The sequence below is a fragment of the Streptomyces sp. NPDC052036 genome (assembly GCF_040680495.1).
Lineage (GTDB): Bacteria > Actinomycetota > Actinomycetes > Streptomycetales > Streptomycetaceae > Streptomyces.
Map to the genome: position 1 here is coordinate 1 of NZ_JBFAWW010000023.1, position 115,343 is coordinate 115,343.

The 115,343-nt window shown below is 70.9% G+C and carries 95 protein-coding genes and 3 pseudogenes; 37 read left to right on the forward strand and 61 right to left on the reverse strand.

The features are described from left to right. The 4 genes from kdpB to AB0L95_RS27495 all read right to left on the reverse strand — a co-directional run. On the reverse strand, positions 1–1,658 hold a 1,658-nt coding region (gene kdpB / locus AB0L95_RS27480; protein ID WP_365165712.1), incomplete at its 3' end, for a potassium-transporting ATPase subunit KdpB. Beyond that, complete coding sequence (kdpA, locus tag AB0L95_RS27485) at positions 1,655–3,319, reverse strand: potassium-transporting ATPase subunit KdpA (RefSeq protein WP_365165714.1); 1,665 nt, start codon at positions 3,317–3,319, stop codon at positions 1,655–1,657. The genes kdpA and kdpB, both read right to left, overlap by 4 nt. 8 nt (positions 3,320–3,327) lie before the next feature. Continuing rightward, positions 3,328–3,417 (reverse strand): K(+)-transporting ATPase subunit F, encoded by a 90-nt coding sequence (kdpF, locus tag AB0L95_RS27490; RefSeq protein WP_016434100.1) that lies wholly within the window; start codon positions 3,415–3,417, stop codon positions 3,328–3,330. A gap of 257 nt (positions 3,418–3,674) precedes the next feature. Next, entirely contained in the window at positions 3,675–5,516 is a 1,842-nt protein-coding gene (locus AB0L95_RS27495) for an APC family permease (protein ID WP_365165716.1), read from the reverse strand. 256 nt (positions 5,517–5,772) lie between these two features. On the opposite strand from AB0L95_RS27495, the gene AB0L95_RS27500 reads away from it, so the two are divergent. Next, on the forward strand, positions 5,773–6,330 hold the full coding sequence (locus tag AB0L95_RS27500) for a hypothetical protein (protein ID WP_365165718.1): 558 nt from the start codon (positions 5,773–5,775) through the stop codon (positions 6,328–6,330). Between the two features lie 92 nt (positions 6,331–6,422). Here the strand turns inward: AB0L95_RS27500 and AB0L95_RS27505 are convergent, their stop codons facing one another. Further along, positions 6,423–7,229 carry a DUF4118 domain-containing protein gene (locus tag AB0L95_RS27505; protein WP_365165720.1) on the reverse strand — a complete coding sequence of 269 codons (807 nt, stop codon included), beginning with the start codon at positions 7,227–7,229 and terminating at the stop codon, positions 6,423–6,425. A 934-nt stretch (positions 7,230–8,163) separates the two neighbouring features. On the opposite strand from AB0L95_RS27505, the gene AB0L95_RS27510 reads away from it, so the two are divergent. The 3 genes from AB0L95_RS27510 (at position 8,164) to AB0L95_RS27520 (ending at position 11,820) form a co-directional block, all read left to right on the forward strand. Further along, positions 8,164–10,113 (forward strand): amino acid transporter, encoded by a 1,950-nt coding sequence (locus AB0L95_RS27510; RefSeq protein WP_365165722.1) that lies wholly within the window; start codon positions 8,164–8,166, stop codon positions 10,111–10,113. A gap of 195 nt (positions 10,114–10,308) precedes the next feature. Next, on the forward strand, positions 10,309–10,767 hold the full coding sequence (locus AB0L95_RS27515) for a MarR family transcriptional regulator (protein ID WP_365165724.1): 459 nt from the start codon (positions 10,309–10,311) through the stop codon (positions 10,765–10,767). A 48-nt stretch (positions 10,768–10,815) separates the two neighbouring features. Beyond that, positions 10,816–11,820: an LLM class flavin-dependent oxidoreductase gene (locus AB0L95_RS27520; RefSeq protein ID WP_365165726.1), complete on the forward strand. Its 1,005-nt coding sequence runs from the start codon at positions 10,816–10,818 to the stop codon at positions 11,818–11,820. Positions 11,821–11,872: 52 nt separating this feature from the next. Here AB0L95_RS27520 and AB0L95_RS27525 read toward each other — a convergent pair whose 3' ends face one another. Further along, the gene (locus AB0L95_RS27525; RefSeq protein WP_365165729.1) at positions 11,873–12,346 is read right to left on the reverse strand and encodes a nuclear transport factor 2 family protein; all 474 of its coding nucleotides are present in this window, start codon (positions 12,344–12,346) and stop codon (positions 11,873–11,875) included. A gap of 280 nt (positions 12,347–12,626) precedes the next feature. Between AB0L95_RS27525 and AB0L95_RS27530 the strand changes: the two genes are divergently transcribed. Then, positions 12,627–13,472, forward strand: coding sequence for an alpha/beta hydrolase (locus AB0L95_RS27530; RefSeq protein ID WP_365165731.1), 846 nt, complete (start codon positions 12,627–12,629; stop codon positions 13,470–13,472). 82 nt (positions 13,473–13,554) lie between these two features. Here the strand turns inward: AB0L95_RS27530 and AB0L95_RS27535 are convergent, their stop codons facing one another. The 6 genes from AB0L95_RS27535 to AB0L95_RS27560 form a co-directional block, all read right to left on the reverse strand. After that, positions 13,555–15,054, reverse strand: coding sequence for a metallophosphoesterase (locus tag AB0L95_RS27535; RefSeq protein ID WP_365165733.1), 1,500 nt, complete (start codon positions 15,052–15,054; stop codon positions 13,555–13,557). Positions 15,055–15,221: 167 nt separating this feature from the next. After that, complete coding sequence (locus AB0L95_RS27540; protein ID WP_365165912.1) at positions 15,222–16,046, reverse strand: lysophospholipid acyltransferase family protein; 825 nt, start codon at positions 16,044–16,046, stop codon at positions 15,222–15,224. Between the two features lie 152 nt (positions 16,047–16,198). Then, complete coding sequence (locus AB0L95_RS27545; protein WP_365165735.1) at positions 16,199–16,969, reverse strand: GNAT family N-acyltransferase; 771 nt, start codon at positions 16,967–16,969, stop codon at positions 16,199–16,201. 319 nt (positions 16,970–17,288) lie between these two features. Next, entirely contained in the window at positions 17,289–18,038 is a 750-nt protein-coding gene (locus tag AB0L95_RS27550; RefSeq protein ID WP_365165738.1) for a succinate dehydrogenase/fumarate reductase iron-sulfur subunit, read from the reverse strand. Beyond that, complete coding sequence (locus tag AB0L95_RS27555; RefSeq protein WP_365165740.1) at positions 18,035–19,993, reverse strand: fumarate reductase/succinate dehydrogenase flavoprotein subunit; 1,959 nt, start codon at positions 19,991–19,993, stop codon at positions 18,035–18,037. Before AB0L95_RS27555 ends, AB0L95_RS27550 begins: the two co-directional genes overlap by 4 nt. Before the next feature lies 1 nt (position 19,994). Continuing rightward, the gene (locus AB0L95_RS27560; RefSeq protein WP_365165914.1) at positions 19,995–20,666 is read right to left on the reverse strand and encodes a succinate dehydrogenase; all 672 of its coding nucleotides are present in this window, start codon (positions 20,664–20,666) and stop codon (positions 19,995–19,997) included. Between the two features lie 119 nt (positions 20,667–20,785). On the opposite strand from AB0L95_RS27560, the gene AB0L95_RS27565 reads away from it, so the two are divergent. Then, positions 20,786–21,670: a LysR substrate-binding domain-containing protein gene (locus AB0L95_RS27565; protein ID WP_365165743.1), complete on the forward strand. Its 885-nt coding sequence runs from the start codon at positions 20,786–20,788 to the stop codon at positions 21,668–21,670. A 120-nt stretch (positions 21,671–21,790) separates the two neighbouring features. Here AB0L95_RS27565 and AB0L95_RS27570 read toward each other — a convergent pair whose 3' ends face one another. From AB0L95_RS27570 to AB0L95_RS27580, 3 genes are all read right to left on the reverse strand, one after another. Next, on the reverse strand, positions 21,791–23,938 hold the full coding sequence (locus AB0L95_RS27570) for an EAL domain-containing protein (protein ID WP_365165745.1): 2,148 nt from the start codon (positions 23,936–23,938) through the stop codon (positions 21,791–21,793). After that, positions 23,935–24,747 (reverse strand): SAM-dependent methyltransferase, encoded by an 813-nt coding sequence (locus AB0L95_RS27575; protein WP_365165747.1) that lies wholly within the window; start codon positions 24,745–24,747, stop codon positions 23,935–23,937. The genes AB0L95_RS27570 and AB0L95_RS27575 overlap by 4 nt, the downstream gene beginning before the upstream one ends. A gap of 343 nt (positions 24,748–25,090) precedes the next feature. Beyond that, the gene (locus tag AB0L95_RS27580) at positions 25,091–26,035 is read right to left on the reverse strand and encodes an SCO0930 family lipoprotein (protein WP_365165749.1); all 945 of its coding nucleotides are present in this window, start codon (positions 26,033–26,035) and stop codon (positions 25,091–25,093) included. 760 nt (positions 26,036–26,795) lie between these two features. On the opposite strand from AB0L95_RS27580, the gene AB0L95_RS27585 reads away from it, so the two are divergent. The 9 genes from AB0L95_RS27585 to AB0L95_RS27625 all read left to right on the forward strand — a co-directional run bounded on the left by AB0L95_RS27585 (position 26,796) and on the right by AB0L95_RS27625 (position 33,664). Continuing rightward, complete coding sequence (locus AB0L95_RS27585; RefSeq protein WP_365165752.1) at positions 26,796–26,924, forward strand: hypothetical protein; 129 nt, start codon at positions 26,796–26,798, stop codon at positions 26,922–26,924. Between the two features lie 16 nt (positions 26,925–26,940). Beyond that, positions 26,941–27,705 carry a DUF4239 domain-containing protein gene (locus AB0L95_RS27590; RefSeq protein ID WP_365165754.1) on the forward strand — a complete coding sequence of 255 codons (765 nt, stop codon included), beginning with the start codon at positions 26,941–26,943 and terminating at the stop codon, positions 27,703–27,705. A 241-nt stretch (positions 27,706–27,946) separates the two neighbouring features. Next, positions 27,947–28,642, forward strand: coding sequence for a hypothetical protein (locus tag AB0L95_RS27595; RefSeq protein ID WP_365165756.1), 696 nt, complete (start codon positions 27,947–27,949; stop codon positions 28,640–28,642). Between the two features lie 36 nt (positions 28,643–28,678). Then, positions 28,679–29,332, forward strand: coding sequence for a class F sortase (locus AB0L95_RS27600; RefSeq protein ID WP_365165758.1), 654 nt, complete (start codon positions 28,679–28,681; stop codon positions 29,330–29,332). 177 nt (positions 29,333–29,509) lie between these two features. Continuing rightward, entirely contained in the window at positions 29,510–29,971 is a 462-nt protein-coding gene (locus AB0L95_RS27605) for a universal stress protein (RefSeq protein ID WP_365165760.1), read from the forward strand. 163 nt (positions 29,972–30,134) lie between these two features. Continuing rightward, complete coding sequence (locus tag AB0L95_RS27610) at positions 30,135–31,559, forward strand: amino acid permease (protein WP_365165763.1); 1,425 nt, start codon at positions 30,135–30,137, stop codon at positions 31,557–31,559. Positions 31,560–31,656: 97 nt separating this feature from the next. Further along, positions 31,657–32,202 (forward strand): sigma-70 family RNA polymerase sigma factor, encoded by a 546-nt coding sequence (locus tag AB0L95_RS27615; protein WP_365165765.1) that lies wholly within the window; start codon positions 31,657–31,659, stop codon positions 32,200–32,202. Positions 32,203–32,337: 135 nt separating this feature from the next. Then, complete coding sequence (locus AB0L95_RS27620; protein WP_365165767.1) at positions 32,338–32,850, forward strand: hypothetical protein; 513 nt, start codon at positions 32,338–32,340, stop codon at positions 32,848–32,850. Between the two features lie 145 nt (positions 32,851–32,995). Further along, on the forward strand, positions 32,996–33,664 hold the full coding sequence (locus AB0L95_RS27625) for a zf-HC2 domain-containing protein (protein WP_365165769.1): 669 nt from the start codon (positions 32,996–32,998) through the stop codon (positions 33,662–33,664). Positions 33,665–33,674: 10 nt separating this feature from the next. Here AB0L95_RS27625 and AB0L95_RS27630 read toward each other — a convergent pair whose 3' ends face one another. Then, positions 33,675–34,535, reverse strand: coding sequence for a DNA-formamidopyrimidine glycosylase family protein (locus tag AB0L95_RS27630; RefSeq protein ID WP_365165771.1), 861 nt, complete (start codon positions 34,533–34,535; stop codon positions 33,675–33,677). Between the two features lie 46 nt (positions 34,536–34,581). After that, positions 34,582–36,654 carry a SpoIIE family protein phosphatase gene (locus AB0L95_RS27635; RefSeq protein WP_365165773.1) on the reverse strand — a complete coding sequence of 691 codons (2,073 nt, stop codon included), beginning with the start codon at positions 36,652–36,654 and terminating at the stop codon, positions 34,582–34,584. Positions 36,655–36,800: 146 nt separating this feature from the next. Here AB0L95_RS27635 and AB0L95_RS27640 point away from each other — a divergent pair, with 146 nt between their 5' ends. Continuing rightward, positions 36,801–38,225, forward strand: coding sequence for a lipase maturation factor family protein (locus AB0L95_RS27640; RefSeq protein ID WP_365165775.1), 1,425 nt, complete (start codon positions 36,801–36,803; stop codon positions 38,223–38,225). Between the two features lie 70 nt (positions 38,226–38,295). Here AB0L95_RS27640 and AB0L95_RS27645 read toward each other — a convergent pair whose 3' ends face one another. The 6 genes from AB0L95_RS27645 to AB0L95_RS27670 form a co-directional block, all read right to left on the reverse strand. After that, positions 38,296–39,342 (reverse strand): aldo/keto reductase, encoded by a 1,047-nt coding sequence (locus tag AB0L95_RS27645; protein WP_365165777.1) that lies wholly within the window; start codon positions 39,340–39,342, stop codon positions 38,296–38,298. Further along, positions 39,339–40,094 carry an SDR family oxidoreductase gene (locus tag AB0L95_RS27650; RefSeq protein WP_365165779.1) on the reverse strand — a complete coding sequence of 252 codons (756 nt, stop codon included), beginning with the start codon at positions 40,092–40,094 and terminating at the stop codon, positions 39,339–39,341. The genes AB0L95_RS27645 and AB0L95_RS27650 overlap by 4 nt, the downstream gene beginning before the upstream one ends. Beyond that, a complete protein-coding gene (locus AB0L95_RS27655) occupies positions 40,091–41,431 on the reverse strand; it encodes an L-fuconate dehydratase (RefSeq protein WP_365165781.1) in 1,341 nt (446 codons plus the stop codon). Before AB0L95_RS27655 ends, AB0L95_RS27650 begins: the two co-directional genes overlap by 4 nt. A 76-nt stretch (positions 41,432–41,507) precedes the next feature. Beyond that, entirely contained in the window at positions 41,508–42,533 is a 1,026-nt protein-coding gene (locus tag AB0L95_RS27660; protein WP_365165783.1) for an ABC transporter permease, read from the reverse strand. Continuing rightward, a complete protein-coding gene (locus AB0L95_RS27665; protein ID WP_365165785.1) occupies positions 42,526–44,022 on the reverse strand; it encodes a sugar ABC transporter ATP-binding protein in 1,497 nt (498 codons plus the stop codon). Before AB0L95_RS27665 ends, AB0L95_RS27660 begins: the two co-directional genes overlap by 8 nt. Continuing rightward, complete coding sequence (locus AB0L95_RS27670; RefSeq protein WP_365165787.1) at positions 44,019–45,104, reverse strand: sugar ABC transporter substrate-binding protein; 1,086 nt, start codon at positions 45,102–45,104, stop codon at positions 44,019–44,021. Before AB0L95_RS27670 ends, AB0L95_RS27665 begins: the two co-directional genes overlap by 4 nt. 162 nt (positions 45,105–45,266) lie before the next feature. On the opposite strand from AB0L95_RS27670, the gene AB0L95_RS27675 reads away from it, so the two are divergent. Continuing rightward, a complete protein-coding gene (locus tag AB0L95_RS27675; RefSeq protein WP_365165789.1) occupies positions 45,267–46,004 on the forward strand; it encodes a FadR/GntR family transcriptional regulator in 738 nt (245 codons plus the stop codon). Positions 46,005–46,173: 169 nt separating this feature from the next. On the opposite strand, the gene AB0L95_RS27680 is transcribed toward AB0L95_RS27675, so the two are convergent. Further along, positions 46,174–47,085 (reverse strand): DMT family transporter, encoded by a 912-nt coding sequence (locus AB0L95_RS27680; protein ID WP_365165791.1) that lies wholly within the window; start codon positions 47,083–47,085, stop codon positions 46,174–46,176. Positions 47,086–47,091: 6 nt separating this feature from the next. Here AB0L95_RS27680 and AB0L95_RS27685 point away from each other — a divergent pair, with 6 nt between their 5' ends. Beyond that, entirely contained in the window at positions 47,092–47,847 is a 756-nt protein-coding gene (locus AB0L95_RS27685) for a LysR substrate-binding domain-containing protein (protein WP_365165793.1), read from the forward strand. Here the strand turns inward: AB0L95_RS27685 and AB0L95_RS27690 are convergent. From AB0L95_RS27690 to AB0L95_RS27715, 6 genes are read right to left on the reverse strand one after another with little or no spacing between them, the layout of a single operon-like run. Then, complete coding sequence (locus AB0L95_RS27690; RefSeq protein ID WP_365165795.1) at positions 47,792–50,812, reverse strand: glycoside hydrolase family 38 C-terminal domain-containing protein; 3,021 nt, start codon at positions 50,810–50,812, stop codon at positions 47,792–47,794. The genes AB0L95_RS27685 and AB0L95_RS27690 overlap by 56 nt on opposite strands. Positions 50,813–50,869: 57 nt before the next feature. Further along, entirely contained in the window at positions 50,870–52,888 is a 2,019-nt protein-coding gene (locus tag AB0L95_RS27695) for an endo-beta-N-acetylglucosaminidase (protein ID WP_365165797.1), read from the reverse strand. 40 nt (positions 52,889–52,928) lie between these two features. Continuing rightward, positions 52,929–54,161, reverse strand: a complete 1,233-nt coding sequence (locus AB0L95_RS27700; protein ID WP_365165800.1) for a glycosyl hydrolase — start codon at positions 54,159–54,161, stop codon at positions 52,929–52,931. A 36-nt stretch (positions 54,162–54,197) separates the two neighbouring features. Continuing rightward, positions 54,198–55,103, reverse strand: a complete 906-nt coding sequence (locus tag AB0L95_RS27705) for a carbohydrate ABC transporter permease (protein ID WP_365165803.1) — start codon at positions 55,101–55,103, stop codon at positions 54,198–54,200. After that, complete coding sequence (locus AB0L95_RS27710) at positions 55,100–55,993, reverse strand: sugar ABC transporter permease (protein WP_365165805.1); 894 nt, start codon at positions 55,991–55,993, stop codon at positions 55,100–55,102. The genes AB0L95_RS27705 and AB0L95_RS27710 overlap by 4 nt, the downstream gene beginning before the upstream one ends. Positions 55,994–55,999: 6 nt before the next feature. Next, a complete protein-coding gene (locus AB0L95_RS27715) occupies positions 56,000–57,292 on the reverse strand; it encodes a sugar ABC transporter substrate-binding protein (RefSeq protein ID WP_365165807.1) in 1,293 nt (430 codons plus the stop codon). A gap of 230 nt (positions 57,293–57,522) precedes the next feature. On the opposite strand from AB0L95_RS27715, the gene AB0L95_RS27720 reads away from it, so the two are divergent. Together AB0L95_RS27720 and AB0L95_RS27725 are read left to right on the forward strand one after the other, a co-directional pair. After that, positions 57,523–58,569 carry a LacI family DNA-binding transcriptional regulator gene (locus AB0L95_RS27720; RefSeq protein ID WP_365165810.1) on the forward strand — a complete coding sequence of 349 codons (1,047 nt, stop codon included), beginning with the start codon at positions 57,523–57,525 and terminating at the stop codon, positions 58,567–58,569. A gap of 251 nt (positions 58,570–58,820) precedes the next feature. Continuing rightward, the gene (locus AB0L95_RS27725) at positions 58,821–60,173 is read left to right on the forward strand and encodes an amidase family protein (RefSeq protein WP_365165813.1); all 1,353 of its coding nucleotides are present in this window, start codon (positions 58,821–58,823) and stop codon (positions 60,171–60,173) included. A gap of 36 nt (positions 60,174–60,209) precedes the next feature. On the opposite strand, the gene AB0L95_RS27730 is transcribed toward AB0L95_RS27725, so the two are convergent. After that, positions 60,210–60,629, reverse strand: coding sequence for a CBS domain-containing protein (locus AB0L95_RS27730; RefSeq protein ID WP_365165917.1), 420 nt, complete (start codon positions 60,627–60,629; stop codon positions 60,210–60,212). Positions 60,630–60,862: 233 nt separating this feature from the next. Here AB0L95_RS27730 and AB0L95_RS27735 point away from each other — a divergent pair, with 233 nt between their 5' ends. Both AB0L95_RS27735 and AB0L95_RS27740 read left to right on the forward strand, forming a co-directional pair. Beyond that, positions 60,863–61,057, forward strand: a complete 195-nt coding sequence (locus AB0L95_RS27735) for a hypothetical protein (protein WP_365165816.1) — start codon at positions 60,863–60,865, stop codon at positions 61,055–61,057. A 41-nt stretch (positions 61,058–61,098) separates the two neighbouring features. Further along, positions 61,099–61,458, forward strand: coding sequence for a TraR/DksA family transcriptional regulator (locus tag AB0L95_RS27740; protein ID WP_365165818.1), 360 nt, complete (start codon positions 61,099–61,101; stop codon positions 61,456–61,458). A gap of 78 nt (positions 61,459–61,536) precedes the next feature. Here AB0L95_RS27740 and AB0L95_RS27745 read toward each other — a convergent pair whose 3' ends face one another. Both AB0L95_RS27745 and AB0L95_RS27750 read right to left on the reverse strand, forming a co-directional pair. After that, a complete protein-coding gene (locus AB0L95_RS27745) occupies positions 61,537–62,019 on the reverse strand; it encodes a GNAT family N-acetyltransferase (RefSeq protein ID WP_365165819.1) in 483 nt (160 codons plus the stop codon). A gap of 53 nt (positions 62,020–62,072) precedes the next feature. Beyond that, positions 62,073–62,249, reverse strand: coding sequence for a hypothetical protein (locus tag AB0L95_RS27750; protein WP_365165822.1), 177 nt, complete (start codon positions 62,247–62,249; stop codon positions 62,073–62,075). A 480-nt stretch (positions 62,250–62,729) separates the two neighbouring features. Here AB0L95_RS27750 and AB0L95_RS27755 point away from each other — a divergent pair, with 480 nt between their 5' ends. Both AB0L95_RS27755 and AB0L95_RS27760 read left to right on the forward strand, forming a co-directional pair. Next, a complete protein-coding gene (locus AB0L95_RS27755; protein ID WP_365165824.1) occupies positions 62,730–63,290 on the forward strand; it encodes an HD domain-containing protein in 561 nt (186 codons plus the stop codon). A gap of 135 nt (positions 63,291–63,425) precedes the next feature. Continuing rightward, on the forward strand, positions 63,426–64,673 hold the full coding sequence (locus AB0L95_RS27760; protein WP_365165826.1) for a glycosyltransferase 87 family protein: 1,248 nt from the start codon (positions 63,426–63,428) through the stop codon (positions 64,671–64,673). Positions 64,674–64,681: 8 nt separating this feature from the next. On the opposite strand, the gene AB0L95_RS27765 is transcribed toward AB0L95_RS27760, so the two are convergent. The 8 genes from AB0L95_RS27765 to AB0L95_RS27800 form a co-directional block, all read right to left on the reverse strand. Continuing rightward, positions 64,682–65,419, reverse strand: a complete 738-nt coding sequence (locus tag AB0L95_RS27765; protein ID WP_365165828.1) for a nucleotidyltransferase domain-containing protein — start codon at positions 65,417–65,419, stop codon at positions 64,682–64,684. A 133-nt stretch (positions 65,420–65,552) separates the two neighbouring features. Beyond that, on the reverse strand, positions 65,553–65,786 hold the full coding sequence (locus AB0L95_RS27770) for a hypothetical protein (protein ID WP_365165830.1): 234 nt from the start codon (positions 65,784–65,786) through the stop codon (positions 65,553–65,555). A 95-nt stretch (positions 65,787–65,881) separates the two neighbouring features. After that, positions 65,882–67,372 carry an SDR family NAD(P)-dependent oxidoreductase gene (locus tag AB0L95_RS27775; RefSeq protein ID WP_365165832.1) on the reverse strand — a complete coding sequence of 497 codons (1,491 nt, stop codon included), beginning with the start codon at positions 67,370–67,372 and terminating at the stop codon, positions 65,882–65,884. Positions 67,373–67,539: 167 nt separating this feature from the next. After that, positions 67,540–68,904, reverse strand: a complete 1,365-nt coding sequence (locus AB0L95_RS27780; protein WP_365165834.1) for a wax ester/triacylglycerol synthase family O-acyltransferase — start codon at positions 68,902–68,904, stop codon at positions 67,540–67,542. 191 nt (positions 68,905–69,095) lie between these two features. Further along, a complete protein-coding gene (locus tag AB0L95_RS27785; RefSeq protein WP_365165836.1) occupies positions 69,096–71,426 on the reverse strand; it encodes a GH92 family glycosyl hydrolase in 2,331 nt (776 codons plus the stop codon). A gap of 148 nt (positions 71,427–71,574) precedes the next feature. Then, positions 71,575–72,792: a glucose-1-phosphate adenylyltransferase gene (glgC, locus tag AB0L95_RS27790; RefSeq protein WP_365165839.1), complete on the reverse strand. Its 1,218-nt coding sequence runs from the start codon at positions 72,790–72,792 to the stop codon at positions 71,575–71,577. Positions 72,793–72,837: 45 nt separating this feature from the next. Next, the gene (glgA, locus tag AB0L95_RS27795; RefSeq protein ID WP_365165841.1) at positions 72,838–73,989 is read right to left on the reverse strand and encodes a glycogen synthase; all 1,152 of its coding nucleotides are present in this window, start codon (positions 73,987–73,989) and stop codon (positions 72,838–72,840) included. 74 nt (positions 73,990–74,063) lie between these two features. Then, positions 74,064–74,840 (reverse strand): (2Fe-2S)-binding protein, encoded by a 777-nt coding sequence (locus tag AB0L95_RS27800; protein WP_365165843.1) that lies wholly within the window; start codon positions 74,838–74,840, stop codon positions 74,064–74,066. 177 nt (positions 74,841–75,017) lie between these two features. Between AB0L95_RS27800 and AB0L95_RS27805 the strand changes: the two genes are divergently transcribed. Next, entirely contained in the window at positions 75,018–76,097 is a 1,080-nt protein-coding gene (locus AB0L95_RS27805) for a DMT family transporter (protein WP_365165845.1), read from the forward strand. On the opposite strand, the gene AB0L95_RS27810 is transcribed toward AB0L95_RS27805, so the two are convergent. Then, positions 76,087–77,298 (reverse strand): transglycosylase family protein, encoded by a 1,212-nt coding sequence (locus AB0L95_RS27810; RefSeq protein WP_365165848.1) that lies wholly within the window; start codon positions 77,296–77,298, stop codon positions 76,087–76,089. The genes AB0L95_RS27805 and AB0L95_RS27810 overlap by 11 nt on opposite strands. A gap of 322 nt (positions 77,299–77,620) precedes the next feature. Between AB0L95_RS27810 and gndA the strand changes: the two genes are divergently transcribed. Further along, entirely contained in the window at positions 77,621–79,060 is a 1,440-nt protein-coding gene (gene gndA, locus AB0L95_RS27815; RefSeq protein ID WP_365165850.1) for an NADP-dependent phosphogluconate dehydrogenase, read from the forward strand. Positions 79,061–79,613: 553 nt separating this feature from the next. On the opposite strand, the gene AB0L95_RS27820 is transcribed toward gndA, so the two are convergent. From AB0L95_RS27820 to dnaK, 14 genes are all read right to left on the reverse strand, one after another. After that, complete coding sequence (locus AB0L95_RS27820) at positions 79,614–80,294, reverse strand: aspartate/glutamate racemase family protein (protein WP_365165852.1); 681 nt, start codon at positions 80,292–80,294, stop codon at positions 79,614–79,616. Positions 80,295–80,321: 27 nt separating this feature from the next. Then, a complete protein-coding gene (panD, locus tag AB0L95_RS27825) occupies positions 80,322–80,741 on the reverse strand; it encodes an aspartate 1-decarboxylase (RefSeq protein ID WP_365165854.1) in 420 nt (139 codons plus the stop codon). 242 nt (positions 80,742–80,983) lie between these two features. Next, positions 80,984–81,112, reverse strand: coding sequence for a hypothetical protein (locus AB0L95_RS27830; RefSeq protein WP_365165856.1), 129 nt, complete (start codon positions 81,110–81,112; stop codon positions 80,984–80,986). A 704-nt stretch (positions 81,113–81,816) separates the two neighbouring features. Beyond that, positions 81,817–82,209, reverse strand: coding sequence for a DUF2267 domain-containing protein (locus tag AB0L95_RS27835; protein WP_067043084.1), 393 nt, complete (start codon positions 82,207–82,209; stop codon positions 81,817–81,819). Positions 82,210–82,231: 22 nt separating this feature from the next. After that, positions 82,232–82,510 carry a hypothetical protein gene (locus AB0L95_RS27840; RefSeq protein WP_365165859.1) on the reverse strand — a complete coding sequence of 93 codons (279 nt, stop codon included), beginning with the start codon at positions 82,508–82,510 and terminating at the stop codon, positions 82,232–82,234. 278 nt (positions 82,511–82,788) lie between these two features. Then, positions 82,789–83,289: an Hsp20/alpha crystallin family protein gene (locus AB0L95_RS27845; protein WP_365165862.1), complete on the reverse strand. Its 501-nt coding sequence runs from the start codon at positions 83,287–83,289 to the stop codon at positions 82,789–82,791. Positions 83,290–83,337: 48 nt separating this feature from the next. Then, positions 83,338–85,152, reverse strand: coding sequence for an FAD-dependent oxidoreductase (locus tag AB0L95_RS27850; protein ID WP_365165865.1), 1,815 nt, complete (start codon positions 85,150–85,152; stop codon positions 83,338–83,340). Beyond that, positions 85,152–85,415, reverse strand: coding sequence for a UBP-type zinc finger domain-containing protein (locus AB0L95_RS27855; RefSeq protein WP_067378125.1), 264 nt, complete (start codon positions 85,413–85,415; stop codon positions 85,152–85,154). Before AB0L95_RS27855 ends, AB0L95_RS27850 begins: the two co-directional genes overlap by 1 nt. A gap of 5 nt (positions 85,416–85,420) precedes the next feature. Further along, on the reverse strand, positions 85,421–85,867 hold the full coding sequence (trxA, locus tag AB0L95_RS27860; protein ID WP_365165868.1) for a thioredoxin: 447 nt from the start codon (positions 85,865–85,867) through the stop codon (positions 85,421–85,423). After that, a complete protein-coding gene (clpB, locus tag AB0L95_RS27865; protein ID WP_365165871.1) occupies positions 85,864–88,503 on the reverse strand; it encodes an ATP-dependent chaperone ClpB in 2,640 nt (879 codons plus the stop codon). The genes trxA and clpB overlap by 4 nt, the downstream gene beginning before the upstream one ends. After that, a complete protein-coding gene (locus AB0L95_RS27870) occupies positions 88,494–88,901 on the reverse strand; it encodes a chaperone modulator CbpM (RefSeq protein WP_355922733.1) in 408 nt (135 codons plus the stop codon). Before AB0L95_RS27870 ends, clpB begins: the two co-directional genes overlap by 10 nt. Beyond that, positions 88,898–89,851 (reverse strand): J domain-containing protein, encoded by a 954-nt coding sequence (locus AB0L95_RS27875; protein WP_365165874.1) that lies wholly within the window; start codon positions 89,849–89,851, stop codon positions 88,898–88,900. Before AB0L95_RS27875 ends, AB0L95_RS27870 begins: the two co-directional genes overlap by 4 nt. Positions 89,852–89,857: 6 nt before the next feature. After that, positions 89,858–90,469, reverse strand: a complete 612-nt coding sequence (locus tag AB0L95_RS27880) for a nucleotide exchange factor GrpE (RefSeq protein WP_365165875.1) — start codon at positions 90,467–90,469, stop codon at positions 89,858–89,860. Between the two features lie 8 nt (positions 90,470–90,477). After that, positions 90,478–92,376, reverse strand: a complete 1,899-nt coding sequence (dnaK, locus tag AB0L95_RS27885; RefSeq protein WP_365165876.1) for a molecular chaperone DnaK — start codon at positions 92,374–92,376, stop codon at positions 90,478–90,480. A gap of 277 nt (positions 92,377–92,653) precedes the next feature. Here dnaK and AB0L95_RS27890 point away from each other — a divergent pair, with 277 nt between their 5' ends. After that, complete coding sequence (locus AB0L95_RS27890; protein ID WP_365165878.1) at positions 92,654–94,435, forward strand: helix-turn-helix domain-containing protein; 1,782 nt, start codon at positions 92,654–92,656, stop codon at positions 94,433–94,435. 71 nt (positions 94,436–94,506) lie between these two features. On the opposite strand, the gene AB0L95_RS27895 is transcribed toward AB0L95_RS27890, so the two are convergent. Continuing rightward, complete coding sequence (locus AB0L95_RS27895; RefSeq protein ID WP_365165881.1) at positions 94,507–95,397, reverse strand: LysR family transcriptional regulator; 891 nt, start codon at positions 95,395–95,397, stop codon at positions 94,507–94,509. 266 nt (positions 95,398–95,663) lie between these two features. Here AB0L95_RS27895 and AB0L95_RS27900 point away from each other — a divergent pair, with 266 nt between their 5' ends. Together AB0L95_RS27900 and AB0L95_RS27905 are read left to right on the forward strand one after the other, a co-directional pair. Further along, positions 95,664–96,851 carry an MFS transporter gene (locus AB0L95_RS27900; RefSeq protein WP_365165883.1) on the forward strand — a complete coding sequence of 396 codons (1,188 nt, stop codon included), beginning with the start codon at positions 95,664–95,666 and terminating at the stop codon, positions 96,849–96,851. A gap of 100 nt (positions 96,852–96,951) precedes the next feature. Next, positions 96,952–97,797, forward strand: a complete 846-nt coding sequence (locus AB0L95_RS27905) for an aldo/keto reductase (RefSeq protein WP_365165885.1) — start codon at positions 96,952–96,954, stop codon at positions 97,795–97,797. Positions 97,798–97,882: 85 nt separating this feature from the next. On the opposite strand, the pseudogene AB0L95_RS27910 reads toward AB0L95_RS27905, so the two are convergent. Continuing rightward, positions 97,883–98,116 (reverse strand): annotated as a pseudogene (locus AB0L95_RS27910) (transposase); the annotation flags it as partial. A gap of 621 nt (positions 98,117–98,737) precedes the next feature. Here AB0L95_RS27910 and AB0L95_RS27915 point away from each other — a divergent pair. After that, positions 98,738–99,187, forward strand: a complete 450-nt coding sequence (locus tag AB0L95_RS27915; protein ID WP_365165919.1) for a DUF1931 family protein — start codon at positions 98,738–98,740, stop codon at positions 99,185–99,187. Between the two features lie 574 nt (positions 99,188–99,761). Here AB0L95_RS27915 and uvrA read toward each other — a convergent pair. After that, complete coding sequence (gene uvrA, locus AB0L95_RS27920; protein ID WP_365165887.1) at positions 99,762–102,230, reverse strand: excinuclease ABC subunit UvrA; 2,469 nt, start codon at positions 102,228–102,230, stop codon at positions 99,762–99,764. Between the two features lie 467 nt (positions 102,231–102,697). Here uvrA and AB0L95_RS27925 point away from each other — a divergent pair. The 3 genes and pseudogenes from AB0L95_RS27925 to AB0L95_RS27935 form a co-directional block, all read left to right on the forward strand. Continuing rightward, positions 102,698–103,235 (forward strand): annotated as a pseudogene (locus AB0L95_RS27925) (hypothetical protein); the annotation flags it as partial. A gap of 358 nt (positions 103,236–103,593) precedes the next feature. Continuing rightward, the gene (locus tag AB0L95_RS27930; RefSeq protein WP_365165889.1) at positions 103,594–104,769 is read left to right on the forward strand and encodes a glutathione-independent formaldehyde dehydrogenase; all 1,176 of its coding nucleotides are present in this window, start codon (positions 103,594–103,596) and stop codon (positions 104,767–104,769) included. A 351-nt stretch (positions 104,770–105,120) separates the two neighbouring features. Then, positions 105,121–107,295, forward strand: a complete 2,175-nt coding sequence (locus AB0L95_RS27935; RefSeq protein WP_365165921.1) for an FUSC family protein — start codon at positions 105,121–105,123, stop codon at positions 107,293–107,295. Here the strand turns inward: AB0L95_RS27935 and AB0L95_RS27940 are convergent. Beyond that, entirely contained in the window at positions 107,269–107,805 is a 537-nt protein-coding gene (locus AB0L95_RS27940) for a phosphate-starvation-inducible PsiE family protein (protein WP_365165892.1), read from the reverse strand. The two genes, AB0L95_RS27935 and AB0L95_RS27940, sit on opposite strands and share 27 nt — an antisense overlap. Before the next feature lie 682 nt (positions 107,806–108,487). Here AB0L95_RS27940 and AB0L95_RS27945 point away from each other — a divergent pair. Further along, positions 108,488–109,438 carry an SDR family NAD(P)-dependent oxidoreductase gene (locus AB0L95_RS27945; protein ID WP_365165894.1) on the forward strand — a complete coding sequence of 317 codons (951 nt, stop codon included), beginning with the start codon at positions 108,488–108,490 and terminating at the stop codon, positions 109,436–109,438. Between the two features lie 216 nt (positions 109,439–109,654). Here the strand turns inward: AB0L95_RS27945 and AB0L95_RS27950 are convergent, their stop codons facing one another. Beyond that, positions 109,655–110,296 (reverse strand): site-specific integrase, encoded by a 642-nt coding sequence (locus AB0L95_RS27950; protein ID WP_365165896.1) that lies wholly within the window; start codon positions 110,294–110,296, stop codon positions 109,655–109,657. A 179-nt stretch (positions 110,297–110,475) separates the two neighbouring features. Here AB0L95_RS27950 and AB0L95_RS27955 point away from each other — a divergent pair, with 179 nt between their 5' ends. The 3 genes and pseudogenes from AB0L95_RS27955 to AB0L95_RS27965 all read left to right on the forward strand — a co-directional run. Next, the gene (locus AB0L95_RS27955; RefSeq protein ID WP_365165898.1) at positions 110,476–113,190 is read left to right on the forward strand and encodes a SpoIIE family protein phosphatase; all 2,715 of its coding nucleotides are present in this window, start codon (positions 110,476–110,478) and stop codon (positions 113,188–113,190) included. A 351-nt stretch (positions 113,191–113,541) separates the two neighbouring features. Continuing rightward, the gene (locus tag AB0L95_RS27960; RefSeq protein ID WP_365165924.1) at positions 113,542–114,615 is read left to right on the forward strand and encodes an extracellular solute-binding protein; all 1,074 of its coding nucleotides are present in this window, start codon (positions 113,542–113,544) and stop codon (positions 114,613–114,615) included. A 184-nt stretch (positions 114,616–114,799) separates the two neighbouring features. Beyond that, positions 114,800–114,957, forward strand: a pseudogene (locus AB0L95_RS27965) (MarR family transcriptional regulator); the annotation flags it as partial. Between the last annotated feature and the right edge of the window lie 386 nt (positions 114,958–115,343).

Genomic DNA, 115,343 nt, shown 5'->3' on the forward strand with positions numbered 1-115,343 from the left:
GCCAGCGCCGGGGCGTCGTTGGTGCCGTCACCGGTCATCGCCACCAGCTTGCCGCCGGCCTGCTCCCGCTTGATCAGCGCCATCTTGTCCTCGGGCGTCGCCTCCGCCAGGAAGTCGTCCACACCCGCTTCCTGCGCGATCGCCTTCGCCGTCAGCGGGTTGTCACCCGTGATCATGACCGTCTTGATACCCATACGGCGCAGTTCCTCGAACCGCTCACGCATGCCGTCCTTGACGACGTCCTTGAGGTGGATGACACCCAGGACACGCGCACCGCGCTCGTCGTTCACGGCGACCAGAAGCGGAGTACCGCCCGCCTCGGAGATGCGGTTGGCCAGGGTGTCGGCGTCCTGGGCGACGGTGCCGCCCTGCTCGCGGACCCAGGCGATGACCGAACCCGCCGCGCCCTTGCGGATCTTCCTGCCGTCCACGTCCACACCCGACATACGGGTCTGCGCGGTGAAAGCGATCCACTCGGCATGCGCCAGCTCACCCTGGTGCCGCTCACGCAGCCCGTACTTCTCCTTCGCCAGCACCACGACCGAACGCCCCTCGGGCGTCTCGTCCGCCAGCGAGGACAACTGCGCCGCGTCGGCGACCTCCGCCTCCGTCGTGCCGCGCACCGGCACGAACTCCGCCGCCTGACGGTTGCCCAGCGTGATGGTGCCGGTCTTGTCCAGCAGCAGCGTGGAGACATCACCCGCAGCCTCCACCGCACGCCCCGACATCGCCAGCACATTGCGCTGGACCAGACGGTCCATGCCCGCGATACCGATCGCGGACAGCAGCGCACCGATCGTGGTCGGGATCAGACACACCAGCAGCGCCACCAGCACCACCATCGTCAGATGGGTACCGGCATAGTCCGCGAACGGCGGCAGCGTCGCACACGCCAGGAGGAAAACGATCGTCAGCGAGGCCAGCAGAATGTTCAGCGCGATCTCGTTCGGCGTCTTCTGCCGCGCCGCGCCCTCCACCAGACTGATCATCCGGTCGATGAACGTCTCACCCGGCTTCGTCGTGATCTTGATGACGATCCGGTCCGAGAGGACCTTCGTCCCGCCCGTCACCGCCGACCGGTCACCACCGGACTCACGGATCACCGGAGCCGACTCACCGGTGATCGCGGACTCGTCGACGGAAGCCACACCCTCGATGACGTCACCGTCACCGGGGATGATGTCGCCCGCCTCACACACCACCAGATCACCGATCTTCAGATCCGTGCCCGGGACCTGCTCCTCGGTGCCGCCCACCAGACGCCGCGCAATGGTGTCGGTCTTGGCCTTGCGCAACGTGTCCGCCTGCGCCTTGCCACGGCCCTCGGCGACCGCCTCCGCCAGATTCGCGAAGATGACCGTCAGCCACAGCCAGGCACTGATCGCCCAGCCGAACCAGTCACCCGGATCCTTGAAGGAGAACACCGTGGTCAGGACCGAACCGATCCACACCACGAACATCACCGGCGACTTGACCATCACCCGCGGATCGAGCTTGCGCAGAGCATCCGGCAGCGACCTGACCAACTGCTTCGGATCAAAGAGGCCCGCACCGACACGGCCCTCATCCTTGTGCCCGGTCGGGACGTCGCTGTGCGGCGCCCGGGTGGGAGTGGCTGTGGACATGGAGTCCTCTGACTTCTCTATACGGGTACTCATGACGCCAGCCCCTCGGCCAGCGGACCCAGCGCAAGTGCCGGGAAGTAGGTCAGACCAGTGATGATCAGGATCGCGCCCACGAGAAGACCCGTGAACAACGGCTTCTCCGTGCGCAAGGTGCCCGCGGTCACCGGCACCGGCTTCTGCTCCGCCAGCGAACCCGCCAGCGCCAGCACGAACACCATCGGCAGGAAACGGCCCAGCAGCATCGCCAGCCCGGTCATCGTGTTGTACCAGTCGGTGTTCGCGTTCAGACCCGCGAAAGCCGAACCGTTGTTGTTCGCCGCCGACGTGAAGGCATACAGCACCTCGGAGAAACCGTGCGCGCCAGGATTGAGCATGGAGTGCGGCGGCGTCGGCAGCGCCATGGACGCCGCGGTGAACACCAGCACCAGCGCCGGGGTGATCAGGATGTAGATCGCCGCGAGCTTGATCTCACGGGAACCGATCTTCTTGCCCAGATACTCCGGGGTCCGCCCCACCATCAGACCGGCGATGAACACCGCGATGACCGCCATGATCAAAATGCCGTACAGGCCCGAACCGGTGCCGCCGGGCGCGATCTCGCCGAGCATCATGCTCAGCATCGTGATCCCGCCGCCCAGGCCCGTGAAGGAGGAGTGGAAGGAGTCCACCGCACCGGTCGAGGTGAGCGTGGTCGCCACCGCGAAGATCGACGAACCGCCGACCCCGAAACGGACCTCCTTGCCCTCCATCGCCGCGCCCGCAGCCTGCAGGGCCGGCCCGTGATGGGCGAACTCCGACCACATCATCAGCGCGGTGAAACCGAGCCAGATCGTGCCCATCGTGGCCAGGATCGCGTAGCCCTGCTTCACCGAACCCACCATCACACCGAACGTGCGGGTCAGCGAGAACGGGATCACCAGCAGCAGGAAGATCTCGAACAGGTTCGTGAACGGCGTCGGGTTCTCAAACGGGTGCGCGGAGTTGGCGTTGAAGTAACCACCACCGTTGGTGCCCAGCTCCTTGATCGCCTCCTGCGAGGCCACCGCGCCACCGTTCCACTGCTGCGAGCCGCCCATGAACTGGCCGACCTCGTGGATACCCGCGAAGTTCTGGATCGCACCGCACGCCACCAGGACCACCGCCGCGATCACCGCACCCGGCACCAGGATCCGCACCGTGCCCCGCACCAGATCAGCCCAGAAGTTGCCCAGCTCACCCGTGCGCGACCGCACAAAACCACGCACCAGCGCCACCGCGACCGCGATACCCACCGCCGCGGAGACGAAGTTCTGCACCGCCAGACCAGCCGTCTGCACGACATGGCCCATCGTCTGCTCACCGTAGTACGACTGCCAGTTCGTGTTCGTCACGAACGACACCGCCGTGTTGAACGACTGCGCCGGGTTCACCGACGAGAAACCCAGCGAGCCCGGCAGCACACCCTGAAGCCGCTGCAGCAGATACAGGAAGACGACACCGGCCACGGAGAAGGCCAGCACCCCACGCAGATACGCCGGCCAGCGCATCTCCGCATCAGGATTGGCACCGATGCCCTTGTAGATCCACCTCTCGACACGCCAGTGCCTGTCCGAGGAGTAGACCCGGGCCATGTAGTTGCCGACGGGAATGTAGACCAGCGCCAGAGCGCCTATGAGAGCCAGCAGCTGAAGCACGCCGGCGAGTTCGGGACCCATGTCTGTTCTCAGAACCTCTCCGGGAAGATCAAGGCGAGGACGAGATAGCCCAGCAGGGCGACGGCCACGACAAGACCGACGATGTTCTCGGCAGTCACAGCTTCGTCACCCCCTTGGCGACGAGAGCCACCAGCGCGAAAGCCGCGAGCACGGTGACGACGAAGGCCACATCGGCCATCGTGAACTCCTGGAATGAGGTTCGGATCGGACGGGAACGGTTAGAGGAAACCGTCTTTCTGGCCGGATTCAGCTGCTGTTGATGCGTCCCTTACGGCGGCCGTAAAGCCTTTGACGGGACTCTTACGGACCCCGCTGTGACCTGGGACGAGGCGCGACCGTACGGCGCGCGGATTCGTCAGAACAGCCGGAAACGCAGCCGGCAGATCACCGCGTCGGTCTCCCGCCGCACGGCATGGGCGACCACGGCACCCCGCTGGTTCTGCAGCAGCCGCTGCCACAGCCGCTCCGGCTCGGTCTCGGGGATCAGGACGGTGACGCGGGTGGCGGGTTCCGCGGCGGTGACGTCACGGACGTACGCGGCGATCGGCCGGCCCAGGGCGCGCCGCTCGGCGGCCAGCCGGACCAGGGGCACACCGGGGTCCCACTCGGCCCAGGCGCGCTCCAGGGCGTGCTGCTGGGCGCGGTCCTCGGGATCGGGATGGCAGACGGTGACCGCGCGCACCTCGTCGCCGAGCGACGCGGCGGCGGTCAGCGCCTCAAAGGTGAGCCGGGACAGGGACGAGACGGGGACGATCACCAGGGAGCGGGCGCGGTGCGGCGCCTCCGGTATGCGGCCGAGGCCCAGGCGCTCGCCGATCCGGGCGTAGGCGCGGTGGACGGTCTCGAACGCGGCGACCAACAGCGGCAGCGCGATCGCGATCAGCCAGGCGCCGTCCGCGAACTTGGACGCGGTCACGACCACCGTGGCGACGGCGGTGAGCAAGGCTCCGAAGCCGTTGAGCAGCGCCTTGCCCCGCCACCCGCTGCTGCGCTCGGCGCGCCAGTGCCGGACCATGCCGACCTGCGCCACGGTGAAGCCGACGAACACACCGATCGCGAACAGCGGCACGAGCGTGTTGGTGTCGCCGCCGGAGAAGACAAGCAGCGCGGCGGAGACGAGGGCCAGGGCGAGCACCCCGTGGCGGTGGACCTGGCGGTCGGCCTTCAGGGCGAAGACATGCGGCAGATAGTTGTCGCGGGCCAGCAGCTTCAGCAACACCGGAAGGCCGCCGAAGGAGGTGTTCGCGGACAGCGCGAGCAGGATCATCGTCGCGAACTGGATGACGTAGAAGGCCCAGTTGTGGCCGAGCGAGGCGTCCGCGAGCTGAGCGAGGACCGTGACGCCCTCGACCGGCTGGAGATGGAAGCGGGAGATCAGCACCGACAGGCCGATCAGCATCAGTCCGAGTACGGCGCCGAGCGCCACCTCCGCGCGCTGGGCCCGCTTGACGCGCGGGACGCGGAAGGAGGGCACCGCGTTGGCGATGGCCTCGACGCCGGTCAGTGCGCTGCATCCCGAGGCGAAGGCCTTGAGCAGCAGCAGGGCGCCCACGGTGGTGGCGTTGTCCGCCAGGGCCGAGGCGTGTCCCGCCGCGGTGGCGGTGCTCGCCGGCCCGGAACGCAAGAGGCCGACCACGATCAGCACGAAGATCGCGCCGACGAAGACGGCGGTCGGCACGATGAACGCCTTCGCGGACTCCACGATGCCGCGCAGGTTGACGGCTGTGATCAGCACGAGCACGATCAGGCACAGCCACAGCCGGTCGTCGTACAGGCCCGGGAACGCGGACGTCAGGGCCGCCACGCCCGCCGTGACGGCGACGGCCACGTTCAGCACATAGTCCAGGACCAGCGAGGCCGCGGCCACCAGGCTCGTCCGCGCGCCCAGGTGCTTCTTCGCCACGGCGTAGGAGCCGCCGCCGTCCGGGAAGGCGGCGATGACCTGGCGGTACGAGGCCACGAGCACCGCCAGCAGGGCCGCGATGGCGAGTGTCACCGGCAGTGTGAACCCGAGCCCGTGCGCACCGGCGGCCGCCAGGACAAGCACGATCGCCTCGGGACCGTAGGCCACCGACGCCATGGCGTCCAGGGACAGCGCGGCAAGGCCCGTGACGGCGGTCAGCCGGTGCCGCTCCTCGGTATCGGGCGGCTCCTCGTCTGCGGGGACGGCCCCTGGCTCGACGGTCAAGAGGGACATGGGCGGGCGCTCCTTCGTGCGGGCCGCGTGCGGGACGACACGCGGGTGCACCAAGGTTCTGGCCGCTTCCGGCCGGATCCGTGCGCTCATTGCGCGTTCTTCGCGCCGCGCCCGGCGACCTTGACGCCGCCTTGACGCCCGGTGTGACGTGGGCGACACCGACGGCGATACATCGGCGTCAAGAAGCACCGCCGGCACATCAGGGTCCCATCAAGGCACCTCTCCTCCGGCTTCCCCGCTGTCTACCGTCGGCGGTATGGAAGGCCGCGACCACGTGCGACACGAGGTGATGGGCGCGCCCTTGGCGGAACCCGGGCAGGCGCTGTCCGACCGCCGCTGGGTGAAGGAGCTGTACAGCTCGGTCCGCTGTGCGGCCGCGCTCCTTGCGATGCTGCTTCTGATCGACTGGGGCGCCGGCTCGGCGGCCCCCTGGCGCGCCGTGCTGTGGTGCGCGCTGTCCCTGCTGCTGTTCGTGGTGCTGTGCCCGCGGCGGATCACCGGGGGCGAGGGCTGGCTGGCCTCGCGCGGACTGCTGCGCACGCGTCGGGTCCGCACGGATCTGCTGGTGTCGGTGCGCTGTCTGGACGGCGTCTCCCAGCGGCTCGTGCTCCGGGACGCGTTCGGCGGGCGGGTCGAGCTCGACCCCCAGGTGCTGGTGAACAACCCCGATCTGTGGCACCGACTGCACGAGGACGCGCGCGCATCGGCGGAGACGGGCTGCCTGATGTGCGGGGAGACCGCGCTGCGCCGTGTCCAGCAGCGGATCGACCGCGAGACCGCCCTGACCGTGTTCAAGGTGTCGGGGCTGGAATAGCGGCACGAGGCGTCGGTCCCGGCACAACGGCGGTGGTGCCGGAACCGGCTGCGCGGCCCGTGGCTCGCGAGGGCCACGGGCCGCCGTATGTGTCAGCCCTCGTGCGGCGGTCCCACCGTGCCGAGTGCCGCGCCCGTCTGGTCGGCGAGTGTCACCGCGACCAGTCGCGCCTGGAGCGGCGGTACGGGTCCGGGGCCGGGGGTGAGCATGAAGCGGCCCAGATAGCGGCCGTTGCCGTAGGCGCGCAGCTCGATGTCGCCCTCGGGCCAGCGGGCCGCATCAGTGTCCCAGCGGCGGCGGCCGGCCACCAGGCTTCCGTCCGGCCGCAGGCGCGGCGGCTTCCCCAGGAGCGTGCCGTACTCGAAGCGGCACGCCCGCAGGCCGAGCACTTGGGTCAGTTCGCCGCGGACGTGGTCGACGACGGCGTCGGCGGACCTGGCGGACTGCACGAGGTCGGCGGTGGCGTGGATACGGGCGAGGTAGCCCGCGTCCGTGACCGTGATGCCCTCCAGTCGGCGGGCGCGGGCCGCGAGCTGGGACACGATGAGGCCAACTGCCGTGAGCAGCACCGCCGTCCCGATGTCCGCGGACGTGGTGATGGCGAAGGTCTCGTAGGGGCGCGTGAGGAAGAAGTCGAACCAGGCCGCCGCGGAGAGCGCGGCGAGGACTCCCGCCGCACGGTTGCCGAGCGTCGCGACCGCGACGACGACCACGACGAGGATCAGCGCGGCGTCGGTGTGCGACAGCTGGCTGCGGAACGGTACGAGGGCGAGCGCCACCAGGAAGGGTGCCGCCAGGCCGGCGGCCAGGGCGAGCCGGTCGCGGACCGGCCAGGCGGCCGTGGGGCCGCGGATCGCCTGGACGCCGTGGAGCCTGTCGAGAACTGTGCCGGTGCTCATGGGTCACCTCCTGTGATGTGCCTCCCCGCGGGTGCGGTCGCCGGAGCGCTCCTGGCAGCCGAATGGCTGCGCGCCCTGGTTCAACGCCCCTGAGGGTCACGGTGACTTCCTGTGTTCTCTGCTCCCACGGAAGTCCTTCCGGGGCCGGTCGGCACCGTCATTGGCGGATCCTTGGCGCGGTCCATGGGGAACTTGACACCGTCTTGACGTGGCCGGGACCCCGGCTCAGCAGCAGCAAGGCGAGGGCGGCGACGAGTGCGACCGTGACCGCGCGCAGAAAGCGCGGCCGCGCGGGCACGGTGGCCCGGTGGCGACTGCGCGGAGCGGCCCGCGCGGCCACGGTCTCACGGCGGAGACGAAGCTCCGGCCGTCCGGTCCGCGGCTGTGCTCTCGATCGCGGACCGATACCCCCCTCGGGCGGGGCGGGCACCTGGTGCCGTGGCTGTGCGCCGCGGCCCCTGCGGCCTGCGTGCCGTGCCGGCCATGACCGTCACGGTCCTTCCCATGTCGGACCACAGAGGGGCGCCCGCCCCTGTCACCGCCCAGTCTGTGGCCGCATCCGACCAGGAACGATCGGCGTTGATGCACTCCTGATGCTCTCTCAGGCGGGATTGACAGCGCCTTGACGGGTCCGGCCGGTCACCGCGACCCGACGGTCGCGAGGGCCGCGTCGGCATGACGCTGTGTGTTCACCGCATGGGGGGATCGCCCTCCTGTGCCCTTTGCCATATCCGGACTGCCGGGCCTGACCCTTTGATGTGTCCTTGATGTCGGTTTGATTCCCCGCTGACGCCGGTCCGCCGGTTTTTAACGCAAGCTTGACGCCGCAGCCCGCCCCAACCGTGGGCCGAGACGTCACTCTCTGCATACGCTGGTGCGGCCGTCCGTGTGATGGCCGATTTCCTCACCGAGCCGCACACAGGAGAGCACGCCGATGGCCACCACCGAACACCCACCTGCGAGCCGATTGCGGGCGTGGATGCTGGAGGGGCTGTCCGACATGGGCAAGGGCTCCGCTCCTGCGGCCGCCCAGCCCGAACCCGCGCACAAGGGGCAGCGCTGGTGGCGGGTGATGTGCCTGACCGGTGTCGACTACTTCTCCACCCTCGGCTACCAGCCGGGCATCGCCGCGCTCGCCGCCGGTCTGCTCTCCCCCATCGCCACCATCGTGCTGGTGATCGTCACCCTGGCCGGCGCCCTGCCCGTCTACCGCCGCGTCGCCGAGGAGAGCCCGCACGGCGAGGGCTCCATCGCCATGCTGGAGCGGCTGCTCTCCTTCTGGCAGGGCAAGCTCTTCGTGCTGACGCTGCTCGGCTTCGCCGCCACCGACTTCCTGATCACGATCACCCTCTCCGCCGCCGACGCCTCCACCCACCTCGTGGAGAACCCCCATCTCACCGGCGCCCTGCACGGCCACCAGATGCTGATCACCCTGCTGCTGGTGGCTCTGCTGGGCGCGGTGTTCCTCAAGGGCTTCCTGGAGGCGATCGGTGTCGCGGTCGCCCTCGTCGGCGTCTATCTCGTCCTCAACGCCGTGGTGGTCGCGGTGGGTCTGTGGCATGTCGCCACCGCCGGGCATGTGATCACCGACTGGACCGGCGCCCTGACCGCCGAGCACGGCAATGTCTTCGTGATGGTCGGCCTGGCGCTGCTCGTGTTCCCGAAGCTGGCGCTCGGCCTGTCCGGCTTCGAGACCGGTGTCGCGGTCATGCCCCATGTGGAGGGCGACCCGGACGACACCGAGGAGAGGCCCACCGGCCGGATCCGGGACACGAAGAAGCTGCTCACGACCGCCGCACTGATCATGAGCGTCTTCCTGATCGCGACCAGCTTCATCACGACGCTGCTGATCCCGGAGAAGGAGTTCCAGACGGGCGGCCAGGCGAACGGGCGCGCGCTGGCGTTTTTGGCGCACCAGTATCTGGGCGGCGGGTTCGGCACGGTCTACGACGTCTCGACGATCGCGATCCTGTGGTTCGCGGGCGCCTCCGCCATGGCCGGCCTGCTGAACCTGATGCCGCGGTATCTCCCCCGCTACGGCATGGCCCCGCACTGGGCCCGCGCCGTGCGGCCCATGGTCATGGTGTTCACCCTGGTCGCGTTCCTCGTCACCTGGATCTTCGACGCCGACGTCGACGCCCAGGGCGGTGCCTACGCCACCGGTGTGCTGGTGCTGATCAGCTCCGCGGCGATCGCGGTCACCATCGCCGCCCGCAAGGCCCGCCAGCGCAACTGGACCATCGCGTTCGCGGTCATATCGGCGGTGTTCCTCTACACCACGGTCGTCAACGTGATCGAGCGGCCGGACGGTGTGAAGATCGGTGCCTGCTTCATCGCCGGGATCATCCTCGTGTCGCTGCTGTCCCGCCTCGCCCGGTCCTTCGAGCTGCGCGTGACCAGCGTGACGCTGGACGACATGGCGGAACGGTTCGTCCGGGACATCGCCAGCCGGAAGATCCGGTTCATCGCCAACGAGCCCGGCGAGCGGGACGCCGCCGAGTACCGCCACAAGATCGAGCAGATCCGCACCGACAACGACATCACCCCCCAGGACGACTTCGTCTTCGTGGAGGTGACGGTCGGCGATCCCTCGGAGTTCGAGGCGGGTCTGACCGTACGCGGCGAGGTCCTGCACGGCCGCTACCGCGTGCTCACCCTGGAGTCGTCCTCCATCCCCAACGCCCTCGCCGCCCTGATGCTCCACGTCCGCGACACCACGGGCTGCATCCCGCACATCTACTTCGAGTGGACCGAGGGCAGCCCGTTCGCCAACTTCCTGCGGTTCTTCCTCTTCGGCCAGGGCGAGGTCGCCCCGGTGACCCGGGAGGTACTGCGCGAGGCGGAGGCCGACCGCAAGCGGCGACCGCGGGTTCACGTCGGCTGAACCGGAAACGCGCCGACGGGACGGGAATCGCGCGGGCATGCGCGATGAGCGGCCCGTCGGCGCGGTCGCACATCCACCGCCTTAGCGCCTTATTGAGTAGTTCACAACCAATTCGCGCTCTATAGAATCGGAGAGGACCTGAACACCGGGGCGGAGACAGCCATGCAGCAGAGCACAGAACCAAGGAACGATGCCGTGAGCGCACCGGGAGCCGAACCGGCCGAGGAAGGCTCCCTGCTCCTGGACGACCAGCTCTGCTTCGCCCTGTACGCGGCCTCCCGCGCCGTCACCGCACGCTACCGGCCCCTGCTCGACGAACTCGGCCTCACCTACCCCCAGTACCTGGTGATGCTGGTGCTGTGGGAGCAGGACTCCGTCTCCGTGCGCGATCTGGGCCAGGCCCTTCAGCTGGAGTCCAGCACCCTCTCGCCCCTCCTGAAGCGTCTGGAGTCGAGCGGTCTGCTCAGTCGCGAGCGGCGCCCGGAGGACGAACGCTCCGTCGCCATCCGCCTGACCGACGCCGGGGCCCGCCTGCGGGAGCGGGCACGGACGGTCCCGCCGGCCATCGGCGACGCCATGGGACTGACCCGCGAGCAGGAGGTGCAGGCCGGGCAGCTCCTGCGCCTCATCACCGCGAACGTCTCCGGCGGCTGAGGCGAGGGCAGCCGGGAATCACCCGCCGCCCCGGGCGTTGAAGCCCTTGTGAGCGCCGTGACCGCACAGACCCGTCTCTCCGTACTCGACCGTTCGCGCACCCGCGAGGGGCACGACGGGGCCGAGGCCCTGCAGCACACCGTGCGACTGGCCCAGAAGGCCGAAGGGCTCGGGTACCACCGGTTCTGGGTCTCGGAGCACCACGGTGTGCCCGGTGTCGCAGGGTCCGCGCCGACCGTGCTGGCCGCGGCCGTCGCGGCGGCCACCCGGACCATCCGGGTGGGGACGGGCGGTGTGATGCTGCCCAATCACCGGCCGCTGGTCGTGGCCGAGCAGTTCGGCGTGCTGGAGGCTCTCTTCCCCGGCCGGATCGACATGGGTCTCGGCCGTTCCGTCGGCTTCACCGACGGGGTGCGCAGGGCCCTGGGCCGGGACAAGGACGACGCCGACGACTTCGCCGGCCAACTCGACGAACTTCTGGGATGGTTCCGCGGCACCTCCCCCACCGGCGTCCATGCGCGCCCCTCCGAGGGCCTGACCGTGCCGCCCTTCGTGCTGGCCCTGGGCGAGGGCGCGACGATCGCCGCACGGGCCGGGCTGCCCATGGTCATCGGGGACCTGCGGAACCGGGAGAAGATGCTCCGGGGAATCGAGCACTACCGGGAGACGTTCCGGCCCTCCCCCTGGTCGAGCGAGCCGTACGTCGTCGTCTCCGGCACGATCGCGGTCGCCGCCACACCCGAGGAGGCCCGCCGCATCCTGCTCCCGGAGGCGTGGTCGATGGCGTATGCGCGGACCCGCGGCACCTTCCCGCCCCTGCCGCCCGCCGAGCGCGTGGAGTCCCTGACGATGACCGCCAAGGAGCGCGGCTTCTACGAGGCCGGGCTCGCCGGTCACATCGCCGGCACCGAGGAGCAGGTCGCCCACGAGCTGGAGAGCCTCCTCAAGGAGACGGGGGCGCAGGAGGTCCTCGTCACGACGAGCACGTACGACCGCACGGCGCTCGTGGACTCGTACCGGAGACTGGCCCGGGTCGCCGGACTGGACACCTGAGGCCGTCGTCTGCCCCGGCGGGTGCCGGGGTGGCGACGGCCGGTCGGCGTGGTCACAGGCCCAGATCGCTGAGGCCCGGGTGGTCGTCGGGCCGGCGTCCGAGCGGCCAGTGGTACAGACGCTCCGACTGCGTGATGGGCAGGTCGTTGATGCACGCATAGCGCTTGCGCATCAGGCCGTTGTCGTCGAACTCCCAGTTCTCGTTGCCGTAGGACCGGAACCAGTTGTCCGAGTCGTCGTGGCACTCGTAGGCGAAGCGCACGGCGATCCGGTTGCCGTCGAAGGCCCACAGCTCCTTGATGAGGCGGTACTCCAGTTCCCGCCGCCATTTGCGGGTGAGGAAGGCGACGATCTCGTCGCGGCCGTCGACGAACTCGGCGCGGTTCCGCCAGCGGGAGTCGACCGTGTAGGCGAGGGCGACCTTCTCGGGGTCGCGGGAGTTCCAGCCGTCCTCCGCCTGGCGCACCTTCTCGACAGCGGTCTCCCGGGTGAAGGGCGGGAACGGAGGGCGTGGTGCGTCTGCCATGTCGTCTCCATCGGATGAGGGCGTCCAGCGGCGCCGACGGGAGAACGATCGTTCTCCGCTGATGCCCACCGTACGAGAACGATCATTCTCCCGCAAGGGCGGACGCCGGGCGCGCCTCCGACCGAGAGCCGAGAGGCCGAGAAACCGAGAGGCCGAGAGATCAAAAGGGTGACCGGCGGCAATTGCTTCGTGCACGACTTAGTTGCACACAACTAGATTGCGTGATCTACTTGCGGACGTCGCAGAGGCACTGCCCCACTCACCCAAGGAAGCAGCCGTCATGAAGCAGTTCGCCCGCCGTTCCCCGCTCTACGCCGCCGCCCTGGCGTCCGTCGCCGGTCTGGCCGCGGTGACCCTCGCGGCCACCGCAGGTGCCGCTCCCGCGACCGCCTCGGCCGACAGCACCGCGCACAAGAAGCCGACCGTGGTCCTCGTCCACGGCGCCTTCGCCGACGCCTCCAGCTGGAACGGCGTCATCAAGCGTCTCGAGCGCGACGGCTATCCGGTGATAGCCCCCGCCAACCCGCTGCGCGGACTGAACAGCGACTCCGCCTACCTGGCCGCTCTGCTCAAGACCGTCAAGGGCCCGGTCGTCCTGGTCGGTCACTCCTACGGCGGCGCCGTCATCAGCCAGGCCGCCGACCACGACCCGAACGTCAAGGCGCTCGTCTACATCGCCGCCTTCTCACCGGCCAAGGGCGAGAGCGCCGCCGAGCTGTCCGGCAAGTTCCCCGGCAGCACACTCGGCTCCACCCTGAACAAGGTCCCCTTCCCGCTGGAGGGCGGCGGCACGGGCACCGACCTGTACATCGAGCCCGCCACGTTCCAAAGCCAGTTCGCCGCCGACGTACCGCGCGCCACGGCGGCCCTCATGGCCGCCACCCAGCGCCCCATCGCCGCCTCCGCCCTCGACGACAAGGCCACCGAGGCAGCCTGGAAGACGATCCCCTCCTGGGATCTCATCACCACCCAGGACAAGAACATCCCGGCCGCCGCCCAGCGCTTCATGGCGAAGCGCGCCCACTCCCACAGCGTCGAGATCAAGGCCTCGCACGCCGTGTCCGTCTCGCGCCCCGGTGCCGTCACCGAGGTGGTGGAAGAGGCGTCCGCGGCAACCGTGCGCTGACCCTCTCGACCGCGCCCGCGCCGGCCGTGACGAAGTGAGGCCCCCCTCGTGTGCGAGGGGGGCCTCCTTCCGTCGAGGGGCGTCACACCAGACGGATGGTCACCTCGTCCTCGACGGGCGGGTCGAGTTCCTGGCGCAGATTGCCGGTCGCCGCGAAACAGCGCAGCCGGACCGCCTCGGGGGTGACGTCCAGGCGCAGGAAGTTCTTGAAGAACGGCGGGCTGTAGGTGACCGAACTCGGGGAGAAGAGCCGGGTGTAGACCTTGCGCACCGGCAGCCGGAACCGCGAGGTGCGGTCGGGCCGGCCCCCGGCACCGAGCAGGGAGGCCACGAGGCGGGTGCGCCGGGTGACCCGGGTCGGTGTGCCGGGGGCGCGGGTCGGGGCGATGCCGAGGCGCTCGGCCACGACGGCGGTCGCCTCCGCCTCGGTGAGCGTGAACAGGCGCCCCAGCCGCAGTCTGCGCCCGTAGAGCCGGCTGTAGAAGGCGAGAGAGTCGCCGCGCAGCGGGTAGCAGCGGAAGTGCCGCTCGGTGACGTTCGCCACCGACACGCGCGGGATGGTGTGGGTGGCGTGCATGAAGGCACCGCCGCCGCCGGAGACCACGTACTGGATGGTGCGGCCGTGCACATCCACCGGATAGCGCTGGTAGTTGTGGATGTCACCGCCTATCGCGGCGACGTAGTGGTGGTCCGGGTCGCGGACCACGTCGTCGACGGTGCCGCCGCCCTCGATGGGACAGGGGTGGTGCTCGCCGTCCACGTACAGCGGGGAGCCGGTGACAAGGATCTTGGGGCGGGGGCCGCGTGAGACCTCGCGCAGCCACCGGCCCTGTTCGGCGTCGAGGGTGCCCAGCAGACCGGTGTCGATGCCGACGATACGCACGGGGCCGGCGTCGATCGCCCAGTACGGACCGGGCTGGCGGGTCTGCTGAGCGGGAGCCGAGCGCAGCGTCCTCGCCTCGGCGAGGCGTTGTTCGTCCGGGGCGCCCGGCCGGTGCCACAACAGGGAGCGCAGCCAGGCACGGCTCGGCGGGCGGGGCGCGGGCTCCTGGGCGGGCGGCTGGGCGTCGCAGAAGACGCGCATGAACCCGTGCAGGTCCTCGTACCAGTCGTGGTTGCCGGGTATGGCGTAGATGGGCGCCTGGTAGTCCTGGTAGGGGCGGAAGAACTTGGTGCCGTAGTCGGCGGTGGCCCCGACCGGATAGATGACATCGCTGGCCAACACGCTGAAGCGGGTGTTCCCACTCGCCCTCAGAAAGCCCGGCACCACGGCGTACTGGGGCGCGTCGCCCTCGCCGGTGTCTCCGATGACCATGAAGGAGAAGCGGTCCGGATCGTCGCGTCGGATCACCTTGTCGGCGGGTGCGCCCGCCGCTTCCTGCTGCTGCGCCCAGCGAGTGCGGGTCCGTCCGGTGGGGTCGCCGAACCAGGAGGCGAGCACCCCGTTGCGGGCCGCCCAGAGGGTCTTCGGGTTGAGCCAGGAGAGTTTCTCGACCTGACGCGGCATCAATTCGTGGAAGCTGCCGCGTTCCGCGGCTCCCCAGCCGGCGCCCTCGGCCGTATCGCGTGAAGATTCGGACATCGCAGAACCGTAGCAATGATCCCTACGGCGAGAGGAAGCGGACGTGGAGGAAGTGGGTGGGCCCGGGCGTCCGGCCGCCGTCGGACGGGACGACGGCGACCGGACCCCTGGGCTCGTGTCTTCCCGTCGCCCCATGTCCCTTGTGTGCAGCCATAAGTGACAGTGCATCAGATCTGCGCGGGTAGGTTCGCGTGTCCGTCTCCCGGGAGTTCCAGGGCCCGTTGGGCGGCCAGGGCGAGGGCCCGGCGGTCGGTCCCGGTGTCCGTGGGGAGCACCGGCTCCACCCGGACCTCCGCGACGAGCCGGTGCGCCGACACCACCCGCCACAGCGAGGACAGCAGGGAGTCGCTGCCCACGAACGCGGGCGCGGTGCTCGCCGGACCGCCATGGTGCCGGTAGTGGAGCCGCACCGGCTGGACCGGGACGCCCGCGTCCAGCGCCGCTTGGAAGGCCGCCCGCCGGAAGTACCCCTGCGACCGGCCGCACCAGGTGCTGCCCTCGGGGAAGACCACGACCGCCGATCCGGCGCGCAGACCGTCCGCGATCCTGGCGACCGTGTCGGGCAGCGCCCGCAGCCGGTCCCGGTCGATGAAGAGCGCGCCGCTGCGCGCCGTCAGCGCACCGGCCACCGGCCACTGCCTGACCTCGATCTTGGCGAGCACCCGGCCGGGGCGGACGGCGGCGAGCAGCGGGATGTCCAGCCATGAGATGTGGTTCGCGACCATCAGCAGACCGCCGTGGGGCGGGGCGGCCCCGGTGATCCGTACCCGGACGCCGGCGGCGCGCACCACCGTCCGGCACCAGGCGCTGATGATCCGCTCGCGGACCGGAACGGAAAGCCGGCACACCAGCGGGGAGAGGACGGTCCCCGTGACCACCAGGGTCACCAGGGCCACGAGCCGCAGTACGGCGCGCGGTGCGGCGGCCGCCGACGCCGTGGCGTCCACGCAGGAACGCGGGGAGCAGGGAGCGCTGGGCAGCCAGGCGCTCACGGGCGCGGCGGCCGGGGACTTCGCCTCGGTGTCCTGCGGCCCCGGTGCCGACGTGCTCGCGCCGGGGCTGCCGGGTGCCGGAGTCCCGCGCCGAGGGCGCAGGCCCGGCGCGGGACGGTACACGGCCTGCGTACCGGTCCTGAACATGGTCGTCACGCCGGCACGAGCGAGAGGAAGTGCCGCAGATAGCGCGCGTTGACCCGGCGCATCGACAGCAGGACATAGAGGTCGGCGACGCCGAAGTCCGGGTCGTGCGCGGGCTCCCCGCAGACCCAGGCGCCGAGCCGCAGGTAGCCGCGCAGCAGCGGGGGCAGCTCGGCGTGCCCGGCCGGGGCCGGGGTCTCCGGCCGCCAGGACAGCAGCGGACGTACGCGGTACTCCTCGGGCGCCATGTGCTTGGCCTGCACCCGCTCCCAGGTGCCCGCGGCGAGCGCACCGCCGTCGGCGAGCGGCAGGGAGCAGCAGCCGGCCAGCCACTCGTGACCGCCGTCGATCATGTAGCGGGCTATCCCCGCCCAGATGAGTCCGATGACCGTGCCGTCGCGGTGGTCGGGGTGGACGCAGGAGCGGCCGACCTCGACGAGCCCGGAGCGGATCCCGGCCAGCGGGTCGAGGTCGAACTCGCTCTCCGAGTACAGCCGCCCGGCGATCGCGGCCCGCTCCGGCGGCAGCAGCCGGTAGGTGCCGACGACCTGGTCGGTCAGGGTGTCACGGACGAGCAGGTGGTCGCAGTACGCGTCGAAGGGGTCGATGTCGAGGCCGGGCTGCGGGGTGGACAGGAGGGCGCCCATCTCCCCGGCGAAGACGTCGTGGCGCAGCCGCTGGGCGTCCCGGACGTCGGCCTCGTCGCGGGCGAGGGTGACGGTGTAGCGGGTCGGTGCCACGGGCAGTGGGGGGCTGGCGAGGGTGGTAACGCCGGTCATGGCTCTCTCCTGGTCACGGGCCGGTTCGGCGGGGCGGCTGCAGACCGGGGCTGTGCGGTCTGTGCGCTCCTGTTCTTCCGATGCCGGTTGGCCTGCGCGTGACCGCTGCCAGGAGGGGGGATGTGGGAATGTTGAATGCCAGGGGTGACCGGTGGCGCGGGGCGGCGGACCCGGGGGCTCGCGAAGCCCGCGAGGCCGTTGGCGGGACCGGGGTTGAGCACCACGCCCGGTCCCGCCCGTCCGCACCCTGCCGGCGAACGTCATGCGGCCGGCGCCGCAGGTCCCAAGCGGCGCCGGCCCGTCCTGGTGACGACAGGACCTAGCGGCGGCCCGCCTTGCGGGTGGCTCGCAGCCACTCCTTGTTCATGCTGGTGATGGAGACCAGGGGGATGCCCTTGGGGCAGGCGGTGGCGCACTCGCCGGTGAGGGTGCAGCCGCCGAAGCCCTCCTCGTCCATCTGCGCCACCATGTCCAGCACCCGGGTCTCGCGCTCGGGCGCGCCCTGCGGCAGCACATTGAGGTGGTTGATCTTCGCCGAGGTGAACAGCATCGCCGCGCCGTTCGGGCAGGCCGCCACGCAGGCCCCGCAGCCGATGCACTCGGCGTGCTCGAACGCGAAGTCGGCGTCCGCCTTGGGGACGGGTGTGGCGTGGGCCTCGGGCGCGGATCCGGTCGGGGCCGTGATGTAGCCGCCGGCCTGGATGATCCGGTCGAAGGCCGAGCGGTCGACGACCAGGTCCTTGATCACCGGGAAGGCCGAGGCCCGCCACGGCTCGATGTCGATCGTGTCGCCGTCCTTGAAGGACCGCATGTGGAGCTGGCAGGTGGTGGTGCGCTCCGGGCCGTGCGCGTCGCCGTTGATGACGAGCGAGCACGCCCCGCAGATGCCCTCACGGCAGTCGTGGTCGAAGGCGACCGGGTCCTCGCCCTTGAGGATGAGGTGCTCGTTGAGGGTGTCCAGCATCTCCAGGAAGGACATGTCGGACGAGATGCCGTCCACCTCGTAGGTGGACATGGTGCCTTCTGCGTCGGCGTTCTTCTGCCGCCAGACGCGCAGGGTGAGCTTCATGCGTAGCTCCGCTGGGTGGGGTGGACGTACTCGAAGACCAGGTCTTCCTTGTGCAGGGTGGGCGCCTCGCCGGTGCCGGTGAACTCCCAGGCGGCCGCGTAGGCGAACTCGTCGTCCTTGCGGGCGGCCTCGCCGTCCGGGGTCTGGGACTCCTCGCGGAAGTGTCCGCCGCAGGACTCGCTGCGGTGCAGCGCGTCGAGGCACATCAGCTCGGCGAGTTCCAGATAGTCGACGATGCGGTTGGCCTTCTCCAGCGACTGGTTGAACTCCTCGCCCGTGCCAGGGACCTTGATGCGCCGCCAGAACTCCTCGCGGATCTGCGGGATGCGCTCCAGCGCCTTGCGCAGACCCGAGTCCGTACGCGCCATGCCGCAGAACTCCCACATGAGTTCACCCAGTTCACGGTGGAAGGAGTCGGGGGTGCGGTCGCCGTCCACGGACAGCAGCAGGTTGACCCGGTCCTCGGTCTCGGCCAGCACCTCCTGGACGGCGGGGTGGTCGATGGTCACCTGGTCCTGGTGCGGGTTGCGGGCCAGATAGTCGTTGATCGTCGACGGCAGGACGAAATAGCCGTCGGCGAGGCCCTGCATCAGCGCGGAGGCGCCGAGGCGGTTGGCGCCGTGGTCGGAGAAGTTGGCCTCGCCGACCGCGAACAGTCCCGGGATCGTGGTCTGGAGGTCGTAGTCGACCCACAGACCGCCCATCGTGTAGTGCACGGCGGGGTAGATCCGCATCGGCACCTCGTACGGGTTCTCCGCGGTGATCCGCTCGTACATGTCGAAGAGGTTGCCGTACTTCTCCTCGACCTTCTTGCGGCCCATGCGGTGGATCGCGTCCGCGAAGTCGAGGTAGACGCCCTGGCCGCCGGGGCCGACGCCACGGCCCTCGTCGCAGACGTTTTTGGCGGCGCGGGAGGCGATGTCGCGGGGGACCAGGTTGCCGAAGGAGGGGTAGATGCGCTCCAGGTAGTAGTCGCGCTCGTCCTCGGGGATCTGGTTCGGCGGGCGGTTGTCGCCCTTGGCCTTCGGCACCCAGATCCGGCCGTCGTTGCGCAGCGACTCACTCATCAGGGTGAGCTTGGACTGATGGTCGCCGGTGCGCGGGATGCAGGTCGGGTGGATCTGTGTGAAGCAGGGGTTGGCGAAGTAGGCGCCGCGCCGGTGCGCCCGCCAGATGGCGGTCGCGTTGGAGTTCATGGCGTTGGTCGACAGATAGAAGACGTTGCCGTAGCCGCCGGAGGCGAGGACGACGGCGTCCGCGAAGTACGTGTCGACCTTTCCGGTGATCAGGTCGCGGGCGACGATGCCGCGCGCCCGCCCGTCGACGACGATCAGGTCGAGCATCTCGGTGCGCGGGTGCAACTCCACGTTGCCGGCGGCGATCTGCCGGGAGAGCGCCTGGTAGGCGCCGAGCAGAAGCTGCTGGCCCGTCTGGCCGCGGGCGTAGAAGGTGCGGGAGACCTGGACGCCGCCGAAGGAGCGGGTGTCGAGCAGGCCGCCGTACTCGCGGGCGAACGGCACGCCCTGTGCCACGCACTGGTCGATGATCTCGACGGAGACCTGGGCGAGGCGGTGGACGTTGGACTCGCGGGCCCGGAAGTCGCCGCCCTTGACGGTGTCGTAGAAGAGGCGGTGGATCGAGTCGCCGTCGTTGCGGTAGTCCTTCGCGGCGTTGATGCCGCCCTGCGCGGCGATGGAGTGGGCGCGGCGCGGGGAGTCCTGGTAGCAGAACTGGACGACGTGGTAGCCCTGTTCGGCGAGGGTGGCGCCCGCGGAGCCGCCCGCGAGGCCGGTGCCGACGACGATGATCGTGTGCTTGCGCCGGTTGGCCGGGTTGACCAGCTTGGCCTCGAAACGGCGGGTGTCCCAGCGCTCGCTGATCGGGCCCTTCGGCGCCTTGGTGTCGATGACCGGTTCGCCGGTCGTGTAGTCGGTGTATGCGGCGGAGGCAGTCATGTCAGCTCACCACTCCGGTCATGACGCCCACGGGGACGGCGATGAAGCCGGCCGTGAGCAGCAGCGCAAGGACATTGGCAATGGTCTTCAGGGCGCGGTCGCGGGTGCGGCTGCCGACGCCGAGGGTCTGGGCTGCGCTCCAGAAGCCGTGCCGGATGTGCAGGCCGAGAGCGAGCATCGCGACGATGTAGATGACGTCGCCGTACCAGGTGGAGAAGGTGTCCACGACGTTCTGGTACGGGTGGCCCTCCTGGAAGCCGCCGGAGTGCACGGTGCCGGTGGTCAGGTCGAGGAGGTGCCAGACGAGGAACAGTCCGAGGATGATGCCGCCCCAGCGCATGGTGCGGGTGGCGTAGCTCGCCCGCGGTCTGGCGTGCACGTACTTGCTCGGGCGTGCCTTGATGTCACGGCGGCTGAGCTGGTAGGCGGAGACGGCGTGGGCGACGACGGCGACGATCAGCACGACGCGGATCAGCCAGAGCGTCCACTCGTAGTGCATGAAGGGTTCGCCGACGGTGCGCAGCCAGTGGGCGTAGTGGTTGAACTCGCCCGCCCCGAAGTAGATCTTCAGGTTGCCGATCATGTGGGCGACCAGATACAGCAGCATGATCAGGCCGCTGACCGCCATGACTGTCTTCTTGCCGACGGTCGAGTCCCACACAGTGCGGGCCATGGACGGCCGTCGGTCCGTCCGCGTTGCCAGAGCCATGGCAGGAACGCTAGGGCCGAAGGTCCTCATCGGTCCAAGACATGGTCCGGCTTGATTCGATAGACCATGCCTATCATGACTGTATGCAGTTCCAGCAGCTCCAGTACTTCGTCGCAGTAGCCGAGACACGCCACTTCACCCGGGCCGCCGATCTGGTCCATGTCGCCCAGCCGTCGCTGTCACAGCAGATCAAGGCGCTGGAGCGGGAACTGGGGGCGGATCTCTTCCTACGGGCCCGCGGCAACATCACGCTCACGGACGCGGGCGAGGCGCTGTTGCCGCTGGCCCGCCGGATCCTCGCCGACGCGGACACGGCCCGTCACGAGGTGCAGGAGCTGATGCAACTGCGCCGGGGCCGGGTGCGCCTGGGCGCGACGCCGAGCGTGTGCACGGGCCTGCTGCCGGACGTGCTGCGCGCCTTCCACGACCGCTATCCCGGCGTCCAGTTGCTGATCGAGGAGGGCGGCTCGCACGATCTCGTACGGGAGCTGGCACGCGGCGCCCTCGACCTGGCGCTGGTCGTGCTCCCGCTGCCCACCCCCTCACCCGCGCTGACCACGGTGGAGCTGCTGCGCGAGGACCTGGTGGTGGTGTCCTCGCCGGACGCCCCGAGACCCGGTGGCGGCCGCCGCACGGTCCGCATCCCGGACCTGGAGGGCGAGCGCCTGGTCATGTTCCGCCATGGCTACGACCTGCGGGAACTGACCGTGGCCGCCTGTCGCGCCGCGGGCTTCGAACCGGACTTCGCGGTGGAGGGCGGCGAGATGGACGCGGTGCTGGGCTTCGTGCGGGCCGGGCTCGGGGTGGCGGTCGTGCCGCGCATGATCGCCGTGGGGTCCGGGCGCGGGCTGCGGGTCACCCCGCTGGCCCGGCCCGGACTCCACCGGACGATCGCGCTGGCTCACCGCAGCGATGTGGCGCCGCCGCGAGCGGCGAGGGAGCTTCAGCAGATGCTGCTGGAGCGCTGAGCCGCACGCCCGCGCACCCCGCACCGCACGCCCTCGCAGGTCGTACCACCCGTCCGCACACCCTGCACCGCACACCCGCGCAGCTCCTGCCTCCCGCACCGCCCGTACGGTCGTGGGGGGTCAGCCCCTCGCGTCCGCCAGCGCCAGTTCGTGCAGGCGCTCCGGCGGGCCCGGGCGGGCGTAGTACCAGCCCTGGGCCGTGTCGCAGCCCAGGATCCGCAGCTGCTCGGCCTGGGCGCCGGTCTCCACGCCCTCGACCGTGACCGCGAGGTTCAGGCTGTGGGCGAGCGAGACGATCCCCTCGACGATCTTCAGATCGACGGGGTCCGCCGGGCACTGCTGCATGCTCTGGGTGAAGGAACGGTCCAGCTTCAGCACCCGCACCGGAAGCCGGCGCAGATTGGCCAGGTTGGAGTACCCCGTGCCGAAGTCGTCGAGGGCGATGTCCACCCCCATCTCGGCCAGGCGGCGCAGGGGTTTGAGCAGGTCGTCGTCCGCCCCGATGAGCGCCGACTCCGTGACCTCCAGGCAGAGCGCGTCCGGTTCCAGACCGGCCTGCTCCAGGATGTCCACGGTGTCGGAGACCAGCCCTGGATGAGTGAGCTGGCACGGCGACAGATTGACGTTGATCCGCAGCGGACCCTTCTCGTCGTGCTTCTGCTGCCACGCCCGGGCCTGCCGCACCGACTCCTGGAGGACCCAGCGGCCCAGCGGCACGATCAGCCCGGTCCGCTCGGCGAGCGGGATGAAGCGGTCGGGCCCGAGCACGCCGTGCTGCGGATGCAGCCAGCGCACCAGCGCCTCGGCGCCGTGCACGGTGCCGTCGCCGAGATGGACCAACGGCTGGTACTCGATGAAGAACTCGCCCCGGTCCAGGGCGGTGGGCAGTGCCGTGGTCAGCCCGTGCCGGGTGATGGCGCGGGCGTCGGCCTCGGGGTCGGCGAGCTCGAAGCGGTTGCCGCCCGCCGACTTGGCCCGATACATGGTGATGTCCGCGCTGCGCAGCACCTCCGCCGGGCCCCGCTCCCCCACGGGCCCCTCGACGACGCCGATGCTGCCGCGCACGGTCAGCTCCCGCCCGTCGACGCTGATCGGGGTGACCAGCGCGTTCATGATCCGTCCGACGAGCTCGTCGACCCCGCGCTCGGCGTCCGGCCCGGTGGTGAGCGCCACGAACTCGTCGCCGCCGAGCCGCGCGACCATCTCACCGGGCGCGGTGGCACACGCCTGGAGCCGGTCGGCGACCTCGACGAGCAGCCGGTCGCCGGCCGCGTGTCCGAGGCTGTCGTTGATGGCCTTGAAGCCGTCGAGGTCGAGGTAGCACAGGCCGAACCGCTGCCCCTCGCCCGCGCCGAGCGCCTTCTCCAGGCGCTCGAAGAACAGGGTGCGGTTCGGCAGTCCGGTCAGCGCGTCGTGGGTGGCCTCGTAGCGCAGCCGCAGGTTCAGCAGGCGCCGCTCGGTGGTGTCCTCCATCAGCGCGAGCTGGTACTGCGGGGCGCCGTCCGCGTCCCGCAGCAGGGACACCGTCAGATTGGTCCACAGGACCGTGCCGTCGGGCCGGTAGAAGGCCTTTTCGACGTGGTAGTGGTCGCGCTCGCCGCGGACCAGTTCGTCGTACAGCCGCCACACCTGCGGCGCGTCGTCCGGATGGGTCCACTCGGCGACGTTGCGTCCGCGCACCAGGTGGTCGGAACCGCCGAACATGCGCAGCAGCGCGCCGTTGACCTCCAGGACGTTGCCGTCCAGGTCGGCGATCCCGATTCCTATGGCCGCGCCCTCGAACACCGCGCGGAAGCGGGCCTCACTGGAGTGGAGCGCCTGCGCCACCACGCCCTGGGCGGTGAGGGCGGCCTGCGCGATGACCTCCTGTTCGGCGAGCGTGCGCTCCTTCAGGGCCGCCGCGAAACCGGCGGCGATCGCGTGCTGCAACCGCGAGGAGCGGGTCCGCAGAGCTTCCTGCGCCTCCGGGGAGGCGTCGGGATCGCCGCAGTAGAGCACCAGATAGGCGTCGACGCAGTCGAGCGTACGGCTGAGGGCCTCCGGGTCCGTGCAGTGCGCTTCCATGAGCGCCGCGCCGATCGCCTTGGCCGTGGGCGCGTCGAACGCCCTGGCCCGCAGCGCGTCGCACAGCCGCCGGGCCAGCGGCAGCAGTTGCTCCTCGAACTCCGGCCGGGTCAGCGAGGTCGAGGTCACGGGGAAGACGGCCCGGCTCCAGATCGTCGCGAACCTGCGCAGTCTGTCCTCCGGCCCGCCCGGCTCCCCGCTCACGCGGCGCGCCCCACGCCGGCGAATCCGGAGAAGGCATAAGGATCCTCGTCCTCGGGTGCCGTGTCGGGCCGCCACGTCGGCATCGGCACCAGCCCGGGTTCCACCATGTCGTACCCCTCGAAGAACCGCGCGATTTCCTCGCGCGAGCGCATGATCAGCGGATTGCGGATGTTCTTGTACACGTCGACCGCGCCCTCGGCGCGTTCCTGCGGCAGCGGGATTCCCTCGTACGAGGCATGCGTGAGGATGAGCAGGCTGCCCGGCGCGAGGGCGTCGCGCAGCTCGGCCACCGCACCCAAGGGGTCGTCCGTGTCCTCCACGAAGTGCAGTATGGCAACGAGAAGCAGGGCGACCGGCCGGTTCAGGTCGATCAGCCGCTCCATCTGAGGGCTCGACAGTATCTCGCGGGGCTTGCGGAGATCGGCGGCGACGACGGCCGCGTCGTCGTTCCCCTCGAGAACGGCCTCGCTGTGCGCCACCGCGACCGGGTCGTGGTCGACGTACACCACACGGGCGCCCGGATGTGCCCCCTGGGCCACTTCGTGGACGCTGCCGAAGGTCGGGATGCCGGCGCCGATGTCGAGGAACTGGGTGACGCCCTCCTCCACGGCGAAGCGCACGGCGCGGCGCATGAACGCCCGGTTCGCCTGCATGATCTTGGGGAGTCCCGGCATGAACTCCAGTGCCCTGCGCGCCGCCTCGCGGTCGACCTCGAAGTTGTGCGACCCGCCCAGGTAGAAGTCGTACATGCGGGACACGCTCGGCACGGAGATGTTGATGCTCCGTGGCGCCCAGGCAGGACGCTCCATGTAGTTCTCCAAGGCGTAGACGACGGCGGAGGCGATCCGGTGTTTCGAGCAGAGGCTACTGATCGTCCGCCAACGGAGCGAGCAAAAACGGAAATTGACCGTCCGTTCCCGGTCACTGCCGGTGGCACGTGCCGTCGATATCGAGCACTCCCGGCCCGCCGCCGCGGGTCGCGCCCGCTGCCCCGCACACACCACGAAGAGGCCCGCCCCCTCCGTGCGGTGGAGAGGGGGCGGGCCTGGTCGTGCGCGTCTGTGTCCCGTTGTTCCGGCTTGGGTGTCTCACTCCCTTCCGCGGTCTGGCCGACTGGGGCGAGGCGATCGATCGACCCTGGGGAGGTGATCTCTACTTGGACACGCCGACCGGCTTTCCGTCGGGCGAGACGGCGTACCACGTGCCGCCCACGCCCTGGCCGTTGGTTTCTCCGGGGGCCTTGTCACCGGAGAAGGTGTAGATGGGCCAGCAGTTGACGGTCATCTGCTTGGCGCCGTCGGGGCGGGTGAAGCCCATGAGGCCCTTCTTCTTGACGCCCTTGGTGTCGTCCGCCGACACGGGCGCGACGACGGGCCACTTCTCCAGGCAGGCACCGGTGCAGGCGGACACCGGCTCGGGCCACGCCTTGTCCTTCAGGAAGCGGTAGACCGTCATACCGTTCTTGTCGACGACGATCGGGCCGAGCTTGGCGTCGTTGCGGACCGACAGGCCGGGCAGGTCGGAGACCGCGGCCTTCTTGCCGGTGGGCGCGGTCGCGAACCAGGCGCCCTTCACGCCCTCACCGTTGGTGTCACCGGCCTGGGTGTCCTTGGCGAAGCGGTACATCGGCCAGCCGGCGATGGTCAGCTGCTTGGTGCCGTCGGCCCGGGTGACCTCGCCGACCAGGGACTTGTCGATGCCGGCGGCCACCGAGGCGCCCTCGGCGGGAACCGGCGGCCACGTCTTGGCGCAGTCGCCGTCGCAGGAGGACTTCGGCGGTTCGGCCGTGTCCTGGTCGAAGCGGTAGAGGGTGAAGCCCGCGCTGTCGGTGACGATCTTGCCGAGCTTCGCGTTGTCGGCGACGGTCAGCGCGCCCGCGGACTGGCCGTTCGCGGAGGCGCTCGGGGCGGCCGTGGAGTCGGCGCCGTAGCCGTTCCCGGGGGTGGTCGAGATGGAACCCAAGCCGCCCGGGGCAGCCGTCGCCCCGACGTTCTGGCTGCCCGTCGACTGGGTGCTTTCCTGACCGCACGCCGTCGTGAGCGCCAGCACGGCCGCAGCTGTCGCCACGAGGGAGGCGCTCCGCCAGGATGTCTTCATTCTCAACTCCAGCTGTCCGCTTGGGTGTTGCGGCGCTACTGAGCGCCGCGTATGGCCATAGGTACGGACGGGAGCGCTCGATGTGTTCAAGCGAGCCGCAAAAAACTTTCGGAAATCCATGACGATTCTCGGCCACCTGGCGACAGGCGCCGTTCGCCCTCGCACAAAGGTGCTGAACTCACCCCGGCCCGGGCACTGTTGCTGAAACCACCCGAAGCCGGATGTCCCCCCTTCGAGCCAATTCGCCCGCGCCCGGGCGTGCGGGGAGAAGGACCGGCCCATGATCTCCGTCGTGCATCGACCCGAACGGACCCGGTCCGCCCTCATCAGAGGGACATTGGCCGTGCTGGCGGTGGCGTGGACCCTTGTGGGCTCGGCCGCCCACACGGCGGCGGCCGACGCGTGCGCGTACGCCTCGACGGGCCCGGACGGCACGGCGGCGGTGGCGGTCGCGGGCAGCGGCCACCGACTCCCTCCCGGGCTCTTCGAGCCGGGGGCGCTCCCACCACTGCCGTGCCAGCCCCCGAGCCCGAGCCCCACGCCCACTCCTCCGCCTACGCCCACCCCGACGCCCGAGCCCACACCGCCCCCACCGCCGCCGCCCAGGCCGACCCCGCCTCCACGACCGCGGCCCGTGCCGCCGCCCCCGCACCGGGTTGCCCCCCGTCCCCGCCCGGCCCCGGTCCTCGCTCCCCCGCCCGCTCCCGAGCCGGCCCCGACGCTCCCGCCCCGCCCGAGTCCGCGCCCCTCGGCGCCCCCGGTGCACTACCCGGCGTACCACGCGGTGTCCCACCCGCGGCCGCCGCACGACGGTCCGTCGCCGCTCATCTTCACCCTGCTCATCGCCGCACCGGCGGTGTTCGCCATCGCCGCGCTGCGGCCGCGCTGACCCCTGGAGGAACCTCTTGTCGGAATGGCTTGTTCTCACCCTCGCGATGGCGGCCGCCTGTGCCGTCGTGATCGTGGTGACCCTGGTACGGCAGCGCACGGCCGCCGCGGACGAGGATCCGTCCGAGACCCCTGATGTGATCGAGTACATGACGATGTGGATCGGGGTGGTCTACGCCATCGTGCTGGGTCTGGCCATCGCGGGCGTCTGGGAGGCCCGCAGCGCCGCCCAGGACCATGTCCAGGCCGAGGCCCAGGCACTGCACGAGATCTCGGAGCGGGTCCGTGTCTATCCGCCCGACGTCCGCGACCGCATCCGCGCGGACGTCGACGTGTATGTGACTCAGGTCGTCGGACCCGAGTGGAAGGCCATGGCCCATCAGGCCAAGGTGACGGCGCGCGGCGGGGAACTCCTCCAGCGGATCCGCCAGGACGTCACCGACTACAAGCCGCGGTCGGACTTCGAGGCGCAGGCCTACCAGCCCCTCCTCGACCAGGTGACCGCGGCCGACACGGCACGGACCGCCCGCGCCGACTCCACCGGCTCCACCATGCCGCCCGTGGTGTGGTTCGGGCTGGTCTCCGGGGCGGTGGTCACCATCGGAATGGTATTCGCGCTGCAGATCCGGCGGACACCCCGCGAACTGGTCCTGGCCGGGCTCTTCTCCGCGCTGATCACCTTTCTGCTCTTCCTGATCTGGGACTTCGACGCGCCCTACAGCCGGGGCATCACGGCCTCCTCGGAACCGTTCCTGGCCCTGTTCCCTCATCTGCACGGGTGACGGGACCCGCATCAGCACCCGCCGGGGCGGCGGGGACGGAACCGCGCGCCTCCGTTCCCTCCGCCCCGGCCGTCGTCCCCCGGCCTGGGAGACCGTCACCCGGCCCACAGGCTTGCCCCATTCGCACGACTCCGATCGCGCCCCGACATCATCTTTCCTAGCGTTTCGATCACCGGGGTGCATTTCAGGCGCAAGCGGAAGAGGTCCGCGGCACGGCTCCTCGGGGACCTGGAGGCTCACCATGCGCGCGATACGCGTCGCTTCGGTCGCACTGCTGGGCGTCACCGCCCTGGCCTGCACCGCGCCGGGATCCGTCGGCGGAGGGGGCGGGAACGTCAACTCGTTCGGCTACGACCTGCAGCCCACGAGAATCGGCCCCGGTGAACACGTCAACCTTCCGATACGGGGCTGCGAGGACAACGCGACCGTGTTCTCCGACGCCTTCGACACCGTCACCATTCCCAAGGGCCGGTCCTATGCCACGGCGACGGTCAACAGGAACGCCCGGCCCGGTGCCGACTACGACGTCACGTTCCAGTGCGGCCGACAGTCCGGCCACAAGCGGCTCGCCATCGCGGCCGGAAGCAAGAACGAACGCCGTGACTCCGGTGGGGGCGGAGGCGGCGGGGGCGGCGGAGGCTTCTTCGGCGGGGGCGGAAACGGTGGGGGCGGGGGCGGCGGTGGCGGCGACTACGGGGGTGGCGGAGGCTTCTTCGGCGGGGGCGGAAACGGTGGAGGCGGGGGTGGGGGCGGCTGGGGCGGCGGAAACGGTGGGGGCGGCGGGGGGAACTACGGACAGCACGGGGTGCACGCCGGGGCAGGCGGCAGCATCGCCAGCTTCGACCCGAAGGAGATCGGGATCGGTGCGGCGCTCATCACGGGGGCGCTCGGCACCGCCTGGTATCTGTCCCGTCGTCGTACCGCCCAGGACCAGTAGGGCACGGTGACGGCCGCGTCGAGAGGTTGAGGGAGCATGTCCGAGCCGGCCCAGCCGCAGCGGCGTACGAAGCGCGCGCCATGGGGGGTGATCGCCCTTGTGCTGCTGACGGGCCTCGCCTGCGTCCGGCACGGTTCCGGAGAGTTCGCCATGGGCCCGCCCCAGCCCGCTTCGGCGGTGGCCCCCGATTCCCCCGGCGGTGTGAGCCCCGACTACACCGGGCCCGACGCCCTGCCCTACTCCGCGGCCGTCCGCGTCGGCATCCCGTCGCTCCACGTCGACGCCCCCGTCATCCCGGTGGCCCTGGACACCTCCGGCTGGGTGGACGCGCCGCCGCCCGACAACCCGGACCTCGCGGGCTGGTTCACCGGCGCGCCCACGCCCGGCGAGAAGGGCACCGCCGTGATCGTGGGCCATGTCGACAACAACCAGGGGCCGGCCGTCTTCTACGGACTGGGCACGCTGAAGAAGGGCGACCATGTCGAGGTCCGGCGCGGGGACGGCAGGACCGCCGTGTTCGAGGTGTACGGCGTCGAGGTCTTCAGCAAGGCCAACTTCCCCGGCGACCGGGTGTACGGCAGCAAGGGGGTCCCGGAGTTGCGCGTCATCACCTGCGGGGGAGCCTTCTCCGAGGAGAACGGATACGCCGGGAACGTGGTGGTGTTCGCCCGGCTGGCCGCCGTGCGCTGACCGCCGCACGGCGGGCTCCTTACGGGTGCCGCGCCCCCGTGGCCGCGGGGTCGGGCGGCGGCGGACGGGGGTCCCGCGCGGGCCGGCCGCGCGGCGGGCCCCGGCCGGTTTCCGACGGCGTGCATTCGTCCGATGCCTGACCGGTTCCGGACCGGTAGATTCCGATAGCCTCACAGAGTGACGGAACAGCACGCGCAAGGGTTCGAGCGGGGCACTGACGGGCCCAAGGTCATCGTCGTCGGCGTGGACGGCTCCGACTCCTCGCTCCGGGCGGCAGCGTACGCCGGGGGTCTGGCACGGCGGCAGCGCGCGCTGCTCGCGATCGTGTACGTGCAGCCCGTGATGGCGGCGGGGGCGGCGTTCGGGGTACCGGTGGCCGAGACGACGGACCAGATCGCGGAGGACGTCGTCACCTATATCCGTGAGGCCACCGAGCGGGTGAAGGGCATATTCGAGGTGCGCTGGGAGTTCCACACCTTCCGCGGTGACCCCTACAACGGCCTGGTGAAGGCGGCCGACGAGCTCAAGGCGGACGCGGTCGTGGTCGGCGCGTCCGAGCAGGCCGGCCACCGGATCATCGGCTCGGTGGCGATCCGGCTGGTGAAGGCGGGGCGCTGGCCCGTCACCGTCGTTCCGTAGGACAACCGATTCCGGGGGCACACGGCCCGGCACCCCCGCCGGCGGACGGCAGGAAGCCACCCGGTCGCCGCCACAGCCCTGTGCGCGCGGTCTTCCGTCCTCGTCGGCCCTGCGCCATCATGATCCGCGGTCAGTCGATCGCCGCCGCGAAGAGGTGAGGCTCATGGCCAGGCTCAGGATGGGCGAAGGGATTCTCCGCCGCAAACCCATCGAGCGCATCGAGGAGACGGAAGCCCGCGAGGGCACCGGGCTGGAGCGCTCGCTCGGCCTGTGGCAGCTCACCGCGATCGGCGTCGGCGGGATCATCGGCGCCGGCATCTTCACCCTCGCCGGCACGGTCGCGAACGGCACGGCAGGGCCCGCGGTTCTCGTGTCCTTCCTGATCGCCGGCGTGGCGAGCGCGGCCGCCGCGCTGTCCTACGCCGAGTTCGCGGGGCTCATCCCGACTGCGGGCTCGGCATACACCTATGGCTACGCGGTGCTCGGCGAGTACGCCGGCTGGTTCATCGGCTGGGACCTGTTGCTGGAGTACACGGCGATCGTGGCCGTGGTCGCCATCGGCATCTCCGGCTACTTCGGCTTCCTGGTCGGCGAGACGGGAGCGCATCTGCCGGCCTGGATGCTGGGCGCGCCCGGCACGGGAGCCGGGCACCGGGTCGATCTGTTCGCCGTCGTACTGTGCCTGCTGATCGCGTATCTGCTGAACCTCGGCATCCGCAACGCGGCCCGCTTCGAGACGTTCGTGGTGGCCCTGAAGGTCCTCGTCGTCCTGCTGGTGATCGGCGTCGGCGTGTTCCACATCGACAGCGCCCACTACCACCCGTTCTTCCCGTACGGCGTCGGCGGCGCGTTCACCGGTGCGGCCACCGTCTTCTTCGCGGTGTTCGGCTACGACGCCATGTCGACCGCGGCCGAGGAGTCGAAGGACGCGCAGCGCCATATGCCGAGGGCGATCGTCTACTCGCTGGCGATCTCCATGGTGCTGTACGTGGCGGCCTGTCTGGTCCTCACCGGCATGCAGAGCTATCGGGACATCGACAAGGAGAGCGGCTTCGCCACCGCGTTCAAGGCGGTCGGCCTGAGCGGACTCGCCGACGTCATCGCGGTCGGCGCGATCATCGGCATCCTCACGGTGATGTTCACGTTCATGCTCGGGGTCACCCGGGTGTGGTTCTCGATGTCCCGGGACGGACTGCTGCCGCGGTGGTTCGCGAAGACGCATCCGACCCGCCATGTGCCGACCCGCGTGACCTGGATCGTCGGGGGCGCGTCGGCCGTCATCGCCGGATTCCTGCCGATCGGGGAGGCGGCCGAACTCACCAACATCGGGATCCTGTTGGCGTTCGTGGTGGTGTGCACGGCGGTCATCGTGCTGCGCTACCGGCGGCCGGATCTGACGCGTACCTTCCGCACCCCGTGGATGCCGTACGTACCGGCCCTCGGAGTGGTCTTCTCGATCTGGCTGATCACGTTTCTGCAGTGGCAGACCTGGGTGCGGTTCGCGGTGTGGTTCGTGATCGGCCAGGCCGTCTACTTCGGGTACTCGTACCGGCGCTCGGCGCTGGCGAGGCCGGGCGGCCCCTCCTGACCGCTCGCCGGACCGTTCACCGACGAACAGCGACCGTCCACCGCACGGTGCGGCGCGCACCCTGTCCAGGGGGCGCGGACCGCGTTGCCATACGGCCATGACGGCCGCAACCAGCACTCCCCCCGGGACGACCGCCGAGCACGAGCTGGCCGCACTGCAGCGCGAGCACGGGCGGCCCCTCTTCGCGCTGCTGCTCAGGCTCTGCGACGGCGACCGGCAGCGCGCCGAGGATCTGTTGCAGGAGACGTTCGTGCGCGCCTGGCAACACCCCGAAGCGCTCCGCGCGCATGAATTCGACTCCGTGCGCCCCTGGCTGCTGACCGTCGGCCGGCGTCTGGCCATCGACGCGCGGCGGGCCCGCCAGGCGCGTCCCGCCGAGGTCGGGGACGGCGTGCCGGAGGGCGCCCGTGTTGTCGCGGACCACGCGGAGCGGTCCGCCGCGACGCTCGATGTGCGGGAGGCTGTGAAGACACTCACTCCCGAGCACCGGGAAGTCCTGGTGCAGGTGTATTTCCGCGGGGCGAGTGTGGCGGAGGCCGCCCGGGCCCTGGGGATTCCGCCCGGTACGGTGAAGTCCCGCGCATACTACGCGCTACGCGCTCTGCGCAGAGTTCTTCCGGGATACGCGGCCGACCTGCGGTGAAACCGAAGGCTGAGTCAAACCTCCGTAAAGCGCCTTGCTGCGGACCATGGTTGAGCAATCAGCTTGCCTCATCCGTGTTCCGAACCGGGGCCCGGGATCGGGCGACGCGCACGCACCGGAGGAAGGCAGGAAGGGATGCTGCACAGAGGTCAAGAGAGCACGGACGGCACCGGCGGCGGTGATCTGGCCGTCCCGATGGCGTGGTTGTACGCCGAGTACATCGCGGACGAGCTGCTGCGGACCGGCGATCTCATGCCGCCCACGTCCTTCGAGTTCCGTGCCGGGCGCGACGCCCTGGCACTGACCATCTTCCTGTCCGACACCGGCGGCGAGCTGCCCGGCATCCGGGTCGTCTCCCAGATGGAGACCTGGCTTTCGCTGACGGCGTACGACCAGCCGTGGGAGGACTGGGTGCGGGAGCGGATGGCGCAGCTGGCCGCCGAGGCGGCCCGGTCGGGCGGCCCGGCACCGGACCTGGACCTCGCCTCCGCGGCCTGGCGCTGGCTGGAGGAGACCGAGCTGCTCGCCCCTGACCTGGACTCGGTGCCCGGCTCCCTGGTGACCGGTGAGGACGACGGACCCCAGGTCTGGACGCCCGCCTGGCAGCTCGGACTCCCCCTGGGACATCTCGCCATCCATCTTTTTTGAGCACTGGACCAATCCGCGGGGCCGACGGCTCCGAATGTCTTGGCCGCGATTCGGTAACGGCCTTGAGTGATTCGGGCGCCTGGTCCGTACCGGTGGGCAACAACAGCACCATCCCCCACCCCGCCCACCGGCATGAGGATTTGGTATGAGGTCCCTGGAAAGCCATCGCGACGTCGGCGCCTACGCGCTCGGCGTGCTGGACGAGGCGGAAGCCTTCCGCTTCGAGGACCACCTCATGGAATGCCCCAGTTGTACAGCACATGTGACCGAGTTCGGGCCCGCTGCACGACAGTTGATGCTGTACCGGCGGGCGACCCCGCGGTCGGTGCACCCCTTCGCGGCCCCCGGGCCGCGCATGCTGGAGCGGCTGCTGGACGAGGTGTCGAACAAGCACCGCACCCGGCGCAAGCGCCGGCTGTACGCGCTCGCGGCGTCCGTGGTGTTCGCAGTCGGCGGGGCCTCGCTGGCGATGCTCGTCGGCCAGCACGGCTCGTCGACGGTCCCTGAGGCCGCCGCGGCCATGACCGCGACCGACCCGGACACGGGGGTGTGGGCGAAGATCGACACCCAGGACCGGGTCTGGGGCAGCCAGATCGCGGTGACGGTCAAGGACAAGTCGGGGCCGCACCCCTGCCGGCTCGTCGCGGTCGGCAAGGACGGCTCGGAGCAGACGGTGACGAGCTGGATGGTGCCCTCGGACGACGGCGCGGCAACCACCGTGCAGGGCGGCGCGGCCCTCACCTCGGGGCAGATCGACCACTACGAGGTGCGGACCGAGGACGGGAAGCACCTGGTCACGCTGAAGTCCGGGTGACCGTCGGCGGCTACTTCAGCAGCCGTGACATCCTGCGGTCCGCGAGCGGCTTCCCGCCGGTCTGGCACGTCGGGCAGTACTGCAGCGCGGAGTCGCTGAAGGACACCTCGCGGATGGTGTCGCCACATACCGGGCAGGGCTCTCCGGTGCGGCCGTGGACCCTGAGGCCGCTCTTCTTCTCCGCCTTCAGCCGCCCGGCCGCCAGACCCCGTGAGCGCTCGACCGCCTCCATGAGCGTGGTGCGCAGTGCCTCGTACAGACGTCGGATCTCCTCGGGCGACAGCGACGACGCCAGCTTGAACGGGGACATCTTCGCCGCGTGCAGGATCTCGTCGCTGTAGGCGTTGCCGACACCCGCGATCAGGCTCTGGTCGCGCAGCGCACCCTTGATCTGCCGGCGCTCGCCCGTCAGGAGCCGCGCGAGATGCCGCTCGTCGAAGTCGTCGGCCAGCGGATCCGGCCCCAGGCGGGCCACTCCTGGTACCTCCTGAGGATCCCGGACGACGTACACCGCGAGTCGCTTCTGGGTGCCGGCCTCCGTCAGGTCGAAGCCCGCACCCGTCTCCAGTGCGACCCGCAGGGCGAGGGGGCCCTTGCCGGGGCGGGGCGGCCCGTCGGGCAGACGGTCGCGCCACTGGAGCCAGCCCGCGCGGGCCAGATGGGTGACGAGGTGCAGGCCATCGGTCTGAAGGTCCAGGAACTTGCCGTAGCGGCGCGCGCCCGTGATCTCGTGGCCCTCGACGGCGGTGACGGGCGGGTCGTACGTCTTGAGGACACTGATCGCGACGGGCAGCACCCGGACGACCTCATGGCCGACGGCATGGTCGGTCAGGAAGTCCTTCAGGGCCTCGACCTCGGGCAGTTCCGGCATGTGTCCAGGGTGCCACCGGCCGCAGGCGTCGCGCCCCGTGCCCGGCTCAGCGGCGCGGCGCGACCTTGAACTCGGCCCAGACGACCTTGCCGCCGCCGCGCGACTCCACGCCCCACGCGTCCGTGAGCTGGTCGACGAGCAGCAGACCCCGGCCCGAGGTACCCCAGCGGCCCGCGTCCCGGCGGCGGGGCAGGGCGCTGGAGGAGTCCTCGACCTCGACCCGCAGCCTGCGGTCGTGGCCGGTGATGATCCGCAGGGTGGCGATCGCCGAGCCGTCGGTGTGCATGAGGACGTTGGTGATCAGTTCGTCGGCGACGAGTTCGATCTCGTCGGACCGCTCACCGGCGCCCCAGGAGCGGACGGCGGTGCGGATCATACGGCGGGCACCGACGAGTGCCTCCGGGTCGCCCGGCGCGACAAGCTGCTGCTGCCGGCCCCCGGAGCGTTGGGTCAGTCCCCCGCGCCGCAGCAGCAACAGGGCCACGTCATCCTCTCCGCCACGTTCCGCGGCCGCGTCGATGAGCAGGTCGGCGAGGTCCTGCACATCGTCCGGGCCGCTGCAGACCAGGTTCCGCAGGGTCTGCACGCCCTCGCAGAGGTCGGTGCCAGGCTTCTCGACCAGACCGTCGGTGCACAGCAGCAGGGCCTGGCCCGGTTCCAGCTCGACCGTGGTGACGGGGTAGGCGAGCAGGCCGAACTCGGCGGACAGGCCGAGGGGCAGCCCGCCCTCGACGGGCAGCGGCCGGCAGAACCCCTGGCTCGACCGCAGCATCGGGTCGATATGGCCGGCCCGGACCAGCTGCACCACCCCGGTGGACAGATCGGCCTCGGCGTAGAGGCAGGTCGCGAAGCGCTGGGTGTCGAGTTCCTGGAGGAAGACCGAGGCCCGCGCCATCACCGTGGCCGGGTTGTGGCCCTCGGCGGCGTACGCGCGCAGCACGATCCGCAGCTGGCCCATGACGGCGGCCGCGTGCGTGTCATGGCCCTGGACGTCGCCGATGACCGCGCCGACCCGGCCGCTGGGCAGCGGGATCAGGTCGTACCAGTCGCCGCCGATGTCCCGGCCGAACGATGCCGCACGGTAGCGGACGGCGACGTCGGCGCCGGGCACGCTGGGGATGGAGCGCGGCAGCATCGCCTGCTGGAGGCCCTGCGCGAGGTCTTTCTCCTGCTCGTAGAACATGGCGCGCTGGAGGCACTGGGCGATGCTGCTGCCCAGGGCGAGGAGGACGTTGCGCTCCTCAGGAGAGAAGCCGCGCCGGTCGTCGTAGAGCAGTCCCATCGCGCCGATGGGGCGTGCCTGCACGATCAGCGGCAGATAGGCGGCCGCGGTGATGCGCAGGTCCGTGAGGTGCGGCCACAGGATCGGGTAGTGCTGGGCGAACTCCTGCGGCGACTCGATGAACCGGGGGCACAGGGTGCGCACCACCTCGCTCATCGGGTACGGCTCGTCAAGGCGGGTGATCTTGGTGCCCGGCACGGAGGCGGCCGCCGGCCCCTCGGCGACCAGCCGGATGCGGCCGGCCTCCACGAGGCCCACGACCAGGCTGGCGGCGCCCAGGTGGGCGAGTCCATGGCATTCGTTGAGGACATCGATGACGTCCTGGACGGTTCGGGCGTGGGCGAGCGCCGCGGTGACGTTCTGGACGACGTTCGTCTGCTGGCGCAGGGCCTCGTCCTGCAGGACCTGGTCGGCGCGCGCCCGGCTGTCGCGCAGTTCCTGGGTGGCGTCGCGGACTATGCCGACGATACGGCGCGGCCGGCCCGTCTCGTCCCGCCGGATGTAGCCCTGGGTGTGGGTCCAGCGCAGGGTGCCGTCGCGGCAGCGGAGGCGGAAGTAGGCGCCGTAGTTCTCGCTGCCGTCCTTGATGGCCCGGGCGATCAGGGCGTCGAGGCGATGGATCTCGTGCCGCGGGACCCGTTCCGCGAGCGTCGTGACCCGGCCGTCGAACTCCTCCGGGCGCAGCTCGAAGATCTCGTGGGCCTGGGCGTCCATGTGGATGAGTCCGGTGTCGAGGTCCCAGTCGAAGCTGCCCATGCGATTGAGCGCCAGGATCGGGTCCGGGTGGACCGGCCAGTTCTCCGGGAGTGCCGGCGCGCTCGCTCCCCGCTCAGCCATGGAGCCACCATGCCAGGGATTGCGCGAATCTTCGAGTCCTGTCCGGGGCCGGGCGGGGGATGCGGGAGGGCCGCCCGCGCGCCGTGCGCGTCCCACCGGCCCGAGCGGGGTACCGGGGTCACACTGGAGGGAGAGGAGCCCTCGCCGTGGACTGGTTCGTCGCACCGGAGTACTGGCTGAGCCGGCTGGTCTTCCAGCGGGCTCTGGCGGTCGTGTACCTCGTCGCCTTCCTCACCGCGGCCCTCCAGTTCCGTGCGCTGACGGGAGAGCGCGGGATGCTGCCGGTGCCGCGTTTCGTCGCCCGGGTCTCCTGCCGGCAGGCACCCAGCGTCTTCCACTTCCACTACTCGGACCGCTTCTTCGCCGCCTGGTCGTGGGCGGGGTGCGCGGTGTCGGCGGCGCTGCTGGCCGGGCTCGACTCGCAGGTGCCGCTCTGGGCCGGGATGGTGCTGTGGCTGATCCCCTGGGCGCTGTATCTGTCGATCGTCAACGTGGGCCAGACCTGGTACTCGTTCGGCTGGGAGTCCTTGCTGCTGGAGGTCGGCTTCCTGGCGGTGTTCCTGGGCAACGACGAGATCGCCCCGCCGGTCCTCGTACTGTTCCTGCTGCGCTGGATCCTGTTCCGGGTGGAGTTCGGCGCCGGGCTCATCAAGATCCGCGGTGACACCTGCTGGCGGCGGCTGACCTGTCTGGACTTTCACCATGAGACCCAGCCCATGCCGGGTCCGCTGAGCTGGTTCTTCCACCATCTGCCGAAGCCGCTGCACCGGGTGGAGGTGGCGGCCAACCATGTCACCCAGCTGATCGTCCCGGTGCTGCTGTTCACCCCGCAGCCGATCGCGACGGCCGCCGCGTCCCTGATGATCGTGACCCAGTTGTGGCTGGTGCTGTCCGGCAACTTCTCCTGGCTGAACTGGATCACGATCGTGCTGGCCCTGTCGGCGGTCCGGTACCCCGCCGGCGCCCCCGCGGTGTCCGGGCCGCCGCTGTGGTACGAGGTCCTGGTGCTGGTGGTCGCCGCGGGTCTGGTGTGCCTCAGCTACCACCCCGTACGGAATATGATCTCCCGCGGCCAGATCATGAACCGCTCCTTCGACCCGCTGCATCTCGTCAACACCTACGGGGCGTTCGGCAGCGTGAGCCGGACGCGCTACGAGGTCGTGGTCGAGGGCACGGCGGACGATGTGCCGCGCGAGGACTCCGACTGGCGGGAGTACGAGTTCAAGGGCAAGCCGGGCGATCCGCGGCGCTGGCCACGCCAGTTCGCCCCGTACCATCTGCGGCTCGACTGGCTGATGTGGTTCGCGGCGCTCTCCCCCGCGTACGCGGGGTCCTGGTTCGGCGGCCTGGTGGAACGTCTCCTGGAGAACGACCCGGACACGCTACGGCTGCTGCGGCGCTCCCCGTTCCCCCCGGACGCGCCGCCGCGCTTCGTACGGGCCGGTCTGTACCGCTACCGGTACACCACCTGGCGCGAACTGCGGGAGACGGGGGCGTGCTGGCACCGGACGTATGTCCGCGAGTACCTGCCGCCGACACGGCTGGCCGCCCCGATGACTCAGAGGCGGTAGACACGCCGCGCGGTGCCCTCGAGGACCTGCGCGCGCTCGTCGGCGCCGAGGTGCACGGCAGGGCCGACTCTCACGGCCTCTCCTCGGCTCCCTGGGCTGGCCCGCTGCCCCGCGGCCCGGTCACCGGCCCGTGCGACGGATCCTGCGCGGGGACGGGTGCCTCGGGCGGCAGGAGGTCCGCGTCCCTGAGTTCCTGCCAGAATCCCGCCGGTACGGTGGCCGCGAACTGTTCGGCGCAGTCGCGGACCTCGGCCGCCGAGCGGGTTCCCACGAGCACGCTCGCGACGGCGGGGTGGGCGGCGCAGAAGGCCAGCGCCGCGGCCCGCACCGTGGTGCCGTGCCGTGCGGCGAGGGCCTGGATCCGCAGGGCGCGGTCGAGCAACTGCTGTGGCGCCGTCGCGTAGTTGTAGGTGGCGCCCGGCCTTGGATCGGCCAGCAGGCCGGAGTTGAAGGCTCCCCCGATGACGACCGACACCCCGCGTTCGACGGCCGCGGGCAGCAGGTCGGTCAGCGCGCTCTGGTCGAGCAGGGTGTAGCGGCCCGCGCAGAGCACCACGTCCACATCGGTCTCGCGGACGAACCGGGTGAGCATCGCCGTCTGGTTCATGCCCGCGCCGATCGCGCCCACCACGCCCTCGCCGCGCAGCTTCTCCAGCGCCGGATAGCCCTCGCGGAAGGCCTGTTCGGCGTGGTCGTCCGGGTCGTGGAGGTAGACGACGTCCACCCGGTCCAGGCCCAGCCGTTCCAGGCTGTCCGCCAGGCTGCGCCGTACGCCGTCCGCGCTGAAGTCCCAGACGCGCCGGTGGGTGGCGGGTACGGCGAAGCCGTTGGCCAGGTCGTCGCCGCCCCCGGTGGTGGGCTCCAGGACGCGGCCCACCTTGGTGGAGAGGGTGTACGCGGTGCGGGGGTACGCGCGCAGGGCCGCGCCGAGGCGGCGTTCGGACAGGCCGAGTCCGTAGTGGGGGGCGGTGTCGAAGGCGCGGACACCGCTCTGCCAGGCGGCCTGGACCGCCTCGTACGCCTGCTCCCCGCTCACCTCGGAGTAGAGGTTGCCGATGCCGGCGGCGCCGAAGGCCAGTGCGCTGACCTCGACCCCGCTTCCGCCGAGGCGGTTCACCGGCCGGCCGGGCGCAGCCGCAGGCCCTGCATCCCGCCGTCCACGGCGAGGGCGGTACCGGTGGTGGCGCCGGACAGGGGGCTCGCCAGATAGGCGATGGCGCCCGCGACCTCGGCGGCGGTGACCAGCCGGCCGGTGGGCTGGCGGGCCTCCAGGGCCGCGCGTTCGGCGCCCGGGTCGGGCGCCGCGTCCAGCAGCCGGCCGACCCAGGGGGTGTCGACGGTGCCGGGGTTGACGCAGTTGACGCGGATCCCCTCGCGGACGTGGTCGGCGGCCATGGCGAGGGTCAGCGACAGAACGGCACCCTTGCTCGCGCTGTACAGGGCCCGCTGCGGCAGCCCGGCCGTGGCCGCGATGGAGCAGGTGTTGACGATCGCGGCGTGGGCGGAGGCGCGCAACTGCGGCAGTGCCGCACGGGTCGTACGGACGATGCCGAGGACATTGACGTCGAGCACCCGGTGCCAGGCGTCGTCGTCGTTGTCCTCGACGGTGCCCTGGGCTCCGATGCCCGCGTTGTTGACGAGGATGTCGAGGCCCCCGAGGTCGGCTGCGGCCTCGCTCACCGCCGTGCGCACGGAGGCGTCGTCGGTGACGTCGGCCCGGTACCCGAGCAGCGGTTTGCCGACCGAGGAGGGGTCGAGGTCCAGGACGGCCACCCGGGCACCGCGCGCCGCCAGCAGATCCGCGGTGGCTCGTCCGATGCCGGAGGCTCCGCCGGTCACCAGGGCCGAAAGGCCCTCGAAGTCGCTCATGCCGCATGCCCCTTCTTCTGGTCGAGGTCGGCGGCCCAGAAGGCACCGCCGGGGAACGTGTACCGCGCGAGGGAGTCGGGCCGCATCGCCGCCGAGAAGCCCGGCGCGGTGGGTGCCGTGTAGTGACCCTCGCTGATCACCACCGGGTCGAGGAAGTGCTCGTGCAGATGGTCCACGTACTCGATGACCCGGTCGTCGGTGGTGCCCGAGAGTGCGACGAAGTCGAACATCGACAGATGCTGGACGAGTTCGCAGAGCCCGACCCCGCCCGCGTGGGGGCACACCGGCACCCCGAACTTCGCGGCCAGCAGCAGGATCGCGAGGTTCTCGTTCACACCGCCGACGCGGGCCGCGTCGATCTGGAGGACGTCGATGGCACCGGCTTGGAGGAGCTGTTTGAAGACGATGCGGTTCTGCACATGCTCGCCGGTGGCGACCTTCACCGGGGCCACGGCCTCGCGGATCGCGGCGTGGCCGAGCACGTCGTCGGGGCTGGTGGGCTCCTCGATCCAGTACGGCTCGAACGCGGCGAGCGCCCGGGTCCAGGTGATCGCCTCGTCGACGTTCCAGCGCTGGTTGGCGTCGACGGCGATCCGGATGTCGGGGCCGACGGCCGACCGCGCCGCACGGCAGCGCCGCATGTCGTCGGCGAGGTCCGCGCCCACCTTCAGCTTGATCTGCCGGAAGCCGTCCGCGACGGCCTGCACCGCCAGCCGGGTGAGCTTGTCGTCGCTGTAGCCCAGCCAGCCCGGGGAGGTGGTGTAGGCGGGGTAGCCCTGGGCCAGCAGTCGGCCGGTGCGTTCCGGGGCGCCCTCCTTGCCGCGCCGCAACAGCTCCAGGGCCTCCTGCGGGGTGAGCGCGTCGGTGATGTAGCGGAAGTCGATCTGGCGGACCAGCCACTCCGGTTCGGCCTCCGCGAGCAGTCGCCACAGGGGCTTGCCCGCACGCTTGGCGGCCATGTCCCACACCGCGTTGGCGACGGCCCCGATCGCCATGTGCATCACGCCCTTCTCGGGCCCCAGCCAGCGCAGCTGGCTGTCGGAGATCAGGGCGTGGAAGACCGACCCCGGGTTGTCGCAGACCTCGTCGACGGCTCTGCCGACCACGTGTCCGCGCAGTGCCTCGATCGCCGCGACCTGGACGTCGTTGCCCCGCCCGATGGTGAAGGTGAACCCGTGTCCCTCCAGGCCGTCCGCGGCGTCCGTGCGCAGCACGAGGTAGGCGGCCGAGTAGTCGGGGTCGGGGTTCATCGCGTCGGAGCCGTCGAGCTCGCGCGAGGTGGGGAAACGGATGTCGAAGGTGTCGACCGCGTTGATACGGGCGGCAGTTGGGGACACGGGAGGCCTTTCGGTCCGGGACACGGGGTCGTACACGGGGTCGCACGTCGTACGGCGCCTATGACGGTGGGTCGGGTCAGTCCTGGGCACGGCCCGTCGTCACCCGGGCGATCATGAGGGCGACCAGGATGATTCCGCCGTAGATGGCCTGGATCCAGAACGAAGGGACCTGGGCGAGGGTGAGCAGGTTCTGTACGACGCCCAGGAGGAGCACACCGGTCAGGGCGCCGAACATCGTGCCCTTGCCCCCGTCGAGGCTGATGCCGCCGATGACCGCGGCCGCGAACACCGTGAAGATCATGTTGTTGCCCTGGTTGGCGCTGATCGCGCCGACGTAGCCCGTCTGCATGATGCCGCCGACGGAGGCCAGGCAGCCGGCCACGACGAACACGCCGAGCATCACGCGCTCGACGCGGATGCCGGCCGCGCGGGCGGCGTCCGCGTTGCCGCCGATGGCGTACAGGGCGCGGCCGACGCGGTGGTAGCGCAGCACGAGGCCGGTGACGGCGAAGGCCAGTGCCGCGAGCCACACGGACAGCGGGACGCGCAGGAAGGTCGTGGTGGCCAGGGTGAAGAACGCGTCGGGCATCCCGAAGAGGGTCTTGCCCTTGGTGGCGCCGACCAGCAGACCGCGCAGCACGATCAGCATCGCGAGGGTGACGATGAAGGCGTTCAGCTTGAACTTCACCACGAGGACGCCGTTGAAGGCGCCGATGGCCGCGCCGACGACGAGGATCGCGACGAGGGCGAGCGCGGCGGGCAGTTCGGTACCCCAGCCGGACTCGGCGGCGGGCAGCACGAGCAGGGCGCCCACCGCCGGCGCGATGCCGACCACGGACTCCAGCGACAGGTCGAACTTGCCGGTGATCAGCACGAGCGACTCGGCGAGCACGACCATCGCGAGGGCCGCGGAGGCGCCGAGGATCGAGATGATGTTGCGTTCGGTGAGAAACGAGTCGTTGACGAACGCGCCCAGCACCATCAGCAGCAACAGGGCGGGGACCAGGGCAAGTTCGCGGGCCCGGCGGAGCAGGACGGCCTTGGCCGAACGGGCGTCGGGCACCGGGACGGGGGTGAGCGGCGGGGCCTTGGTGTCAGCCATGGTCCACTCCTTCGATGGAGGCGATCAGCTCGTGGTCGTGCCAGCCCGCCGGGTGCTCGGCGACGATCCGGCCGTGGAAGAGGACGAGGACGCGGTCGCAGCGCCGCAGGTCGTCGAGTTCGTCCGAGACGACGAGCACGGCGGTGCCGTCCTCCCGGGCACTGTCCATCCGCGCGAGCAGCGACTCCTTGGACTTCACGTCGACGCCCGCGGTGGGGTTGATGAGGACGAGCAGCCGCGGGTCGGAGGCGAGGGCGCGGGCCATGACGACCTTCTGCGCGTTGCCTCCGGAGAGGTCGGACACGGGCTGGTCGGGGCCCTCGGCGTGGATGTCGAGGCGCTCGATCAGCTCGGTGGCGAAGCCGCGCCTGCGCCGGGTGCCGACGAACCCGTACCGGCCGAGGCGGCCCAGGACGCTCAGGGTGGCGTTGTCCCCGACGGTCATCGCGGACACGAGTCCCTGTTCGTGCCGGTCACGGGGCACACAGCCGACGCCCGCCGCGAGCGCGGCCCCCACGTCGCCGAACGGGAGCGGTCTGCCGTCGAGCCGAGCCGTGCCTCCGGTGGGGGTGTGCAGCCCGGCGAGGGTCTCGGCGAGTTCGATCTTTCCGCTGCCACTGGAGCCGGCCAGCCCCACGACCTCGCCGTGGCGGACGGTGAGGTCGATGTCCTCGTAGGCCTGTCCGGTGAGCCCGCGGGTGTCCAGGGCCAGTGGTGCGTCGTCGGCCACGGTATCCCGTGCGCTCGCCGTCCGTTCGACGACGGCCTCCCCCGCCATGGCCTCCACGAGGGCCGCGCGCGGGAGGTCGGCGACCGGGGCGGTGGTGATCCAGCGGGCGTCGCGCAGGACCGTGACGGTCTGGCAGACCTCGTAGACCTCCTGGAGGTGGTGCGAGATGAACAGGAAGGTGACGCCGGAGTCCTGGAGCGCCCGCATACGGGTGAACAGGCTCTCGATCTCACGGTTGTCGAGCTGTGCGGTCGGCTCGTCGAGGATGATGAAGCGGGCGCCGAAGCTGAGGGCCCGGGCAATCTCCACCATCTGCCGGTCCTCGACCTTGAGGTCGGCGGTACGGGCCTCCGGGTCGACGCGCACGTTCCAGGTGCCGAGGACCTCGGCGGCCTCCTGCTTGAGCCTGCGCCAGCTGATGAGTCCGGCGCGGCCGGTCGGCTGCCGGTTGATGAACAGGTTCTCGGCGACCGTGAGTTCGGGGACGACGGTGGGCTTCTGATAGACGCAGGCGACCTTGCGGCGCCAGGCGTCACGATCGGCGAGCGGGGGTGCCGGCTCGCCGTCGAAGTGGACCGTGCCCTCGTCGGGGGCCTGGAGACCGGTGAGCACGTTCACCAGCGTGGACTTGCCGGCGCCGTTGCGGCCGACGAGGGCGTGGGACTCGCCGGGCCGCACGGTGAGCTGTCCGTCCTGGAGGGCGACCGTGGGGCCGTACCGCTTGACGATGCCCCGCGCCTGCACGAGTGGGCTGCTCATTTGACCGTGTTGCCCCAGAGCTTGGGGTCGTCGACGTTCTCCTTGGTGACCAGCGGGGCGGGCAGCTGGTCCTCCAGGATGCCGCTGGACAGCTTGACGATCTCCGAACCGTGGTCCGTGGGGCCGGGCTTGAACGTCTTCCCCTCCATCGCGGCCTTGATGTAGTACATGCCGTACTGAGCGTAGGCGTCGGCGGGCTGCGAGACGGTGGCGTCGATCTCGCCCTTGCGGATGGCGTCGAACTCCTGCGGGATGCCGTCGTTGGAGACGATGGCGATATGGCCCTTCCGTCCCGCCGCCTTCAGCATGTTCTTGGATTTGAGGGTCTGCAGCGTGGGCGCGAGATAGACGCCGCCGGCCTGGAGATAGATGCCCTTGATGTCGGGGTTGGCGTTCAGCAGCGTGTCGAGCTTGGAGGCCGCGGTGTCGGACTCCCACTTGGCGGGGATCTCCAGGACCTTCAGCTTCGGGTACTTCTTCTTGGCGCAGGCGCGGAACGCCTCGGAGCGGTCGCGGCCGTTGACGGAGGCGAGGTCGCCCATGATCTGCACGACCTTGCCGCTGGTGACGTGCCGGCCGAGGTAGTCGCAGGCCTTCTCGCCGTAGGCGACGTTGTCGGCGCGCACGACCATCGCGACCTTGCCCTTGTCGGGCGCCACGTCGACGGCGACCACGGGGACGCCCTTGCGTTCGGCCTGGTCGAGCCCGGCCTGGATGGCGGCACTGTCGAGCGGGGCGACGACCAGCCCCTTCACACCCTGGTTGAGTTCGTTGTTGATGTCGGTGATCTGCTGCGAGGGGTCGCTGTTGGAGTTGACGGTCTTCAGGGCCTCGACGCCTTCGGACTTCGCCATCTTGGGCACATAGTCGTTGTAGGACTGCCAGAACGGCGAGGTCAGCAGGGGCAGGATCACTCCGACCTTGCCGCTGCCGCCGCCTGCGGCGCCAGCCGCGCCGTCGTCCTTGGTGCTGCCGCATCCCGTGAGCGCCAGGGCGCCGCAGGCGGCCGCAGCCGTCGCGCGCACCGCCCACGAGGAGATTCGCCTGTCGTGCCGTTCGTTGCGCCCTGTCCTGACAGCCATCCGTCGGCTCCTCATCGAGCGTGATCGAGCAGTTGCCCGCATACTTATCAGACCACTCAGCCCGTACAACACCCTGTGGCGCCAAATTTTCGCAGTTTCGAGCCGTAGTGGTCTGACCACCTCCATGGTTAGACTGCGGCGCACGGCGACAGGAGGACTGGCGTGGAGGAGATCCCGAGCGCGGAGGCGGAGGCGGAGAGCGTGTCGAACGCTCCGCAGAAGGGCACGGTGACCCAGCGCGCGATCGAGCGGATCAAGGCGATGATCGCCGACGGCGGGCTGGAGCCGGGCCAGCGGCTGCCCACGGAACGCGATCTGGCGGCCCGGCTGGGCATCTCACGCAGCTCGATGCGGGAGGCGATCCGCGCGCTCACGGTCCTCGGTGTGCTGGAGGCCCGGCACGGCTCGGGCATCTATGTCACCCAGCTGGAGGCCGGCGACCTGCTGGAGACGTTCGGCGTGGTCGCGGACCTCTCGCGGGGACCGCGCCTGGTCGAGTTGCTGGAGGTCCGGCGCATCCTGGAGTCGACGGCGACGGCGCTCGCGGCGGCCCGGATCACCGACGACCAACTCGCCGAGGTGGAGAAGCACTTGACGGCGATGAACGCGACGGACGACCCGGAGGAGATCCTCGCCCACGACCTCGCCTTCCATCGGGAGATCGCCGCCGCCGCGGGCAACGAGACGATGGCGGCCATGCTGGAGGGCCTGTCCTCCCGCACCTTCCGCGCCCGGGTCTGGCGCGGCTACCAGGAGGAGGGGGCCTTCGCCCGCACCCGCCGCGAACACGCGGCGATCCACCGTGCCCTGGTCGCCCACGACCCGGAGGCGGCCCGGGCGGCTGCGGCCGCGCACGTGGGCGAGGTGGAGGAGTGGCTGCGGAGCCAGCTCCGGACCTAGGCCCTGTCGTCAAACTCCCGCCTGCCCTCCGGGCGGACAACGGGAGTTTGACGACAGGACCCAGCACTGCGTTGCTGCGACCGGGAAGGTTCACCGGCTCGCGACGCCCGGCGCACCTTCCCGGCCACAGCCCTGGCCGCCGGCGTCGGGCGCGGCAGAGCGCCCGAGGTCAGGCCCGGACCGTAGGCGCGGAGCCGTCCTGCCGGGGCGGCTCCTCCTGCGCCGGAGCCGCTCCTCCCCCGTCGGCCGCCGTGACGCCCGTGTCGCGCCGGGCCCGCGTCGGCCGGCCGACCAGGGCCACCCCCGCCAGGGTGAGCAGACCGCCGACGAGTTCGACGGTCTGCGGACGTTCGCCGAGCCAGACGAAGGCGACGCCGAGGGCGACGGCGGGCACGAGATAGAGTGCGGCGGTCGCGGCCGTGACGGTGAGGCGGGCGACGGCATAGCCCCACAGGACGAACCCGGCGGCGGAGGGCAGCGCCCCCAGATAGAGCGCGGCGAGACCGGCGTCGACCGGGGCGTGGACCGCGGCACGTACGGCGGCCTGGGCGAGCGGGAGCAGCAGCGCTGTACCCGCCCCCATCGCGTACGCGGCGACCTCGAGCCCGGTGTAGACGCCCAGCAGCGGCTTGATGCCGAGGTGGTACAGCGCCTGGGCACCGGCGGCGGCCAGGACGATCCAGGCCGCGGCGGTGTAGCCGGTGTCGCCGCCGGCCACGGCGATCACGGCCGCCCCCGCCAGTGCGACACCGGACCCGGTGATCCTGGCCGCGGTGAGCCGTTCCCGCAGGAAGACGGCGTCGAGCAGGGCGCTGATCGCCGGGGCGACGGCCACGATCAGGCTGGCGGTGCCGGCCGGGACATGCAGCTCGCCCCAGTTCAGGAGCAGTTGGTAGGCGCTCATGCCCGACGCGCCGACGAGGACGATGCGCGGCAGGTCCCGGCGGGCGGGGCGCCGCACCCGCATGACGGGAGCGACCGCCAGCAGGGCGGCGGAGGCGACGGCCAGACGCAGCAACGACAGCTCGGCGGGCCCGTAGCCGTGCAGGGCCACACGGATGGCGGGAAAGGCGGAGCCCACAGCAGCATGCGCGTGGCCGCCTTCCCCTCGGCGGCGCGCACCCTGCTGCCCGGGCTGTGGCCCGATCCGGGGGGCAGCGCGGACCCCGACGCCCCGCTCGTCCACCTCGTGGCGCACGAACCCGAACAGGCCGAGCGCGCGCTGGCCCGGCACGAGGTGGACATCGCGGTCACCCACTCCTACAGCCTGCTGCCCCGCCCGCTGCCCCCGGGCTGCGAACGCCGCGACCTGTTCGACGAGCCGGTGTATCTCGTACTCCACCCGGCCGAGGCGGCCGACCGGGGTCTGGCGCCCGGGGCCGCCGCCGACCTCGCCGCCTTCGCCGACCTCCCCTGGCTGCTGCCCGGCCCCGACACCGCCTGTCACGAGATGGCCCAACGGGCCTGCGGGGCCGCCGGGTTCGTGCCCCGGCCGGTGGCGGTCGCCAGTGACTTCGCCGTGCTGTGCGCGCTGGTGGCCCGTCGCGCGGGGGTCGCCCTGGTGCCCCGTCTCGCGCTGCCCGATCCCGGGGCGCCCGGCCTGAGCGTGCATCCGCTGCGGGTTCCGGTCCGGCGGAGCGTGCACGCCCTGCACCGGGCGGGGACGGGCGCGTACCCCGGCACCCGCCAGGTCCTCGAACGCCTCGCCGCGCTCGCGCCCGGTCCCGGGTCCGGGACGGCCCCGCCCGGGGCACCACGGGCTGAGCCCGCAGTGCCCCCGGGTGCGCTCAGGCCCGCTTCAGCCGCAGGGTCACCAGCTCGAACGGGCGCAGCCGCAGCGTGATCCGGTTCCCCTCGCACTCCGGTGCGGGCTCTCCCCCGGCGAGCGGGCGCTCCAGGAGGTCCGTCGCGGTCACGGCCGCCACGTCGAAGTCCGCGGTGAGCGTGGCGCGCGTACGGCCGCCGCGGGACTCGTGGAAGCGTACGACGATGTCACCGCTGCCGTCGTCGGCCAGCTTGACCGCCGTCAGCACCACCGCGTCCTCCGCCACGCTCACCAGCGGCGCGACCGCGTGCTCGCCGCTCAGCCGCCGCTCCGGCAGGTTGATCCGCCAGCCCTCGCGGACCGCGTCCCCGATCGTGGCGCCCGGCACCAGGGCGTGCCGGAAGCGGTGGACGCCCTGGTCGGTCTCCGGGTCCGGGAAGCGCGGGGCGCGCAGCAGGGAGACCCGGACGGTGGTGGTCGTGCCGGAGTCCGTCTCCCGCACCGTGCGGGTCACATCGTGGCCGTAGGTCGAGTCGTTCACCACGGCCGCTCCCCAGCCGGGCTCCTCCAGATGCACGAAGCGGTGGTTGCACGCCTCGAACTTCGCGGCCTCCCATGAGGTGTTGGTGTGGGTCGGCCGGAAGAAGTGCCCGAACTGGGTCTCGGACGCATACCGTTCGGCGTGCACGTCCAGCGGGAACGCCAGCTTCAGGAACTTCTCCGTCTCGTGCCAGTCCACCTCCGTGTCGATCTCCAGCCGCCGCTCCCCCGGCGCCAGCGACAGCACCTGGGTGACATGCGACGCGCCGAAGGACCGTACGATCCGGACCGAGCCGCCGTCCTCGCCGGGCCCGACCTCCTCGGCGTCCAGCAGGTCGGTGACCGTGTTCCGGTAGAAGGCGTCCACGTCCCAGGCGTCCCACATGTTGGGGAAGTCGGGGTGGAGCTGGAGGAGGTTCGCGACACGTCCCGGTGCGAGGGTCTCGCGGCCGGCTCCGATGTCGTACGCGGACACCACCAGCCCCCGGCCGTCGATCTCCACCCGCAGCAGTCCGTTGTCGAGGACGAAGCCGCCGCCCGCCCGTGGCTCGCGCGCCACCTCGCCCGCGTCGGCGGGGGTGCCCGCGCCGCCCGCGGGGATCCCGGAACGGGCGTGCGGCGCCGCGTTGAACGTCAGCGGCACGGCCCCCTCGCCCGCCAGCGCCCGCTGCGCCGCCTCGACGATCCCGGTCAGCTCCGCGGCGATCCGCTCGTACGTCGCCCGTGCCTCCCGGTGCACCCAGGCGATCGACGAGCCCGGCAGGATGTCGTGGAACTGATGGAGCAGGACCGTCTTCCAGATGCGGTCCAGTTCCTCGTACGGGTAGGGGAACCCGGTGCGCACGGCGGCCGTGGCGGCCCACAGCTCGGCCTCCCGCAGCAGATGCTCGCTGCGCCGGTTGCCCTGCTTGGTCTTCGCCTGGCTGGTCAGGGTGGCACGGTGCAGTTCCAGATACAGCTCGCCCACCCAGACCGGCGGGTGGGCGTACTCCGCCTCGGCCCGGGTGAAGAACTGCTCCGGTGTCTCCCACACCACCCGCGCCGAGCCCTCCAGGTCGCGCAGCCGCGCCGCCTTCGCCACCATCTCCCGTGTCGTGCCGCCGCCCCCGTCGCCCCAGCCGGTCGGCGCGAGCGAGTGCCGGGCCGCCCCCTTGTCCTTGAAGTTCCGTGCCGCGTGGGCGATCTCGCTGCCCTTCATGGAGCAGTTGTAGGTGTCGACCGGCGGGAAATGGGTGAAGATCCGGGTTCCGTCGATGCCCTCCCAGAGGAAGGTGTGGTGCGGGAACGTGTTCGTCCGGCTCCAGGAGATCTTCTGTGTCAGCAGCCACTTGGAACCCGCCGCCTTGATGATCTGCGGCAGCCCGGCCGCGAAGCCGAAGGTGTCGGGCAGCCAGGCCTCGTCGTTCTCGATCCCGAACTCGTCGAGGAAGAACCGCTTGCCGTGCACGAACTGACGGGCCATCGCCTCGGAGCCCGGCATGTTGGTGTCGGACTCCACCCACATCCCGCCCGCCGGCACGAACCGGCCCTCCGCAACGGCCTTCTTCACCCGCGCCCACACCTCGGGCCGGTGCTCCTTCACCCAGGCCCACTGCTGCGCCTGTGACATCGCGAAGACGAAGTCCGGCTCGTCCTCGATGAGCGCGGTCATGTTGGACGTCGTACGGGCCACCTTGCGCACCGTCTCGCGCAGCGGCCACAGCCACGCCGAGTCGATGTGCGCATGGCCGACGGCACTGATGCGGTGGGCGGAGGGGACGGCGGGCACGGCCAGCACTCCGGCCAGTTGCGCCCGGGCCGCTTCCGCCGAGCCGCCGACGTCCTGGAGGTCGACCGCGTCAAGCGCCCGTTCCACCGCGCGCAGGATGTCCCAGCGCCGTCCCGAGTCCACCGGCAGCTCCGCCATCAGCTCGCCGAGCACCTCCAGGTCGAGGACGAGCTGCCACACGGTCTCGTCGAAGACCGCGAGGTCCATGCGCTCCAGCCGGTACTGGGGCTCGCTGCCCGCGGTCTCCTTGTCGCCCAGTTGTGTGGGCAGGAAGGGGTGGTAGTCCAGGACGACGGGATTGGACGCCGCCTCGATCCGCAGGTCCACCTCCTCGCCGCCCTCGACCGGGGAGCCGATCCGCACCCACTGGTTGCGCGGGTTGAGGCCCTTCACCGGGGTGCCGTCCGGTCGGTAGACCAGGCCCTCGCACTGGAATCCGGGCATGTTCTCGTCGAAGCCGAGGTCCAGCAGCGCCTCGACGGTCTTCCCGGCCCAGGCCTCGGGGACCCTCCCGGTCACCCGGAACCAACTGGTGCCCCACGGAGCACCCCAGCGCGCGCCCACCGCGATCGGCTCGGCCGGTGCGGCCAGGCCCTCGGCGACGGGGACGGGCTCGCCGGGCGCGTGCCACACCGCCACCGTCAGCGGTACGGACTCGGGATACACGGCGGGGCGGATGCGCTCGTCGAGGACGCGCCTCAGACGGGCTTCGACCAGGGTGCGGTCGTCATGCATGGGGTGCTCCGTGGGGTGAGGGTGCGGGGTGCCGGTGTCACCAGCGATGGGTGGGTGTCACCAGCGGTGGGTGGTCGTGGCGGGCGTCGAGACGTTGTAGAGCTCCCCGACCGCGCGCAGTTCGAACCGTGCGACGCTCTCGTTCTGCTCGGGGGCGAGCCCGCCGACGTAGTAGGCGCGCTGGCAGGTGCCGCCGAGGAAGCGGCGTGTGCCGTCGGGCAGGACGCGGTGCAGCTCGTAGTGGCGCGGGTCGGATGCGTCCGCCCGGTGGACCGCGCCGGGGGCCGGCTGCCAGGCGAAGCGCAGGTTTCCGCCGTCGGCGTCGGTGATCCGCAGGTCGACGGGTGCGGCCGGGGTGGTCGCCGTGTCCCGGACCGCGAGTCCGCCGAGCCGCCAGCGCACCTGGCCGCCGCCCGTGAGCCGTACCCCCAGCGTACGCAGGGTGCCGCTCAGGCCGGTCAACGGCACGGTCGTGGTCTGCCAGCCGTCGCCGCCCGCGACCGGGAAAGAGGTGTACGAGGGTGCCTGGCCGGGGCCGGCCGGCTCGGCGGTGGCGACGGCCAGCTCCAGCCGTGGGTCTCCCGCGTCCACCCGGTGGGTCAGCTCGACGACCGTGCCGGGACCGATCGGCAGCCGGGTGGAGTACAGGTCCAGCGTGGCCGGTGCGTCGAGGGTCCCGGAGACCAGCAGACTGCTGCCACCGCGCCAGGCGTCCGCGAAGTCGAAGGCGACGGTGGGGCGGGTGCCGCTGGTGCGGACGACCCAGCGGCGGGAGGGCAGCCGGTCCTGGAGACCGAGGTGGTTCCAGGGGGTGTCCGAGGTGACCTGGCCGTCCTCGTACCACTTCAGCCCGTGACCGGTGTTGAAGACGGTCCCGAACGGGAGGGCGCCGACGGTGGAGCGGTCGGCGACCGAGACGGCGGGGGCCCGCCAGACCGTTGTGCCGGCGGGCCGGGACGGATCGAGGGACGCGCCCGTCCAGAAGAGGTCGTCGGCCGCGTGGAAGTCGCCGGGCGTGCGGTTCGCGGGCAGGTGGTTGCGGGTCCACTCGGGCCGGTACAAGCCGATCGAGGTCACCTGCGTCCCCGTGGCCGGTACGACCGCGTCCCAGTTCACCGAGGTGCTCGTACCACCGGACTCCACGTCCACGCCGGCCCACAACGCGTAGCGGCTGCGGTCGAGCCGGCCGGCGAGCGTCCCGGAGGAGGCCAGGGTGGCCTTCGTCCACCGGAAGTCAACGAACATCGCGTCGGCGGCCTGGAAGAACGCCCGGTTCTGGCTGTCGAGGGCGCCCTGCCAGGAGACCGTGCCGTTCACCGTCATCGCGTCGTACCAGGTGACGCGGAGCCCCTTCGCCGTGCCGAGCGTCTTCAGCTCCTTGACGAAGCCGAGCATGGCGGTGCCGAGCGCGGTGTTCCCGCCGCCGGTCTCGGCGTTGACGAACCAGCCGTCGAAGCCGTACGCCTGCGCGACCGCGACGAGCTGCGCGGCGAGCGGGTAGTGGCCGGCGGCGTCCTGCTGGACCAGGTCCCGCGTCCACTGGAGCTGTCCGCCGTAGGCGACGGGCGGCAGGAAGATGTTGCCGAGGACGGGGACGCCGTGCCGGTGGGCCGCGTCCACGATCGGGGCGTTGGGCGCGAGGATGAGCCCCTCCCCCGCCGAGCCGCCCCAGAAGACCAGTTCGTCGAGGTAGGACCAGTGGGTGAGGGCGTAGTAGTCGGCGGTCGGCGCGCCTTGGGAGGGGTTCGAGGAGGTCGGTCCGAAGGAGACCAGGGACTGGATACGGGCCTGGTCCGAGCGGGCGGTGGTGTTGGCGGGGGTGGGGGTGAAGCGGGCGGCGAGCGGCACGGACGCGGCGTTGAAGGCGAGGTCGGCGTCGGTGGCGGCGCTCCAGGTCTTCAGGCTGCGCCAGGTGATGCCCGCGCCCGGGGTGCCGGAGGGCAGCGAGTCGGGGTACCAGTAGGAGGCGTGGGGCTGGAGGTCGCGGGCCGCCGCGGAGGCGGTGGGCGCGGGCAGCGCGGGGGTGAGCGCCGCTGCCGCTCCGGCCAGGAGGACCGTGCGTCTGCTGAGGTTCACTGTGTGCTCCGTTTCGTCGGGTGGACGGTGTGGGGACGGGCTACTCGGTGACCTGTTCAGGGGTGACGACATCGGTAATGCCACGGGCCGCGAGATGGTCCTTGTCGTCGGCGCGGCTCGCGAGAACGGTGGTGGGGCGGGCCCCGGCCGCGGTCAGCAGGGCGAAGGCCTCGAAGACGGCTCCGCCGGGGGCGCAGACCGAGCGGCCGGCCGTGGTGTCGACGGCCAGCGCGGTGGTGCGGGGGGCGGGCTCGGGCGCCCGGTGCTCCTCGGTGATCCGGGCGAGCGTCCGGGCGGCGGGTTTGGGCCGCCGGTCGTTGGTCAGCAGACCGAGGCCGTACTCCAGCTCGGGGAAGTCGGCGAGGTCGCGGCTGACGTCATGGGAGCACCACCAGGTCACGCCCCACAGGCCGGGGCAGTCGAGGGCGCTCAGCACGGTCGCCTCGGTGAAGGCCGCCGCGTGCCCGGCGGGGATCAGCGGGGCGGGGGCGCCGACCTCCTGGAGCCAGACCGGGCGCTGCGGGTCGTCCGCCCAGGCCTTGGACAGTTCGACGAGATACGCGGCGTGGTGCTCGGTGGCGGTGCCGGTGCGGCCGTGACGCTGGGCGGTGCCGTTGAACACCCAGGAGTGCACGGCGGTGAGGTCCCCGAGGCGGGCGGAGTGCTCGGGGGTGAAGGGCTGGTCGTCCTGGTACCAGGCGGCGTCGTAGGACGCGTGCAGATGCAGCTTGCCGGGCGCGCCCTCGGCGCACGCGGAGAGCAGCCGGGTGAGCCACCGTCCGGCCTGCTCCGGGGTGATGCGGTCGGGGTCGGGGTGCGGACCGGCGGCGAACTGGTTGACCTCGTTGCCGACGGTCATGCCGATGAAGTTCGGCCGGTCGGCGAGCGCGGCGGCCAGCGTCCGCAGATAGGCGGCCTCCCCCTCGACCACGTCCGGGTCGGTGAAGATGTTGCGCCGGTGCCAGGTCTGTGTCCAGGCGGGCAGGAAGTCGAAGCTCGACAGATGCCCTTGGAGACCGTCCACGTTGACGTCGAGTCCCCGTTCGGCCGCCGCGTCGGCGAGCGCGACGAGCTGTTCGACGGCGCGGGGGCGGATCAGGGTGCGGTTGGGCTGGAAGTAGGGCCACAGCGGGAAGACCCTGATGTGGTCCAGGCCCAGCGCGGCGATCGAGTCGAGGTCGGCGCGTACGGAGTCCAGGTCGAAGTCGAGCCAGTGGTGGAACCATCCCTTGCTCGGGGTGTAGTTGACGCCGAAGCGCACGGCACGAGGCATGCGGGTTCCTTCAAACGGCGGGTCGCGTACGGAGGTTCAGCCCTTGACCGCACCCTCGCCGACACCGCGGAAGAAGTACCGCTGGAGGCAGGCGAAGAGGAGCAGGAGCGGTGCCACCGCGATGATCGTTCCCGCGGCGACGAGGCGTTCGTCGTTGGCGAAGGTGCCGTGCAGATAGTTGAGTCCAATGGTGAGGGTGAACCTGGCCGGGTCGCTCAGCACGATCAGCGGCCACAGGAAGTCGTCCCAGGCGCCCATGAAGGCGAAGATCGCGACCACGGCGAGGGTGCCCTTCACCGACGGCAGCGCGATCCTCAGAAACCGCTGCCAGGCGCCCGCGCCGTCGACGAACGCGGCCTCCTCGATCTCGTAGGGCAGATTGCGGAAGGCGTTGCGCATCAGCAGCACGTTCATCGCACCGATGCTGCCCGGCAGGACCACGCCGATCAGCGTGTTGTTCAGGCCGAGTTCCCGCATGGTGGTGAACTGGGCGATGATGATGCCCTCGACGGGGACCAGCATCGCCAGGACGAAGACCAGGGTGGTGACTCCGCGGCCCCGGTAGCGCAGCCGGGCGAGCGCATAGCCCGCGAGCGCCGAACCGACGCAGTTGGTCACCACGTTGGCGCAGGCGACCTTGAGCGAGTTGAGGGCGTAGTCCCACACGGGGATGGTGGCGGCGACGCGCGTGTAGTTGTGGAGCGTCGGGTGCCGGGGCAGAAAGCTGGGCGGTGAGCTGAAGATGTCCTCGGTCGGGCCCTTCAGCGAGGTGGACAGCTGCCAGAGGAACGGGCCCACGGTCAGGGCCAGTACGACGAGCAGCAGTGCATAGCGCAGGAGGAGTTCCCCGAGGGGGACACGGCGGCCGGCCTCGTCCGTGACCCGCGGCTCCCGCGGGGCGGTGGGCGCCGGGGCGGGCCGCAGTTTCTCGGTGACGCTCATGCGTCCTCCCTCCGGTCCACGCGCAGGACCAGCAGCATCAGCGCCACGGTGACGACGAAGACGACGACCGAGATCGCGGAGGCGTAGCCGACGCGGCCGGTCAGGCCGGTGCCGGTGCGCTGGACCAGCATGACCAGGGTGGTGTCCTCGCCCGCGGGTCCGCCCGCCGGGCCCGCCATCAGATACACCTCCGAGAACACCTTGAAGGCGGCGACCGAGGAGAGCGCGGCGACCAGGACCATGGTGGAGCGCACCGCGGGCACGGTGACCGTGACGAACCGGCGCACGGCGCCCGCGCCGTCGACGGCGGCGGCCTCGTGCAGCTCGCGCGGCACATTGGCCAGCGCCGCCAGATAGATGATCATGTAGTAGCCGAGGCCCTTCCAGACCGTGACGGCCATGGCGCTCAGCAGAAGCAGCCACTGGTCGCTGAGGAAGCCGACCCGGCCGACGCCGACCGTCTCCAGCAGGGAGTTCACCAGGCCGCGTTCGTCCAGCAGCCACACCCAGATCAGCCCGACCACGACGATGGAGGCGACGACCGGGGTGTAGAAAGCGGAGCGGAAGAACGTGATGCCGGGGATGTTCTTCTGCACGAGCAGCGCGAGCAGCAGGGGCAGCAGGACGAGCGCCGGGACCACCCCGACGACGTAGAGCGCGCTGTTGCGCAGCCCGATCCAGAACATGTCGTCGTGCAGCAGCTCGCGGAAGTTGGCGAGCCCGACGAAGTGGCCCGGGACGAGGGTGCGGCGGTCGGTGAACGCACCGACCAGGGTGGAGACGAACGGGTAGAGAATGAAGGCGCCGATGACGAGCAGTCCGGGGGCGGCGAACAGCCAGGGTGTGGTGGGCAGATGACGCCGCACCCGGGAGACGGCGGGGGTCGCCATGACGGCTCAGCCCTGCTGCTGGAGCAGGCGGTCGCAGGCGCTGACAGCGTTGTCGAGGGCCGCCTTGGGGCTCTCCTTGCCCTGGAGCGCCTTGGCGACCTCGTTGCGCAGTGCGGTCTTCATCTGGTCGCTGAAGAGGACCGGGGTGTAGTTCACCGCGTTCTTCAGGGACTTGGCGGCGGCGATCCGCACCCGGGTCTCGTCCGTGCCGTCCTCCTTGGTGAAGTACGGGTCGTCGAGCGAGCCGGCGGTGCTCGGGAAGATGGCGACCTTCTTCGCGAACGACATCTGGTTCTGCGCGTCGGTCACATAGTGCGCGAAGGCGACGGCGGCAGCCGTGTGCTGGGTGCGGGAGTTGACCATCACCCCCATCACATACATGTTGACGTGGCCGGTGCTGGTGATCTGGTCGGTGATCCCGATGTTCTTGTACAGGTTCGGCGCCTGCTTCTTGAAGTTGCCGAGGTCCAGGGCGCTGCCGGGGTTCATGGCGACCGCCTCGGTGAGGAACTTCTTGCCGGTGGACTCGGGGGTGGCGGTCAGGGCCTGCGGATCGAGGGCCTTGGCGTCGTACAACTCCTTGTACTTCGTCAGGAGTTCGACGCCCTTCGGGTCGTTGAAGGCGAAGGCGGTGCCCTGCTGGTTCATCAGCTCGGCGCCGTAGCGGCCGAAGTCCTCGATGGTGGGCACGTTGGCGAGGGTCGCGACCTTGCCCTTGCTCTGCCGGGCCATCTGCAGGGCGTCGTCGAAGAGTTCGGCGTACGTCCTCGGGGGCTGGTCGGGGTTCAGTCCGGCCTGCCGGAAGAGGTTCTTGTTGTAGAACAGCGGACCGGTGTTCAGATACCAGGGGAAGGCGTAGGTGCCCGTCATCCCCGGTATGCGGTGGCTGGCCCAGGCGCCGTCCAGATACTCCGGCTTGTACTTCGCGGCGGCCTTGTCGAGGTCCAGGGCGAGGCCGGCCTTGGCGAGCGGGGCGACCAGGTCCGGCGAGACATTGACGACGTCGGGCAGGGTGCCGCCCGCCGCGTCCGCGCTGATCTTGTCGGCGTAGCCCTCGGCGGGCTGGTCGATCCACCTCACATGCGCGCCCGGGTACTTCTTCTCGAAGCCGGCGACCAGGCCGTCGAAGTACGGCTTGAAGTTGGCGCGCAGGTTCCAGGTCTGGAAGGTGATGTCGCCCTCGACCTTGCCGGAGGCGTCTGTCGAGCCGCCGCTGCCGCCCGAGGAACCGCAGGCGCTCAGTGGCAGGACGACGGCGGCGACAACGGCGGCGGCGAGTGTTCTGCGGGGTGTACGCACGATGACACGGCTCCCTTGCGGCGTCGGCGGCGGGTTGCGCCAGCGACCATGCCCGGCGTGTTCGGGAAAAGTCAACGGATTCGCCGAGCTAAAGAAACTCAGCCTTCATTAGTACAGGTCAGAGGTGCAACCCCAGGAACCGGACCGGACCTTGTCACGATCGACTAATGCGCTTTAGGGTTCTGGCACTCAAGCGCATTAGTCAGTACGTCGAGAAAGGGGGGAGCACCGTGCCCGCCAAGCGGTCCCCCGCACGCCGCCCGACGATGAAGGACATCGCCCGGCGCGCCGGGGTCTCCGAGAGCGCCGTCTCCTTCGCGCTGAACGGACGGCCCGGTGTCTCTGAGGTCACCCGGGAGCGGGTACGGCGGGTCGCGGAGCAGTTGGGCTGGCGGCCGAGCACGGCGGCGCGTCAGCTGTCGGGCGAGGGGGCGGCCACCGTCGGCCTGGTGGTGGCGCGCCCGGCGGACACCCTGGGCGTCGACTCGTTCTTCCTCCAGCTGATCTCCGGCGTCCAGGAGGTGCTGGCGGAGCGTCATCTCGGGCTGCTGTTCCAGGTGGTGGAGGACGTGGACGCCGAGTGCGCGGCCTACCGTCGCTGGTGGGCCGAGCACCGGGTGGACGGCGTGCTGGTCGTCGACCCCCGCACGGACGATCCGCGCCCCGGCCTGCTGGACGAACTGGGCCTGCCCGCCGTCATCATCGGCGGGGTGCCGGAGGCACGTCGTCCCGGGCTGTCCACGGTCTGGGCCGACGACGCGGGCGCGATGGCCGCGGTCGTCGACCAGTTGTACGCCCTCGGCCACCGTCGGATCGCGCACATCGCGGGCCTGCCGGACCTCGCGCACACCGAGCGCCGCGTCCGGACGCTGCGCGCCGAAGCCGAGCGACGCGGGCTGACCGAGGTGCGGTCGGTGACCACGGACTACTCCGACGCGCAGGGCGCGGCCGTCACCCGCCGTGTGCTGGCACAGGACACCGCCCCCACGGCCCTGGTCTACGACAACGACGTGATGGCCGTCGCCGGCGTCGCCGCCGCCACGGAGCTGGGTTTCTCGGTGCCGGCGGACGTCTCGGTGGTGGCCTGGGAGGACTCGGCGCTGTGCCGCATGGTCAGACCGTGGTTGTCCGCGCTCTCCCGCGACACGGTGGAGTTCGGCCGTACGGCGGCGCAGGAGCTGACCGCGCTGCTGGACGGCGGCCCGACGCGCACGGTGCAGGTGCCGGTGCCGCGGCTGATCGAACGGGAGAGCACGGGGGCGGCGCGGGGCGGTTGAGCACGGGGGGCGGCGCGGGCGGTTGAGCACGGGCGGCCGACCTGCCTCGGCCGGTCCCGCCGAACTCGGCGCTCCCGCACGGAAGTCGACGACGCGATGGCGCGCCGTCCGGGGTGGGCGTGACCTCCGTGACACCCGGTGACTGGAAATCGTCAGACCCTCGACGTGGGACCGCCGACCGTGCACAGTGCTGCTCGTACTCGCCAGTACATCCACGTCTTCATCACGCCGATCACCGACAGGGAGCGCCCGTGAGCAGCTGGGCCGGCCGGACCGCCGCCGAGATCGCCGCCGCCGTACGCGAGAAGCGGGCCACGCCGCACGAGGTGGTGGCCGAGCACCTCGCGCGGATCAAGCGGCTCGACGGCCGCGTCGGCGCCTTCCGCCTCCTGCGCGCGGACGCCGCGCTCGCCGAGGCCGAGGCGCTCGCGGACCGTCCCGATCTGGCCGAACTCCCGCTGGCCGGTGTGCCGGTGGCCGTCAAGGACAATCTGGCCGTGCGCGGCGAGTCCACCCGCAACGGGTCGGCTGCGACCCCGGACACCCCCGCCGAGCACGACCATGTCACGGTGGCCCGGCTGCGCGCCGCGGGAGCGGTCGTGGTGGGTCTGACGAACGTGCCGGAACTGTGCGTGTTCGGCACCACAGAGGGGGTGCACGGGACGGCCCGCAATCCGTGGGACACCTCCCGTACGGCGGGCGGCTCCTCGGGCGGCAGCGCGGCGGCAGTGGCCGCCGGCATGGTGCCGATCGCGCTCGGCAACGACGGGATGGGCTCGTTGCGCATCCCGGCGGCCAACTGCGGTCTCGTCACCCTCAAGCCGGGCCATGGCACCGTCCCGGCCGGCATCGGCAACGGCGACTGGTTCGGCATGTCCGAGAACGGCCCGCTCGCGACGACGGTCGAGGACGCCCGGCTGATGTTCGACGTCCTCGCGGACCGGCACACGACGGCCGGAACGCCACAACCGCGTTCGGCGGCACGGAGCATCGCCCTCTCGCTGCGCAGCCCGCTGCCCGGTGTCATGGTGAGCCGGCCCTACGCGGACGCGGCCCGCGCGGCGGCCGACCTGCTCACCCGGGCGGGCCACGCCGTGCGTCCCGCCGATCCGCCCTACCCCTGGTGGCTGGGCACGACGTCCCTCGCCCACTGGACGGCGGGTACGGCGGTGGACGCCGAGAGCCTCGACCCGCGACGGCTCGCCCGGCGCACCCGGGTCCACGCGGCGGTGGGCCGGCGTTTTGTGCAGGGCGTACGCACCGGCGACCGCCGTGCGCAGTTGCGGGTGCGCCTGGAGCCGTTCTTCGCTGCACACGACGTCCTGCTCACCCCCGCGCTGGCGCGCCGCGGCCCGGCCGCCGCTCCTTGGCACCAACGCGGCTGGCTGCGCAATCTGTTGGCGAACACGAACTACTCCCCCATGACCCCGCCATGGAACCTCACCGGATGGCCGGCCGTGTCGGTCCCCTTCGGCGCGCTCCCGAACGGCGCGCCCTGCGCGGTCCAACTGGTCGGCCGGCCGGGCTCGGAGACGGCACTGCTGGAGGTGGCGGGTCAGCTGGAGGCACTACGGCCGTGGCAGCGTACGGCGCCTTTGGACTGAGACGTCCGCGACAAACGTTTGCTCGGGATCGGTCGTCTAGGCGTTCGGCCTCGCGGCGCTGATGTCGCCGAGCGCCGACTCCGGGTCGCGTTCGATGGCCAGGTCGCCCAGGGAGATGATGCCGATCGGGTGTCCGCCTTCGACGACCGGGATACGGCGGACGTGGTACTCGCGCATCAGGTGGACAGCGCGGCGGACGTCCTCGTCGGGGGTGATGGTCACGAGGTCCTGGCTGCAGGCGCGGTCCACCGTGGTCTGCGCCGGATCCGCGCCCTCCGCGAGCGCGCGCACCACGAGATCGCGATCGCTGACCAGCCCGCGCAGCTCGTCGCCCTCGGCGACGAGGACGGCGCCGATGTTCTGGTCACGCATCATCTGGGCGACCCTGCCGACCGAGGTCCCCGGTTCCACCGTCACGGGCTCCACGGTCATGATGTCGCGTACGTGCCGGGCCATCGCCGGTCCCTTCTCCGGGGCAGCGGTGCCGCTCACCGCCGCTTCAGGCGCCGAGTACCCCACGAACCGGACGCTGCACATGTTCCGGACAATTCCCCCGTCCGCTCCTCGCCGGTCCGCACGCGCGGAACCGCCGAGGGATCGGACGCCCGCCGCGGAGGACCGAAGTGTCGGACGTTCACCTCAGGGGACTCGGGAGCCCTGGCCGAACCCATGCGACCGGAGGAATGGGCATGCGAGCACTCACCGAGGGGCCGCCGGACGACCGTCGCGCCTGCCTCTCCGACGCCCTCGCGTACGGCCTCGCCCAGGTACTCGCCATGCAGACGGAGACGGAGGTCGAAGCCGCGCTCGACGACGCCCCCAAGGCCTGTGCGACGTTCCGGGCCAAGGAGGACGGGCTGGTCAGGACCCTCCTCAAGCCCTGAGCGCACCGTCGTCCGACCGACCCTACGGAGTTGGAGCATCCATGCCCACGAAATTGTCGGCCGACGACCTGCGGGAGATCACCGCCCGGCTCGCCGAGGAGGCGGACCTCCTGCGCGAAGAGTTGTCGGCGACCGAGTCGAAGATGCCCAGCCTCCACGCCGACTGTGATCTCGACGCGGCCGACATGGGCGCCAAGGTGATCGCGGTGGAGGCCCTGCGCGCGGACGCGGATCGCGCCCGGAGCCTGTTGGACCGGGTCCTCGCCGCCTTGCCGAAGGTGGGAACCCCCGGCTACGGGCAGTGCGTGGTGTGCGGCGGCCGCATCAGCCGGGACCGACTGCTGGCGGTGCCGCACACGGAGGTGTGCATCGAGTGCGCCCTGGCGGGAGCCGGCACCTGAGCGACCATTCGGCCAGTCGGGTGAAGCGTTCCTCGACGTCCGCCGTGCCGGGTGCGAAGCGCTCTCCGGTGACGGATGTCAGAGCGCCCGGTACATGACATGGAGCCCGACCGTACCGTGGCGGGGGTGCTCGAAGGCGCCCGGAACGGTGCCCAGGACGGTGAAGCCGAGCGACATCCAGAGCTTGACCGCGGGATTGGTCTCGACCACCGCGTTGAAGACCATGCCGCAGTACCCCTGGGCCCTCGCCACGGCCAGGATGTGGTCGGCGAGAGCCCGGCCGATACCGCGTCCCGCGCAGTCCGGATCGACCATGAAGGCCGCGTTCGCGATGCGTGCCGCGGGGCCGCCGTAGTTCGGCGTGACATAGGCGGAGCCGACGATCGCACCGGCGTCGTCCTCGGCGACGTACACACGCTTGCCCGGCCCCATCCACAGGGCGCGGGCCGCGTCCTCGAGGGTGTCCGGGTCCCAGGTGTACGTCTCGGCGGCGGCGACGATCCGATGCCAGAAGGGCCAGATGCGCGGCCAGTCGTCGGCCGCGGCTTCTCTGATCAGCATGGGCGCGAGTCTGGCACGCCCATGCCGTCAGCGATCATGACGGTGCTGTGAGGTCAGTCGACACTTGGCAGGATGTGGGGCTCGGCGAGGTCCTCCTCGTACCCCGCCAGCCGGATGGGAGCGGACCTGGCCCACACCTCGAGGCTGCCGAGCTTCTGCTCCGTCCGGCGGCCCCCGCGCTCCCCGTGCTCCTTGGGGCGCTGATCGCGATTCGTCTTCTCCGGTGTCACCGCGCACTCCTTTTGTGTCGGGTAACCCTCAGGACGTACCGGTCCAGTCTGCCGCTGCACCCACGACGTCCGCTCGGGTCTGAGTCGAAAACAGGTCGGACGCGGTGGCGTCGGCAACTCGTACGAGAGCAGGCCGTGGTGACCGACTTGTCCCGGGACGGACCGTGGGTCGGGTGGACCCAAAGGCTGTCCGTACCGTCCAGGTTAACCAAATGAGCGGGCCCCCGCTCGATGGGGCTGAAACAACCAGGTAACCATCTTGGGTCGTCCGCCTCCCATCCGGTCAGATTATTAACCGTTTTGACATCAGGCATCCGTTTCGCGGTCACCCGTTCGGTACAGTTCTCGAACTGCTCACCGGCACGGCCGGTGCCCGCCCCGGCGCGTACGGTGCTCAGTTCAGATCCCGTTGGCTGAGTCGCAAGCTCGCCATGATCTGCTGACCGTCGGCAACGGCTTTTCTCGCGGGAGGACTGACGCATGGAGCTGCGCAGCGTCGAGGAGCTGATGGACCTGCTGCACGCCTGCCGAGGCGCGCGGCGCGCGGCGGACCGTGACAGCGAGCCGGTCGATGTGCACGAACACGCCCTGCAGACCGCCGCCCTGCTGCGCCGAAGTCGCCCCGCGGACAAGGAACTCCAGGTAGCCGGCTTGGTCCACGACATCGGGCTGCTGCTACGACCGGACGACAACAGCGGACACGCGGACCGGGCGGCCGACGCGGTACGGCCGCTGCTCGGTGAGCGGGTCTCCCGTCTCGTACGCCTGCACGCCGTCGCGGAGCGTTACCTGGCCGCGGTCTCTCCGGCACACGGTCCGTCCGCCAGGAGCGCGTCGCTCCCGGCCCGGCGGGGCGAACCGATGACGCCCCAGGAGGCGGCCGCGTTCGTCCGCGATCCGCTGGCCGACGACGCCCTCACCCTGCGTCAGGCGGACGAGGCGGCCAAGGTGCGGGGCCTGGACGCCGGGGTGCTGGAGGACTGGCGGACGGTGCTCGAACTGGTGGCGGCCGGGCATGCCCGGCTGGGGGCCGTGGACTGAGGCCACCGCGGCCGAGACGCACATCGGGGCATCACGCGCGACGTGCGACGCGCACTGTACAGCGCGTCACGTACGACGTGCTGTCGGTCGGAGCAATCGCCCGGGCGGCCGTCCCGCCGTGTCACACTCAGCGGGATGCGCCGCCGACACGCAACCGCTCCGGGCCGGGGACGGGTCATCGGCACGTGGCTGACCCGGCATGCCGGGTGGTGTCTGGCCGCCTCCCTGGCCCTTCATCTGCTGGCCGTCGTCGTCTCCCCTCCCACCCCCCTGGATCTGCGCGTCTACCGCGAGGCGTCCCCGCTGGTCCTCACCGGCGGCCTCTACGACTTCCAGCTGCACACCGCGCCGCCGATCCCCGTTCTGCCGTTCACCTATCCGCCGTTCGCGGCCCTGGCGTTCCTGCCGCTCGCACGACTGCCCTGGACGGTCGTGGTCGCCCTGTGGCAGGCGGCCTCCGTGGCGGCCCTGGCGGTGGTCGCCGGCTGCGCGGCCCGGTTGCTGTGCGCCGGCCGCGACCGGCCCGCTCGGTCCCGTGTCCTGCTCTGGACCGCCGCCGGCCTGTGGCTGGAACCGGTGCGCCACACCCTGGACCAGGGCCAGGTGAATCTGCTGCTGTGCGCGGTGGTCCTGGCGGCGTTCGCGGCGCCGCTCACGCCGGCGGCCCGGGGAGCGGCCCTCGGCCTCGCGGCCGCGGTCAAACTGACCCCGGCCTTCGGGGGGCTGTATCTGCTGGCGACCCGGCAGTGGCGGGCCGCGGCCTGGGCCTGGACCGCCGGTGTCGGGGCCACGGCCCTGGCCTGGCTGATCGCCCCCCGGGAGTCGGCACGTTACTGGTTCGGGCTGGTGACGGACACTCAGCGCATCGGCCCCGCCTGGTCGGTGCGCAACCAGTCCCTGCGCGGAGCGCTCGACCGGCTGCTCGGCCCCGACGCCCTCGCCTCCGTGGCCTGGTGGACGGGCCTGGTGCTGGTCACGGTGGTGGCGGCCGGTGCCCTGTGGAGCGCCGTGCGGCGCCATGACCTGCTGGGCGTCCTCGTCGCCACCGAGTTGTACGGGCTGCTGGTGTCCCCCATCTCCTGGAGCCATCACTGGGTCTGGTGTCTGCCGACGATGATGTGGCTGGCGCACGGACCGGGCCGGCGGCGGATGCTCCACCGGGTCACGCTGGCCGCCTGGGCCCTCGCCACGGTCGGCCGCCTCATCCCGCTGCTGATCCGTGCGGAGGACCGGCTGCCGCACCCGCGCCCGTATCCGGCGCTGCTGGCCTGGCCCGGCGCGGCCTATGCCGTCTGTGCGGTGCTGTCCTTGCTCGCCGTCGCCGCGAGCCGGGAAGAGGCTCCCGGGCGCATGCCCGCGCACCTCTCCCCCGCCCGGGTGTAGGGCAACCGTCAGTGCCGCTGTCCGGGCACGCCCCCGGGACGGCCCGTGGCGACCGTGGTCCCGGCCTCGTAGAAGTGGTCCCGGACGCGGCGCAGCCATGCCTCGGCCGGTGCCTCGTCGGGCTGTGCCGGCAGCACGGTGGGCGTCTCGTCGAAGGCGCTCTCGTAGAACCGCAGCACAGGCAGCGCGACCGACGGGTCCGCTGCCACCCGCTCGCCGAAGTCGCGGTACTCCTCCGGGTTCTCGACGCGTATCGTGAGCTGCCCGGTCGTGTACAGCTCCAGGCCCTGGTGGCACAGCCGCTTGAGGTGGCGGGCGTGTTTGGCGGTACGTGCGCGCTGGTCCGCCGGGAGGGAACCCCTGCTGCGGGCTTCGAGGCGCCTGAACTGCTGCGTCGCGTACCCGAGATAGGCGTCACGGACCCGCTTCGCGCACAGGAACGAGGTGCGGATGCCGATCAGCTCCTCGCCCAGCGGCGTGCGCACCTCGTACAGCTCGGCGGGCAGCCAGACCAGTTCCATGGCGGTCGGGTTGCCGCCGAGGGCGAGCCTGCACCACTTGGCGGCCTCGTGCAGGGTGCGGTCCGGGGCCGTGGTGACATGGGACTCCTTCGGCCGGTGCAGACCGTGCAACTGCTCGGTGGGCGCCGCGAACAGGCCCAGCCGGTCCACGTCGGAGCCCGCGTGGGCGAGCCCGTAGGCGGTCGAGCCGACGATGCCGGAGAGAAGGACATGGCGCACGGTCATGGCGGGACGCTAACCAGCGGCGCGGGGTCCCGGCCAACGGTTTTTCGTACGTCTGCTCAGGCGGCGTGCGCCCCGGAGTCCTCCGCCTCCGGGGCGCACGCCGTTCACGAGGGGAACGGCGTCGTTCGACCGCTCACGGGAACAACGCGATCCCGGCGGCGATCAACAGGATGATGCAGGCGACCAGCGCGACCGTGCCCCATGTTCCGCGGTGCTTCAACGGGGTCGGCGGCCGGCCGCCGCGTGGCCGGTCCTCCGGCAGGGTGCTGTCCGCCGGGCGGTCGGAACGGTAGAACTGCTCGTCGGTCACGTACCGGTTGCGGGGATCGCCGTGGGCACGCGGGTCGATCTCGTGTGGAATGGACATGCGAACTCCTAGCGGTCTCACCAGAGCGAGTTCCCGTCCGCCGCCGGCCTACGCGCCTGAGGCGGATCATCACCGCCTGCCGGGTCGCGACCCGGTCACCACTTGCCGGGCGCGTAGTCCTTCATGAAGACGCCGTACAGGTCCTCGCCCTGCTCGCCGCGCACAATCGGATCGTATACCCGGGCGGCGCCGTCCACGAGATCAAGCGGAGCGTGGAACCCGGCGTCCGCCAGCCGCACCTTGTCCGGGTGCGGGCGCTCGTCGGTGATCCAGCCGGTGTCGACCGCGGTCATCAGGATGCGGTCCTTTTCGAACATCTCCTGGGCGCTGGTGCGGGTGAGCATGTTGAGGGCGGCCTTGGCCATGTTGGTGTGCGGGTGCCCCGCGCCCTTGTACCCGCGGCTGAAGACGCCCTCCATCGCCGAGACGTTCACGACGTACGTGCGCCGGGCCGACGAGGCCGCCATCGCCGGGCGCAGGTGGCTGATGAGGATGAAGGGCGCCGTGGAGTTGGCGAGCTGGACCTCCAGCAGCTCGATCGGCGTGACCTCGTCGACGGTCTGCACCCAGCTGTTGGTGTCGTGGAGATCGGGGACGAGGCCGCCCGCGTCGATGGCCGTGCCGGCCGCGATCCGCTCCAGGGAGGCCGAGCCGGAGACCAGTGCCAGGTTGGTGACGTCCTGCGCGGTCAGGGCGCCGCCGCCGGCCACGGGCAGCGCGGTCACGGCGCCGGAGCCGAAGACGCCGATGACCTCGGCCGCCGGCAGTTCGCCCGCGGGCAGCGGTGCCGACTCGGCGGCGACCAGTTCGCTGTACGCCTGCGGGGAACGGCGCACGGTCTGGGCGGCGTTGTTGATCAGGATGTCGAGGGGGCCCTCGGCGGCCACCGAGTCGGCGAGCGCCACCACCTGGGCCGGGTCACGCAGATCGATCCCGACGATCTTCAGCCGGTGGATCCACTCGTCGCTGTCGGGCTGGGCCTTGAAGCGGCGGATCGCGTCGCTCGGGAAGCGGGTGGTGATGGTGGTGTGGGCACCGTCCCGCAGCAGCCGCAGCGCGATGTACATGCCGATCTTGGCGCGGCCGCCGGTGAGCAGGGCCCGCTTGCCCGTGAGGTCGGTGCGGGCGTCACGGCGGGCGCGGTTCTCGTCGGCGCAGTCCGGGCAGAGCTGGTGGTAGAAGTAGTCGACCTCGACATAGCGGCTCTTGCAGACGTAGCAGGAGCGCGGGCGCTGGAGTATCCCCGCGATCTGGCCGGCATCGGTGACCGAGGACGGCAGGACGCCCTCGGTCTCGTCGTCGATGCGCTGTGCGGAGCCGGTCGCCGTCGCCTCGGTGACCGCCTTGTCGTGAGCGGTTTTGGCGGCCCGGCGCTCCTGGCGGCGGCGCTGCTTGACCGTGCGGTAGATGTGCGAGGTGGCCCGGCGTACCTTGATCGCGTCGGGGTGGTCGACGTCGATGTCGTCGAGCTCCTCCAGGACGCTGAGGCAGACGGCCAGGCGCTCCGGATCGATGCCCGGTCCGTACGGCAGCTCGTCCGTGGCTGCCGAGCCGACGCCCGTCAGGCCGTCCTCTGTCACCGTCATCGCGCTGCCGTTCCTCGCTCACCCGCGCAGCGCTCCGACCGCGCTCGCCCTCGAACGCGGAATTTTACGGAGCGCCGGGCCCGGTCACCAAACCCGCGCTGATCACGACAACGGTTGGTGACCGGGCGACCGCACACGGCAGCGACGGCCGGCACGGGAGGGCCCGCTCAGGTGCCGCAGGCCTCCAGCAGCGCCTCCACCTCCTCCGCCATCGCGCGGGCCAGCAGCTCCAGGTCCGGGACCGCCCGGCCGTCGGCGACGAGCCCGTAGTGGACCCGCCCCCGGTACGTCGAGACCGCCACCGCCAGGGACTGTCCGCTGGCCAGCGGGGCGAGCGGATAGATCTCGGTGAGCGGGTTGCCGCCGAGCTTCAGACCGAGGCTGGGCAGCGGCACGCTGGTGACCAGGATGTCGAACCAGAGTCGTGCGGCCTGGCTGACCAGCGGTCCGCCCAGCCGGTGACCGAGTGCGGGCACATGGTCCGCGAGCAGGGCGACGGCTCCCGCGCCGCGGTTGGGCCCGGCGTCCTTGTTGCGGTCCATGGCGGTGCGCACCGTCCGCAGCCGCTCCAGCGGGTCCGGGTCGGCGACCGGGAGCCGTATCAGATAACCGGAGAGCCGGTTGCCCTGTGGGTGGGCGGTGCGGGCGCGCCGGTTGGAGACGGGGATCAGCGCACGGGGCTCGACGCCCTCGCTGCCGTCGCCGCGTTCGTCGAGCCAACGGCGCAGGGCTCCCGCCACGACCGCGATGAGTACGTCGTTGACCGTGCCGCCCGCCGACTTGCGCACCCGGTGTACATCGTCGAGGTCGAGGACGACCCCGGCGGTGCGCCGGGTGCCGCTGGGCTGCGACACCAGCGCGGAGGACGACCGCATGCCGAGGGTGGACCGGGCGACGGAGGCCCCGATGTCGAGGGCCCGGCCCACGTCGGCGAGGGTGCCGCGCAGCAGACCGGGGAGTTTGCGCACGTCGGGCAGGAGACCGCGGGCGGGTTCCGGGCGGCGCGGGCGGGGCTCCGGCAGGTCCGTCGGGTCCATGATGGCCGCGGCGAGCGTCAGGGCGCGCAGTCCGTCGGCGAGCGCGTGGTGGAACTTGAACAGGACGCCGAAGCTGGTGCCGGACTCCCCCGGCAGCACATGCGCCTCCCACGGCGGCCGGCCCCGCTCCAGCGGACGCTCCATGAGCCGGCCCGCGGCGGCGTGGAAGTCCGCGGTGGGCGCGTGCAGCCGCACATGGTCGAGCGGGTCGAAGTCGGGGGCGGGTTCGCGGGTCGCGCCACCGAGGGCGAGCGGGAAGCGCACGTCGGAGAGATGGCGCGGCAGACGCACGTCCGGCAGCCAGACGTCTCGGATCCTCATACGCAGCCCGGGCACCGCGGCGGCGCGCGCCGCGAGGAGGTCGGCGGCGTGCGCGCCCGCGGTGGGCGAGTGGCAGGAGAAGACGCCGAGGGCACCGAGGTGCATCGGGTGACGCGCGGACTCGATGTTCCAGAAGGCCAGGTCGAGTGGTGCGAGCAGGTCGTCGGAAGTCAATGGCTTGCCTCGCGTCGACGATGGATGAAGCAAGAAGTCAACCTCCGATTGATGATTACAGTCAAGTACGATCGGGCTACATACAGTTAACGTCGCATTAAGTCCCGCCTCTCCGGTGAGGGCGGGACTCAGCGGCACTCATGGGGCGTATGAGGTGATGTACGGGGTGGCGTACGGGGTCACGTCCGAGGTCACTTCAGCGACGGCGGCGCGGCGGCCGGTGCCGTGCCCCACCCGGACGGGCGCGCGCCGACCGTGAACGCCAGCGTGCCCAGACGGCGCACCATGTCGTTGGTCACGTACGTCCGGTCGTAGCCGACCCCGTCGAGGCTGACCCCCTGCACATAGCGGTCCCGTTCCGAGGTGCCCGGCGCGGTGATGGTCAGCCCGCCGCGCGGGTAGTACGCCGGGTCCAGGACCAGGTCGACCCGGTCGAAGACGGGCGTGCTCAGGCCCCAGGTGCCGTAGCCGGGCTGGACCGGGAAAAGTCCGATCGACGAGAACACGTTCCAGGCGGACATCGTGCCCAGATCGTCGTTGCCGGTCATGCCCGTCGGCCCGTCCGTGAAGAGGGTCAGCGCCGCGTGCACCACGTCCGTCGTCTTCCACGGCTGGCCGGTCGAGAGGTACGTGTACGGGGCGATGAGGTCGGGCTCGTTCTGCGGGTTGTACTTGTCCGCGTTGTAGTACGCGTACGGGCCGTTCACCCAGACGTTCCGCGCGGTCCCCGCCGGGTCCTTCAGCAGCCGGTCGTAGGCGAAGAAGGCGTCGAGGCGGTTGTTGGCCGCCTTCTCGCCGCCGAGAAGGCCGATCAGACCGCGCAGGTCCTGCGGCACGAGCCACTGGTACTGCCAGGCGGTGCCCTCGTGGAAACCCTCGCCGCGGGCGGGGTCGGCCTGCCCGGTGAAGGCACCGGAGGCGTCCCGGGCGCGGAAGAAGCCGGTCGAGGCGTCGAAGATGTTGCGGTAGTCGCGGGACCGGGCCGCGTAGCGTGCCGCGTCCGCGTGGTGGCCGAGGTCGCGGGCCATCTGGGCGAGCATCGCGTCGGACAGCGCGTACTCCAGCGTCACGGAGGCGCCGTGGTGGTAGTCGGAGTCGCCCGGCTTGGCATACGGGCGGCCCTTGACGTACGGCGCGAAGCCGTGCGCGATGTACTCGCGGTTCGCCTCCCGGCCCACGTACATGGTGTCGGCGGGCGGCACGCCGTCGGCGTTCTTCCTGAGCGCACGGTAGGCCCGCTCCTCGTAGCCCCTGAGCAGCCCCTGCTGATAGGCGTTGGTGAGGAACGGGGTGACCGGGTCACCGCTCATGATGTTCGTCTCGACCGTGGCGTAGCCCCACTTGGGCAGCCAGCCGCCCTCCTCGTCGATCTTGAGCACGGAGATCGCCATGTCCCGCGCCTCGCGCGGCGCGAGCAGACCGAGCAGCTGGGTCTGGGTGCGGTAGGTGTCCCACAGCGACCAGTTCTGGTAGTACGTGAACCCTCTCGCCCGGTGGATCTTCTGGTCCCAGCCCGTGTAGCGGCCGTCGGCGTCACTGCCGATGTTCGGCGCCAGGAAGGACCGGTACAGGGACGAGTAGAACGTGGTGTGCAGGGTGTCGCCGCCGCCCTGGACCCGGACGGCGTCCAGGCGGTCCTCCCAGGCCTGCCGGGCGTCCTCCCTGATGTCGTCGAACGAACGCCCTTGCGTGGTAGTGAGGTTGACGGCGGCACCGTGTGCGTCGACGTACGACAGAGCTGTGGCGGCCTCGACGGTGCGGTCCCCCCTCGTGTCGAAGGTGACGTACGCGCCGTTGCGCCCCGGGCCCGACGACTTCGTCGCGCCCGGCGTGATCGAGTCCTGGTACCACGTTCCGTGCGCGGTGAACGGCCGGTTGAAGCGGGTGACCGTGTAGAGCGTGTACGGGCGGCTGGAACGGCAGAAGCCACTGCCCGTGATCTGGGTGCGCACCGTGCGGTCGTCGAGGATCTCGACCTTGGACGAAACGTTCTTGTGCAGCGCCTGGCCCGCGTTGAGGAGCACATTGGCCTTGCCGCCGGCCGGGAACGTGTACCGCTGCATCCCGGTGCGCGCGGTCGCCGTCAGCTCGGCCTCCACACCGCTGTCCAGCCGGACCCGGTAGTACCCGGGGCTCGCCTGCTCGTCGGCATGGCGGAACGTCGCCGCGTACTTGGCGTAGTCCGTCTCGGTCACGTCCCCCGTCGTCGGCAGAACGGGCAGGTCCCCTCCGATGGCGCAGCCGACACCGGAGAGGTGCACCAGGGAGAAGCCGCGGATCCGGTGCTGGGTGTAGTCGTAGCCGGTGCTGTGGCCCGTGTCCGGCGAGAGCTGCACCATGCCGAAGGGAACGGCGGCGCCCGGGAAGGTGTTGCCCTCGTTCTGTGTGCCGATGAAGGGGTTGACCAGGTCGGTGAGCCTGCCGCCGTTCGACTCGGCGGCATCGCCCGCCGACGGCGAGAACAGCGCCGAGACCACCGCCGCGCCTACGGCCAACACCCGCAGGCACCGGGTCCATCTCATCTCGGAACACCTCCGGAGGATCGACATCGTTGGTGCACATGGTGGTGGCGCGATGTCTGATTCCAGAGCAATGAGCTGATTTGACCTGCGGCGCGTCGCGGATCGACGGCGTCTCACGCGCCCCCGGCGGTGCCGAGGGCGGCGCCGTTCACAGCACGCGTTGTCCCTTGCCCAGGGCGATCACTCCGCCCTTCGAGACCGTGTACAGCTCCGTGTCCCGGTCCGGGTTGACGCCGATCGTCGCGCCCGGCGGGACCTCGACGTTCTTGTCCAGGACGGCTCCGCGTACGATCGCGCCCCGCCCGACGTGCACATTGTCGTGGAGGACCGACCCCTGGACGACGGCGCCGGGGTCCACCACGACCCCCGGCGAGAGCACCGAACGCGTCACCTGCCCCCGGATCAGGCAGCCGGCGCTGATGATGGACTCTCCGGCGATCCCGCCCGCGTTGAAGCGGGCCGGTGACAGCTGGCCGGAGTGGGTGTAGATGGGCCAGCTCCGGTTGTAGAGGTTGAAGGCGGGCCGCTCGGCGATCAGATCCATGTGCGCCTCGTAGTAGGCGTCCAGCGTGCCGACGTCCCGCCAGTAGCCCCGGTCGCGGTGGGTCTCGCCCGGTACGTGATTGGCGCTGAAGTCGTACAGCCCGGCCTCGCCCCGGTCGGTGAGCGCGGGCAGGATCGAACCGCCCATGTCGTGCACGGAGTCGGGGTCCTCGGCGTCCCGCTGGAGCGCCTCGATCAGCACCTTGGTGGTGAAGAGGTAGTTGCCCATCGAGGCGAACACACACTCGGGGTCGTCCGACAGGCCCGGCGGATCGGCGGGCTTCTCCAGGAAACGCTGCACGGTCTGGCCGTCGCGGCCCGGAGTGATCACCCCGAAGGAGGACGACTCGGCGCGCGGGACGCGTATCCCCGCGACGGTCACCCCCGCGCCGCTGTCGATGTGCTGGGTCAGCATCTGCCGCGGGTCCATGCGGTAGACGTGGTCGGCGCCGAACACCGCCACGTACTCGGGCCGTTCGTCGTAGATCAGGTTCAGGGACTGCAGGATCGCGTCCGCGCTGCCCAGGTACCAGCGCGGCCCGAGCCGCTGCTGGGCCGGCACCGGGGTGACGTAGTTGCCGAGCAGGCTGGACATCCGCCAGGTGGTGGTGATGTGCCGGTCCAGCGAGTGCGATTTGTACTGCGTGAGCACGCAGATGCGCAGGATGTCGGCGTTGACGAGGTTGGACAGGACGAAGTCGACGAGGCGGTAGGTTCCGCCGAAGGTCACGGCCGGTTTCGCGCGGTCGGCGGTCAGCGGCATCAGCCGCTTCCCCTCGCCACCGGCCAGTACGATTCCCAGCACCGAAGGTCCACCGCGCATGCCGCCGCCCCTCTACGCCCGGTTGTGCCGCTCTCCGCTCAATGACTACCCCTGTGCGAGGACTTTCTTGTACAGGTGGACCGTGCGGCGGGCGATCGTGGCCCAGCCGAACTCCCGCACCGCGCGCTGCCGTCCCGCCTCACCCATACGTTCCGCGGCCGCCGGGTCGGCGAGGACGGAGTCGAGGGCGTGTGCGAGGTGTTCCTCGAAGTCGCCGTCCAGGTCCACCAGGAGACCGGTGCGGCCATCGTCCACGACCTCCGGGATGCCGCCCGTGCGCGAGGCCACCACGGCCGTGCCGCACGCCATGGCCTCCAGGTTGACGATGCCGAGCGGCTCGTAGACCGACGGGCAGACGAACACGGCGGCGTGCGTCAGGAGTTGGATCACCTCCGGGCGAGGCAGCATCTTGGGGATCCAGTGGACGCCCTTGCGACTCCGGCTCAACTCCTTGTACAGATCGCGGAACTCGCGGTCCGTCTCGGGCGTGTCGGGGGCGCCCGCGCACAGCACGACCTGCGCCTCGGGGGTGATGTGCCGTACCGCGCGCAGCAGATGCGGCACACCCTTCTGGCGGGTGATGCGGCCGACGAACAGGACGTAGGGGCGGCTCGGGTCGATGCCGAGGCGGACGAGCACGTCCGTGCCGTGGTCCGGCCGGTAGAGCGAGGTGTCGATGCCGTTGTGCACGACATGCACCCGCGCCGCCTCGAGGGCCGGGTAGCAGCGCAGGATGTCCTCGCGCATGGCGCCGGAGACGGCGATCACCGCGTCGGCGGCCTCGATCGCGGTGCGCTCCGCCCAGCTGGAGAGGGCGTATCCGCCGCCGAGCTGCTCGGCCTTCCACGGGCGCAGCGGCTCCAGCGAATGGGCGGTCAGCACGTGCGGGACGCCGTACAGCAGCTTGCCGAGATGGCCCGCGAGATTGGCGTACCAGGTGTGCGAGTGGACCAGTTCGCGGTCCTGGAGGGCGGCGGCCATGGACAGGTCCACGGAGAAGGTGCGCAGTGCGTCGTTGGCGGTGTCGAGCGCGGACCACGAACGATGGCGTACGACACCGTCCGCGCCGCCCTCACCCCAGCAGTGCACGTCCAGGTCCGTCAGCGAGCGCAACTCCCGGGCGAGGAACTCGACATGGACGCCCGCACCGCCGTAGACATCCGGCGGGTACTCCCGGGTCAGCAGTCCCACACGCACCGGGAACCCCCTGTCTCAGCGGCTGGTTCCCACATGGTCACCCAGATACGACGGTTGCGGAAGACCACGTGTGGTCACCGGCGGCCCGGCGGGCGATCGAAGCAGCAGTCGCCGCACAGGCCGCCGCCGGGCAGCCGGTAGTACAGACAGCAGGTGCGGCGGCGGCCGGTGGCGGGGTCGATCGTGCGGGCCAGGTCGGGGTGCGTGAACAGCCCGGCGGCCAGGGTGCGGGCGCGCTCCGCCGCATCCGGGCGGCCGGCCGTACGCGCCCAGCGGTCGATCATGCGGACGCTGCTCGCGAGCGCGGCGCCCGCGTTGCCCCACAGCAGGCGCGCGGAAACTCCGTGACGGCTGCTCAGTACGGTGGCGAGCGGCACGAGATGCCTCTCCCGCACGACCGTGTCGAGCGATGCGACGGGCAGCCCCCGGACCTCGCCGAGCCACAGGTCATCGGGTGCGCTGCCGTCCGGGTCCCAGCGCAGCAGCCGCGGATCGAGGTCCGGTACCCGCCCGTACAGGGCCGCGGCACCGAGGGCGACGGACCACAGCCGGGCCGCGAGGCCCTGGTGGGCGAGGGAGGCGGCGACCCGGTCCTCCGGGGCGCCGAGCGTGCGGGCGACCTTGCGGACGCGGAAGGCCAGCGGATCCGTGTACGCGTCCGAGGGAGCGGCCGGCCTCCCGTGCGCGTACGCCTGTTCGAGGTTGGGCAGCCCGGTCAGGGGCGGCACCGCGGTGTGCAGGACGAAGAAGCCGCCGAGGGGGCGCAGCGCGGCGAGTTCGGGGTCGAGGTCGAGGTCCACGAAGGCCAGTAGTACCAAGGTTCCGGTCAGGCTCCCACCAGGGGGACGCATGCGGCGTCACCCCTCCTGGGGAGGAGGACGATACGGCCGTACTCCGTCGGCAGTATGACCCAATGCGTGCTCAGGGACGACGACAAGAGAGCTCCCGGGCGGCATCGTGTGGGCAATGCAAGCCGACCGTTCGTCGCTCCGGGCCCCCCGCCCCGGTCCCGCGCGAAGGAGCCGCCGATGAGCGCCCTCGCGTTGTCCGTGCTGCTCTCGCTCGTCTCCGCCGTCGCCTACGCGGGCGGGGCGATCGTGCAGGAGCAGGTCGCCGTCTCCACCCCCGACCGGTCGTACGCGCCGCTGCGCCGGCCGGCCTGGTGGGCGGCCGTGGTGCTGAACGGCCTGGGCGGGCTGCTGCACGTGGTGGCGCTCGCCTACGGTCCTCTGAGCCTGGTTCAGCCGCTGGGCGCGCTGACCATCGTGTTCGCCCTGCCGATGGCCGCCCTGTTCGTGAGCCGCAGGGCAGGGGCGACCGCCTGGAGGGGCGCCGTCATGGCGACGGTGGGCCTCGCGGGCCTGCTCTCTCTGATCGGCGCCACCGACACCCGGTCACTGAGCGACCCTCAGCGCGTGACGGCCGCGCTCGTGACGGCCGGCGGGATCGTGGCGCTGATGGTCGCGGCCCGGGCGACGCACCGGCATCCGGCGGTCCGCAGTGTGCTGCTGGCGGTGGCGTCCGGTGTCGCGTTCGGCATGTCCTCCGTGTTCACGAAGACCGTCGCGGTGGACTGGACCGGCGGCGTCGAGCTCACGGACCTGCCGAGCCTCGCGGTGATAGGCGTCCTCGCCACCGTCGGCATGCTGTTGTCACAGGCGTCCTACCGGGGCGCGGGCCTCGCGGCGCCGTTGTCCACGCTGACGGTCGTGAACCCGGTGGTGGCGGCCGCGGCGGGCATCACCCTGTTCGGGGAGACCTTCCGCCATGGCACGGCGGGCACCGCGGGGGCGCTCGGCTGTGCTGTCGTCGCCGCGGGCGGTCTGGTGCTGCTGACCTCGGAGCGGATCGGCGCGGGGGAACGGGACCGGGTGCCGGCGCCGGTCCGGCAGGTCCGGCAGGATGCGTCCGCAAGCGAGGAGCGGGCAGCTCACGGTGAGCCGTCGTCGGGGCCTTTCGGCTCTGTCCACGGCGGCGAGCAGTCGGGCCCGTTCGGCTCCGTCCGCAGTGGGCCGCTCCTGCGCGTTCCGGGCCCGGCCCGGGGGCGGGACCGGTACCGGGAGCGAGACCGGAACCGAGACGGGGACCGAGACCGGGTCAGATCCTGAGGCCGCCCTCGCGGAGATAGGCGACCGGGTCGATGTCACTGCCGAACTCGGGCCCCGTCCGCACCTCGAAGTGCAGATGCGGGCCCGTGCTGTTCCCGGTGGAGCCGGAGCGGCCGATCCGCTGACCGGCCGCCACGCTCTGGCCGTCCTTCACGGAGATCGCCGACAGATGGGCGTACTGCGTGTAGCGGCCGTCGGCGTGCCGGATGACCACCTGGTAGCCGAAGGAGCCGCCCCAGCCCGCGCTGACCACGTCCCCGGCCGCCACCGCCTTCACGGAGGTTCCGGTGGGCACGGGGAAGTCGACGCCGGTGTGGTAGCCCTTCGACCAGGAGGAACCCGCCGCGTGATAGGGCGTGCCGGTCGCGGCGTTCACGGGGGCGACCAGCGTGTGGGTGGTGGCCGCCCGGCTGGACGTTGCCTCCCCCGTCGACGACTTGCGGGACGAGTGGCTGGGCTGCTGATGCGACGACTCGTGAGCCGGCTTGTGGGTGCGGGTGGAGGGCGCCTCGGGGTGCGCGACGGCCTTGGCCCGCAGGTCCAGCCGCTGGCCGGGCAGGATCAGGTCCGGGTCCGGGCCGACGGTGGTGCGGTTGGCCTGGTACAGACGCTGCCAACCGCCCTGCACGCGCCGGGAGTCGGCGATGCCGGAGAGGGTGTCGCCGTGCACCACCGTGTACATCTCCGTGGTGCCCGCCTGCGACTGCGGTGTCGTCTGCGGCTTCACATCGCGGACGGAGCGCTTGGTGGTCTGCGTCGTGGCCTGCGGGGTGTCGCGGTCGGCGCCGGTGGAGGTCCCCCCGCTCGCATGACGGGACGCGTGGTCGGCGGTGAGTCCGGCGTGCCCGGAGCAGACCGGCCAGGCGCCGGGACCCTGGCCGGCGAGGACCTTCTCGGCCACGGCGATCTGCTGGTCCCGGGTGGCGAGATCCGCCCGCCGGGCGTAGGCCGTGCCCCCGTAGGCCTCCCAGGTGGACCGGGTGAACTGAAGCCCGCCGTAATAGCCGTTGCCGGTGTTGATGCTCCAGTCGCCGCTCGACTCGCAGGCGGCCACCTTGGTCCAGGTGTCCACGTCGGCCGCGTGTGCCGCTCCGGCACCGATGAGCGGGATCGCCATGCCGGCGCTGCCCGCCGTGACGGTGAGCGACGCTCGGTTGATTCTCGTCGGCTGATACCGGCGGTGCCGACCGCGTACGGCCATGGTGAGCCCCCTCGGCATGCGTCAGGAGGGCCAAAAGTATGGGCCCCGAACCGGCCAGGGCAAGACGGCAATCAGCCGCGTCCTGGTGTCAACCGGCCAAGAAACGCCGCCGGTTGAGGGAGCGGACGGAGACAGCGGGGACGGAAGACACAGTGGGAAGGGTGGGGAGTCCGTCCGACACGTCCGGATGTGCGGGGGCCGTAGCGGCACGTCAGGATGGTCACCGGGCAATACTGACGTGCACGACCGGCACCACCCATCGAGGACGTCTTCAGGACCGAACCGGCACCGACGATTCCAGTACCTCTAGGAGCCAACCGTTATGAACGCTTCCGCCCAGATCGGCGTCACGGGCCTCGCGGTCATGGGCCGCAACCTCGCCCGGAACTTCGCGCGCAACGGCTATACGGTCGCCCTGCACAACCGGACCCCCGCGCGGACCCATGATCTCGTCAAGGAATTCGGACACGAGGGAGACTTCGCGCCGGCCGAGGCCCCGGAGGACTTCGTCGCGGCGCTGGAGCGGCCGCGCCGTCTGATGATCATGGTGAAGGCGGGTACGCCGACCGACGCGGTGATCGAGGAGTTCGCCCCGCTCCTGGAGCCCGGCGACATGATCATCGACGGGGGCAACGCCCACTTCGCGGACACCCGCCGCCGGGAGAAGGAGCTGCGCGAGCGGGGCATCCACTTCGTGGGCACCGGCATCTCCGGCGGCGAGGAGGGGGCCCTGCACGGACCGAGCATCATGCCGGGCGGTTCGACCGAGTCGTACACCTCTCTCGGCCCGATGCTGGAGAAGATCGCCGCGAAGGCGAAGGACGGCACTCCGTGCGTGACCCATATCGGCCCGGACGGTGCCGGCCACTTCGTGAAGATGGTCCACAACGGCATCGAGTACGCCGACATGCAGCTCATCGGTGAGGCGTACCAGCTGCTGCGCGATGTCGCGGGCTACTCGCCCGCGGAGATCGCGGACATCTTCCGCACCTGGAACACCGGCCGCCTGGACTCGTATCTGATCGAGATCACGGCGGAGGTGCTCTCCCACGTCGACGCGGCGACGGGCAAACCGTTCGTGGACGTGGTCCAGGACCAGGCGGAGCAGAAGGGCACCGGACGCTGGACGGTCCAGATCGCGCTGGACCTCGGTGTGCCGGTCTCGGGCATCGCGGAGGCGGTGTTCGCCCGCTCGTTGTCCGGGCACTCGGCGCTGCGGGAGGCCTCGCGCCATCTGGCCGGTCCCAAGCCCGCGCCGCTGAGCAGGGCGGAGGCCGGGGCCTTCGCGGACCGCGTGGAGCAGGCGCTGTACGCCTCGAAGATCGTGTCGTACACGCAGGGCTTCCACGAGATCGCGACGGGCAGCGAGGAGTACGACTGGGACATCGACCTCGGGGAGGTGGCCTCCATCTGGCGCGCGGGCTGCATCATCCGCGCAGCGTTCCTGGACCGCATCCGGGCCGCCTACGACGCCCGTCCCGACCTGCCCAGTCTGCTGTCGGACGAGACCTTCGCCCAGGAGATCGCCGCGGCGCAGGACGACTGGCGCGAGGTCCTGGTCGCCGCGACCCGCCAGGGCGTGGCGACACCCGGCTTCTCGGCCGCTCTGGCCTACTACGACGCCCTGCGCGCCGAGCGGCTGCCCGCCGCGCTCACCCAGGGACAGCGGGACTTCTTCGGGGCGCACACCTACCGGCGGACGGACCGCCCGGGCTCGTTCCACACACTGTGGGGCGGAGACCGGTCGGAGGTCGAGGCATAGCGGTCCGTCGCCGCGTCGTGCTCTGACGCGGGCCGTCGGGTTCGCCGTTCCGAGGGTCTGCCTCACTTCAGAGGCGGCCCCGGTTCGGGCCGGGGAACGGGGTCCGGACCCGGCGGTTCGGGGATCGGCGAGGGCGGCGGCTCCGGAGTGGGACGGGGCCCCGGTTCGGGCACGGGCTCCGGTCCGGGCTGCGGACGGTCGGGGCCGGGTCCGGGGGGCGCGGGCCCGGGGCCGGGCGGCGTCGGACCGGGTGCCGGGGGCGTGGGGGACGGCGGCGTGGGGGACGGTCCCGGTGGCACGGGTTCGGGACCAGGGGGCACGGGTTCGGGGGTCGGCTCCGGTCCCGGGGTCGGTCCCGGTCCCGGGGGCGGTCCCGGCTGTGCGGGATCAGGGAGCGGATGCGTCATCGCGTCCTCCAGCCAGTTGATGCCTCGGCTCTGGACTCGCCCTCCGGGTACCCGGCCGCCCCACGCACACTCACACCGCGGGCGCGGCGCCCTCGCATCCCGCGCACCCACGCGGTCGGCCGTGGCGCGCTCGTATCCCGCCGTGCTCAGGCGGTGGGCCGCCGCTGCCCGCCGGGCCGTGCGGCTGCGTGTGTCACTGCTGCGGCCGCCGCCGCGAGGCCCGGGCCGGGGCTCGCGAGGACCGGCACGTCGGTCCTCGCCATAAGCCGGGCGGGCGCCATGGACGCCTGGGCGAGGACGATGGCGTCGGCGTCCGTGACCGCCTCGACGGCGAGCGCGACCGCGCGGACGTAGCCGCTCGAGTCCCCCGCCTCGAAGCGCTCCCAGGCACCCTCGACGACCACGCTGCGCACCCGCACGGGGCGGCCCCCGGCCTCGTCGCGGATCAGGGCGACCGTCGGCTCCAGGGTGCTCGCCAGCGCGGCGAGCACCACGATGCGGGTGCCCGCCGCCACCGCGGCGGCCGCCATCGGCCGGTCCACGCGCAGCACCGGCACGCCGACGTCCGCACGCTCGGCGACCCCGCCGATGGTCGAGCAGGTGCAGAGCACGGCGCGGGCGCCCGCCGCGACGGCTCGGCCGAGAAGTTCCCGAACGCCGTCGGCTACCGCCTCGGGACCGTGCACGCGGGCACTGTCCAGCAGTTCCCCGGCCACGAGGTGCGTCAACTCCATTCCCGGGTGGGACGCGTCACGCAGCGCCTCGAATACGGGGATGTGGACCGGCGAGGTGTGCAGCAGGGCGAGCGGGCCGGCGTACGGGGGCATCGGGATCGGCTCCAGTGGTCGGACCGTTCAGACCGTGACGGCGTGCGGGCTGCGCTCCTGGTCCGAGCCCGGCACCGGCGCGGACGGGTCGGCGCCCAGTTCCACGATCCGGTTGTCGGCGTCCACGTGCACGACCCGCGGCCGCAGGGCCCGCGCCTCGGCGTCGGTGACCTGGGCGTAGCTGATGATGATCACGAGGTCGCCGGGCTGGACCAGATGGGCCGCGGCCCCGTTGATCCCGATGACACCGGAACCACGCTCGCCCTCGATGACGTACGTCTCCAGACGGGCACCGTTGGTGACGTCCACGATGTGGACCAGCTCACCGGGCAGCAGGTCGGCGGCGTCGAGGAGATCGGCGTCGATGGTCACGGATCCGACGTAGTGCAGGTCGGCCTGGGTCACCGTGGCACGGTGGATCTTGGACTTGATCAAAGTTCGCAGCACTTTGGACTCCTAGAAGACGGCTCCCTGCCAGCTTTCTGCAGGTCAAGGGCGGTCTTCACTCTACACTGACACGCATCGGACTCGAAGATCGTGAACAACATCGGTCCACTATGAGAAGAAGGCTCCCTGCCTGCGCTTCCGTGCGAGCCAGGCTGTAGTGACGCCGCCGATCAGACGTCTGCCAGGAAGACCCTCTGGGGACTGATGCTGATCAGACGCCGACTTACTTGACGATACGTCAGTTATGCGAAGTCGGGCGTGACGGTCAGGACGCCGATGACCGCCGTGACCCCGCGTATCGCAGGCACGAGCAGGGAAAACACCAGGCCGGACGGGCCGAAAGTCGCCTCGCCGAGGATGAGCGACGCCACCAGCGTGACGGCGTGGGACTCGAATCCTCAGACGGCGTCGTAGAGTCACGCGACGAGACGGGCGAAGAGTTCGGCCTGGAGCGCTTCACCGACTGCATCGTCCGGTCGACCGCAGCAGGGTAGAGCGCCCCAGAAGTGCTGCGCCTGCTCATCCATGCCAACCTCGAGGGAGGGCGCAGCCGTGGCGCCGGCACTGCGGGGACGCAGACGCTGACGTCGGTGGATGCCGAGCGTAGCTCAGTCTCCGGGAAGCGGCGCGGGTACGGTGCCCCGCATCTCCCCCCCCGGACGCCATGGCGGCCGGCTACGAGACGGTGTATCTGCGGCTGGCCACCACAGAACTCAAGCCTTCGGCAGCATCCACCGATAAACAGGGTGCCGTTGCGGCCAAGGGGCTGCAGTCCGTCGCCGGGGGCCCCTCCGCAAGCGCGGGTATGGCGCTGCCCGCCGTCACAGGCGTGCTCGGCGGACCGGCCGATGCTGGCACTGCTCAGCGACCGGCGGTCCTGTGCCGGCAGCCGGCCCTTCGAACGCATAAGTTGGACATGGTTGACACCTGTCCGTCGTACATTCCCAGGCGCTGCTGCGGAAGTTCCGGACAGAGCGTTGTGAACCCCTCACACTTCGGCAGCAGAACCACGAAAATCCATCCCATAGAACTGTCAGACAATCATCACGCTCAGCAACCACCGCGCCTCACGGGCTCAGTCCGCGAGGTCGGCCTTGCCGAACAGGACCGCGTAACTGGAGGGGAGCTGGCTGATGATCTGATTCAGCTCTCCGCCGGTGACAGCGTCGGCGACGGTGGTCAGGACGGCGCTGGCGTCCCACTGCGCCGTACGCGGCCGGGCATGGGTGCGCTCGGCGACCCGGCGGTAGAACTCTTCGATCCCGAAGCTTCGCGCCTGCTGCGGCGCGGCATGGTCGAGGACTTGTCCCAGCGGGCCGGGCAGCTGGGATGCGAGGTCCTTGACCTCTCCCGGGCTGATCCGTTGGGCCAGCACTTCCAGCACGGCGTTGGTGACGTCCGCGGCTTCGTCCTGGTCGTTGTATTCGCCTCGCTCGCGCACACGGGCGAGGAATCCGTCGTATTTCATCGCTGCCTTCCTTCTGCCTTGGTCACCGCTGGTCATGGGGATCGCCCGGTGCGCCGTCGGGCCGGCCGGGTCCGTCCGCCGGCGCGTAGCTGCCGTTCGCAAGGCCCTTGGCCCGAGACTCACGCAGGGCACGGCGCAAGCGCCCGGAGCCCCAGGGCCGGCCGCCCACCGCCTGTTCGAGTCGGTCGCCGCTCGTCGGGCCGGCTTCTTGGAGCGCGTGGGTCATCTGTTCGATCTCGTCGTCGAGGCGTTGTTCGGCCATGGCGGACGTACGACTTTCCGTGCCCGCGGTGCCGGCCATCCTCGGCGAGTACAGGGTGCTGCCCGGGCGGTAACGGCGGGCTCCGGCGCGCTCCTACTCCCGGCGGCGGGCGGTGAGGTCGGCGATTTTCAGGACCTCGCTCACCGTCAGGCCGAGTTCGCTCCCGCGTACGCCACGAATAAGGTCAGCGAGACCAGCAGAAAGAACCACCAACGGTGGGGAGCCGCGTGGCGCGTCCCCGCCGCCGTGAGGGGTGTCAAGCCTCGCCGGCCCGGCCGCAGTCCCGGATGGGTGCCCGAAACCGCGGCGCTCGCGTCTCAGCCGCTGCTCTCGGCACTTTCACTCGTCTCGCTGATCTCGACGTGTCGCGGCTTTGCGACGTCGGCCTTGGGGACGGTGATGCTGAGCACTCCGTCCTGCATCCCAGCCTTGATCTTGTGGGTGTCCAACTCTCCGGGCAGCCGCAAACGGTACTCGAAGGCTCCGACGCGGCGGGTGCTGCGGCGCAGGACACCCTTGCGCTCCCGCTCCTTGATCTCTCCGGTGACCACGAGTTCGGGACCGTTGGCCTCTACGTCAATGTCCTTGCTCTTCACTCCCGGGAGTTCGATCTCTATGTGGAACGCGTCCTCGGACTCCGACACGTCCGCGAGAGGCGTCCACGCAACCGCGGGTGCCGCGCCGACCGTCGACTCCAGCAGGCCGCTCATCTGGTTGAGCAGTTCGTCGAACTCGACCAGGGGATTGACAGGGGTGGGTACCCAGACGGGCCTTTCCTGCAGGCCGCCACCGCGGTGGTGCCGGACGGGCATGGCCATCGCAATCGCCTCCTTCTTCCTTCTCGTCATCTCATCGTCCGCCATGCGTCATGCGAGCCATGCGGACTCCTTGTGGCGTATGCGTGGGGAGACGTCCGAGTGGCCCGCGACATCTGACGTGCCCGTGGTGCCGGGTACGGCCGAGTGCCCCAGGTGCCGGTGCACGAAGTGGATGGCCATCGCGCCCTCACCGGCCGCGGAGGCCACCCGCTTCACCGAGCCGCTACGGACGTCCCCCACCGCGAAGACCCCGGGCAGGCTGGCCTCCAGGGTCATGCACGAGCGCCCGCGGCCGTGCCACACCTCGGGGTAGGCGCAAGCTTCCTGGGCCTCCGGCCCGGTGAGGACGAAGCCGCGGGAGTCGAGGGCGATGATGCCGGCGAGCCACTCGGTGTGAGGGTCGGCGCCGGTGAAGACGAACAGGCTCCGTACCGCGAGCCGGCGGTGCCCGCCCGTGCGGTTGTCGACCACGTCGAGCTCCTCCAGCACTTCCTGGCCGATGACCTCGGTGACCTCGGTGTGCAGCATGACCTCCACCCGCGGATGGCGCTCGACCTGGTCGACCAGGTAGCGGGACATGTTGGCCTCAAGGCTGGCTCCTCGGACCAGCAGGTGCACCTTCGGCGCGTACCCGGCGAGGAACAGCACCGCCTGGCCCGCCGAGTTGCCTCCGCCGACGACGGCCACCGGGTCGGTGCGGCACTGCTGGGCCTCGTAGACGGTCGCCGAGTAGTGCACGCTCGTTCCCTCCAGGCGTTCGATGCCGGGCACCTGGAGCTGGCGGTAGCGGGCGCCCGTAGCCAGGACGACGGCGCGGGCGGCGATCTCGCTGCCGTCGGCGAACGCCACCACGTAGTGGTCCTCGTCCTTGGGATGGAGACCGGTCGCCTCCAGCGGAAGGCTGATCCTGGCGCCGAACTTGTCGGCCTGGAGCACGGCGCGTTCGGTGAGTTCGGCGCCGGAGATGCCGGATGGGAAGCCGAGCAGATTCTCGATGCGGGACGACGTGCCGGCCTGGCCGCCGGTGGCCATCGCCTCCACCACCGTGGTGCTCAGGCCCTCGGAGGCGGCGTACACCGCGGCAGCGAGGCCGGCGGGTCCGGAGCCGACGATGAGGACGTCGCCGTGACGGTTTCCGGCGGGCAGTGACGGCAGGCCGATGAGCCGGGCCAGTTCCGCGTTGCTGGGGTTGCGCAACAGGGTGGTGTCCCGCCAGATGACGAGCGGTGTCTCCTCCGGGCCGACGCCGAAGCGGCGCAGCAGGTTCTCGGCCTCCTCGTCGCTCTCCAGGTCGATCCACCGGTGCGGCAGCCGGTTGCGGATGGCGAACTCGCGCAACCGCCGGGTGTCGGGCGAGTAGCGCGAACCGATGATGCGGAAGCCGGCGCCCTGTCCGACGAGCAGCGCGCGACGGCCCAGACAGGCGCGCAGCACGAGGTCCCCGATGGTGGAGTCCTGGGACACCAGGCGGCGCACCTGGTCCAAGGAGACGACGAGGACCTCGCCCAGCTCCCTCGCGACAGCGGTGTAGAAGGCCACCTGTCCGTGCAGCAGCCCGAGTTCGCCGATGAAGCGACCGGGGCCGTGCACGCGCAGCACGCGCTCCTCGGGAGTGCCGTAGTCCTCGACGACGGCGACGGTACCGCTGAGGACGACGAAGAACGTCTCGCAGCGCTCCCCCTCCCGGATCAGCACGTCGTTCGGAGCCATGCTCCGGCGTTGCCCGTGCTCCGCCAGACGTGCTATCTGGTCCTCCGTGAGGCGCGGATACGCGCCGTAGATGTCCGGGGTCTCCCAGAAGACGGCCTCGTCCGCTTCCTCCGGCACCGGTTCTCCGCCCGGCAGCGGCTGGTCGCCGGACATCAGACGAACGCCTCGTGAACGTAGCACCAGCGCCATTCCTCGCCGGGCTGGAACGACTGCACGATCGGATGGGCGTCGGCTGCCGCGTGCCTACGCGCGTGCTTGTTCGGCGAGGAGTCACAGCAGCCGACGTGCCCGCAGGTCAGGCAGAGCCTCAGGTGGACCCACGGGGAGCCGAGCAGCAGACACTCCTGACACCCTTCTGGGGTCAGCGGCTGGACCGGTCGGACAAGCGCGAGGTGGGGGTCTGCGTGCAGGGTCATCCGGATCACCCTTTCCGGGCGGTGATCGACTGTTCCACCCACTGGCGCAGAGCGGGGGCGGGCGCCGCCCCCGTCTGCCGGGCGACCGTCTCGCCCTGGTCGAGGACGAGCAGTGTCGGTACGGCCTGGACCTCGAAACGCTGCGACAGCCGGGGGTTCCTGTCGATGTCGACCTTGACGAGTTTGATTCGACCGGCGAGATCGGTGGCGACCTTCTCCAGTGCGGGGCTGACCATGCGGCAGGGGCCGCACCAGGTGGCCCACAGGTCGACCACGACGGGGACATCGGCCCGCTCGGCGACCTCGGTGAAGTCGTCGTCGCCCGCGTCCACCATCCACGGTAGGGGCTGCTTGCAGTGGCCGCACTTGGGGCGGCCCTCCGCGGCCACGGGCACCCGGTTGGTGCGCCCGCAGTGGGGACAACTGACGGTCGTCGCCTGCATCGTGCTCATGCCGCCCGCGCTCCCTTCACGTCCTCGGGCTGGTCGTAGGTGACCACCAGTTCCCCCGCCTCGGCGTCGACGCGGACCGTCGCGCCGTCCTGGACGTCACCGCGCAGCAGGGCGCGCCCGACCATCGTCTCGACCTCGTGGGAGATGTAGCGGCGCAGCGGCCGGGCCCCGTACACCGGGTCGTAGCCCTGGTGGGCAATCAACTCCCGTGCTGCTTCGGTGAGTTCGACAGTGATGCGGCGTTCGGCGAGGCGGCGGCGCAGTTCGTCGAACTGCAGCTCCACGATCCGCTCGATCTGCCGCTCACCGAGCGGCTTGAACAGCACGATGTCGTCGACGCGGTTGAGGAACTCCGGGCGGAAGTGCCCGCGCAGCTCGCCCATCACCAGGGCGCGGGCGTCCGGCTTGATCTCGCCCTCGGCGGTGGCGCCGTCGAGGAGGTACTCGGAGCCGATGTTGGACGTCATGATGATCACGGTGTTGCGGAAGTCGACGGTTCGGCCCTGGGAGTCGGTGATGCGGCCGTCGTCGAGGACCTGCAGCAGGGTGTTGAAGACATCGGTGTGCGCCTTCTCGATCTCGTCGAACAGCACGACCGAATACGGCTTGCGGCGTACGGCCTCGGTAAGCTGGCCGCCTTCCTCGTAGCCGACGTATCCGGGCGGTGCGCCCATGAGCCGGCTGACGGTGTGACGCTCCTGGTATTCACTCATGTCGAGGCGGACCATGTTCTCCTCGGAGTCGAACAGGGCCGCCGCGAGGGTCTTGGCCAGCTCGGTCTTCCCGACGCCGGTGGGGCCGAGGAAGATGAACGAGCCGATGGGGCGGCGCGGGTCGCGGATGCCGGAGCGGGCGCGGATGATGGCGTCGGCGACGAGTTTGACGGCCTCGTCCTGGCCGATGACGCGCTCGCGCAGGATCTCGTCGAGGCGCAGCAGCTTCTCGCGTTCGCCCTCCTGGAGGCGGGCGACGGGGATGCCGGTCCAGGCTGCGACGATCTCAGCGATCTCCTCCTCGGTGACGACCTCGCGCAGCAGCCGGTTCTGCCCTTGTTTGGCGGCCAGTTGCTCCTCCTCGGCCTTCAGCCGGCGCTCCAGGTCCTGGAGGCGGCCGTAGCGGAGTTCGGCGGCGCGGTTGAGGTCGTAGGCGCGTTCGGCCTCCTCCGCCTCGTGGCGGACCTGCTCCAGTTCCTGTCGCAGTTCCTGCACGCGGCGGATCGCCTGCCGTTCGGCCTCCCACTGGGCGTGTTTGGCGTCGGCCTCGCCGCGCAGGTCGGCCAGTTCCCTGCGCAGCTCCTCCAGGCGGGCTTTGCTGGCGGGGTCGCTCTCCTTGGACAGGGCCGCCTCCTCGATCTCCAGGCGGGTGACGCGGCGGGTGATCTCGTCGAGTTCGGCGGGCATGGAGTCGATCTCCGTACGCAGCCGGGCGCACGCCTCGTCGACGAGGTCGATGGCCTTGTCGGGCAGGAACCGGTCGGTGATGTAGCGGTGGCTGAGGGTGGCCGCGGAGACCAGCGCGGTGTCCTGGATCTTCACGCCGTGGAAGACCTCGAGGCGTTCGCGCAGTCCGCGCAGGATGGAGATGGTGTCCTCCACGCTCGGCTCGTCGACCAGCACCTGCTGGAAACGGCGTTCGAGGGCGGCGTCCTTCTCGATGTGCTTGCGGTACTCGTCGAGGGTGGTGGCGCCGATCATATGGAGTTCGCCGCGGGCGAGCATCGGCTTGAGCATGTTGCCCGCGTCCATGGCCCCTTCGGCGGCGCCCGCACCGACGACGGTGTGCAGTTCGTCGACGAAGAGCAGGATGCGCCCCTGGGCGGCCTTCACCTCGGACAGGACGGCCTTGAGGCGTTCCTCGAACTCGCCGCGGTACTTGGCGCCGGCGACCAGGGAGCCCATGTCGAGAGCGAACACCGTCTTGTCGCGCAGGCCCTCGGGGACGTCGCCGCGAACGATGCGCTGGGCCAGGCCCTCGACGATGGCGGTCTTGCCGACGCCGGGGTCGCCGATGAGGACGGGGTTGTTCTTGGTCTTGCGGCTGAGGATCTGGGTGACGCGGCGGATCTCGGCGTCCCGGCCGATGACCGGGTCCAGCCGCCCGGACCGAGCCTCGAGGACCAGGTCGCGGCCGTACTTCTCCAGCGCCTCGTAGGCCACTTCAGGGTTGGCGGAGGTGACGCGCTGGTTGCCGCGGACCTGGGTGAGCGCGCTCAGGAACGAATCCCGGGTCACGCCGTACTCCTTGAGCAGGCGTCCGGCGGCGGTCGCCGAGCCCTCCTCGGCCAGGGCGAGCAGGAGGTGCTCCACGGACACGTACTCGTCCTTGAGGCGTTTGGCCTCCCGCTCGGCCGCGTCGAGCAGGCGGGACAGTCGCTGAGTGACGAAGACCTGGCCGGGTGCCGCACCGGGGCCGGTGACCTTCGGGCGGCGGGAGAGTTCCTCGCGCACGGCAGCGCGCAGCTCCTTCGGCTCGGTGCCGGCCTGTTGCAGCAACCGTGGGATCAGACCGTCCTCCTGATCGAGAAGCGCGAGCAGCAGGTGTTCCCCGTCGACCTCGGTCTGCCCCATGCGGACGGCCGCGCTCTGGGCCTCCTGGAGGGCTTCCTGGGACTTCTGGGTGAGACGGTTCATGTCCATGGGGGTGTTTCACTCCTCGTGCCGCGGCCGCGCAGGGCGGCTTCGAGCAGGCTGATGCGGTCGAGCAGGTCGAGCACCAGGCCGATGGATGCGTAGTTGAGGCAGAGTCCGGTGCGCAGCCGCTGGATACGGGCGAGAACCGCCGGGGCCGTGGGGTCGAACACCAGTCGCCCCGCGGAGTCGCGTTCGGCGTCGACCAGGCCGAGGGCGACGAACCGGCGGATCAGATCGGGGTGGAGGCCCGAGCGAAGGGCCACGGCGGCCAGGGAGAGCCTGGGGACGGGGACGAGCGCGTACCGGACGGCCGTCGAGGCGGTGATGTCGGCGCCCGTTCGTACCGGACGGGCGCCCACGCCGGCCCGGCCGATGCCTCCCGCTCCCGCGGGTCGGTCGTTCATCGCGTCCTCCTGGGGTCGAACGAGGAAGTGGCGGCGAGCTCCTCGAATAGTTCGCGCTCCCGCTCGCCGAGGGCGGGAGGCACCATGATGCGAAGTTCGGCGTACAGGTCGCCGTTCGCGCCCCGCGGGTTCGGCATGCCCTCGCCGCGCAGCCGCAGCCGCCGGCCGCTGGACGAGCCCGCAGGCACCGTGACCTTCGCCGTGCCGCCGCCGGGCGTGGGCACCGGCACGGTCGCACCCAGGGCCGCCTCCCACGGGGCGACCGGGACCTGGACGTGCACGTCACGGCCGTCCAGCCGGAACCGGGGGTGGGGCTGGATACGCACCCGCAGGTACAGGTCGCCCGCGGCGGCGTCACCACTGCCCTGGCCACCCTCGCCCGCCAGCCGGATGCGCTGCCCGTCGGTGACGCCCGGCGGCACTTCGACCTCGTACCGCCGCGGCTGCCCGGTGGGACCGGCGAGTGTGACGGTGCGACGGCCGCCTCGGTACGCCTCCTCGACAGTGAGCGGCAGTTCCGCCTCCTGGTCCGCTCCGGGGACGCCGCCTCGGGCGGCGCCGGCTCCGAACATGGAGCCGAGCAGGTCCTCGATGTCGATGCCCTCCGCGCCGAAGTCGTCGCCGAAGCCGGTGGCGTACCGGACGCGGGGACCGCCACCGCCTGCGGTCCTCCGACCGCGGAAGCCGCCGCCCGCTCCCGCCGCGACCCGTTCGTCGAAGTCCTCCGGGATCTTGCGGAAATCCTCGCCGAAGCGGTCGTAGCGGGCTCGGGTCTTCGCATCGGACAGGACGCTGTACGCCTCGTTGAGGTCCTTGAAACGCTCCTCCGCCCCGGGGTCCTTGTTGACGTCTGGGTGGTACCTGCGGGCGAGTTTGCGATATGCCTGCTGGATCTCGTCCTGGCTCGCGGTCCGCGACACGCCCAGCACCTCGTAGAAGTCCCGTGCCATGACCGGTCACTCCCGCTTCGCGACCGTCACGGCGGCGGGCCTGAGCTGCCGTTCGCCGTCCCCGTAGCCGGGGCGCAGCACCTCGACGACGGTGCCCGGTGGGGCGTCGGGGTCCTGGACGACGCCGACCACCTCGTGCCGGGCCGGGTCGAAGGCGACGCCGGTCTCCGCATGCCGCGGGTAGCCGAGCAGCTCAAGGACGTTCACCGCCTGGTCGCGTACGGCCCGGATGCCCTCCACGATCGCGCCCGGATCGGCGTCGGCGTGGGTCAGGGCGAGTTCGAGGTTGTCGAGGACGGGCAGGAAGGCGGACGCCGTGCGGGACCGCTCGACCGCGCGTTCCCGCTCCAGTTCCCTGGCGTGACGCTTGCGAAGGTTGTCGAGGTCGGCGAGCGCGCGCCGCCAGCGGTCCTCCAGTTCCTGGATCGCGGTCGTGTACTCGTCCTCGGCAGGCGCGGGGCCGGCTGCGTCGGGACCCGGTTCGTCGTTCGCCGCCTCCGGCCGGGGCGGCGGGCCCGGTTGCGGCAAATCTCCGCGAGGAGGGCGTACGACGCCTTCCGGGGCCTGTTCGACCGGATCAGACGCGGCCCGGTCGGGTTCCTGGGGGTGGCTGGGCATGGCGCGCCTCAGTCCTTGTCGAACTCTGCGTCGATGACATCGTCGCCACCGCCACCGCCACCCGTGGGACCACCGGTGGCGGCGTCCTGGCCGGGACCGCCAGTGGCCTCGGCGCCCTGATGGGCCGCCAGCCCGGCGAGGACCTGCTGGAGTTCGGAGGTGAGGGGTCGCACGCGCTCCACGCCCGCCTCTTCCTTGACCGCCGCCCGGGCGTCGGACACGAGCATCTCGGCGCGTGCCTTCTCGTGCGCGGGCGCTGCGTCGCCCAGTTCGGCGAGGCGCTTCTCGACCTGGTACGCGACGGCATCGAGTTCGTTGCGGGCGTCGACGGCCTCGCGGAGTGCCTGGTCCTGGCCCCGGTTGCGCTCGGCCTCCTGGACCATGCGTTCGACCTCACTGCGGTCCAGGTTGGAGCTCTCGCTGATGGTGATGCCCTGTTCCTTGCCGGTGTCCCGGTCGCGGGCCTTGACGTCGAGGATGCCGTTGGCGTCGATGTCGAAGGTGACCTCGATCTGTGGTTCGCCCCGCGGTGCCGGCCGGATGTCGGTGAGCTGGAACCGGCCCAGCACCCGGTTGTCGGCGGCCCGCTCGCGCTCGCCCTGGAGGACCACCACATCGACGGCCGGCTGGTTGTCCTCGGCGGTGGAGAAAGTCTCGCTGCGGCGCACGGGGATGGTGGTGTTTCGCTCGATGATCTTCGTCATCACTCCGCCGCGCGTCTCCACGCCCAGCGACAAGGGTGTGACGTCGAGCAGCAGGACGTCCTTGACCTCGCCCTTGAGCACCCCGGCCTGGATCGCGGCGCCCAGGGCCACGACCTCGTCGGGATTGACGCTCATGTTGGGTTCCTTGCCGCCGGTCAGCCGGCGGACCAGAGCCTGGACGGCGGGGATGCGGGTGGAACCGCCGACGAGGATGACCTCGTCGATGTCGCTCTCGCCGACCTTGGCGTCGGCCATGGCCTGCTGGACCGGTCCCAGGCAACGCTCCACCAGGTCGCCGGTGATCTGCTCGAACGTGGACCGCATGATCGAGTCGGTGAGGTGCTTGGGGCCCGAGGCGTCAGCGGTGATGAACGGCAGGCTGACCTGCGTCTGCGTCACCGAACTGAGCTCGGTCTTGGCCTTCTCCGCCGCCTCGAACAGTCGTTGCAGCGCCTGCGGGTCCTTGCGCAGGTCGATGCCGTTCTCCTTCTGGAAGTCGTCTGCCAGGTAGTCCACCAGACGCCGGTCGAAGTCGTCGCCGCCCAGGTGGCTGTCACCGGCGGTCGAGCGCACCTCCACCACGCCGTCGCCGACGTCGAGGATGCTCACGTCGAAGGTGCCGCCGCCCAGGTCGAAGACGAGGACGGTCTCGTGCTCCTTCTTGTCCATGCCGTACGCGAGGGCGGCCGCCGTCGGCTCGTTGATGATCCGCAGCACCTCCAGTCCGGCGATCCGTCCGGCGTCCTTGGTGGCGGTGCGCTGAGCGTCGTTGAAGTAGGCGGGCACCGTGATGACCGCCTCCGTGACCCGCTCCCCCAGCTGCTTGGACGCGTCGTCGGCGAGTTTGCGCAGCACCTGTGCGCTGATCTCCTCAGGCGCGTACAGCTTGTCGCGCACCTTGAAGCGGGCCGCCCCGCCGTCGCCCTCGACGACGTCGTACGCCACCGCCCTGGCCTCGTCGGAGATCTCGTCGAAGTGCCGGCCGATGAACCGCTTGGCCGAGTAGATGGTGCCCTTGGGGTTGAGGATCGCCTGGCGCCGGGCCAGCTGGCCCACCAGACGTTCCCCGGTGTCGGTGAAGGCCACCACGGACGGTGTCGTGCGGTTGCCCTCGCTGTTGGGCACGACGGACGGCTCGCCGCCCTCCCACACGGCGATCACCGAGTTGGTGGTGCCCAGGTCGATACCCACTGCCTTGGCCATGAGGAACTCCTCCCGGTGCAGCGCCTGCGTCGACTCTCCGGATCACGTTCGCTCAGGTAGAGGTGGGACTCCGCCGGTTTCCCACCGGTGCGCACGGAGGGTCTCGAGCACTCCCCAGGGTGACGAACCAGGTGGCTCCACGCCTGCGCCTGGCGAGTCAGGAATGCACGGGTCCGGTCGCCCCAGGAGTACGAGAGAAATAACGCACACGTCTCGGGTAGCCAGCCCCGGAGCGGGTACGCGAAAGCCGCTCACCTCCGAAGGACGGAGTGATCCCATGGTCGGCAGTCGGGCATACAGCCTGTACCACCGCTACTCCGACCGGAAGGGCAGCCTTCCGCGGGGCAGCGTCGGGCGGCACCCCACGGCCGCGCCCAGGGGGCCCCGCCTGCCCGCTCGCACCCCAGCCGACCATGCCCTCCAGGCACTGGTCGCGCTCTCCCGCGCCCTGTTCGACGCTCCGGACGAAGGCGAGATCCTGCGCCTGGCCATGGACCACATAGTCGCCGCGGGGCCATACCGCGCCGAGGCCGCATACCTCAAGGTGGGCGGCGACCTGGTCCCCAGCCCGAGGAACAGGCAGCCGCATGCCTTGGCCGTGGGCCGGAGGGTGCGGGAGCTGGCCGGGCAGGACGGCAACGTGACCGTAGCCGGCAGGCCCTGGGGCCGGGCCCTGGGGCTACGCGGACCTGGGGGACTCCACGGCTACCTCGTGGTCACGTCCCGCTCCCGGCCCACCGAGGCCGAGCGATCCCTGCTCGCCCTGCTCGTCCGGCACACCGCTGCTGCTCTGTCAGTCGCCTTCGCACACCGCCGCCAACGCGAGGACGCGCTGGAGCTGCGCCGGCTCAGGGAGGAACGCACAGCCCTCCAGCGGCAGCTGATCTCTGTGGTGGCTGAGCTGGGCTACGAGCGAGCCGTTCACGCTCTCATGGCCGACGTCGCTGCCTCGGGTGGCGGCGACGAAGCTGTCACCCGCGCACTGCACGGACTCACTGGACTTCCCGCGCTGGTCGAGGACCGCTTCGGTCGGCTGAGGTCCTGGACCGGCCCCAGCCGCCCCATCCCCTATCCCGAACCGGACCCCGTGCGCCAGGACGAAATGCTGCACGCCGTCGCCAAAGAGACCGGGCCGGTGCGGATAAGGGACCGGCTGATCACCCTGATCCGCCCGCACGGCGAGATCCTGGGCGTGCTGGCCCTGGTCGATGCCCGGGACGAGGCCGACGAGCACACCGTGCTCGCGCTGGAACACGCCGCCGCGTCGCTCGCCCTGGAAATGACGCACCTGCGCAATCTGGCCGAAACGGAGCTGAGGCTGCACCGCGCGCTGGCCGACGACCTCCTGGCAGGAACGGACGAGCCGAGCGCCTACGCCCGGTCCGAGGCGGTCGGACACGACCTGCACCGCAGCCACTACATCGTCGTGGTGCAGTGGTCGAACCGGACCCCCGACGATTCCTTCGCACAGACCGTGGGGCGGGCGGCCTCTGCCGTGGGCATGCGCTCGCTGCTGACCCGCCGCTCCGACCACGTCGTCCTCATAGCCGACGAGAGGCCGCACGCCCGCGCCCTGTACGAGGCGCTCGCCCGGGAGACCGGAACACGGTCCGGGACGATCGGGGTGAGCGCCCCTTCCGACTCCCTGAACGACATCCCCCACCACTACCAGGAGGCGCAGCGCGCCCTCGACGTGCGCCGCCACTCCCGCGAGCACTACGGCACGACGTTCTTCGACGAGCTCGGCCTCTACCGCATCCTGGGACCCGGCAACGATTACCGGGAACTGGAGACGTTCGTCGACGAGTGGCTCGGGCAGCTCATCGACTACGACTCCCGGCACCACGCGGCCATGGTGGAGACCCTGTCCCGGTACTTCGACTGCGGCGGCAACTACGACGAGACCGCCGAATCCCTCGCGATCCACCGCAGCACGCTGCGCTATCGGCTCCAGCGCATCCGCGACATCAGCGGCAACGACCTCGCGAACGTCGAGGACCGGCTGAACCTCCAGGTGGCGACCCGAGTGTGGAAGATCGTGCTGGGCGGACCGGGCTGATGCCTCACTGGAACTGCGCCGAGCGGTGTCAGTAGCAGTTGACGGGTGACGTCCGGTCCGCGGCCCGGGCGTCACAGGGCGATGACGTGGAGGTCGACCAGGTCGAGCAGCGCCCGCAGAGCCGAGCTGGGCCGCCGGGTCGACGACGTGCCGAGATGCATGCTCCAGCGGAGCATGGTGCCGGGGACGTCCAGGACGTGCAGGCCGGGGGTGCGGGCAACGGCGAACGCGGGCAGGAAGGCGATGCCCAGACCGTGCCGGACCAGTGCCGCCCCCATGTCGATGTCGGGCACTTCCAGTGCCACCCGGCGTACGACGCCCGCCGCCGCGAACGCCCGGTCGACCACCTCGCGGTTGCCGTAGCCCGGCGGGAAGTCCACGAAGGGTTCCCCCGCGAGGTCCGCAAGTGCCACCTTTCCCCGCTGCGCGAGCGGATGGGCGGCGCTCACCACCAGGACGAGCGGCACGGTGGCCAGCTCCCGTGCGTCGATCCCGGCGGGCTTGCGTTCGGGCAGCGACAGGAAGGCCACGTCCAGGTCGCCGCTGAGCAGCGCGTGCGCCAGTCCCGCCGATCCGGTCGTCGCCAGCCGCAGCCGGACGTCGATCGCCGGATGCCGCGCGTGCAGCTGCCCGAGAAGCGCAGGCAGGTCCACCACCTCGACAGAGGCCATGGCGCCCACATTCACCGTGCCGCGCAGCGTGTCCTGTGCGGCGCGCACGGCGTCCTGGGCCGCCTGGGCGGCGTGCAGGGTGGCCCTGGCCTCCGGCAGCAGCGCCGCGCCGGCCCCGGTGAGCCGTACCTGCTGCGACGTGCGCTCGAACAGCGCGCCGCCGAGCTCTCGCTCCAGGGAGCGGATCGCGGCGGACACCCCGGACTGCACCACGTGCAGCCGACGGGCGGCGCGCGTGAAACTCAGCTCCTCGGCGACCGCGATGAAGTGCTCCAGCTGACGTAGCTCCACACGAGAAGTATCACTCGCATTGCTCGAGCCCAGCAAAAACATTCGTTGGCACTGATCCCCGCTGGTGAGGAGGATGGAAAACGCCATCCACTTCCGCCCGAGGAGGGGTACCCCTGCCTGCCGTTCCGACGCCGCTGAGCCGTCCCACAGCCGACGCTCCCGGCGACCCGACCCACCGGATCCCAGCACCCGCTCCCGCCGGCCTGCCGCCCCGCGCCCCCGCCCGGCGCCGTGCCTCGCACACGACCGGCTTCTGGTTCGTGGCGGTGGCCTTCACCGTGCTGATGGCCTTCGGCACCGCGCCGACCCCGCTGTGGCCGCTGTACGAGGCCCGGGACCACTTCGGCGCGACCACGGTCACGGTGGCGTACGCCTCGATGGTCGTGGGCGCAGCGGCCGCCTTCCTCGGACTGGGCCACCTGTCGGACCGGCTCGGCCGGCGACGCATCATCGTCCCGGCGCTGCTGGTCGGCATCGTCGCGTCGGTCGTACTGATCGTGTGGCGGGACCTGCCGGGGCTGATCACGGGCAGGATCCTGAACGGTGTCGGACTGGGGCTGATGGCCTCGACCGCGACGACGTACCTGCACGACCTCCACCACGAGGCCCGTCCGGAACGGACGGGGCCGGTGCTGCCCGGCATCGTGGCCACCGCCGCCAACCTCGGCGGCCTGGCCTCAGGGCCCCTGGTCGCCGGAGCCGCCGCCGAATGGCTTCCCACGCCCCTGATCACCACCCAGGCGATCTTCACGCTCGCCATGGCAGTGTGCCTGGCGCTGGTCTTGTCCACCCCGGAGACCGTGGACCTGGAGCTGCCCGCCGCCGAACCGCCCAGCAGGTTCGTCCTGCGCCCCGGCGGCCGGCGGACGTTCGGCGCGGCCGGCGCGCTGGGCGCCTTCGCCTTCGCGATCCTCGGCCTGATCTCCTCCCTCGGGGCGAGCGTGCTCCACGGCACCCTGCACACCGACTCGCACCTCGTGGTCGGCCTGGCGGCCTTCCTCATGTTCGGTTCCGCGGCGGCCGCCCAGCTGGTGCTGGGCCGCCTCCCACTGCCCCGGCTCCTGACCGTGGGGGCAGTGGCCTTCCCGGTCGGCCTGGTCCTGTGCGCCGTCGCCCTCTACCACCCGGCGCTCTGGCTCTACCTGGTCGCCGTGTCCCTGTCGGGAGCCGGCTCCGGGCTGCTGTTCAAGGGAGGCGTCGAACGTGCCGTTTCAGTGGCCGAGCCCGCCTCACGCGCAGGGGTCCTCGCCGTGTTCTTCGTCGTCGCGTACCTGGGAATGGGCCTGCCCTCCGTCCTGTTCAGCATCGCCCTGCGGCACTTCGCCGTGCAGACCGCGATGATCGGCTTCGCGGCGGTCCTCTCCTGCGGCGCCGTCGTGTCGGTCGCCGTCGCGTTGCGCGACCGCGCAGCCGGTCCCGGCGAGCTCTCGGCGCAGTCCGCTCGCCCCTACTGACCTCCCTGCGGCGCATGCAACACCCGTTGTCTGGGAGGCGCGGACCTGGGCACCCGGTGCGGGCGCGCGACGCGGATCCGCGACAGACGGGAGGCCCGAGATGTCTGCGGAATCGGCCAGAACGATCGCGCTCCCCTCCGGTGAGGAGATCGCGGCGCTCGGGCAGGGCACCTGGTACCTGGGCGAGGACCCGGCCCGGCGTGAACGGGAGATCGCCGCGCTGCGGCTGGGCGTGGACCTGGGCATGACCGTCGTCGACACGGCGGAGATGTACGGCGACGGCGCAGCCGAGGAACTCGTCGGGGAGGCCCTCCGGGGACGCCGGGAAGAGGTCTTCCTCGTCAGCAAGGTGCTGCCCGGCCACGCAACCCGGAAAGGCACCGTCGCCGCCTGCGAGGGCAGCCTGCGGCGGCTCCGTACGGAACGGCTGGACCTCTACCTGCTGCACTGGCGGGGACGGTGGCCACTCGAGGAGACCCTTGCGGGATTCACCGACCTGATGGAGGCGGAAAAGATCCGTTACTGGGGCGTGAGCAATCTGGACGTCGCCGACATGGTCGAGCTGACCACCCTCCCCGGCGGCGACGCCGTGGCCGTCGAACAGGTGTTGTACAACTTCTCCCGGCGCGGCATCGAATGGGATCTGCTCCCCTGGTGCCGCGAGGCCGGGGTGACGGTCATGGCCTACTCCCCGATCGAGCAGGGGCGGCTGCTGAAGGTCGAGGCTTTGGGTGCCGCGGGCCGGGCCCTCGGAGCCACGCCGGCCCAGGTGGCACTCGCCTGGGTGCTGGAACAGGGGGTGGCCGCGATCCCGCGTTCCGGATCACCCGACCACGTTCGGGAGAACCGCGGCGCGGTGGACCTCCACCTTCCCACCGAGGCGCTCGACGCTCTCGACGAGTCGTTCCCGCCGCCCAGCGGGCCCACGCCCCTGGAGATGCTCTGAAGGAGTTGACAGGGTGGCGCACCCCCGCTCGTCGTCGGAATGGGGGTTCGCTGCGCGCCGTCGCCCGTGCTGACGACGAGCAGGCGCGCGTGCTGACGCCGAGCAGGTAGGCGGTGGCGACCACCGAGATGAGGGCCTGTTCGGCCCGTTGGCGCCTCTCCAGCAGCCAGTGCGCGAAGTAACTGCCCTGGCGCAGCTTGAGGATGGCCTGCTCGATCGTCCCGGCCCTCGTGTCCCACTCGCGCGGGCGACAGCTGTTGCGGTGGTTGAAGCGTTCGTCGCTGACCTGCCCGTATTCGGCATTGCAGAGGGTATCGGCTCCGCGGACATGAGCGCGTGGCGCCCTGCGCGCCCCGGGTCCCGGGCGCACCAGGTCCGCGCGCTCATGTCCGCAGGGCACCGCCAGCCGTCCTCGAGCTTCGGACCCCAAGAGGCCGGCGCCATACCTTGCCTGCTCATGCGGGGAGTGGTTCATCCAGCTTCGCGTAGATCGTTTCGCCGGAAACACGTCAACGGCTTGGCGACAAGAGGGGCAGCTCAGTCGCCGGTGTCTCACGAGACACCTCGCAGTCCGGAGAAGAACGGCTGCCGCTGCCCATTCTTCAACCCGACCCCTGCACCGAGCCCGGTCTTGTTCCAGTCTCGGCCGGGTGCCTGATACAGTCCCACTCCCCCGAGCTGGTCGTGTCATCCGGTCAGCAATTCGCGTTCGAGGCGTTGCAACGCCGTGCAGCCTCCTGCGGACGGACGGCCGTACGGCTGGCCGAGGGATGCCTGCGCACTTCATGCTGCTCTGCCAGGGGAAGAGGGGGCGCCTTTTTTCGGCCTGGAGTGCGGAGGCGCTCAGCAGGGGGCTCTGCGAATCTCGACCAGGTAACAGCCGATGGCGGCGCGGGCGGGAGCGATCGGCGCCGTCCTTCCCGGTGAGGAGGCGAGAGGCATGACCCTGATGGGTGTGTCGAAGTTCGAGAGGTTCTTCCGCGCCGCCGCAAGCCTCGACGTGGACAGGAACGACCTGAAGCGATACGGCGATTTCGTCGACGCCAAGCTCTACGATCTCCTGGTCGTCGGCCAGGCGTCGGCCAAGGCCAACGGCAGGGATACCGTCGAACCGTGGGATCTACCGATCACCAAGGGCCTCCAGGAGAGCATCCACCGGTTCCGGCGGCTTGACGAGGAGGTCGAGCTGAAGCCGATCCTGGAACAGCTCGCCGTGCACCCTCCCCTCGACAGGACACCCACCCAGGAGGCCGAAGAGCGCTACCCCGAGATCATCGGCGGTCTCAGCGTCGCCCTCGCCGAGACGTTCAAAATCATGTATCCGGATGTCAAAAACCCGCAGACCAGTCACTGGGAGGGCGTGACCGCGGTGTTCGACCGGCTGCTGTAGCAGTCGCGCCCCAGTGCATGTCGCCGGACTCGTCTCAGGCCGGGAGGGCCGAGCCGCCCCGGATCGTCTCCAACGAACTCATCTGAACAAGGCAGCAAACCAATACACGGACACCAGCCCGTCGACGCCCGCGACGACGGCTGGACGAAGGTCGTCCTCACTCGGACGGCAGCTTTCACTGACCGCGCGCAGACATGCGCTCGGGGCGCCTTCGGCCGGGCCTTGCAGTCCGGTCCGGAAAAAGGGATGCGGACAGGCCCTGCCGGGTGTCCCAACCGCTCGCGTCCTACAACCAGCGTCGAACGTGTAGAACTCGACCAGCCGCGCGGTGCGCTGCAGGGCGCAGGGGCGAAGACCGAGATCGTCTCGCTCCACCACGGCGAGATCCGGGCCCGCCAGTTCGACCTCAACGCGGCCGGAACCTTCCCCGTAGACCGCCTGGTCGCCGACGCCTCGGGCCCAGACGGGATACCTCGCGAGCGATATCCGCCACAAGCTGGAACGCGGCATGGCGACGCGCGCGACTCTGCGCCCCCGAACCCGGCTGACCGGTGCTCAGCCCCTCGCGCTGTCGTCAGGCGCGCGCGAGCCGGGCCGCGAGATAGGGCGCGGTGGCGCTGCGGCGGGCCCTCGCCACCTTGGCCGGCGGGCCCGCCGCGACCACCCGCCCGCCCGCGTCGCCGCCGCCCGGACCGAGGTCGATGACCCAGTCGGCGGTGGCGATCGTGTCCAGGTCGTGCTCGACGAGGACGACCGTGTTGCCGGCGTCGACGAGCCGGTGCAGCTGTCGCAGCAGCAGCGCGATGTCCGAGGGGTGCAGCCCCGCCGTCGGCTCGTCGAGCAGGTAGAGCGCGTGCCCGCGGCGGGCTCGCTGCAGTTCGGTGGCCAGTTTGATGCGTTGCGCCTCACCGCCGCTGAGTTCCGTCGCGGGCTGGCCCAGCCGCAGGTACCCCAGTCCCACCTCGCGCAACGTCTCCAGACTGCGGGACGCGGCCGGGACGGCGGACAGGAACTCGGCGGCGGCGTCGACGGACAGCGCCAGTACTTCCGCGATGTTCTTGCCGCGGTAGGCGACTTCCAGCGTTTCGGCGTTGTACCGGGCGCCTTCGCAGGTCGGGCACGGCGCGTAGGTGCCGGGCAGGAACAGCAGTTCCACCGCGACGAATCCTTCGCCCTGGCAGGTCTCGCACCGCCCTTCGGGCACGTTGAAGGAGAACCGCCCGGCCGAGTAGCCGCGCGCCCCGGCCTCGTCCGTCGCCGCGTACAGCTTGCGCACCGCGTCGAACATCCCCGTGTACGTGGCCAGGTTGGACCGGGGAGTCCGGCCGATGGGCCGTTGGTCGACCCGGACCAGCCGGTCGAACGACTCGATCCCCGACGCATCCTGGACGTCGACCTCCAGCTGCGCCTCGTCGGGCTCCTCGGGTACGAGTCCGAGGTGGCCGCGGACGACTTCGGCGAGCACCTGCGTCACCAGCGTCGACTTTCCGGAACCGGACACGCCCGTCACCGCCGTCAGTACGCAGAGCGGTACGTCGACGGACACGTCGTGCAGATTGTGGCGGGAGACGCCGCGCAGGTGCAGCCAGCCGTGCGGTGTGCGCGGGCGGTGATCGAGCGGCTGGGCGCGCCCGAACAGGTACTGGCTCGTGGCCGACTCCCCGACCCGCTCAAGACCGGCGACCGGCCCGCTGTACAGCACGCGTCCGCCGCCCTCGCCCGCACCGGGGCCGATGTCGACCACCCAGTCCGCCCGCCGTACGACGTCCATGTCGTGCTCCACGACGAACAGCGAGTTGCCCGCCGCCTTGAGGCGGTCCAGCACGTCCAGCAGCGGTTCCGCGTCAGCCGGGTGCAGGCCCGCGGAGGGCTCGTCGAGGACGTAGACGACGCCGAACAGCCCCGAGCGCAGCTGGGTGGCGATCCGCAGGCGCTGCGCCTCGCCGGGCGACAGGGTCGTCGAGCGGCGCCCGAGGCTGAGATATCCGAGGCCCAGGTCGAGCAGTACGTCGACCCGCGCGACCAGATCGCCGCAGATCCGGACCGCGACCTCGGTCGTCTCCCCGGACCGGGCGGTCGACGTGGTGGCGTCGGCCTCGGACCGCCCCGCGACGGGCCGCAGCAGTGCCACGACCTCGGTGAGCGGCATCGCGTTGATCTCGGCGATGGAACGTCCGGCGAAGGTCACGGCGAGCGCCTCGGGCCGCAGACCGCTGCCGTGACAGGCGGGGCAGGGCACACTCCTGACGAACCGGAGCGCCCGTTCGCGCATCTTCTCGCTCTTGGAGTCGGCGAGGACGTGCATGACGTGCTTGCGGGCGCTCCAGAACTTGCCCTGGTAGCCGTAGTCGACGCGGTCCTCCTCCGGCTCGATGTACACGGAGGGCTGCTCGTCCGTGTACAGCAGCCAGTCCCGGTCCTTCTTCCTGAGCCTGCGCCACGGTCGGTCGATGTCGATCCCCAGGCCGCTCACGACACTGCGCAGGTTGGCGCCCTGCCAGGCGCCCGGCCAGGCCGCGATCGCCCCCTCGCGGATGCTCAGCGAGGGGTCCGGGACGAGCAGGTCCTCGGCGACGTCGTGCACGACGCCCAGTCCGTGGCACTCCGGGCAGGCGCCGGCCGCGGTGTTGGGTGAGAACGACTCGGCCTCCAGCCGTGCGGCCCCGGGCGGATAGGTGCCGGCGCGGGAGTACAGCATGCGCAGCAGATTGGACAGCGTGGTGATGGTGCCGACCGTCGAGCGCGAGCTGGGCGACCCGCGTCGCTGCTGCAGGGCCACAGCCGGTGGCAGTCCGGTGATTTCCTGCACGTGCGGTGCGCCGACCTGTTGCAACAGCCTTCGGGCATACGGTGCTACGGACTCGAAGTAGCGCCGCTGGGCCTCCGCGTAGAGCGTGCCGAACGCGAGCGAGGACTTGCCCGAACCGGAGACGCCGGTGAAGGCGACCATCGCGTCCCGCGGAACGTCGACATCGATGTTCCGCAGGTTGTTCTCACCGGCGCCCCGGACATGCACGAAGGGGTCGGTCGCGTCCTTGTTCACCGTTCCTGACTACCTGATCACGCCGGGAACCGCGCGACAGGCGCCGTCACCGGGCCTCGCTCACAGGAGCGCTCGAAGAAACCCCGGTATGAGACGCTCCCAGGGGACATTCGAGAGTGCTTCACCGTTCATCCGTATGTGGGCGTGAAGGGAACTGTGTCCCCGGGCCTCACCCTTTGCCATGAGGACGATCGTTCGGCTGAAGCCTTATGGAGCCCCGCCGCGAGGCGACCGCCCTTCGCGCCCACTCTCGATCGGCCCTGGATGGGGATTCCCCGAACCAGTCGGGGCCTTCGCCTGCCCCCTGTCGGCGCGCTTCGGCGAACGCGGTGGTTCGCCTCCCGGTGGCGAACTCGCCCCGGCAGCTCAGCCCCAGGTCGCGAGCATGCCCCCATGGCGGCCATGACCGAGGGCGGTCAAGGGCGGCCAGCACGGCACCACCGCACCGAAAACCTGGGCTTCAGGGGAACTGGGACATCGTCGTGGCTCTCACCGACCTTCCGCTGCACTCACATGGGCGCAATCTCGTGGTGGATCTGAGTCACGAACACGGCTTGGCGCTGCTGTCTCTTCCTCCGCTGGGGGGGCTTGCGTCTGCAGACGAGGGCTCGTCGGGCCGTGGAAGAAGCCGTGCTCAGCTTGGCGGGCCCGCGGGCCACCGGGGCTGAGGGACCTCCGCAGAGTCAGCCGCTGTGGGGGCCCTTCGTCAGTCGCCTCGCGCCTGTTCACCCGGGCCGGGTCGGTGAGGAGGAGACCGCTGATCTTCGGTACGTCGTCAGCGGATCGCGCGGTTACCTGAGGGTGCTCGTCGGTATGGTGCGCGCCAACCGGCCGTGGCGCTTGGTGCCGGGCTCGTCGAAAGCCCTGGCGGCCGCACTCGCCAGGGGAGCGGTCGCCACTGTGAACTCCACCATCTGGAACCTGGCCGAGTTCCTGAGCGCGCCACGCCTCGTGATCGCCACGGTCGGGTCCGTCGCGCTCATGATCGGCTGGCTGATCGTGGAACAGGAACGCCGCCGCACGCTCCAGGACGACGACGGTGAGCAACTGATGACCTGAGTCGGAGATTCGTTGGTGATTGGTGGTTGGTGGTCGTCCGCGCACGAAGATTCCGCTGATCGATTCGGTGCGTGGTTGTTTCGCTCAAGGACCGACGGGGACTCGGACGGCGCGCCGCCGGAGCGCCGCAGCTCCGCCGGGCAGGCCCACGGCGGCACCACCGTGCCACCTGAACCGGGTGAACGGCCCACAGAGGCATCCCGGAGTCATGGACCCGCCGCACCAACTCCCGGGAGTCAGGCTCTGTACGCCGTCTCCCTCGCACCCGTGCTGCGGCCATGCCGCGGCACCGAAGGAAGCAATCATGAAAGCAGCGGTCTACGAAGGCCCGCGAACGGTCACGGTGAAGGACGTACCGGACGCGAAGATCGAACACCCCTGCGACATCATTGTCAAAATCACCACCACCAACATCTGCGGTTCGGACCTGCACATGTACGAGGGCCGCACCTCGTTCGAGGCCGGCCGCACCCTGGGGCACGAGAACATGGGCCAGGTCGTGGAGGTCGGCCCGGCCGTCCGCAAGGTCCAGGTCGGCCAGTACGTGGTCCTGCCGTTCAACATCGCCTGCGGCTTCTGCAAGCAGTGCGAGCGGGGTCTCACCAACTACTGCCTGACCATGCAGCCGGAACCGGCCCTCGCCGGAGCTGCCTACGGATTCGCCGACATGGGCCCCTACCAGGGCGGCCAGGCGGAGCTGCTGCGTGTGCCCTACGGCGACTTCAACGCGCTGCGTCTGGGCGAGGACGCCGCCGAGCGGCAGACCGACTACGTGATGCTCGCCGACATCTTCCCCACCGGCTACCACGCCACCGAGATGGCCCATGTCAAACCGGGTGACCAGACGATCGTTTTCGGGGCCGGTCCGGTTGGTCTGATGGCGACCTATTCCGCCCTCCTCAAGGGCGCGGGCCGAGTGTGGGTGGCCGACCACCAGCCCGACCGGCTGCGCAAGGCGGAGGAGATCGGGGCCATCCCGATCAACACCGCCGAGCAGAACCCGGCGGAGGTCGTCAAGGAGGCCACCCTCGGTCTGGGCGCCGACAACGGCTGCGAATGCGTCGGCTACCAGGCACACGACCCCGAGGGACATGAGGACGCCAGCCTCACGCTCAACGGACTGATCGACTCGGTCAGGTTCACCGGCGACATCGGCGTGGTGGGCGTGTTCCTGCCCCAGGACCCCGGCGGCGCCGAGGCCCAGGGGGAACTGGAAGCTCAGGGCAAGGTCCCGATCGACTTCGGCATGATGTGGTTCAAGGGCCAGCGCATGGGCACCGGTCAGGCGCCGGTGAAGAAGTACAACCGGGCGCTGCGGGATCTGATCGCCGGCGAGAAGGCAAAGCCGAGCTTCGTCGTCTCCCACGAACTCAGCCTGGACGAGGCCCCCACCGCCTACGAGCACTTCGACGCCCGTGACGAGGGCTGGACCAAGGTGGTCCTGCATCCCAACGGCCGCGGCAACGGCCACAAGCGGTAAGAGACTCGGGGCCGCCGTGCCACCTGTTTCCCCCGGACCGGCCCGGGGGACGGGTGGCGATCTGCCCGTCCGCCGGACGGTGCTGGGGGCAATCGCCGCGCTCCGGCCGGACCTGAACCCACAGCGATGGCCCGCGCTCCGGCCGGACCTGAACCAACAGCGATTGCCCGCGCTCCGGCCCGGAGGACGGACGGCGGACGCTCAGCAGTGTCCGCAGTGGCAGCACCCCGTCCAGCGGCTGCGGCCGCCAGCCAGTTCGCGGGCCGTGTGGGAGGCTTCCTTGCCCGACGGCTGCCGCACCTCAACCAGGCCGACGCGACCCGGCAGGGCGTTCCGGCCAGGCGGACACCCGTGACGTGGCTGCGGGCCTTCGGGGAGGTCGTGCGATCCGGGCTCACGATCGAGGAGACGCGGCTGGAGCCCCTGCTCGCGCTGCGCACGGCCGCTGGGGTGGCGATCGTCGTCGGGCCGGTGCTGTGGCTGATCTCCCCTGCGTATGCCGCGTCCGCCGCCCTCGGCGCCTACTCTGCGGGTGGGGCCACCTTCCAGCGCAGCTGGCGTCCACGCAAGGTGGTCGCGCTCGGCGCGGGCGCGGGTCTGGCGCTCAGCACCTTCGTGGGCTACCTGGCGGCGGGGCGACTCGTGACGTTCCTTCCGCTGCTGGCCGTATGGACCTTCGCCGCGGGAATGGCGTGGGCCGTCGGATCGACCGCTGGGATCGTCGCAGCGACGACCGTGGGCAGCATGCTCGTGACCGTCACCCTGCCCACGAGCGTCGGGCGAGCCCTGGAGCACGCCGGGGTCATCGCACTCGGAGGCGTGACACAGGCCGTGCTGATCTTGCTGTTCCCGATCCGCCGTTGGGGAGCGCATCGTGACGCGCTCGCCGACGCCCTGGCCGCCGTGGCGGACTACGCCCGCCGGCTGCGGCACGACCCGACCGCCCCGTTCGACCCGGAGCCGTTGTTGACGGCCCGGGACGCGGCCGCCGTGACGCCGTCACAGGCCCGCACCCGTCCCCCCGTCCTCCACGGCCCCCGCGGCCTCGCCGAGCGCATTCGGCCGGTCGTCGCCGCGCTCGCCGACCCCGACGTCGGCGCCCCGGCGGAAGGACCCGGGCGGGACCGCGCGCGGGAGTTGCTCAAAGCGGCCGCCGACGTCCTGGACGCGGCCGCCCGTTCGATCCGCCGCGGCACTCCCGCCGAAGTGCGGCCCGGGAGCACGGACGTCCTGCGCGTCGACGAGGAGCACGAGGTGCTGGAGGGCCCCGCCCGGCAAGCCGCCGAGCGGCTCGTGGAACTGCTCGGTGAGGCGTTGGAGATCGCCGGGAGCGGCTGCGTGAGCGGGAGGACGCCCACGCCCCCCGGCCTCGCCGGCGGCCAGTTCCTGGTGCGCCCGACAATGCTCCGGCTGGTCCCGGTCGTCGTCCGGGCGGTGCGCCGTGAGCTCCGCCGGGACTCGCCCGTGTTCCGGCACGCCGTCCGCCTGGCGGCGGTGGCCACGCTCGGCTATCTGATCGCCGCCCGGCTACCCCTGGGCCACGGCTACTGGGCGCCCATCGCCTCGGTGATGGTGATGCGGCCGGACTTCCACCGGACGTACGCGCGTGCGGTGGCCCGTCTCGCCGGGACCCTGGCGGGGGTCGCGCTCGCCACCGGGATGGTGCGGGCCCTGGGCCCGGACGCCCATGTGTCCGGCGCGCTGGCGGTGGTCTCGGCGGGCCTGTCGTACACGCTGAACCGTACTGGCTACGCCTACTCCCAGTGCTTCACCGCCGCATACGTCGTCTTCCTGCTCGGCATGGGCGGCCAGGCATGGGAGCAGACAGTCCCGGAGCGGGTGGTGCTCACCCTGCTCGGCGGGGCCCTGGCCATGCTGGCGTACGTGGTGTTCCCCGCATGGGAGACACCCCGACTGCCGGGCCGGCTCGCGGACTGGCTCGCCGCCAACGGCCGCTACGCGGCCGCGGTGCTCCGCAACTACGCCGAACCGACCCGGGAGCATCACGCCGACATGCGCAGGGCCCTGCTGGCGAGCAGGGAGGCACGGGCCGCCTGGCAGGAGGCATACGACCGGGCAAGGCGGGAACCGGTCCGCCCCAGGGGTCTGACGTCGCGCGAGGCGCAGGAGGCGCAGGAGGCACTCAAGCAATTCGGCCGGGCAGCGATGCTCATGGAAAGCCACGTCCCGCGGGCCGACAGCCCTTTCGTCCCCGAGGCGAAGCGATTCGCCGAGGCCCTGGAGACGGACACCGCAAAAGCAGCGGTCGACGTGCGCGAGCACAGGAATCCGGACTGGGGACGCGTGGAGAAGGCGCTCCACGCGTGGGAGGACGCCGCCGGCGATGGGAGCCCGGTCGTGCGGCGGGAAGCGGAACTGCAAAAACGGGCCTTGGAAGACCTCGCGACAGCCGTGAGCCGCACACCCCTGGAACGGGACGTCGGCTCTGCTCGCGAGGAGCAGCGGGTGCGGGCCGCCGTGGCGGCGGAAGGTGACGGATCAGGACCCGCGCACCGAGGTGGGTGACGGCGCCGGCGACGGGGAGCGCCGCGCCTCCTGGAGCGGGAAGTAGTCTCCCGGCCGCGTCGAGCGCCGCCACACGTACGCCGCTGTCGCCATCACGAGGATCAGACCCGCCAGGATGAGCAGTTCGATCCCCTCGACGTTCCACCGGAAGGACTTCTCCGCCTCGGCCGTCACGATGAGCACCTTGCGGATGCCGGCAATCAGGCCGACGACGAGGAACGGCTCCGCATCGAGGGTCTGGTTCCTGATGGTGAGGCGGACGGTGTGGAGCAGCTCGGCCACGATGAACAGCACAAGGCTGTTGTCCAGGGCGGAGAGAACGACCGTCTCCTCGCGGTACGGCCCCTGGACCGACCTGATGACGTCGTGGACGACCCCAACGCTCAGGAGCCCCGCGAGCAGTACGAGGAGCGCCGCGACGACGAGGTGGATGCCGTCCTCGATGAGCTGCAGGAGGCCCTGTACCCGGCCGCCCTCGATCTTCGGGAGAATGGGTCGCACAGGCAGCATGCTAGGGGTGCCCCGGCCCGCAGGCGCGGCATGCTGCCGAACGGGTGGACCAGCGGACCCTTCTCTGTGGTAGGAGGGGCCTGCCCTCCGAGATGGCCCGGATCCTCACTCACCGCCTGCCGGAGTATCTGCGCTCCCTCGTCTTGAAGCGACGCGGTGACACGTGGCCTCCTGTGCCAGAGAGGGCGCGGCACGCCCGGTCACGCCGCGCTTGAGGCGCGCACATCAACAACGGCCTATGAGTGGAGGAAATCCTTCATCCATTCTGCGACCGTGCTTTGGCACGACGGCCGGCGGTCGGTATTCACGGGCAATGCACGTCATGGTCGGCGCGGTACCGCCTCCCGTCGGCGGTGCTTGGGTCGTCGAGGATCCGGTCCCGGCCCGCCCGGACGGCTCCGTGGAGCGTGGCATCGGCGCCTCTAGGGTCTGTATGTGGTTGTGATCAAGCAGTGTGACTGAGCACCCGAGTCGACCAGTGAGTGCGTCACCTTGCCGCCCTCTCGGTTCTGCGCCGGTCGCGGTGTAGGGGCCTTCTGCTCTCTCGATAGCTCCCCGAGGTATCGGAAGTTTGTCGGCGATCTCCGCGATCTGTCGGCGGTATGTCGGGGGAGATTGCGACCTTGGGCGGGTTGGTGCTCCCCATGAGCACGCTGCCCCAGAGCGCAAGGAGCCTGTCATCGTGTCTACCGCACCCCAGAGCCGACCGTGGGACGTTCACCGTCCGCCGTCTGCCGAGGGCAGGACCTTCCTGATCACCGGGGGTAACGCCGGGATCGGCTACTTCGCCGCGGAGCAGCTCGCCGCCACCGGAGCCGTCGTCGTACTCGGCAGCCGGGACGCCGCGAAGGCCGACGCCGCCATGACCTCGATCCGCTCGCGCGTTCCCTGTGCGCATGTCCGGCACCTTCAGCTGGACCTCGCCGACCTGTCGTCCCTGAAGACCGCCGTGGACAGGCTGGACCTCGATCATCTCGACGCTGTGGTCCACAACGCAGGGGTCGCGCTCGACGAGCCGCCGCGTCGAGAGACCAAGGACGGCCACGAGCTGATGTTCGGCACCAACCACCTCGGCCACTTCGCGCTCACCCAGTGGCTGGCCCCCCTGCTGTCCGCGGCGCCGGCGGGCCGCATCGTGACGGTGGGAAGCTTCGCGGCACGGTCCGAGCGACTGGACCTCGACGACCTGCAGTCGACGCGGGACTACCGGCCCAAGCGCACCTACGGCCGAACGAAGCTGGCTCAGATGAGCTTCGGCTTCGAACTCGATCGCCGCCTGCGTGCCGTCGGCAGCACGGTGCTCAGTGTGGTGGCCCATCCCGGCGGCGCGCTGGACTCCCTCACCCCGTCCCGCCCGCCGGTACACGTGACAACCCCCGGTGAGCGGCTGCGAGCCCTGCCCGCCGGGCTCTTGGTGCAGGGCAAGGACGCCGGAGCATGGCCCGTCGTCCGTGCCGTCCTCGACTCGGAGATACAGGGAGGGCAGCTGTGGGGGCCGAGGGCCTTCGGCCTGCGTGGCAGACCACGGCGCGAGCCCGTCCCTCCTCACATGGCCGACCCGGCCGTCGCCGCTCGCCTTTGGGCCGCCAGCAGTGAGCTGGCCGGCACCGATCCGAACCTCGGCTTTCGGTAGTCCGGAGCCGCACCCAGTACAACCATCCGACGGCCAGCTGCCATGCTTCAGCCCGGCGTGGCGGGTCGCTCAGTCACAACCAGGCGCCTGCAGGTAGTCGTCGACCCAGATCATCGAGGCGCGGGGGTGGAGGCCGGCGAGGTAGCTCTCGTTGGCGTAGCCAATCCGCAGACGGTATAGCTGCAGACGAAGGACCTGCTGCCCACCGAGGTCGATTCAGGCCGCCTCCCACAGACCGGCGTCCAGGAGGCGGGCCGCCTTGGCGATGCTGCCCGGCATCAGATGCCGGTAAGTGCGATACGTCTCCTCGATGGACTTGTGTCCCATCCATTCCGCCACATCGGTGATCGGTATCCCGTTCCCGAGCGCGTTCGAGGCGAAGTAGTGCCGGAAGCTGTACATGCCGACACCGTCCTCCGCAGGCAGGTTCTTGAAGAATCTCTGCACACGCCGACGTTCCATCGGCTCCGTGTAGTGGCCGCTCGGACCACGGAGCAAGCAGCCGTCACGCGTGGTGCCGTGCTTATCCTCGTAGTGCTCCATGGCCTCCCGCACCGAGCGTGGCAGAGGCACCTCTCGGAACTCCCCCGCCTTGCGGTGCTTCAGCTTCGCCGGCCTGTGCGTGTTGGAGTGGATCTGCTCGTGCACCCTGTAGACATCGTCCGCCACGACGTTGTTGACGTTCACTGCCCGGGCTTCCCCGTTACGCAAGCCGCAGCCCACCATCATGACGATCTCGAGCGCGAGATCTTCGTCGGCGACGATCAGCGCCTTCTTCACGTAGGCGAGGGACGGGATGACCACCTTCTCGCGGACATACTCAGGTTCCTGGACGCCCTTCACAGGGTCGTCCGCCATGGTTCCTGGACTCCCTTCCCGGTCGCTTCGTGGTCGACCACCCAGAACGATAGAAAGGGAACATGGGAGGAATTTCAGGTCGCAACGGGCGAGATATGCCTGATGCGTCCAGGACGACTCATAGGCCCGGTCGGCCTCGTCGGGCGGGAGAGCCGCGGCGGCGGGGCTCGCTGCTGAGCGTGTACAGCCTCGCGGGCCAGGTCTTCCTGCTCCAGCTGGCGGTTGTGATGCTGCTCGTCACCGCCGCCCTGGTGGTGCTCGTGGTGCAGGCACAACGCGACGTGATGGCGGACGCCCGCCACCGGACGCTCACCACGGCGCAGACGTTCGCGAACTCCCCGGGGATCGTGGCGGCACTGAACAGCGCGAACCCGACCGCGGTGCTGCAGCCGGACGCCGAGGCGGCCCGGAAGGCCGGAGGCGTCGACGCCATCATCGTGTATGGGCTGAACGGGATCACCCTCACTCACAGCGACCCGCGTCAGATCGGGAAACGCGTCATCGGGCCCTACGCGGCGGCGGCGGCCGGCAAACCGTTCACGAGTACGTTCAAGGGCTCGCTGGGGCTTTCCGTGGTCTCGGCCGTGCCCGTCAGGGGTCCCGACGGCTCCGTCATCGCCGTTGTCTCCGTGCCCGTCACGGTCGAGCGGGTGCAGCACAGGGTGGACCGGCAGCTGCCGGTCCTCCTCGGCGGCGCCGCCGTGGCCCTGACCGTCGCCGCAGGCGGGTCGGGCCTGGTGAGCCGGCGGTTGCGGCGACAGACGCACGGCCTGGGGCCGACCGAGATGACCCGGATGTACGAGCACCACGACGCGGTGCTGCACGCAGTGCGGGAAGGGGTGCTGATCGTAGGCGGTGACGGCCGGCTGCTGCTGGCCAACGACGAGGCACGACGGCTTCTGGACCTGCCGGCGGACGCGGAGCGGCGGCACACCACCGATCTGGGGCTGGACGAGGACCTCGCCGGGCTGCTGGTCTCCGACCGGCCCGCCACCGACGAGGTGTATCCGGCGGCCGACCGGCTGCTCGCCGTCAGCAAGCGGCTCACCGCGCCCCACGGACCGGTCGGCAGCGTGGTCACGCTCCGGGACACCACCGAGCTGCGGGCCCTCTCCGGCCGGGCGGAGGTGGCGCGCGAACGGTTGCAGTCGCTCTACGACGCCGGGCTGCGGATCGGCACCACGCTCGATGTCAAGCGCACGGCCGAGGAGCTGGCCGAGGCGACGGTGACCCGATTCGCCGACATCGTCACCGTCGATCTGCTGGACCCGGTCCTGCGCGGCGAGGAGATCTTCGAGGCGCCCACCGGTATCACCGAGCTGCGCCGCAGCGCCGTTGCCGGTCTTGACGCGGGCCATCCCCTCCACCCCGTCCGCGAGCTGATCCGGCTCGTCCCGGCCCACCCCGTCTCCACCGCGATGGCCGAGGGACGCCCGGTCCTGGTCAGGGACCTGAGCGCCGGCGACGCCTGGCGGGCCGAGCAGCCCGAATCTACCCGGCGGCTCCTCGATCACGGCATCCACTCCATGCTCGCGATGCCCCTGCGCGCCCGCGGTGTGGTGCTGGGTGTGGTGGACTTCTGGCGCGCGCAGGGTTCCCCGTCGTTCGAGGACGAAGACGTGTCCTTTGCCGAGGAGCTGGCCGCCCGGGCGGCGGTGTGCATCGACAACGCCCGCCGCTACACCCGCGAACACGCCATGGCCGTCACCCTGCAGCACAGCCTGCTACCCCGCGCGCTGCCCGGGCAGTCCGCCCTCGACGTGGCCTACCGCTACCTCCCCGCACAGGCCGGGGTGGGCGGGGACTGGTTCGATGTCATCCCGCTGTCCGGTACCCGGGTGGCGCTGGTCGTGGGCGATGTCGTCGGCCACGGTCTGCACGCCGCGGCGACGATGGGCCGACTTCGCACCGCCGTGCACAACTTCGCCGGCCTGGACATGCCCGTGGAGGAGCTGCTGGGCCGGCTGGACGAGCTGGTGGCGCAGATCGACGCCGAGGAGGTCACCGCAGCGGAGGACCGGCAGGTGGTGATCACCGGGGCGACCTGCCAGTACGCCGTCTACGACCCCACCTCTGGGCGACTGACCATCGCCACCGCAGGCCACCCGGGACTGGCGGTGGTCCGGCCCGACGGTACCGTCGACTTCCCTCAGCTGCCCGTCTCCCCGCCACTGGGTCTCGGAGCCGGCCTACCTGTCGAGACCGCCGAACTCACCGTGCCCGAGGATTCCCGACTGGTGCTCTACACCGACGGGCTGATCGAGGACCGCACCCGGGACCTGGACGCCGGCCTGGAGGCCCTGCGCGACGCTCTGACGGGGCTCTGGCGCACGCCGGAGGCCACCTGCGCGGCGGTGATGGAGGCCATGCGGTCCGACCGGCCCCAGGATGACATCGTGCTCCTCGTGGCCCGCACGCGCCGGCTCGGACCGGATCGGGTCGCCGAGTGGGAGGTGCCCCGTGACCCGGCGGCGGTGGCCTCCGTGCGCACCGCCTGCGCCCGCCGGCTGGCGGAGTGGGGGCTGGAGCAGGTCGGTTTCACCGCCGAACTCATCCTCAGCGAGCTGATCACCAACGCCATCCGTTACGGAGCCGAGCCCATCGCCGTGCGACTGCTCCGCACGGAGCCGGTCGGCAGCACCGCTGCGGGCACCCTGATCTTCGAGGTCGCCGACGGCAGCAGCACCTTGCCGCGGTTGCGCCGGGCGAAGGTCACCGACGAAGGCGGCCGCGGACTCTTCCTGGTCGCCCGCTTCTCCGAACGCTGGGGGACCCGTTACACGACCACCGGCAAGGTCATCTGGGCCGAACGGTCCCTGCACCACGACGCCACACCGGAGGAGGAGGGACTCGGCGAGCTTGCGCTGGACCGATGGGACGACACCGCGTTGTGAGGTGGGCCGGTACGTCCCGTCCCTCCACCGTCGCGCCCACGTCGCGTGCCGGCGTGGGCGCAGCGGGGGGCCGGGGCGTAGAGAAGCCGAGTGCCCCCGGAGAAGACGGTGAACGCGGGCTTGCCGGGCGGCATTCCGCCATCGGGGCGGCCGGGTACGCTGGCCTCGATGACCACTTCGTCGGCGCCGTGGAACTGGGGAAGCCGGGAGGCACAGCCGGACGCCCGCCTCTCCGGATCCAGTGGCGCTGCCCACAGCCGGTCGGGGTGACCGCCTCATCCCCCACGTCCGGGAGCAGCCGTGACTACACCGTGTGCCCGAGCAGCGGCGGTCTTCGGCTGCTTCGCTCTCGTGGCGCTGGGACTGAGCTCTTGCGAGAACACACAGATCGCCAAGCCGTCGGTGGCCACGTCCGCAGAGAGCATGGGCGGCATGCGCGCACTGACCGCCGCGGCCAAGAAGGAGGGCACGCTCAGCGCGATCGCGCTGCCTCGTGACTGGGCCAACTACGACGGCCTGATCAACGGCTTCGAGAAGAAGTACGGGATCAAGGTCACGGTCGAGAATCCGCTGGGCCACAGCGAGGACGAGATCGACGCCCTGCGGAAGAGGGGGAACCGGCCGACAGCGCCCGACGTGATCGACGTGGGCGATACGTTCGCACGGAAAGCAGCGGCGCAGAATCTGCTCGCACCGTACAAGGTAGCCGCTTACGATTCGATTCCCGGTAACCAGAAGGACTCGAAGGCCCGCTGGTCCAACAACTACGGGGGCTACATCTCCATCGGCTGCGACGCCAACCGGGTCGAACCCTGCACGGAGACCTTCGCCGATCTGCTGAAGCCCGGTTACAAAGTCGCACTCGAAGGCGACCCGCCCCGTTCGGCCACTGCCTTCGCCAGTGTCTACGCGGCCGCGCTGGCGAACAACGGGTCGTTCGACGACGTCCAGCCCGGTCTCGACTTCTTCTCCGAACTCAAGGCTCGCGGCAACTTCAACCCTGTCAGTTCCAACTCGGCGACGGTCGCGAGCGGCCGGACCCCCATCAGCATCAACTGGGACTACATCAACCTCCAATACGCCGACCAGCTCCGGGACAAGGGCGTGAACTGGCAGGTCGCGATCCCCTTTGACGGCAGCTTCGCCCAGTATTTTGCGCTGGCGATCAACAAGAACGCCCCGCACCCGGCGGCTGCCCGTCTGTGGCATGAGTACCTCTTCAGCCCAGAGGGCCAGAACCTCCGGCTGCGCGCCTATGCCCGCCCGGTACTCATGGACGCGATGAGGCGGAACGGCACCCTCGACAGGGCCGCCGCTGAACGACTGCCGACGGTTGAGGGAACGCCGCAGTTCCCGACGGACGCACAACTGGAGAAGGCGAAGGCAACGGTCACCCAGGGTTGGGCGAAGGCCCTTTACGGCTAGGGCCTGTCTCCTTGGCGACGGCGACTTCGTCGGTTCTCGCCAGGGATGGCCGTGGCATGCCTTGGGATAGTTGATGCGGCGCCCCAACGGTGTTCACGTGGGCTGACGAATGTAGCGTCGCGACCGTGGAACAGCTGACTGGCTTCACTACCAGGCGCCGGCAGACCCGGCGGCAAAGGGCGACATGCCGGCTACTCAGCCCATCGGCTACTGGAGCGGCTTGGCACACACGGCCGTGACCCGGCATCTGCGTGACGCGATGGCCAAGATCGACGTCACGCAGCCGCAGTACCGGGTGCTGACCGCGTGAACGGCGGAACGACAGCGCCCACCCGCGAGGAGAAACTCCCGATTCGTCTGCTCCCTGCCTGCTCCTGCAGGTCAAGGGCGGTCTCCGAAGGCTACATCGTTTCGCACGTCCGGTCAGCTGTCGCCTGGTCAGCGCCATGCGACGGAACGGTCCCTCTTCTCACTAACTAATGACGGGCCACTGCTCGTCTGGAGGCCAGGGCCCCGCCGGCCGCCCGCGGCAACGCCCGCCGCCATCGGTCTGCCGACATCCGGTCACTCCGAAACGCCGGGCCGCCTTCCGGTGACAGGCCCCCGCCTCGATCAGGTCAGCGGCAGCGGCAGCACCTGACCCAGGCCTTTGCCCAGCAGGCGCCTTCCGTTGGTCCCGCCCAGAGCAGGGCCCGGTTTGTGTTGTGACCGTCGTGTCCGCACGCCGC

Bases quoted from the DNA above. Each gene is read 5' to 3' on its own strand.
- kdpA (WP_365165714.1), bottom strand. From the start codon at position 3,319: ATGGGTCCCGAACTCGCCGGCGTGCTTCAGCTGCTGGCTCTCATAGGC.
- AB0L95_RS27495 (WP_365165716.1), bottom strand. From the start codon at position 5,516: ATGTCCCTCTTGACCGTCGAGCCAGGGGCCGTCCCCGCAGACGAGGAG.
- AB0L95_RS27500 (WP_365165718.1), top strand. From the start codon at position 5,773: ATGGAAGGCCGCGACCACGTGCGACACGAGGTGATGGGCGCGCCCTTG.
- AB0L95_RS27505 (WP_365165720.1), bottom strand. From the start codon at position 7,229: ATGAGCACCGGCACAGTTCTCGACAGGCTCCACGGCGTCCAGGCGATC.
- AB0L95_RS27510 (WP_365165722.1), top strand. From the start codon at position 8,164: ATGGCCACCACCGAACACCCACCTGCGAGCCGATTGCGGGCGTGGATG.
- AB0L95_RS27525 (WP_365165729.1), bottom strand. From the start codon at position 12,346: ATGGCAGACGCACCACGCCCTCCGTTCCCGCCCTTCACCCGGGAGACC.
- AB0L95_RS27530 (WP_365165731.1), top strand. From the start codon at position 12,627: ATGAAGCAGTTCGCCCGCCGTTCCCCGCTCTACGCCGCCGCCCTGGCG.
- AB0L95_RS27535 (WP_365165733.1), bottom strand. From the start codon at position 15,054: ATGTCCGAATCTTCACGCGATACGGCCGAGGGCGCCGGCTGGGGAGCC.
- AB0L95_RS27545 (WP_365165735.1), bottom strand. From the start codon at position 16,969: ATGACCGGCGTTACCACCCTCGCCAGCCCCCCACTGCCCGTGGCACCG.
- AB0L95_RS27550 (WP_365165738.1), bottom strand. From the start codon at position 18,038: ATGAAGCTCACCCTGCGCGTCTGGCGGCAGAAGAACGCCGACGCAGAA.
- AB0L95_RS27555 (WP_365165740.1), bottom strand. From the start codon at position 19,993: ATGACTGCCTCCGCCGCATACACCGACTACACGACCGGCGAACCGGTC.
- AB0L95_RS27560 (WP_365165914.1), bottom strand. From the start codon at position 20,666: ATGGCCCGCACTGTGTGGGACTCGACCGTCGGCAAGAAGACAGTCATG.
- AB0L95_RS27565 (WP_365165743.1), top strand. From the start codon at position 20,786: ATGCAGTTCCAGCAGCTCCAGTACTTCGTCGCAGTAGCCGAGACACGC.
- AB0L95_RS27575 (WP_365165747.1), bottom strand. From the start codon at position 24,747: ATGGAGCGTCCTGCCTGGGCGCCACGGAGCATCAACATCTCCGTGCCG.
- AB0L95_RS27580 (WP_365165749.1), bottom strand. From the start codon at position 26,035: ATGAAGACATCCTGGCGGAGCGCCTCCCTCGTGGCGACAGCTGCGGCC.
- AB0L95_RS27595 (WP_365165756.1), top strand. From the start codon at position 27,947: ATGCGCGCGATACGCGTCGCTTCGGTCGCACTGCTGGGCGTCACCGCC.
- AB0L95_RS27600 (WP_365165758.1), top strand. From the start codon at position 28,679: ATGTCCGAGCCGGCCCAGCCGCAGCGGCGTACGAAGCGCGCGCCATGG.
- AB0L95_RS27610 (WP_365165763.1), top strand. From the start codon at position 30,135: ATGGCCAGGCTCAGGATGGGCGAAGGGATTCTCCGCCGCAAACCCATC.
- AB0L95_RS27615 (WP_365165765.1), top strand. From the start codon at position 31,657: ATGACGGCCGCAACCAGCACTCCCCCCGGGACGACCGCCGAGCACGAG.
- AB0L95_RS27620 (WP_365165767.1), top strand. From the start codon at position 32,338: ATGCTGCACAGAGGTCAAGAGAGCACGGACGGCACCGGCGGCGGTGAT.
- AB0L95_RS27625 (WP_365165769.1), top strand. From the start codon at position 32,996: ATGAGGTCCCTGGAAAGCCATCGCGACGTCGGCGCCTACGCGCTCGGC.
- AB0L95_RS27630 (WP_365165771.1), bottom strand. From the start codon at position 34,535: ATGCCGGAACTGCCCGAGGTCGAGGCCCTGAAGGACTTCCTGACCGAC.
- AB0L95_RS27635 (WP_365165773.1), bottom strand. From the start codon at position 36,654: ATGGCTGAGCGGGGAGCGAGCGCGCCGGCACTCCCGGAGAACTGGCCG.
- AB0L95_RS27650 (WP_365165779.1), bottom strand. From the start codon at position 40,094: ATGAGCGACTTCGAGGGCCTTTCGGCCCTGGTGACCGGCGGAGCCTCC.
- AB0L95_RS27660 (WP_365165783.1), bottom strand. From the start codon at position 42,533: ATGGCTGACACCAAGGCCCCGCCGCTCACCCCCGTCCCGGTGCCCGAC.
- AB0L95_RS27665 (WP_365165785.1), bottom strand. From the start codon at position 44,022: ATGAGCAGCCCACTCGTGCAGGCGCGGGGCATCGTCAAGCGGTACGGC.
- AB0L95_RS27670 (WP_365165787.1), bottom strand. From the start codon at position 45,104: ATGGCTGTCAGGACAGGGCGCAACGAACGGCACGACAGGCGAATCTCC.
- AB0L95_RS27685 (WP_365165793.1), top strand. From the start codon at position 47,092: ATGCGCGTGGCCGCCTTCCCCTCGGCGGCGCGCACCCTGCTGCCCGGG.
- AB0L95_RS27690 (WP_365165795.1), bottom strand. From the start codon at position 50,812: ATGCATGACGACCGCACCCTGGTCGAAGCCCGTCTGAGGCGCGTCCTC.
- AB0L95_RS27700 (WP_365165800.1), bottom strand. From the start codon at position 54,161: ATGCCTCGTGCCGTGCGCTTCGGCGTCAACTACACCCCGAGCAAGGGA.
- AB0L95_RS27705 (WP_365165803.1), bottom strand. From the start codon at position 55,103: ATGAGCGTCACCGAGAAACTGCGGCCCGCCCCGGCGCCCACCGCCCCG.
- AB0L95_RS27710 (WP_365165805.1), bottom strand. From the start codon at position 55,993: ATGGCGACCCCCGCCGTCTCCCGGGTGCGGCGTCATCTGCCCACCACA.
- AB0L95_RS27730 (WP_365165917.1), bottom strand. From the start codon at position 60,629: ATGGCCCGGCACGTACGCGACATCATGACCGTGGAGCCCGTGACGGTG.
- AB0L95_RS27735 (WP_365165816.1), top strand. From the start codon at position 60,863: ATGCGAGCACTCACCGAGGGGCCGCCGGACGACCGTCGCGCCTGCCTC.
- AB0L95_RS27740 (WP_365165818.1), top strand. From the start codon at position 61,099: ATGCCCACGAAATTGTCGGCCGACGACCTGCGGGAGATCACCGCCCGG.
- AB0L95_RS27745 (WP_365165819.1), bottom strand. From the start codon at position 62,019: ATGCTGATCAGAGAAGCCGCGGCCGACGACTGGCCGCGCATCTGGCCC.
- AB0L95_RS27755 (WP_365165824.1), top strand. From the start codon at position 62,730: ATGGAGCTGCGCAGCGTCGAGGAGCTGATGGACCTGCTGCACGCCTGC.
- AB0L95_RS27760 (WP_365165826.1), top strand. From the start codon at position 63,426: ATGCGCCGCCGACACGCAACCGCTCCGGGCCGGGGACGGGTCATCGGC.
- AB0L95_RS27765 (WP_365165828.1), bottom strand. From the start codon at position 65,419: ATGACCGTGCGCCATGTCCTTCTCTCCGGCATCGTCGGCTCGACCGCC.
- AB0L95_RS27770 (WP_365165830.1), bottom strand. From the start codon at position 65,786: ATGTCCATTCCACACGAGATCGACCCGCGTGCCCACGGCGATCCCCGC.
- AB0L95_RS27775 (WP_365165832.1), bottom strand. From the start codon at position 67,372: ATGACGGTGACAGAGGACGGCCTGACGGGCGTCGGCTCGGCAGCCACG.
- AB0L95_RS27785 (WP_365165836.1), bottom strand. From the start codon at position 71,426: ATGAGATGGACCCGGTGCCTGCGGGTGTTGGCCGTAGGCGCGGCGGTG.
- glgC (WP_365165839.1), bottom strand. From the start codon at position 72,792: ATGCGCGGTGGACCTTCGGTGCTGGGAATCGTACTGGCCGGTGGCGAG.
- AB0L95_RS27800 (WP_365165843.1), bottom strand. From the start codon at position 74,840: ATGCGTCCCCCTGGTGGGAGCCTGACCGGAACCTTGGTACTACTGGCC.
- AB0L95_RS27805 (WP_365165845.1), top strand. From the start codon at position 75,018: ATGAGCGCCCTCGCGTTGTCCGTGCTGCTCTCGCTCGTCTCCGCCGTC.
- AB0L95_RS27810 (WP_365165848.1), bottom strand. From the start codon at position 77,298: ATGGCCGTACGCGGTCGGCACCGCCGGTATCAGCCGACGAGAATCAAC.
- gndA (WP_365165850.1), top strand. From the start codon at position 77,621: ATGAACGCTTCCGCCCAGATCGGCGTCACGGGCCTCGCGGTCATGGGC.
- AB0L95_RS27820 (WP_365165852.1), bottom strand. From the start codon at position 80,294: ATGCCCCCGTACGCCGGCCCGCTCGCCCTGCTGCACACCTCGCCGGTC.
- AB0L95_RS27835 (WP_067043084.1), bottom strand. From the start codon at position 82,209: ATGAAATACGACGGATTCCTCGCCCGTGTGCGCGAGCGAGGCGAATAC.
- AB0L95_RS27840 (WP_365165859.1), bottom strand. From the start codon at position 82,510: ATGGCCGGCACCGCGGGCACGGAAAGTCGTACGTCCGCCATGGCCGAA.
- AB0L95_RS27845 (WP_365165862.1), bottom strand. From the start codon at position 83,289: ATGGCCATGCCCGTCCGGCACCACCGCGGTGGCGGCCTGCAGGAAAGG.
- AB0L95_RS27850 (WP_365165865.1), bottom strand. From the start codon at position 85,152: ATGTCCGGCGACCAGCCGCTGCCGGGCGGAGAACCGGTGCCGGAGGAA.
- AB0L95_RS27855 (WP_067378125.1), bottom strand. From the start codon at position 85,415: ATGACCCTGCACGCAGACCCCCACCTCGCGCTTGTCCGACCGGTCCAG.
- trxA (WP_365165868.1), bottom strand. From the start codon at position 85,867: ATGAGCACGATGCAGGCGACGACCGTCAGTTGTCCCCACTGCGGGCGC.
- clpB (WP_365165871.1), bottom strand. From the start codon at position 88,503: ATGGACATGAACCGTCTCACCCAGAAGTCCCAGGAAGCCCTCCAGGAG.
- AB0L95_RS27870 (WP_355922733.1), bottom strand. From the start codon at position 88,901: ATGAACGACCGACCCGCGGGAGCGGGAGGCATCGGCCGGGCCGGCGTG.
- AB0L95_RS27875 (WP_365165874.1), bottom strand. From the start codon at position 89,851: ATGGCACGGGACTTCTACGAGGTGCTGGGCGTGTCGCGGACCGCGAGC.
- AB0L95_RS27880 (WP_365165875.1), bottom strand. From the start codon at position 90,469: ATGCCCAGCCACCCCCAGGAACCCGACCGGGCCGCGTCTGATCCGGTC.
- dnaK (WP_365165876.1), bottom strand. From the start codon at position 92,376: ATGGCCAAGGCAGTGGGTATCGACCTGGGCACCACCAACTCGGTGATC.
- AB0L95_RS27890 (WP_365165878.1), top strand. From the start codon at position 92,654: ATGGTCGGCAGTCGGGCATACAGCCTGTACCACCGCTACTCCGACCGG.
- AB0L95_RS27905 (WP_365165885.1), top strand. From the start codon at position 96,952: ATGTCTGCGGAATCGGCCAGAACGATCGCGCTCCCCTCCGGTGAGGAG.
- AB0L95_RS27915 (WP_365165919.1), top strand. From the start codon at position 98,738: ATGACCCTGATGGGTGTGTCGAAGTTCGAGAGGTTCTTCCGCGCCGCC.
- AB0L95_RS27930 (WP_365165889.1), top strand. From the start codon at position 103,594: ATGAAAGCAGCGGTCTACGAAGGCCCGCGAACGGTCACGGTGAAGGAC.
- AB0L95_RS27940 (WP_365165892.1), bottom strand. From the start codon at position 107,805: ATGCTGCCTGTGCGACCCATTCTCCCGAAGATCGAGGGCGGCCGGGTA.
- AB0L95_RS27950 (WP_365165896.1), bottom strand. From the start codon at position 110,296: ATGGCGGACGACCCTGTGAAGGGCGTCCAGGAACCTGAGTATGTCCGC.